The following is a 115343-nucleotide window of genomic DNA, read 5'->3' on the forward strand; positions in this document are numbered from 1 at the left end:
TGGGCAAGTGCCTCGACGCCGCCGGCGGAGCCACAGCCAACGGCACCAAGGTGCAGCTCTGGGCCTGCCACGGTGGTGCCAACCAGGTCTGGCAGCCCTATAACGGCGGCTACCGCAACCCCGCCTCCGGCCGCTGCCTCGACGTTCCGGGTTCGTCCACAGCCGACGGCACACAACTGGTGCTGTGGGACTGCAACGGCGGCTCCAACCAGAAGTGGACCACTCTGACCACCGGATGAACCCCCGGCCCGGGATCTGAGCCCGCTCCGGGCTCGGATCCCGGGAGGACGCCCAGGGCGGCGCTCCCTCTGGTTGAACTCTGCCCGGGCACGCCCACCAGACTCCCCAGGCGCCGGTCGGGGGGTGCCGGCCGCATGGTGCGGCGTCGGCGAGTGGTGGACGCGCTACCGGGAGAACGAGAAGTACAGGGTTCGGCCGTAGTCGCCCGTCGCCGTGGTGGGGGCGCCGCTGGGGCCGAGCGCGGCCGGCGCGTCGAACTTGGTGCCGATGGCCGGGATGGCGTCGAGGAACGACAGGTCTCCCTCCGGGAAGGGCGGCGCGGTATGGCGGGGGTCGGGTCCGAACCGGGGGGTGAAGAGGCGCAGGTAGAGGTTCTCGTCCTCGCAGACGACGGTGAGGCGTCCGGCGGTGGTGTGCAGGGACGCCCAGCGGACGTTGGCGTGACAGCCCTTGAACTCCGGGTACACCCAGCCGTCGGCACCGGTCGCGGTGTCGTTGTACTGCTTCGTCCAGACGTCCGTCGCGACGCCGCGCAGCCGGTTCTTCCACACCCTGTGCGGTCCGTGGCCGAGCCATGTCACGCCGGTCACCTGCGATTCGGGATGGTCGAAGCCGACGCCGAAGAGGTCGTGCTCGCCGGTGAGGTGGTAGCGGTAGTCCAATTGCAGCCAGCCGCTGGGGTGCAGACGCCACCGGACGTGGCGCAGGACGCCGGAGTACTCGGCCTCCACCGTGTAGGCGTCGCCGTCGGGCCCGTGTGTCAGGCGGGTGAGGTCCGCTGTTCCGGTGGTGGGCAGCGGGCCGCGGGACAGAACGAAGTCCGCCCCTCGGTGGGTGACGCCGGCCAGCATGCCGGTCGTGGCGTCGAGCGTGACCATGGTGTGGCGGGACGCGAGGGTGAGCCTGTCGTCCGCGAGCCGGCCGCGTACGGCCGGTCCCGGGCCCGTCCGTACCAGTCGCCGGGCCTGGTCGGCGGCGGAGGCGATGGTCCATGTCCAGCGGCGGATCTCGCGGCCGTCGGCACCGGTGACGATGAGCGCCATGGCGTCGGCGCGCCGCCAGCCGGACGGCAGGGGCAGGCGCAGCACTCCTTGCGCGCCGGGCTCGATGTCGGGAGCTGAGGCAGTGCCCTGGGCCCGCACCGTGTGGCCGTTCCGCCGCTGCGCCGGGGTGCGGAAGTCCAGGAGCCGCCAAGTGAACCGGCAGGTACGGGTGTTGGTGAAGTCATAGTGGTTGGTGAGGCCGATCCGCCCGTCGAAGTCGTCCGGCAGGCCGGAGGTGAACCGCTCGGGCTCGGCGAGTTGTACGGGAGACCAGATGTCCTTGATCGTGTAGAAGCTGGCCTCCTTCTCGCGGAAGGGGCCGAGGATGCCGTCGGGTGCGGCGTTGCCCGCCACATCGACGGCGCCGCCGAGGTCGTCCCGCACGATGCCCTCGTCGATCAGTGACCACAGGAAGCCTCCGGCACAGAGCCGTTCACTGCCCATCAGCTTCCAGTAGTCGTCGAGCCCCGCGCCGGCGCCGCCGTCGTAGAGGCCGTGGAGGAACTCGGTGGGCATGAAGACGTCGCCCTGTTCCTGGAGGATGCGGCGCGTGCTGTCGTAGGTCTCGTAGTGGTCGGTGTTGATGCCGCCGAAGGTGGCCCAGGGGTGGAGAACGGTGCGCCGCTGGGGGTCGTGGCGGGCGTAGTCGTCGTCGAGGGCGGTGTTCCAGCCGCCCTCGTTGCCGTTGCACCAGAACAGGATCGACGGGTGGTTGACGTCACGGGTGACCATCTCGGCGACGAGGGGCCTGCCCGCCGCTTCGTCGTAGGACTTCTGCCAGCCGGCCAGTTCGTCGAGCACGTACAGCCCGAGTTCGTCGGCGAGGTCGAGGAAGTGCGGATCCGGCGGGTAATGGGACATCCGGACCGCGTTCATGTTCATCTCCCTCATCAGGAGGATGTCCTTGCGGCTGATGCGCGCGCTGGTCGCCCGGCCGGACGTGGGCCAGATGGTGTGCCGGTTGGCCCCCTTGAGGAGGATCCTGACGCCGTTGACGTACACGCCGTCGCCGGGGCGCACTTCGACGGTGCGGAAGCCGAATCTCTCGTCGACGCGGTGGACGGTGCGGCGGTCACCGGCGCGGAGCGCGACCTCGACGCGGTAGAGGTGCGGGGTCTCCGCCGTCCACTGCCGGGGGGAGCCGACAGTGGTCCTGAGGGTCACCGCCGTGGCTCCTGGAGCGACGGCCGCGGTGAACGGGGTGCCGACCGGGCTCCCGGAGAGGTCGGTGACCCGGGCGACGAGACGGTCGGCGGAACCGGTACCCGCCAGATGGGCGTCGATCCGCAGCGTGCCGTCGGCGCGGGCGTCGACGGCGATGCGTTCGATGTGCTGGAGCGGGAACGCCTCGAGATGGACGGGGCGGTAGATGCCACCGAAGTTCCAGTAGTCCCCGAGGCGTTCGGCCCGGTTGACGGAGTCGTCGGTGGACTCCTTGCTGACGGTCACCTCCAGGAGGTTGTCCTGCCCCGGACGCAGCTTTCCGGTCACCTCGTGCCGGAACCGGTAGAAGCCGCCGCGGTGGACGGGCCCGGCCGACTCGCCGTTGATCCACGCCTCGGTCTCGGTCATCGATCCCTCGAAGACGAGGAAGACGCGTCTGTCACGCCAGTGGGCGGGCGGCGTGAAGGTACGCCGGTAGCGGCCTTTCTCCTCCGGGCGCAGATTCCACCCGTAGTTGTACGTGCCGTATCCGTGGAATTCCCAGTTGGACGGAACCGGGATGCTGCCCCAACTGCCGCTGCGTCGCCCGCTGGTGCACAGGAAGTCCCAGTCGACCGGGTGGTCGGCGTCCTCGCCGGACAGGTACAGGCGCTCGGTGCGCGTGGAAGTGTCCGTTCCGTCGGCCGTCCCGGCCTCGGCGGCCCCGGCCGAGCCGGTAGGAAGGCCTCCGGCGAGGGCCGCGCCGGCTGCGCCCAGGATCAGAACGCCACGGCGTGAAAATCGCATGACATCTCCAGCCTTCAGAAACCATGTGGAGGGAACGGCGGGGACGTGCGTAAGCGCCAGAAGCCCTCTCAGCCCAGGGCGGGTGTCAGTTGAGGCGCCACTGCTGGTTGCTTCCGCCGTTGCAGTTCCACAGTTGGACCAGGGCGCCGCCGGCGGTGGAGGCGCCGGTCACATCCAGGCACAGGCCTGACTGGACGCCGGTGATGGTGCCGTCGGAGTTGCGGTTCCACTGCTGGTTGGTGCCGCCGTTGCAGTCCCAGATCGCGACTTTGGCGCCGGCCGTGGTGCCGGTCGCGTCGAGGCACTTCGCACCGCCGTAGACGGTGAGCTGCTTGGCCGACGTGCTGGTGAAGGTCTGGTTGGTGCCGCCGTTGCAGTCCCAGATCTGCGTCTGGGTTCCGTTGGTCCGCGAAGAGCCGGGCACGTCCAGGCACTTGCCGGAGCCGGTGGCGTGGACCGGACCTGTGGTGGCCCCGCCGGTGCCGTCGAGTCCGAAGAAGGCGATGGCCCGGGCCGCCATACCGCTGGAGGGCAGGGCGTGCCCGACACCCTGGATGCTGATCGCCTCGACCGGTGCCTGCGCGCCGGCGGAGCCGTAGCGGGTGCGGGTCCAGTTGGACTGCGGGGAGTCGGTGAAGACCGGGGTCTGGCTCACCCCGAGCACATTGGTCCACTGCTTGATCTCTTCACCGAAGTTCGCGTAGTACAGCGCTTCGTCCTCGGTGCCGTGCCACAGCTGCATCCGCGGCCGGGGGCCGGTGTACCCCGGGTAGGCGCCCCGGACGAGGTCGCCCCACTCCTGCGGGGTCTTGCTGATCCGGCCGGTGGCGCAGTCGGTGTTCCAGCCGGAGCCGTTGGTGGTGGCGAAGCAGCCGAACGGTACACCCATGAACGCCGCACCGGCCTTGAACAGGTCGGGGTAGTCGCCGAGCAGGACATTGGTCGTCATCGCGCCGGACGAGGCGCCGGTGACGTAGACCCGGCCGGCGTCGGCGTTCATGTTCTGCACGGTGTACCGGACCATCGAGGCGATGCTCGTGGGGTCACTGCCCCCGTCGTGCTTGAGAGCCTGGGGCGAGGAGACGTCGAAGCACTGCCCGCTGACGTTCGCGTCCGGGTAGACGACGATGAACCCGTACTGGTCGGCCAGGCGGGCGAACTCCGTGTTGGAGTGGAAGGCGGGCCCCGTTCCGGTGCAGTAGTGCACTGCCACCAGCACGGCCGGGCGTGCCGGAGCGTTGTCGGGCCGGTAGACGTACATCCGCAGATTGCCGGGGTTGCTACCGAAGTTGGTCACCTCGGTCAGTGACGCGGCCGACGCGGTGGTGGCCGAGGCGCCGGTCAGTACGAGCGCCGCGATGAGCGGCGAGATCGCCATCACCAGGGCCACCAGCACATCCGTGACGCTTCTCTTCTTGGACTTCCGGGACATGATGTGTCCTTTCTGGAATCCGGTCGGCCGGGGGAGGGCCAAGTGGTGAAGCGCTTCGACGTTTCCATTGACCTGGGGTGGTGTCAATGCCTCGTGGTAGGGCTACTGCCTTAGTGCCCCAAGGCATACGCCTTTCCCCTTTGGCGGGTCTACGTGCCGACAGAACTCCATGCGCCTGTCTGTCTCACCCGCGTGCAGGCCGTCTCGAGAAAGAGATGACCGAGCCTGGTTCCGTTTCGAAGCGCTTCGACAATAGGGGTCCAACGAGGGGCCGGCATGCGAGTGCGGGGGAACGTGGCGGGGCCGCAGGCCGTGATGGCCGCGGCCCCGCTCGGGTGGGTGGGTCAGGACGGGTCGCCGTACTGCAAGCCGCGTCCGTTGGTGCCGACGTAGACACGGCCGTAGGTGTCGGGGTCGCCGGTGATCACGCCGACGCCGCCGATGGCGCCCCACTGGTGGGCGTTGTCGTTGACGCGGAGCCAGGTGGCGCCCTTGTCGGTGGAGCGGAAGACGCCGGTGACGTCCTTGACGGTGCCGATCAGGTACAGGGCCTGGTAGTTGGTGCCGGGCTTGGCCTTGCCGAAGCCGAGGGCGGAGGCGGACCGCACCGACCTGAGGGTGGTGAAGGTCCGGCCGCCGTCGGTGGAGTGCAGCAGCCCCTTGCCGCCGCCGGCGATCCACAGGTCTCCGGCGATGCCGGGGACGGCCTTGAGCCGGCCGTCGGGCAGGCCCGTGGCGCGGGCGGTGAAGGTCGCGCCGCCGTCGGTGCTGGCGTAGAGCGTGCCGCCCGACAGCGAGTAGAAGGTCCTGGCCGAGGAGCGGTCGGCGACGACCACGGCGCCGTTGTCCAGGCCGCCGACCCTCGACCAGCTCGCCCCCTTGTCGGTGGAGCGGTAGGGGGCCTGTCCGGCCTGCGTCCAGACGAGGGTGGAGCCGTCCGCCGCGAGCGCGACATGCCCGTCCTGGGCACTGGGGACCGGCTCGGCCTTGAAGCCGGTCCAGCTGCGGCCGCCGTCGGTGGAGTAGGCGCCGTCCTGCGCGCCGCCACGGCCGACGCGGACCATCATCGAGGGCTTGGCCTGGGCGAAGTCGATGTCGGTGCTGTTGGTCATCATCGGGTTGCTCAGCCGCCCGGAGGGCACCTTGGTCAGGGAGTCATGCCGGAAGCCGCCCTGGTCGCCCATGGCGGTGATGACGGCGGCGCCGCCGGGAGGGGCGATCGCGTCGATCAGCGCGGTCTCCTCCAGCCCTCGGGCGCCCATGCTCCAGTGGCTGGTGCCGCCGCTGTCGGAGGCGGCTGCGTCCTTGCTGCGCAGGATGCCGTTGCCGGTGCCGTACAGCACGTGCCCGGAGTGGAAGGGATCGATGGCCAGGGCGGTCATCCAGTGCCCGGTGTGGGTGCCGACGTAAGGAGCGGCGGAGGCGTTGCGCTTGGACTTGTCGGCCAGTGCCTTCCAGGTCGTGCCGCCGTCGGTGCTGCGGTAGATCTCGTCCTCGGGCCACCAGCGGCCGAGGGTGGTGACCATCACCGTGGAGGGCTTGCGCGGGTCGACGGCCAGACCGGAGAACCCGTAGGAGCCCTTCGACGGGGAGATGCTCTTCCACGCCCCGCTCGCCGGCGTGTACTTCCACACCGAACCGCCCGTCACGCCGTTGGGGCCGAGGGCGTCGGTGTACGTCAGGTACAGCGAGCCGTCGCCGGAGAGAACGCCGTGCTGCGGCAGCTGGCCGGTGGGCTGCCCGGAGACGGCCTGCCAGGTGGTGCCGCCGTCGGTGGAGCGGTACAGGGAGGTGGACTTGTCCGCGACACCGACGTAGACCGTCCTGCTTCCGGCCGGGCCGTACGTCACGAAGGAGATGCCGGCGCCGCTGCCCGCCCCGTCCTTGACGGGGAACGAGGGGACCTGACTCCATGTCACGCCGTAGTCGGTGCTGCGCCACAGGCCGTTCTTGCGGGTGCCCAGCAGGAGCGTGCCGTGGTTCGCGGGGTCGATCACGAGCCGTTCGCCCGCGCCGCGGCCGTCCTCGTTGCCGCCGATCTTGAAGGGCAGATTCGTGCGCTTGAAGGTGCGGCCCCGGTCGGTGGAGCGCAGGATCGCGCCGTTGCCCGCCCACTCGTTGGTGTAGGTGCCCGCCGAGAGGTAGAGCCTCTTGGGGTCGACGGGGTCGGTGGCCACCGAGTCGATGCCCAGCAGGTTCCAGTCCTTCTCGCCGATCCAGTCGGTCAGCGGGATCCACTGCTCGGCCCCGGTGTCCCAGCGGTAGGCGCCGCCCATGTCGGTGCGCGCGTACAGCAGCCCCTTCTCCCGCTGGTTGAACACCAGTCCGGTGACATAACCACCGCCCACCACCTGGGCGTTCTTCCACACATACGGACCGGCCGCGGATGTGGTCCGCGCCGTGCCCGCCCCGGCCGCCCGGGTCGCGCCCACCTTCACCAGCTTCCACTGCTGGTTGGCGCTGTCTTGGCTCGGATACTGCACGACCTTGGCACCCTGAGCCGTGGAACCCCCAAAGACGCCCAGGACCAGGCCGCTTCCGCGGGAGGTGAAGGTGACGGCGTCGGAACCGCTCACCTGGTCGATCCGCCACTCCTGCGAGGCGGCGGAACTGTCGCTCTGCTGCTCGGCGGCCGCCTTCTCGGCGGTCGAACCGCCCGCTATGCCCAGCACTTTGCCGCTGTTGCGGTTGACCAGCTCGTAGTAGCCGTCCCCGGTGGGCTTCAGCCTCCATTGCTGGTTGGCGGTGTTCTGGTCGGTCCACTGCTGGATACGGGTGCCGTCGGCGGTGGAGAAACCGTCGACGTCCAGCACCTTGCCGCTGCGCAGGGAGACCAGCCGGTAGTAGGCATCGCCATCGACCGTCGCCGCCTGCGAGTCCTCCTGCGCGAACAGGAGATACGGCACGAGAACGGCGGGCACGCCGAGCAGCAGACCGGTCGCGGTCCAGCGGCGGCGGTGACGCCCGCGGCGCCCGCCGTTCATGGGGTTGTTCATGGGGAGGCGTTCTCCTTGCACACTGTTCAACAGAGGAAAGCGGGATCCCGACCTCGTACGTGGCCGGATCCGCTCCCTTGTCGTCACAGGTTCCGCGCAGGTTGCCGCGAGCCGGAAACTTTTTCAGATCACCTCGTGGCGCGACAGGCGCTGAACAGCGTCTGGATGACGCTGTTCCAGGAGTCGCGGTGTGCTCTTCTCGGCCTACGCCGCCTCCTGTTGATCAGCCGGCTGGAGGAAGGCTCGTGTCGGGCTCCGTGCGGGTGATGCGCAGCAGCGCCGCGGAGGGCGCGGTGGGCAGGGTCACGGTGAGGTCGGTCGTGTCCGGGTTCCAGACGGCGAGGGCCTGAGTCGCGGCGGGGTACAGCACCTCGGCACGGGTCGCGCCGCCCGCCCGTTCAGGCAGCCGGAGGGTGGTGGTGACCTCGCCGCCCGAGCGGCGCCAGACGGTGAGGTAGGTGGTGGCGGGGGTGTGCAGGGCCAGGGCGATCCAGGGGTCGTCCCAGCCGGGAAGGCCGAGCGGCCAGGACGGCACGGCCTCCGGCAGGTCGGCGCGGACGGCTTTGTACACGGTGACCGCCTCGTGGACCAGGGCTTGGGCCTCGGGCCCCAGTTCCGGCAGGTGGCCGGAGAGGTGGATGCGGCCCAGGAGGGCGCCGGCCATGGTGAAGGCGACCTCGTCGAGGGAGTCCTCCGGCTGCGGATAGGCCCACACGGCGCCTTGCTCGGGGGTGACGGCGGTGGGTGCGGAGGCCGCGATGGGCGGGTAGAGCCGCAGGTTCTGTTGGTCGCTGGTGGACTGCAGTTGCAGCCGTGACAGCAGGGCGTGGTCCCATCGCATGCCGCCCGAGGCGCAATTCTCCACCACCAGGTGCGGATGACGGTCCAGGATGCCGTCCAGCCAGTCGAGGTGCGCCCGGTTGTGGCCGAGCAGACCGGCGCCCGGGGTCTCGCCGGGGTGGGCGCTGGTGCCGGAGCCGGGGTCGATGTTGTGGTCGAGCTTGAGGTAGCCGACGCCCCATTCGCCGACCAGGCGGTCAACGACCTGGTCCAGGTGGGCGCGGGCCGCCGGGTGGCGCAGGTCCAGGTGGTGCCGGCCGGTCTCCGTGAGGCGGACGCCCTGGCGCCGGAAGAACGCCTCGTCGGGCAGGGACTTGGCCATGGGGCTGTCGACGCCGATGACTTCAGGCTCCAGCCACAGGCCGGGGACCATGCCGCGTTCCCGGATGCGGTCCAGCACCTCGTGGATCCCCTTTTCACCGGGGAAGCGGGAGGCGGCCGGCTCCCAGGCGCCGACGGTGGTCCACCAGCCGCCGTTGTCGCCGTCGTACCAGCCCGCGTCGATGACGAAGTACTCGGCGCCGGCCTCGGCCGCCGCGTCGATCAGCGGCAGCAGTTTGCCGGTGGTGGGGTCGCCCATCAGGCAGTTCATGTAGTCGTTGAAGATGACGGGCAGATGCCGGTGGTCGGCGTGGGGGCGGCGGTGGGCGCGGCGGTAGCGGGTGAGCGCGGCGAACGCGGCGTCGGGGCCGCCGTCGGCGCTGAAGGACAGGGCGGCGGGTACGGTGCGGAAAGCGGCGCCGGGTTCCAGGGCTTGGCGCCAGCCGTGGTGGGCGTCGGTGGGTCCGAACAGCGCCGCGTAGGCCGCCCGGTCGTGTTCTTGGCACTCCCAGCGCCAGCCCCCTCCGTTGTGCTCGATCTGCCACACCCAGGTGCGGCCGGTCCGCCGGTCCGTCAGGCCGCCCATGGGCAGGTGTCCGCAACTGGACCACGTGCCCTGGCCGTTCAGGGCGAAGCCGGCCTTGCCGTGCCCGTACTCCACGCGTCCGCTGACGCCGGGTGTGGTCCGGCGCATCGGCTGCCGCTGCCAGCGGCACTCGGAGAGCCAGTCGTTGTCCGCCCACATCAGGTCGACTGCGTCGATGGAGGCCGGGTCCTGCGGGGTGAGGCAGCCCACCGTGAGTGAGCTGACCGACTCCAGGTGCAGTGTGGTCGGCCCTTCGTTGCGCAGGGTCACTTCGCTGCGGAGCACGGGGATGCCGTCCGGCGACCGGTAGGTGACCTCTGCGGCCAACCCGGTCTCGGGGTCGTGGAGATGCACGGTCAGCGTGTGCCAGTCGCCGTCGCGGGCCGCGCGGTGGGCGCGGTGGCGCAGCCGACCGCCGAGAGCGGTCCCGGTCAGACGGCTGCCCGACCAGTCACGGCCGTGACCTGCGGCCGTCACCTCGACCAGCGGCAGGGACGCGCCGGGGTCGCTGCCCGCTTCGTGGGGCAGTCCGAGATGCGTCAGGCGGGCGCTGCCGTCGTCGCCGAGGACGAACTCGAGATGCAGGGCGTCGTGACCCCAGCAGAAGCTCCGCTGATCGTTCTCCATGGTGTCCTTTCCAGGTCAGGGGCTGCGTGGGACCGCGCAGCCACCGGGCGGCGGTTCGTGGGCTGTGCGGCCGGTGTCTCGGTTCGGGGCCGTGTTCGCAGACGGACTCGACGGGGTGGTGTGCGGCGCGGTGACGCATAGGGCAGCGCGGCGCCAGAAGCCCACGGCGCCAAGGAGTGAGCCGTACGGTCGCCGGCCGGTCCGGTCCCGTGTCCGGAGGGCGGCGGCCAGTGGAGTCGATGCGCTTCGACGTTTCTTGTGAGACTACGACCGTGTTCCCGGGGGTGGCAATGGATCGCAAAGGTCACTTTTCGATAACATGCGCGGTCGGGCGGGAGGGCGCCCAACGCCCTCCATGCGGCTTTATCCCATGTGAACCGCCATCCTGGGAAGCCTCTGAGGGAGGAACACCGACGCCGCAAGAACGACTCCCGACGGCTGTGGGGCTTGTGAGTGACACGCCACCCAGCGTCATGGCGTCGTCGAAGCGCTTCGACCACTGGGCGTCCGCACGGCGTATCCGCAGGAGCCGCGTGGGCAACTCCGGCATGTCCGGCGCGCGGCCGCATGCGCGCCGGCGCGTCAAGGGAAAGTGACCTGCGGTTCCCCGCATCGCTCAGGCAACGCTGCGCCCACCCCGGCCGGCCCGGCCACACCGGCCACCCCGGATGTACGGACCCTGCCGCCCCGAACCCGTCGTCACCTGCCCACGGGATCACCCTCGGCACCGTCGCCGAGGCTGCGCAGCGCCATGTGGCCGCCGTGGTGCAGCGGACCGCCCGGCCGCAGACGGGTCACCTCGTGCCCCGTCTCCGCGTCGAAGAGGTGCACCTCGCCGTGGCCGCCCCGGCTGACGGCGATCCAGTCGGACCCCGGTGAGGCGGCCACCGCCCGGCGCTGGACGCCCTCCCAGGGGGTGCCGCCGCGACGCGGAGCACCCTGCATGGCCGGCAGGGGAACCCGGCGGACGGTGCCGTCGGTGCCCAGGAGGACCAGTTCGTCGCCGTCGGGGTGGATGCGGGTGAAGGCGGTGTGGCGCCGGGCCAGGGCCAGCCGGAAGACGAGCCCGGGGCCGAGTTCCGTGTGCAGCGTGCGGCCCGACTCCAGGTCGTGCCGCCACGCCTGGTTGGTCCATTCCGGCCAGCGCAGCGGGTCCGGGTCGCCGCCGCGCAGCGTGCTCCACAGCGCCCGCCGGCGGGTGTCGAGCCGGAGGTACCAGCCGCGTGCGGGTGACCCCCAGGGGATGACCGCCTCGTGGACGAGTACGTCGCCCTTCCTCCGGGCCCGGTGCACTCCCTCGCCCGTGGCCGCGAACACCTCTCCCGTGCCGGGTACCTGCGCGTCCCCGTGGCCGTCGTCCGGCAACGGCAGGACCGCGTGCGGTGTGGCCTCGGGGCAGCCGGGCGGTGCCGCGAGGAGGTCGGCGAACCGGTGGACGGCCAGCTCCCCGGGCTGCCGGTGCCGGAGCACGATCAGCGGATCGTCGCCGCCCGGCACCGTCACGCCCGGTTCGCCGACGCGGGTGCGCACCCGGGCCGTGTCTCCGGTCTCCAGGTCGAGCACGGTCAGCAGGTCCGACCACGGTTCGGCGTTCTCGCCCAGTCCGGTGGTGACGGCCAGCCGGCGACCGGACGGGTCGCAGGCGAGGTGCTCGGCCGGCACGGCGACCGGGACCGCGCGTTCCACGAGCCTCTCGGCGAACGGATCGAGTACCAGCAGCTCCCCTCGACGGTCGTCGACGCAGGCCACCCGCCCGCCCGGCAGCGCCAGGAACCCGGCGTGCTCGGAGAGGTGACGGCCGGTGAGGCGTCCCACGACGGTGCCGTCCGGCACGGTCAGCACGTGGACGGATCCGTCCACGTGGTCGGAGACGAGCAGGACGGGTGCGGGCATGGGTCCCTCCGAAAACCAATTTGATGAAAACGATTATCATGTATCTTCGGTGCGTTCCCGGTATCCGAGAAAGAGCGAGGGCATCGATGCTGCGCGCACCGTCGAGATTCGTCCGTGGCTGGATCACCGCAGCGATGGTGGGTTCCGTGCTGGTCGGCTGCGGCTCGTCCCCCGACGAATCCGCGAGCGACAAGGCCGGGCCGACGGCGAGGACGGACGTCGGCGTCGAACCCATCAAGGCGTCCCTGGAGTTGACCGACACCAACGGCGTCGAGGTCTCCCTGAAGAAGGAACCCGAGCGGATCGCCTGCCTGTTCGCGCTCTGCGACGACATCCTGACCGAGCTGGGCATCGTCCCGACGGCCACCAACAGCGCGTTGCTCGCCCACCCGGACTTCCTGGGGGAGGAGAAGGCCAAGGAGGTCGACGTCATCCCCGGCGGATTCATCGCCCCGGAGGTGGAGGCGATCCTCTCCCACAAGCCCGACCTCGTGATCGGCTTGGGGGACACGCACGGCAAGCTCGCCCCGGCGCTCAAGGGAGCCACGACGTTCTGGGCCATGCAGCCCGAGACGTGGGAGGACAGCGTCGGCTACCTGCGCGATGTCGCCGCGCTGACCGGGCGCACCGCCGAGGGCGAGAAGGCCGAGAAGACCTTCCGGACCGGACTCGCCGCCGCCGAGAAGGCCCCCAGCGACAAGACCGCCCTCATCATCTACGGCAGTGACGAGAACTTCGGCGTCGCGACCCCGGAATCCGACGTGGTCGCCGGGCTCTTCCCCAAGATCGCCCGGTATCCGTGGAAGTCCCGTGGCGTGCAGGGCAGTTACAGCCTCGAAGAGATCCTCGCCCAGGACGTCGACGTGCTGTTCGTCGAGACGCTGAGCTTCGGTGACGCGGACGGCAAACTGTCGGAGAAGCTGGCCGAGAACCCGCTCTGGGGCAAGATCCCGGCGGTGCGGAACGGCGACGTCCACGAGGTGAACTCGGAGGTGTGGGCCAAGGGCCGCGGCACCCGCTCACTCGGCATCGTCCTCGACGAGGCCACGGCCGCCCTGCGGTGAGGACGCCCCTCTCGGCACCCGGCGCGCCGGGCGGACAGCGGGCCTCGCGCGGCGCGCGCAGGGGGCAGCCGCTCCTGGTGGTCGTCCTGCTGGCCGTCTCCTCGGTCTGCGCGCTCAGCCTCGGCACCCCCTACGTCCCACCGCACCGGCTGGTCGCCGCGATGCTGGAGGGAGACACGCTCGCCGGGATCGTCGTCACCGAACTGCGCCTGCCCCGACTGGTGCTGGCACTCGTCGCCGGAGCCTGTCTGGGCGCGGCCGGGCTCGTGCTCCAGGAGGCCCTGCGCAACCCCCTGGCGGTGCCGGAGATGCTGGGCGTGTCGTCCGGTGCCGCTCTGGGGGTGGCCGCGCCGCTGGTGCTGAGCCTGTCGCTGCCCGCCGCCGTCCAGCCGATGGCGGCCATCGGCGGGGCCGCGCTGGGTGGCGGTCTCACGCTCCTGGCCGCCGGGCTCGGCCGCGGTCCGTCCGCGGTGCTGCTGACCGGCGCCGCGGTGGCGGCCGCGTTGCAGGCCGCGCTGCTCGTCCTGATGGCCATGGCCGACCAGTTGGACCTCCAGCTCATCTACCGTTACCTGCTCGGCTCCCTGTCCGGCCGGACCTGGGACGACGTGGCGGGTCTGTGGCCGTGGCTGCTCGTCGCGGCCCCCGCGCTCGTGCTGTGCGCGCCGGTGCTGTCGGTGATGCGGCTGGGCGACGAGGACGCCGAGGCGCTGGGTGTGCGCGCGCAGCGCGCCCGGCTGGCGGCACTGGCCATCGCGGTGGTGCTGATCGCCCCGGTGACGGCCGTGTGCGGGCCCGTCGCGTGGGTGGGCTTCCTCGCCCCGCACCTGGCCCGGTGGTTCAACCCGGCGGTGGGGGCGGTGCGCTGGCTTGTGTGGTCCGCCCTCTGGGGCGCGGTCGCCGTGGCCGTCGCCGACCTCCCGGCCCGGCTGGCGCTCGCGCCCGTGGAGACACCGGCCGGCGCCTGGACGGCCTTGCTGGGGGTGCCGGCCGGCATCGCGCTGATGCGGTCGGGCGGTCGCGGTCGGGCGGCCCGGCGCCGGCCGACCGCCTCGGCCGCGGTGCGCGAGCCGCTGCCCGGGCCGGGGGAGGCGGCTTCGGGTGTCGCGGCCGAGGTCCCTGGCGCGCGGGCGTCGGGTGACGTCAGCGCGGACGCGTCCGACGTGCCCGGCGACGGCTGCCCGCCTCCTTCCGGGGCGACCAGGACGGAGGACGTACGGTGACCCGGCGATTCGTGGCCCTCGCGGCACTGGCCGTCGTGTGCGCCGGGGTGGAGCTGGTGGCCGGGCGCGGCATGTCCCCGGGCGTGGCCTGGGACGTCCTGAACGGTGGCGGTGACGCGACGGAGCGCCACATCCTGTTCCAACTGCGCCTGCCCAGGCTGCTGGTGGCTCTCGTCACCGGCGCCTGTCTCGCCGTCGCGGGGCTGGTCCTCCAGTCCGCCCTGCGCAACCCCCTCGGCGGGCCCGAGGTGACGGGTGTGACCCCGGGGGCGGTGCTCGGAGCCGTCACCGCGACCGCCCTGGGGCTCGCCGGGTGGGACTCGCCCCTGGCCGTGGTCCTCGCCGCGTGCGCGGGCGGGTGTGCCGGAGCCGCGCTGCTGTGGCTGCTCACCGGCCGTGGACGCGGTGACCCCGCGCAGACCGCCGTGCACGGAGTGCTGGTGTCGGCGGTGCTCGGCGGACTCACCGCCATGGTGCTCCTCGTGAAGCCGGGCGAACTCGGCAGTGTCGTCCAGTGGCTGGTGGGCACCACGGAGGGCCGGGTCTGGCAGCACTGGCACCTGTTGTGGCCGTGGGCCCTCGTCTGGGGGATCGCGGCCTGGTCGTCGGCCGGGCCGTTGACCCTGCTGCGCTGCGGGGACGACATCGCCCTGGCCGCCGGCCTCTCGGTCCGCCCGGCCCGGACCCTGGCCCTGCTGAGCGCGGTGGCGCTGACAGCGGGTGCGGTGGCCGCCGTCGGGGCGCTGGGCTTCGTGGGACTGCTCGTTCCGCACCTGGCCGTGGCCGTCTTCGGTGCGGACCTGCGGGTGAGCCTGCCCGGCGCCGCCCTGGTGGGCGCGGTGGTGGTGTGCGGGGCGGACGCGGCGGCGCAGCTGTCCTCGCGGCTGCTGGCGGGGGCGCTGGACTCCGGACGGCTCACGCTGCCGGTCGGGGCGCTCACCGCCTGCCTCGGCGCCGCGTTGCTGCTGGTCGTCGTGCGCCGCACACCGAGCCGTACGTTCTGACGTCGAATCGAGGACAGAGCATGAACGAGTCCGTGGGGATCCACGTCGAGGGGGTCCACTTCGGTTATCCCGGGCGACCTGTACTGCGGGGCGTCGACCTGACCGTCCGGCCGGGCGAACTGACCGCCCTCATCGGGCTGAACGGCTGCGGCAAGTCGACCCTGCTGCGGCTGGCCGCCGGGCTGCTGCAACCGGACGAGGGGCGCGTTCGCCTCGGAGGGGACGACCTCGCCCGGCTGTCCCGGCGCGCCACGGCCCGGAGGGTGGCCCTGCTGCACCAATCCGCTCCGGCGGTGCCGGGTATGACGGTGCGTCACCTCGTCCGCCAGGGGCGATACGCGACGCGCGGACCGCTGGGCATGCTGCGTGAGGGCGACGACCCCGTCGTGCACCGGGCGCTGCGGGACGTCGGGGTGGAGGAGTGGGCCGACCGTGACGTCGACGCGCTGTCCGGCGGTGAGCGGCAGCGGGTCCGGCTGGCGATGGCGCTCGCCCAGGACACGCGCGTCCTGCTGCTCGACGAGCCGACCACCTACCTGGATCTGCACCACCAGCTCGACGTGCTCCAGACGGTGGTCCGCCTGCGCCGGGAACGCGGGCTCACGGTGGTGATGGTGCTGCACGACCTCGCCCACGCGGCCCGGTTCGCCGAACGCGTCGTCGCCCTGCGCGAGGGCCGTGTGGTGGCCGACGGGGCCCCGGGGGAGGTGGTGACCCCGAGGTTGCTGGCGGACGTGCTGAAGGTGGCGGGACGGGTCGGCCGGGATCCTGAGGGAGGCTGGCCGGTGTGTTACCCAGATCACCCTCTCCCAGCTCTAGAATATGAAAATCAGATTCATTAACGTGGGTCCCACGGCGCTCACACGACGCCGTAACTCCCGTATGTACAAGGAGAGTTCATGGACAACGAGCAGATCTTCACGCCGATCGCCGACCAGGGTCAGCTGGCCCACGCCTCGGCCTCCCACTCCAACGCGCTCGTCGAGAACCCCTTCGACGACAACGAGGAGTAAGCGAGGGGCCGGCCACCCTCGACCGTGGGCCCGCCCGTTGCCTTCCGGGCGGGCCCACGCCCGTCCCCGCCTTTCGTCAGGAGGATCGCCGTGTCCCGCAGCCGACTCGTCCCTGGTGTCGAGGTCGTCACCGTGCCCGGGCGAGGGCTCGCCGTCCGGACCCAGGAAGGGGAGTTCTTCAGTGTCAGGACAGGGAGTGCGGACGAAGACGTTCTGCTCTCCCGGCTCACCGGCGTGACCACGGGCCCGGTGAGCGAGGAACTCGACCGTGTGGTGCGGGCGTTCGAGGAGGCAGGCCATCTGGCGGAAGGGCCGCAGGACTCGCGGTGGCCCGCCGCTCGTCGGACCGTCCGGATCCTCGGCGACCCGGTGCTGACCGAACCGCTCGCCGGACAACTGGCGGCCCTGGGCGCCCGGCCTCTGACGACCGAGGCGGTCACCGCCTCGGGCGGATCACCGGCGGACGTCGAGGACCTGCTCGACGGAGAGCCCTCCGCGGTCGTGTGGTGCCTCGACGGCCCCGTACCGGACGGGCTGTGGGACGCCGCCGACGCCCTGCCCGACCACGGCGTCGCGTGGCTGCGCTGCCACCGCGAGGGCTGGCAGGCGTACGTCGAGCCGGTGGCCGCCGCTCCCGGAGACGTCACCTCGGCGCACGTCCGATCCCGCCGGCTCGCCGCCACCCCCGCACACCGCGAACTGGCCGCCTACTGGAGCGGACCCCGTACGTCCGGCGCGCCGGTCCGGCTCACCCCGCCGGCCGCCACGCTGCTCGCGGCACTGCTCGCGGACGATCTCGGCCGGTGGGCCACCGGCGCCCCGGACACGGCCGGCCTCCCGGCCCGCCGCCGGCTCCGCCGCGTGGACCTGCGCACGCTGACGGTCACCGAGCATCCCGTCCTCCCGGTGCCCGACGTCGCACCGATGCCGGAGAAGGACGGATGACAGCGTTCGACGCGACCGTGGAGGAACTCGCCACCGACGTGGTCCTCCCGGCCGGCGACGGCCCCTTCCCGGCCGTCCTGCTGCGCACACCCTACGACCGGACCCGGCACCGGGCCGAGGCGCGCGGCTGGGCCCGCCGCGGTTTCGCCGCCGTCGTCCAGGACGTGCGCGGCCGGTTCGCGTCACCTGGCCGGTGGCACCCCTACGCGAACGAAGCCGCCGACGGCGCGGCGGCCGTCCGCTGGGTCCGGCGGCAGCCGTGGAGCGACGGCCGGCTGGTGGCCGTCGGCGCCTCCTACGCGGCCCACTGCGCCCTCGTCCTCGCCCTCGACGTGCCCGAGGACGCCCGGCCCGACGCCGTTCTCGCGGCCGTACCCGCCCTCGGCCTGGCGGAGACGGCACGCGAGGCGTCCGGCGTGGAGCGGCTGGCGTCCCGCGCCGGATGGTGGGCCGCCCACGGTGACCGCCCGGACTCGGACGAGAGGGCGCTGGACAAGGCCCTCACGGCCGACCCCGGTCTCCTCACCCACCTGCCGCTCACCGGCCTCCCCGAACGACTGGGCCGCGGGCTGCCGTCCTGGACGGACCTGTGGCGGCACCGCGACCGCGGACGCCTGATCGCGCGGGCGGCGCACGCCGCCGTGCCCCTGCTCGCGGTGGGCGGCCACCACGACCACTTCACCGAGGACACCGTCGCACTCTGGCACGCCTGGGGCGGCCCCTCGGCGCGGCTGCTGCTGGGCCCCTGGGGGCACGGCCTCGGTTCCACACCCGGCCCCGACGCCCGCCCGGCCCACCGGCTGAACCTCGGTGAGCTGTACGTGCGCTGGGCCCGCCGCGCCCTGGCCGGTGAACTGACCCCCGGCCGCCGTGGCTCTCAGGCGCTGGGCGCGTCCGATCTGTGGCTGCCCGCCACCACGGAGGGCGAACCCCGCACCCGGCGGCCGCGGCTGCTGCACGGCGCCGCGTTCACCGCCGACCCCGGACGGCCCGTCCGCTCCGACGATCTGACCGTCCCCGCAGACGGCCCGCCCGACCGCTGCGTGCTGGTCACCCCGCCGCTCCCGCGTCCGCTCGACCTGGTCGGCCCCGTCAGCGTGCGCCTGCGGGCCACGGCCCACACACCGGCCGCCGACTGGGCCGCTCGGCTGGTCGCCCTCACACCGGAAGGGACCGCCGGGAAACTCGCCGTCGGAGTCGTCCGGCGCGACGAACAGGCAGGCAGTGAGGCCGTGTTCACCATCGGGCTCGGCCGGATCGCACGTCGGCTGAGCGCCGGCGTCCGGCTGCGCCTGGAGATCGCCGGACACCATTTCCCGGCCCACGCCCGCAACCCCCACACCGGGGACGACCCGGTGACGGCCGGCCGGCTGCACGCCTCCCGGCGCGAGATCGGCCCGGACAGCGTGGTGCTGAGCCTGCCCGTGCTCCCGTCCCGCCCCACCCCCGTCGACCCCGCCGAGGAGATCCTCAGATGACGACGCTGTCGCTGGAAGCACTCGTCGACCCGGTGTGCGGCATCGTCCGCACGGTAGAGCCCGTCGAACACCCCGCCGGTGCCCCGCCCCGCTACACCGCCCTCACGGCCGCGATCTCCGACGCCCGCAGACACGGCCTGTGGCCCGCCGACCGGGTCTCCCTCGGCACCACCTTCGGCGACCCGGCACAAGCCCGTGTCGCCGCGATAGCCGAGGGGGTGGAGCGCTACTGCGGCAACCGCGTCCCGCCGCCCGGCCACCCCGACGCCCCCGTGCGGGCCACCGCCACCGAACTGGCCGGCAAGGGCCTGCGGCTCTACGGCCCGGGGGACCTGCCCGCCTACGCCGACTGGCAGTACGCCCGGGAGAAGTTCCCCTACCGCCCCCTCACCCCCGACACCCCGGCCCTGTGGACGCGCGGCACCGAACTGCTGCCCGGCCGAGGGACGACGGAGGTGTGGGCGCCCGTCGCGCTCACCCACCTCAACTGGCGCCAGGGCGAACTGCGCGAGCTGCCCCGCACCCACCACCTCAACTACGCCGGGATCGCCACCGGACAGGGCCTCGACGACGCCGTCGAACGCGGCCTGCTGGAGATCGTCGAACGCGACGCCCTGGAACTGTGGTGGCATCTGGACGGCCCGGCCCGCGGCATCGACCCGGCGAGCGTGCCCGGCCTCGCCGACGACCTCGCCGGTTGCGCGTTCGACGTCCACATCGTCGAGATGCACTCGGAGTTCGCCCCCTGCATGGCCGCGCTCGTGCACGACCCGCGCCTCGGCCTGTACGCGGCCGGGTTCGCCTGCAAGTACGACCCGGCCGAAGCCGCCCGCAAGGCCGTCCTGGAAGCCGTCCACACCTGGGTCTTCACCCAGGGCCTGACCGGTTCCGGCGGCTGGGTGTTCCAGGCCGTGGAGGCCGGACTGCTCGCCCGCGGGCTGTACTTGGACCACCGGGCCGACGGCCGCTACCTCGACGTGTGCGGCGAGCAGTTCGAGCACGTGAGGGACCTGGGCGCCCATGTGCAGGTGTGGCTGGACGAGAGGATGGCCGCCGAGGCCAGGCGGTTCACCGAGCCGGCGCTCGGGACCGTCTCCCTCGACGAGGTCGAACGCGGCAGCCGGCAGCGGCTGGACCGCACGCTGCACGCGGGCGGCCACCGGGTCATGACCTTCGACCTCACCACCGAGGACGTGGCCGAGACCCCCCTGCGTGTCGCCCGGGTGCTCGTCTCCGGGCTGCTGCCCAACGCCCCGGCCGCCTTCGGCTACTTCGGCTGCCCGCGCCTCGCCGAGGCCGCCGTCGCCCGAGGGTGGCGCACGAGCCCGCCGAGCGCGCCGGAGGACTTCACTCTGGCGCCTCCGCCGCACATGTGAGGGCCGCACCCGTGGAAGACCCCTGCGCAGACCGCCCGGTGGACCTCGTCACCGCCCTCGCCCGCGCCCGCTCCCCGGAGCCACCCGGACCCGACACACCCGCCGGGGGAGCGGTTCGTGCCTGGGCAGGACCGGCGCGCCCCCTCCCGCCGGCCGGCCCGGCCGGCCTCGACCTGGGGGCCCTGCTGCGCTGCTCACTGTCTGCGGTGGACGACTCCGGACGCCTCAGGCCCGTGTCCTCCGCCGGTGCACTGCACCCGGTGGACGCCGAACTGCACGTGGGCGCGGGCTGCTCCCTGCCGCCCGGCCGCTACGGCTACGACCCGGTGCGCCACCACGTCCACCGCCTGGGCCGGCCACCCGAGGGCACACCGCCCGGCGTGACCGCCGAACTCTCCGTCACCGCCCGGCGCACGGTCTCCCACTACGGCCACCGGGCCTGGCCGCTGCTCCTGCTGGACACCGGGCACGCTGCGGCCGCCCTGTTCCTCGCGGCCCGCGGGCTGGGCACGGACGAGCCCGGGGTACGGCTGGACGGTCTCGCCGAGAGCCCCCTGGCCGCCGTACACGTCCCGCCGCCCGGCGGGCGGAGCGGCCCGGCCGACCAGAAGGGCGGGCGGGTCCGAGGCCCGGACGGCGGCGCCGGATTCCCGGACCCGCCGGGGGGCACGCCCACCCCCACCGAACTGCTGGCGCGCCGCAGTGCCTCACCGCCTCTGCCGGGCACCCCGCCGAAGGACGCGCTGCTGGCGGTTCTCACCGCCGCGGAACGGGCGGGCACCGGCGTGCCGCGGGAGGCCCGCACCACCGCCGCACGGCCGGGCGGCGGCGACCTGCGCTGGTGCGCCGCGGTGGGCCCGCCACGCCCCGCCCTGGTGGCGCTGTCCGCCGACGGCACGACCCTGCGGCGGCACGCGGTGGGAGAGACCCGCCCGACCCTCGCCGCCTGGGCCGCGGGCCAGGCCTGGATCGCGGACGCGGGCGCCGTCCTGCTCGCCCACGGCTGCCCCGCGGACGCCGACGCCGCGCACATCCGCCGCGCCCATCTGCGGGCCGGCTTCGCCGTCCACCTGGCCCACGTCACCGCCCTGCGCCACGGGCTGGCGGCTCGGCCCGTCGGCTCGTGGCAGCAGGCGGACCTCGGCGCCGCCCTCGGCACCGCCCCGGGCCGGGACTGGGTCGTCCACGGACTGGCCCTCGGCACCCGCCACGCCGACGAGGAGAACACCACGTGATCGTCCACCCCGAGCTGCGCCGCGCCGCCGGGGGCGCCCGGCGTCCCCTGCTCGCCTCCACCGTCCTGCTGGGCGCCGTCACCCTGACCCACCTGGCGCAGGCCGTCCTCCTGGCCCTCGCGCTCGCCCAACTGGCCCGCGGCGACACCGGCTCGCTTCCGTGGCTGCTGGCCGCGGTGCTCACCGTCGTCGCCGCCCGCGCCGGGCTCGCCCTGTGGCAGCGGCGCACCGCCACCCGTGCCGGAGCCCGGGTCAGGGTGGCCCTGCGTGACGAACTCCTCACCCACCTCGGCCGGCTGGGGCCCGCCCACCTGACCACCGCGAGGGCCGGAGCCGTCCGCACCACCCTCGTCGACGGGGTGGAGGGCGTCGACGCCTACGCCTCCCGCTACCTGCCCCAGCTGCTGATCACCCTCACCGTGCCGCCCCTGGTACTGGCCGCCCTGGCCCTGGTCGAACCGTGGGCACTCCTCGGCCTCGTCCCCGCGCTGCTGCTGGCCCTGGCCGGCCCGCGCGCCTGGGACCGGCTCCTGGCCGCCCGCGGCAAGGAGCACTGGGACACCTACGAAGGGCTCGGCGCCGACTACCTGGAAGCGCTCCAGGGCATGCCCGCCCTGCGTGCCGCCGGCGCCGTCGGGCGCACCCGCGCACGCCTGGAGGAGCGGTCCGCCGCGCTGCACCGGGCGACCGTCGCCAAACTGCGGGTGTCCCTGGTCGACACCGCCATCACCGACCTCGCCATCCAGGGCGGCACCGTCGCGGCCGCGCTCCTGGCGTGCCGGTCGGCCGTCACCGGCTCCACCACGGCGACCGGCACCTATCTGGTGCTGCTGCTGGCCTCCGAGTGCTTCCGGCCGGTCCGCGACCTGGCCCGCGAATGGCACGCCGGATACCTGGGCGTGTCGGCCGCGGACGGCCTCGCCGCCCTGCGCACCGCCGAGCCGGCCGTCCCCGACACCGGAGAGACCCCCGCCCACTGGACGGCCCCTCCCGAAGTGCGCTTCCACGACGTCCGGTTCACCTACGACGGCACACGGACCGCGGCCCTCGACGGCGTCTCCTTCAGCGCGCGGGCCGGACGGACGACGGCGATCGTCGGCCCTTCCGGCGCGGGCAAGTCCACGCTGCTGGCCCTGCTGCTGCGCCACCACGACCCGCGGGACGGCAGGATCACACTCGACGGGCGCCCCACGACCGAGTACACCCTCGACTCGCTGCGGCGGGGCATCGCCGTCGTGTCGCAGGAGACCTACCTCTTTCACGCCAGCATCGCCGACAACCTGCGCCTGGCCCGGCCCGGCGCCACGGACGACGAGCTGACCCGGGCGGCACGCGTCGCCGGAGTCCACGACGAGATAACCGCCCTCCCCGACGGCTATGACACCGTCCTCGGCGAGCGCGGCGCCACCCTCTCGGGTGGCCAGCGCCAGCGTCTCGCCCTCGCGCGCGCCCTGCTCGCGGACGCCCCGGTGCTGGTCCTCGACGAGGCCACGAGCGCGGTCGACGAGCGCCGCGAGGCGGACATCCTGCGGGACCTGATGGACGCCGCGAGCGGCCGGACCGTCCTGGTGGTCGCCCACCGGCTGGCCGCCGTCCGGCACGCCGACCGGATCGTCGTCCTCGACGAAGGACGGGTCGACGCCGTCGGGGAGCACGCCGGCCTGGTCGAGGCCGGCGGCGTCTACGCGCGGCTCGTCGACGCCGGCCGCGCCCACCGAGGAGAACTCGCCGCATGAGCACCGCCACCCCCGCCGACACCACCTCCACCGACACCACCTCCACCGGCACCTCCGCCCCCTCCGACGCGGGCGTGCCCGCGCGAGGCGCGTTGCGGGCCCTCCTCCCCGCCCTCGCCGCTCACCGCGCCATGACGGCCCGCACCTGCGCCGCCGCCCTCCTCGAACAAGCCTCCCTCGTCGCGCTGCTCACCCTGGCCGCGCACACCGTGGGTACCGCCGTCATCGAAGGGCGAGCCCCCTCGGCCGCCACCGTCACCGCACTCGTCGTCCTGGTCCTCGTCCGCGCCCTGACGACCTGGCGTGAGATGGACCTCTCGCACGACCTGGCCTACCGGGTGCTGGCCGTACTGCGGGTGCGCGTCTTCGACGGACTCGCCCGCAGCGCGCCCGCCCGCATCGCGGGCCGGCGCAGCGGCGATCTCGCCGCCACGGCCATGGCCGACGTGGAGGCGCTGGAATTCTTCTACGCCCACACCACCGCCCAACTGCTGGCGTCGGCAACGGTGTTCACCGCCGGCTCCCTGGTCCTGGCCGTGGTGGAGCCCTGGCTGCTGGCGGCCGTACTCCCGGTCGCGGCCCTGCTCGCCGCGGCGCCCTTCGCGGACGCGCGCGAGCGCGCGGCGCGCGGCGGCCGCACCCGGGCGGCCGCGGCGAGGCTGTCTGCCGACACGGTGGAGACCGTCGACGGGCTGCGCGAACTGCTCGCCTTCGGCCGGCTGACGGAACGCCGCCGCACACTGGCGGAGCGGGGACGGCAGGTGGGCGACGCCCAGCGCGCCGAGGCCACGTGGGAGGCGGTCGCCGCGTCGGTGCGCGACCTGCTCATCGTGGCCGCCGTCCTGGGCGTGGTCACCGCTGCGGCGCAGTCCGTGACCTCCGGTCGGCTGCACGGCGCATGGGCCCCGGCGGCGATGGCCCTGGCCCTGTCCGTCCTCGGTCCGGTCGCGGAGTCGGCCCGTGCCCTGAGCCAGGCCGTGGCACTGCGTGCGGCGGCCGCCCGCGTCGGCGCGGCCGTCACGGCCCCCGCCCTCGCCCCGCCGCCCCGCGCTCCCCGTCCCCTGCCGCCCGGCCCGTTGGGTGTCCGGCTGCACGGCGTGCGGTTCGACTACGGCGGACAGCCCGTGCTGGACGGCGTCGACCTGACCGTCCCGCCGGGCCGGACACTCGCCCTGGTCGGTGTCTCGGGAGCCGGCAAGTCGACCTGCGCCCACCTCCTGGCCCGGTTCTGGGACCCCTCCCAGGGAGCGGTCCAGCTGGTGCCCGCCCAGGGCGACCCCGTGGACATCCGGGACGTGAGCGACCCCGAACTGCGCAGGGCGGTCGTCCTCGTGGGACAGGAGACCCCCCTCTTCCACGGCACCCTCGCCGAGAACCTGCGGCTCGCCGCACCCGAAGCGGACGACGACCTGCTCGCCACGGCAGCGCGCCGGTGCGGCGTCGACCGGATCGCCGCGATGGACACCCTTGTCGGGGAGCGCGGCGCAACACTCTCGGGAGGACAGCGGGCCCGCATAGCCCTCGCCCGTGCCCTGCTGGTACGCCCGCGCGTCCTCGTCCTCGACGAGTCCACCGCCCACCTGGACAACACCGGCGACGCCCAGCTCGCCACCGCGCTGCGGGAGGAGGGCCGCACGACGATCGTCATCGCCCACCGGCCGGCCACCATCCGCCGCGCCGACCGCATCGCCGTCCTCGACAAGGGCCGCATCACGGAAGAGGGAACCTGGGAGGACCTCACCAGCCGCCCCGGCAGCGCGCTCAACCGCGTGCTCACCCATCCCTCCTGAGCCCGGGGCGCCGGGCTCGGGGGCTCAGGGGTGTGCCTTCTCGTACAGCGCCCGGGTGATTGCCAGCCAGGTCTCCCTCGGCAGTGCCGGGATCTGGTCCTCCTCCCTGTCGATCAGGAGTTCCTCCAGAATGTGGCGGTCGGCCGGGGCATCGGAGGCGGCGATCGAACTGAGGTACTTGGTGAGCCGAGGGCCCTCGGTCTTCGTGGTCCGGGGTTCGACGAGCCAGCTGAAGAACCAGCGGATCATGCGGGCGGTGCGCTGGGTGTGGAGGTCGGTCCCGTACGGGTCCGGGAGGTCGGGGGGCGGGGTGATCCGGAAGTCGACCGCCAGGAGGCCGGCGAGGAGGTCGCGGGCCGACTCCTCCGCCTGGACGGCGGGCGGGAGATGCTCGAGGACGATGTTCTGGGCGTCGTAGGACAGGGGTTCCCGGAGGAGGGACAGGAGGTCCTCGTGGTGGGCCTGGGCCAGGCGTTCCTCGGCCTTGTGCCGGAGGTCGGCGGTGTGTCCCGAACGGTTCGTCGCGCAGGTCAGGTCCTCGGCCAGGGCCCGGATCCGGGAGGTCTCCATACGGGCCCGGCGGCTCTTGTGCTGCCATAGTTTCGAGACCGTCGAGCGTCCCGCGACCGGCTGGTCGAAAAGCTGCGGCAATGCCGCTTCCCACAGGGCGCGTTGCCCGTCCGGCGTCAGCCGCTCGGTGATCGCTCTCATCGCCGGGGCCGTCGCGGAACCCATGCCGGCCCCCGTGGCGGGGCCCGTCGTGTGCCGGGTGACGGGCACCTCCGCGCGTGGGGGGAACTCGGGGGGCGGGTTCGGCGGTGGCGGGTACGGGGGCGGGTACGGGGGTGGGGTGCTCGGTGGCTTCGGGTATCCGTGGTGGACCCCAGGACCTGGCCGTTCGGAGTGTGTGTGCTGCCCGGGCTGCCCGGGTTCCACGGCCTGCCCGGACGCGTACGTCCCCTGTGCCGCCGCGGCCACTGACCCCTCCGGTGACGACGCCGACGACATGAACTCCGTGCCGGACCGCCGCGCTTCCGTCGCTTCGAGCGCGCCTTCCACCTCCTCCGTGGCACGCCCCGCTTGCGTTGTCGTCGGCTCCGCCGTCGGGTGGGAGTGCCGAGGGGGTGACTCCGGTGTGGTGAGCTGCTGTCGGTGCCACTCCGGCGGGGAAGACCAGCTCGCGTCGGAGGCGGAGGCGGAGGCGGAGGCGGAGGTGGGCTGGGCCGGCGGACGAGCGGGGAACTCGTCCTGACTGTGCGGCTGTTGGGTTGGAGCGGGCTCCTGGCGCCGTTCCGGGGCCGGGGGTGGGGAGATCACGGGGACGGAACCCGTGTCCGTGGTCGCGGGGCTCTCGTATCTGGTGGGCCACACGGCGCGGAGCCGGGCGTGGAAGCGCCGGTGGTCGGGGTCGGTCGTGTTCGGGTCGGTGTCCAGCAGGCGCTGGTACTTGACGGCGGGCCATTGCAGGTAGTGGTCCACGAGGGTGGCGGCGAGTTCGGCGGCCGGGTCCGTGCCGGGGTCCAGCAGGTCGATGCGGCGCAGACGGCTGTCCTCGGTGGGGGAGACCCGCCAGGCCGGGACGAACACCACCCGGTACGCCTGGTCGTCCATCGTGTCGAAGGTGGCGAACTGCCAGCTCCCCGAGCCCGGGTCCAGCGAGGAGCCGAAGATCCACCACAGACCCCACAGCACCAGAAGTGCCGGCTCGGGCAACTCCCGCACCGGGGGCACCGGCCGATGTTCCCGGACGTGGGCGTGCGCCTCGGCCAGGGACTCGTCCAGCTCTCCCACGAGAGCCGACACCCGGGCCCCCGGAGTGCGGAGGAACTGGGCCACCAGACAGAGCAGCGGGCGCCGGACCAGCCGTACGTTCTCCCACATGCGGTCCCGCATGTGGTTGGCCAGGGCGTTGAGCCGTTCGCGCGGCATCGGCTCGATCCGTCCCGTCACCCGGTCGGCCCAGCCCTGTTCCGCCCAGGGAACGGCGCCCAGGCTGACGCAGTACAGCGGCACCAGGAGCTTCGCCGGACCGAGCAGCGCATGGCACACCGTGCTGTCGCGCCCCTGAGCGTCGGAGCCCGGGGTGCGACGGACGAGGAGGACTCGGCCGCCGGGGATGATGTGCCGGACCAGGCTGGGGCGTTGTTCGCCGCCCATGACGCGGAGGACGGGGCCGAGCCGGTCGGCGAGTGCGCGGGCCTCGGGCTCGGGACAGGAGTAGGCGACCGCGGCGATCCCCGCGCCACGGTGACCGAGGTTGCCGGCCCAGCGGAACACGACCTGGTGCACCCGGTCGTCGGGTGCGGCCGTGTCACCGGGCCGGCCGGGCTGCGTCCGGCTCACAAGCCCACCGCCGCCGGTCCGTCCTCGGTGCCGTCGTCGAGCAGACCGCACATGGCGAGCACCGAGATCAGCGGCTCCAGCACCCGCAACGGCCGGGTGCCGTGCGGGAATCTGCCCTCATGGTCATGGCTGCCGGTGGCGGAGGCGAAGTGCAGGGTGCAGCGCAGCACGCTGTCGAAGGGACCGACCCACGCCTGCCCGGTGTGGTGGCGCAGGAACGCGTAGGCGTCCCGGCTCTCCTCCGTGAACCGCTCGGCCAGCCGCCGCTCGGGCGGGGGTTCGCCCAGCCAGCGGTCCACAGGCGGTTCGAACCGCACCAGATCGCTCTTGTTGATGACGACCGCCGCCGCCACCCCGAGATACTGCCCGCTTGCCCGCGGCAGCCGGTCCAGCACGGTCTGGAACGCCGGATCGCCGCCCCGGGTGTAACCGAGGTCGCCGCGCAGCGGGTCGAGATACGGCATCGGCAGCGCCCGCAGCGGGTCCACCACGAAGATCAGAGCGTCCACGCCCACCATGAACCGGGTCAGCGCGTCCGTGCGGCGCAGATCCTCACCGGCCAGGTCGAAGAAGGCCACCGGCCGGGCCAGGCCGTCCGGGCGGCTCAGCAGCAGCGCGTCCACGAACGCGGCGAACTCACCGGCGCTGCGGGTGTGTTCCAGCATCGTCCCGGACCGCAGCCGCTCCACCCGCTCGGTCATGAACGTCTGGTGGTCCTGCGGGTTCACCGACTGCGTCTGAAGCCCGTACCGCTTCAGACCGCCGTCGGCGATCTCGGCGATCATCTGGGTCAGCAGGTGCGTCTTGCCGGTGGCCGAGTCCCCGACCATCGCCACGGTCAGCGGACTGCCGTTGGTCAGGTACGGCACCGGGATGTAATGGGTCTGCTCGCCCTCGGAGTTGCCGCACCGCTGATAGGCGGAGCGCAGGGTGTCCGCGAGACGCAGCGGACTGATCCGCCGGTCCACGTGCAGCTTCTCGAACAGCTGCTTGTCGTTGCGAGCGAACAGCTGCTGCTCGTCGTAGGAGATGACCTCCAGGCAATACGGGCAGAGGATCTCCTGGGCGGTGGCGCCCGGCGGCATCGGAGCGGTCATCGGCGGGTGTCTCCTTCGGACCGGCTCCCGCCGGGCTCGTTCGTGCCGGAGGTACGGCCTCCGCTGATCCAGGTGCGCAGCCGGCCACGTTCGCGGGCCGGATACTCGTAGCCGGTGAACGGTGCCGTCGGCGCCTCGCCGTACCGGGGCCCGTCCGCGCCGTAGCCGCCCGGGTCCCCGGCGGGTTTCTGCTCCGGGTGGTACGGGGCGTGCGCCGGGGGCGGCGGGGCGAGGGAGGCGTGCTTGCGGCGCCGGATCTCGTCGAACTCCCGCCGGTGGTGCTCCAGTGGGTCCGGCAGCAGCACGCTCGCCGCCTCGGCGGCGACCTCCGGCACCAGGGTGCGCAACAGCGCGTCCGGCGTCGGCCGGTCCTGGGCGTGCCGGGCGAACACCTGGCCCAGCGTCTCCGTCACCGACCGCTGCGCGGCGAGGTCGGCGGGCGGTCCGTCGGCGTTCCCGGGCCGGCCGGTTACCAGGTGGTACATCACCTGCGCCACGCTCCACAGCGCGTCCCGGGCCTCTGTCGTGCCCACTCCGGCCCGCTGCTCGGGCGAGGCGTAGGGCGGGATGCCGTACGGCACCCGGGGGCGCCCGGCCCGGACCACCGAGCCCAGGTCCCACACCTGCACGCCCTGCGCGTCCCAGCGGACGGCGCCCGGCACGATGCCCCGGTGCACCAGGCCGACCGCCTCCATCAGCCGTACCGCCAGCACCAGATCACGCTCCACGGCCCGCTGGTCGCCCATCGACACCCGCTCGGTCGGCCCGGACAGCGGCCGTCCGCGGGGTACGGCGTACAGCACGAACGGCGTCAAGGTGTTGACGTCGTAGCCGACCGGCGTCGGGAAGAGGCCGCCGAAGCGGGTGCCCGCGTACGCGCGGTGCAGCGCCAGCGCCGCGGTGATCTCCGCCTGGAGCAGGGTGTACGCCTCCCGGTCCGCGCCCGCCTCCTGCGGCAGCCGGACCTGGAAGCCCTGCCAGCCGTCCTCGAAGCGGACCGGCCGGGCCAGCGCGGGCGGCCGGACCAGACGCGGTCGGTCCGGCCCGAACCTGGCCCGCACCCGGTGCGTGACGCCTTGCGGCGAGACGAACGAGAACTCCACGGCCGCCTCCCGGGACGCGGCGGGGCCGGTGCCGGGCTCCCGGCCGGTGTGCTCGCGTGGCCGCACCCGCTCCGGGTGGTCATGCTCCGCGTCGCGGACGGACTCCTGACGGGCCGTCGGCCCGGAGGCGGCCGCCGCGTACGGCTCCGGCGCGGGCCCGAACCGGTCCGGGTGCGGTGCGGGTCGGTGGTCGTTCACCATGACTTCCCCACTGTGTTGGTCCGTGCGCCCGGGGCGCGGTCGGTCGTCGTCGTACGGGTACGGTTCACCGCTGCGCCCATTCCTCGCCGGGGTCCGGGACGGCTCCGGTCGGGCCGTGGTCCGGGCCGGGGAGGGGGCCGTCGTCGGCCCAGGTGCGCACGCGCACGTTCTCCACCACACCGGCCCGCAGCGGGACGAGCCGTAGCGTGCCGGCGAAGCGGCCGGACTCCGTCCACACCATCGCCGCCGGTACGCCGTCGGGGCCGAGCCCACCCGCGCCCACCTCCACCGTGGGCCGTACGGCCTGCGGCGCGAACGCGATGGACCGCGCCTCGGCCGGGTCCCGGCTGAGCAGCGAGAGCTGCGCCGGGGGACACAGCAGCAGTGGCCTGCCCTGGTCCGAACCGGTGTTGAGCACGTCCCGGACCCGCTGCGCCCCGATGCCGAGCAGGGCCGAGGCGTCTCCCCGTGGCCGGTCCTGCCGGGCGTAGGGCGGGGCGGGCACCACCCCGTTGTCGCGCAGGCTCAGCCCGGCCGCCGCGATGGCCCGGGACACGGCGGCCTCCAGCGTGGTCGGCGCCCCGCCCGCGGGCCCGGCACCGCCGGCACCGCCGTGGGAGCCGGTGTGGCCGTGCAGCGCGGCCACCGTCGCGTCGGCCAGGTCCGCCACCAGGGTGGGCACCAGGTCGGGGCCGCCCTCGGCCGCGCCCCGGTGCAGCCAGGGCGGGTCCACCCGGGGCACATGCCGGGCGCGGCCGGAGGGCGCGTCGGCAGGCTCGGCCCGGCCGCCGGCCGTCGCACCGGCCGCCGGGGCGTCGGGCCAGTCGGCGTCCGGCCAGTCGGCGTCCGGCCAGGACGAATCCGGCCAGGACGAATCCGGCTCCGACGGGTCCGGCTCCGAGGGGTCCGGGCCTGGCGGGTACTGCCGTGCCGGGGCCGGGTGCGACGTGTACGGGGGTGCCGCGTTCCCCTGTGTCGCGTCCGGCCGCGCCGGGACCTGCCAGGCGCCGGGTGCCTGCGCCCGGTCGTCCGGCCAGGACGACTCGTCCCAGCCGGGGTCGGACCAGCCGTCCGCACCGGCCGGTCCCACGCCGGAGGCGTACGGCGGGCCGGACACCGGGTGTCCCGCGTCCGCCTCGACGGCCGCGCCCCGCAGCACCGCCGCGAGCGTCCGGGCGCCGTCCGCACACCGGGTGCGTTCCTCGGCCGCCCACCACTGCCGGCGCAGCGCGTCCGCCAGGACGGCGTCCACCCGGGCCAGACACGGCCCGAGTTCGCAGGTGCCGGTCGCCTCCCACCAGTCGGCCACTGCGCGGCGCCACCAGGCCCCGACGCACAGCGCCGCGCCGAGCACACCGGTCAGCACACCCCCGAGCACCAGCTCGCGCGGGACGCTCACCACCAGGGTGAGACCGAACCCGGCACCCGCGCCGGCCGACAGCGAGAGGGCACGGGCCAGGTCCGCCCGGTGCACCCGGCCGCCCGCCGCCCGGCCCGGCCGGACCGCGCCGGCCAGTGCGCCGCCGAGCAGGAACACCGCCGCGGGCAGCAGCGCGAACAGTGTGCCGGGCCATGGCGCGAGCGCGCAGACGAAGGCGGCCAGCGCCGTCGGCACCAGCTGCCCCGCGCGGGCGCGGGCGAAGTACAGCGGCACCGCCGCCGACATCCGTCCCAACGACTCCTCCGGGCACGCCCGCTCCAGATCCCGCAGCCGGGCGGCGGACGGCGTCGGAGCGACCCGTTCGGCGAGCGCCGACAGCCGGGCCGCGACCGCGCGCAGCGGCAGCCCCGAGGTCAGCCAGCGCGCGGTGCAGCGCTCCAGCCCCTCCTCCGACTCGCCGCCACGCGACCGGCGTACCCACGTCTCCTCCGGCAACGCCACACCCCCGTCGGCGAGCCGGGCCAGCGCGTCGCCGTGCGGGACACCGGGCGAGCCGCTGTCCCGCAGCACACCGGCCACCACGTCCCGGTACCGGTGCAGCGATTCCACCGCCCGTGCCATCGCCGAGGGCACCGAGTCCGCGACCCGGCGACCGGTCAGAAGCGCTCCCGCCGAGCTCAGCCCGGCCCGCGCCTCGGCCAGGTCGTCCACGGCCCGCACACAGGCGGCGCGGGCGGCGTCGGCGGGGCCGCCCGGACGGAGGAGCGCCGTCACCGGACGTTCCGGACCCGGGCCGAGCAACTCGGCCAGCGCCGACGGGAGTTCCTGGGCATCGGGCGGCCCGGCCGCCGGCACCTCGCCCCCGGCGAACCGGGCCAGCGCACCGGTCCACGCGCTGTCCCGCGCGTCCGGTGTCAGATCGTGCTCCAGCACCCGCAGGGACAGCGTGGCCACCGACACCGGAGAGTCGTGCAGTTCGGACAGCACCTTGTCGAAGATCTCCGGCACCCGCAGCAGATCGGTCAGTGCGGCCAGCGCCGCCTCCGTTTCCGCGGCCGGGTCGGTGGTGCGCGGATCGTGGCCCGCCCGCGGATCGGGTGCCCACAGCACCCCCGTACCGGAGGACTGCAGCACGGACGCCAGCCGCAGCCGACGCCCACCCTCCACCGGGCGGTCGTACGGGTACGACGCGTTCCGGTCCTCCGGGTCCGGGTACGACGCGGGCCGGTACGGCGCGTCCGGGGGCGTCGGGTTCGCCGACCGAGACCGCTCCAGATCGCCGACGACCAGGCAGAGCAGGCTCACCGCGCCCAACGTCGGCGCGGCCGCGACCAGTTCGTACGCGGCCGCGTGCGCCGTCAGCCCGTCAGGCTCGTCCACCACCAGGAACCGCAGGTCCCCGGCGTCGCCCCGGCCGCTGTCCGGCAGCCGCGCGCCCACCCGGCGGCGCAGATCGGCGCCGTCCGCGGGTACGTCCCGGCCGCCCCGGAAGTCGAGGACGACCACCGGGCTCCCCATCGCGCTCACGCGTGCCTCTCCCTGCTCTCGCGGGCCTCGTCGCCGTCGGACGTGATCTCCTCGTCGGGCCAGTCGGCGTCGCCGTCCGCGTCCGAGATGCCCCACGGCGCGGCGGAACCGGCGCCGGGCCAGCCCGGGTCGGGTTCGGCGGCACGCGGGAACGGCGGGTACTCCGGCGCCCGAGCGGGCGCCGGTCCCGGCGCGGGCCACCCGGCCGGCGCCTGCCGCGCCGTGGGGCGGCCGGCGGGCGGCACCGGCCGGGCCCGGCCCGGGTCCGGCGGCGCTGTCCGGCCCACGTCCTGGCGCGGGCCTTCCGCCGGCACCCCGGCGGTCGGGGGAGGGGTGTCCGGCCAGTGCCGGGTCCGCTCGTCGTGCGGGGCCGACGACGGCCACCGCGCGTCCCCGTCGCCGCCGTGCCGGGCGGCGGGCACCTCCCCGGTGTGCGGGGCACCGGGCGCGGGGCCGGGCCGGGCGGACGGCACACCCTCCGGCAGGCTGCCGGCGCCAGGCGCGCCGTCGCCGCCCGGCCTGCCGTGTGCGGGCACGTCCCAGCTGTCGGCGCGCCGGGGCGCGGCGCCGCCCGCCGCCCCGTACGGATCGGCGGACCGCCCGCCGTCCGCCCGGCCGGGGGACTGCGGACGCTCGTCGGGACGCTGCTCCCAGGACCGGTCCCGGACCCGGGCCGGGGGCCCGTCCGAGGCCCGGTCGGAGACCCACCGCTCCTCCTCCTGGTGCCGCGGGTCCTCGCCCGCGCTCCGGCTCTCGCGGACCCACGCCTCCAGTTCGCGCAGCGTCGGGTGGGCGCGGTTCTCGCCCTCCGGGAAGGGCAGGTCGAGCGCGTCGGGGAGGGTCTCCGCCCAGAACTCGCGCAGTCGGCGCGTCCAGTCGGTCACCCGCGCGCCGTAGCGCCGCTCCCGCTCGTCCAGCAGCCGCAGCTGACGCGGCGCCACCTCGTGGACCAGCTTCAGATACAGCTCCGAGGGCTCGCTTCCCGAGGTGCCGAGCCCCCGCGGCAGCGTGTTCATCACCACCTTGCAGTAGCTCTGCACGATGTTCTCCTCCGCCAGCAGCGCCCAACGCTCGTACGCCCGCAGCAGCCCGGCCCAGCTGGAGATGCCGTCCTGGAAGTCGGTGAGCGCCAGCTGGATGCCGAGCGCGTCCTGGCCGGCGTCGTCGTGCAGCCGGATGCGCAGCCGTTGCGGGGACGCCGGGTCGCCCTGGTAGTCGATCTGGCCGTTCCACAGCGCGCACAGCAGCCGGTTCAGGATGTGCGCCCGGTCGTCGGGCGTGCTCGCCAGCCAGTCGTCGCGGTACCCGAGCCGCTGCCGCCAGCGCAGCACGTCCTCGTCGCGACGGTTCTCCTGCGCCCTGGCCCACTGGCGCAGCACCTTGCGGGCCTCCGGCACCTCGGTGAGGCTCATCTCGCTGCGGAACAGCACCACGGAGATCGAGTCGGTGTCCACGGCCCGGTACTCGATGGTCCGCTGGCTGTCGGGGGGCAGACGCAGGTGCTTCTCCAGGTAGTTGTCCACCGTCACCCGGCGCGAGCCGGGATAGGTGATGAGCACCTTCAGCCGCCCGTTGCCCTCGGGCGTGAACGCGGCCGGCAGCAGACCGGCCAGCTTGTACCGGAACTGCTCCAGAGCCCGCGAGCTGACCTGCTGGGACGCCTCGGTGTCGCCCGCCTCGGCGGCCAGCAGCGTGCTCATCCTGGGCAGCAGCGCGCGGGCCTGCCGGCCATCGGCACGCTCGGAGAACAGCCGCTGCACCCGGTGCTTGAACGCGGCCTTCACCTCCGACACGGCCGCGTCGGGGGAGTAGCGGCCGGCCGCGAAGGCGCTGCGGCGCAGCTCGGCGTCGACCAGCTTGTGCAGCAGCGCGGCCTCGTCGCCGTTGGGCCCGAGCTGGTGGCTCTCCACCAGACGCTCCATCAGCGCCTGGTAGAAGCGGCCCAGATTGCCCTGCGGGGGCAGCAGGTAGGAGACGCCGGTACGGTCGTCGTACAGCTCCTTGACCTGCGCGGCGTGTGCGCGCGGCTGGTCGTCCACGTGCTTGCGGAACGCGTCGGCGACCGCGTGCACCTCGTTGCGCAGCAGGTTCGCGGCCTGCCGCCAGCGGGGCTCGTGCTCGCTCCAGGCGCGGTGCCAGATCGTGCGGGCCCGCCACTTGTACCAGCGGTCCTGTTCCTCCAGCGCGGCGGCCACCTCGTCGTCCGCCCAGCGCAGCCGGGGTCCCACCACCCGGCCTCTGATCCTCGGCACCGGTGGCGGCTGCACCTCGACTCCGGCGGGCCGCGCCGGGTCCTGCCGACGGTTGTCGAGCATGCCGAGGAAGCCGAGCCGGGCCACCGTGTTGGTCTCGCCGGGCACGCCCGACACCACCCGGCCCAGCGTGAACAGGTCGGTCTTCAGCAGCAGTTGCTCGACCGCCGCGCGGGGTGAGAAGCCCTCCACCAGGACCGGCATGCGGTGCGCGACCTGCCGTTCCAGGTCGGCCAGCAGCCGGCGCATCTGTTCCAGCCGGTCCCGCAGCGCGGTCTCGATCTCGCCGCTGCCGCGCGGCAGCGGATCCGGCTCGGTCACCTCCAAGGGCTCGCGCCGCCACAGCTCGCCCAGCCCGGCGGCGGTGAACATCTCCCGGACCAGTGGCGCCGTCTCGTGCGGTACGGCGGCGGAGACGTCGGTCAGTCCGGTCACCGCGTGGGCCAGCATCTTGGCCGCGACCAGTTCGGCCAGCTCGTCCAGCGGTGCCGTCATCGACGCGACCAGGCTGGTGGAGATGCCCTTGCGGCCGATACCGGTCGCGGAACGAGTCCGGCGGCTGATGTCGCCGTTGACGAAGTTGCTGGCGAACGTCTGGTAGTCGTCGTCGCGTCCGCCGCCCTTGGCCTCGCCCAGGTTGAGGTCGGTGCCGATCAGGGACACCACCAGGGAGACGATGGAGCGGCGCAGGTCGTCGGGGCGGATGCCGGCCGTCTGGCTGAACAGGAATGAGGTGGGCACGGTGCCCGGCCGCAGCGACACCGGGTGGGTCTGCGGGTAGCGGATGCGCAGCGACTCCTGGAGGTCCACGTCACCCAGTTCCGCCTCCGCGTCCGGCGCGTTCTGCTCGTCCACCAGCCGGGACAGGTCCACCACCGCGCGGGCGGCGTTGAGTTCGGCCTCCCGGCCGCCACCCTTGGCCTCGGGGAACGCCGACGGCATGACCACCAGCGGATAGATCCGCGCGCCCCGGAACTTCTTGTCCTTGAACGCCTGCCCGATCAGGTGCAGGTAGTCCAGGAAGATGCCCGCGCCGGTCCCGCCGGCCACCGAGAACGCCACGAACACGTCGCAGCCGTTGATGGTGTCGCCGCCCACCTCCTGGAGTTCCCCGCCGGACCCTGCGATCGCGTCGATGGCCCGGTGCAGCGGGGTCAGCACCGGCGCGGGACCGTTGGCGAGGGTGGCGAACAGCGCGGCGCGGCCCACCGTGGGCAGCTGGCCGGCGCCGTTGCGCAGCGGGTTGATCTTGGGTTCGCCGCCGTGCGGCGGCAGCCAGTCGGACACCTCGTCGCGCAGCAGCGCGCGCAGCATCCGGGTCACCTCGGGCGAACTGTCGTAGTCGGCGGGCAGCAGGTCGTGCGTGGCGCGCGAGGTGCGGCTGTAGGCCTGCCGCAGCGCGGTGTCCGCGCTCAGATGCGGCAGCCGGCCCAGCTCCGCCTCGCTGTAGTCGGCGTACACGAACTGCAGGCAACCGGGCAGTTCGTAGGGCAGCCGGCCGTTGCCCGTGAGGGCGGTGCCGTCCGGACCGCAGAGTTCGGCGCGCAGGCGGCGCTCCAGTTCGGCGCCGATCAGGCCGCCTGTGCCGCCGAGGCCGACGAACAGCATCGGCTGGAAGATCTTCATCGCTTCGTTTCCCCCCTGTCCGGTGCCCGCGCACCGGACGTTCGATGGGCCCCGGGTCCCGTGGGAGGACCTGTCGTGGGCTGGTGGTGCGGTTCCGGTGGCCGGGCCGTCACGTGGGCGGCCCGGCCACCGGTCGTCCGTCGTCCGCTGTCAGGTGGCCTCGTCGAATTCGTCGTCGTAGGAGGAACTCCGGTGCGAGGAACCGCCGTACGAGGAACTCCCGTACAGGTCCCGCCCGCCGGGGTCGTCCGCGTCCCTCCGGCCGGACGGCGCCGGGGCGGGCCGCAGCCCGCGGGGCAGCAGGTCCGCGAGCCGGCGGGACGACCGCCGGGCCGCGGGCCGGCGGCCCACCGCGCCACGTTCCGCCCGCAGCCGGACCCGGCCCTCCAGCGGGATCTCACGGGCCAGCGGATACGACTGGTCGCGCCCGTCCGGGGTGCGCAGCCGGACCCCGGTACGCGGGTCGCGCTGCACGGCGTACCGGCCGGTGGGGGACGGGTCCAGACGGGGGCTGGGGCCGTCCGGGCCGGACACGTCGAACCGGTACCAGGGGTCGCGCTTGCGGGGCACCGTCGTCTCGCTGGTCGTCCGCTCCCCGGAGTCGTCGGACACGGTGAGCCGGAGCAGCAGTCCGCCCGGTGAGACGCCCTCGCGTGCCTGCCTGCGGTGCCACACGAACCAGACGAGCGACGCGGCCAGCAGCACGGCGCCGGTGACCAGCGCCCACCACCACGCGTCCCAGACCTGATGCGGCCAGGAGGGCACCGGCGTGATGTCCACCTTCACCAGCTTCGCGTCGAGCGGCCGGGCGGAGTCGTCCGCGTCCGACACCTCCACCCGCGCGCTCAGTTCGCGCGGGCTCAGCTGTCCGCCGACGGTGAGCCGGCCGGCCCGGTCCACGGAGTCGCCGGGGGCCAGCGTGACCTCGGTGAGGGAGAGGGCGACGGCGCCCGGCTCGGTGTCCCGCAGCGCCAGGCGCAGGGTGTGCGGCCGGTCCGAGTCGTTGGACGCCAGCAGCCGGAACGGCACGCTGCCGCCGGGGTGCACCTCGGCGTCGTCCACGCGGAGCCCGGCCCGCACCTCGGGGTTGGGCGAAGCGGTACGGGTCAGGAACGGGCGGTGATCGGCGGTGAGTCCGACCGCACCGAGCACCCCGACGGCCTTGAGCGCGCCTTTCGCTGCCCGGGGGATCGTCACGGCGCCGGTGAAGCGGCCGTCGTCGGCCTTCTTGTCCCCGTTGTCCCCGCCGTCGGAGAGCGCCAGGTCCAGGGGTTCGAAACCGTCACCGGTCAGCCGCCCGGAGACCCGCAGCCTGCGCAGGTCCGCGGGGTCGCCGATGCCCTGCTCGTCGCGCGTCTGGAGGGTCAGTTCGACGCGGGCCTTCTCGCCCGGCCGGGGCGCGGCGGGCGTCATCACGATGGAGGAGCGCACGGCACCCCGCCACTGCACGGAGACACTGGCCAGCCGGTCCCGGTGGCCCTGCGGAGCGTCGAGCCGGACCTGCCAGCGGCCCGGCCGGGGGTCGGTGATGCGCAGCGATTCCACCTCGCCACCGGACCCCGCCGACGTGAACGTCGAGCCGTCGGACCGGCTGCCGGGCTCGATCTTCCGGCCGCGCGGGTCGTAGTACGTGGCCCGCACCGCGCGGTCGCCCTTGGAGACGACGATGGTGGCGAGCGTCGCCAGCGGGGACAGCGGTACGGAGATGTCCGCCGGCGGTGTGTCCTTGCGGGGCGGGTCGGTGACCAGGCAGCGGGCCCCGGCGAAGGCACGCTGCACGGCGTCGCCCAGGGTCTGGGAGTCCGTCGCCCTGTCCGCGCGGGGGCGGGCCGCCTCCAGGTCGGTGCACCCGCCCCGGTAGCCGCCTTTCGCCATGTCCCGCAGCGCGTCCATGTCGACGTCGTCGCCGAAGCCGAGCGGCCAGATCTGCACCTTCGCGGCGCGAGCCTCGGCCAGCGCCTTGGTCAGCTCACGGCGGCCGTTGTCCTTGCGGCTCTCCTCGTCGGTGCCGTAGGAGGGGCTGTCGCTCACGTCCAGCTTGCCGTCGGTGAGCAGGAACAGGATGCGCGGGCGGCTGCCGTCGCGTTCGCTCAGCCGGGTCACGGCCTGCCGGATCGCGTTCGGGAAGTCGGTCCCGGTGCCCTGTCCCGTGCCGCGCCGGGCCAGCCGGCCGATGCAGCCGTCCATCTTCTCCCGGGCCACCGCGTCGAGCGCGGTGGTCGGGCACACCTCGTCCACCGGACTCTGGTTGTCGTTGTCGGCGCTGGCGAACCCCAGCACCGTCATCCGCGACGCCGGGGATATCTCCCCGACCGCGATCCGCCCGGCGGCGTCCCGCTCCCGCTCCACGTCGGCCGCGCTCAGACTGTTCGACTCGTCCACCGCCACGGCCAGGTCCACGGCGTCCGTGGCGGTGGACGCGGCCGGGGCGAGAGGCGTGGGCGGGGCGGTCCAGCCGAGCGCGGTCTGCCCGAGCAGCAGCAGCGCCAGCACGGCGGCGGCCCGCCGGGCACCGAGCAGCCCTCGCCGTCCGGCGGGTTCCGTACGCCGCGCCGCGCGGGCGCCCGGCGCGGCACCGGCGTCAACTGCCGCACGCCGCGTAGCGGTTGCCGTACCGGTGTCGTATGCCGTACGGGTGTCGGACGCCGTACGCCTCCCTCGCCCCCGTGCCGCGCGCCCCGGGCCGCCGCGCACCGGTGCGGTGTCGTATGCGTCCATGTCGTCTCCCTCAACTGTCACTTGATAGGCGTAGATGTCGGGCATGCGAAGCCGATGCGGGCCCGCGTGCGCCCCGGGTGCCGGCAACCGGGGCCGCCGTCCGCGCTTTGGGCGCGCGGGGTCAGCCGAGCAGCAGCCCGGCCGTCGCCGACAGAGCCCCCGGTACCAGCCAGACCGCTCCCCAGCGGATGCACCGGTACTTCCGCATGAGGATGTGGCTGTGGTCCACGGCCTGGGTCAGCAGCCAGGCCGTGACGTCCTCGCCCGCTCTGCCCACCGCCTCGGCCACGCCGCCCGCCCCGGCCGCCGTGTGCACCGCGACGACATCGGCGAAGAAGGTGATGCCGGGCCCCACCCGCTCAGTTCCGCCGTGCGGCAACACCGCCCGAACGAGTGACACGGACCCCGCCAGCCACATCAGCAGCCCCGCCCCGACCAGCACCAGCCACACCACGGAGGGCCGGTCCGGCGGGGGCTGCCCCACCCCGACCACCAGGGGCGGCACACCCAGGGACACCGACAGCAGCACCGACGCCTTGACGTCCGCCCGCCCGGTGTCCTCACGGACCGTGGCCAGCAGCCGCTCGGCGACGAACCGCGTCTCCCCGACGGCGGACGCCGGCGCGCCCTGTGCGGCCGTCACCGTCGGCCGCCCGGGTCCCCGTCCGACGGGCCGCCCCAGATGTCGTCGTCCTCTTCGTCGACCCGGTGACGGGACCCGGCCCCGGACGCCGCGCGCCCGGCACCGGGGGAGGAGGATCCGCCGTAGGTGTGCCCGTGGCCGTGCTCGTCGATGTGCGCGGGCCTGCCGTAGCCGTCCCGCGCCGCCGACGGACCGGTCTCGTACTCGACGGTCTCCTGCGGCTCGCCCCACCAGTCGTCCTCCTCCTGGCGCGGCGCCCCGGCGGTCCGCGCCGTCCCGCGCTCCGGGGCGTCGTACGCGTCCGTGTCCCTGCGCGCCGCGGTGTCCGGCCAGTCCTGCCGGGCCGCTCCGGCCGCGGCGGCCGGGGTGACGGGCGCGGGCGGGAGCGCGGCACGGGGTTCGAGCGCCGGGAGCGCAGGCTGGTCCGCCGCCTGGCCGGGAAGCACCATCCGGCGGATGTAGGCGTCCAGTTCGGGGGTGTTCACCCGCCCCTCGTGCGCCATCCGGACCAGGAACTCGCGGTTGGCGCGCTGCTCCTCGGCCTGGCTCTCCATCATCATCTTGACCAGCCGGCTGACCTCCTCGGTGTTGCCGGACGCCATCAGATAGGCGTACTTCTCCGCGTCGGTGCCGTGCGCGATCGCCGCGAACCCCCGGAAGCGGGCGGTCACCCGCTGGGCCTCCGCCTCATCGATGCGGGTCTGGCTGACGAAGCCGATCTGCGTACGGTCGGTGCCCACCTCGACGAACACCTTGGTGCGCAGTCCCACCTCCTGCCCGAGGTCGGCCCAACGGCCCGCCTCGATGTCCAGCCGTACGGCCTTGTTGGCCTCGTGCGCCTGGTCCACGGAGTACCCGGTGGTGACGCCCTGGAGCCGGTCCACGATCTCGGGCCCGAGGTCGTCCTCGACGCTGAACAGGCGCTTCTCCACCACCAGTCGGTAGTCGATGACCTCCCAGCGCAGGTTGACCCGGGTCTCGAAGAAGGTCGCCGAGCCGTACGCGGGCAGCTTCAGCGCGAACGAGGTCGTGTGCCGCCCGCAGGCGACCTCGCAGACACTGGTCGGCCGGGACCACCGGCTGAGCCGGTCGCGGTGGTCGGCGCCCCGCGCGGTGATCACACTGTGCCCACCGTCCTGGTAGTAGAGCACGGAGGCCACCTGCGCGCCCCAGTGCTTGAACCCCCGCCCTTGCACGATCCGTTCGCGCAGGAACGGTCCGGCGAGGTTCTCCGGGATCACCAGTTCCTCTTCTTGTCCCGCCGTCACCTCTGCTCCTCCCCCCGGCCGCCCTGGCCGCGTCCCGTCGCCGCCATCGCGGCCACCACATGGCGGGCGAAGGCGGCGGTCATCGGTTCCTGCGGCGCGTCCGCCATCACCCTCAGCAGCCAGCGCAGCCGTTCGGCGTCCCGACGGCTGCGGGTCATCCGGGGCAGCAGCCACAGCAGCGCCTGGAGGATCTCCCCGCTTCGGCGGGCCGTGCCGTCGGCCGGCTCCGTTGCGGCCTCCTGCTCGAACACATAGGCGCGGCCCGCCCGTCCGGGCACCACGGCGTCCGCCTCGGCCGCCCGCAGCCAGGTCGCCAGACCCTCCGTCGCGCTCTCGTGAGACAGCCGGTTCGCCAGCGACCGCCACAGCAGGTCCGCCAGCGGCTCGGCCGCGCTCTCCACCGCCACGGCCACCGCGAGCGCGAGCGGCCAGTGCGCCCGCCGGGCCAGCTCCGCGTCGGTCACGGCGACGGACGCGCGCGGCACCGGCGGTCGTTCGTCCTGCCCGGTCCGGGCGTGCTGCCCCGTGCCGCCCGGCTGCCCCGGCATCCCGCCCGCGAGCCGCACCCCGCCCGGCCCCCACACCCGGTTGACGGATGCGGGGACGGACGTGGCGGCGTCTGCGGGAGGCGCTCCGGGGGCGTCGCTCTCCTCCGCCTGCCACATGTCGTCGGTCCGCGCGCAGAACAGCCGTACGGCACAGAGCATCGCCAGGTTCACCTGCTCGGCGGAGCCGTGCTCGGACCAATCGCGCAGCACGGTGGCCGCCTCCCCGGCCCGGCTGCCGGCCACCAGCCGGGCCGCGCCGTACGAGGCGACGAGCGCCTGGGCGCCCTCGTCCCGGCCGCCGATGCCGCACAGCAGCTCCATGGCCTGCCGGGTGTCGTCCACGATCCGGCCGGAGCCGAGGGCCAGCGCCGCCGTCCAGCGCAGCGCCGCCACCGGGGCGCCCGCCCAGTCCTCGACCACGCCCCGCACCGCCGACCGGTACGGCTCGCGGCCGGCGGCCTGGGCCAGCGCGGTCGCGGCGAAGAAGCGGCGCCGGGTGTCCTTGGCCACCGACAGCGGCCGGATCAGTTCCGAGAAGCCGTACCCGAGGTCGGCGGTGGCGAGTTCGCCCGCCACCACGGCGGCGCGCACCCACACCTGCGGCCGGGGGTCGCCCGCCAGGTCACGCAGCCAGCGTGTCACCGGACCGCGGGCAGCGTGATGCCGGTGCCAGACCTCCGCCAGCACCGAGCCGGCCAGCGCCGTGCCCCGGTAGGCGACCGTGCGGACCGGCACGGGCACCCCGCCCACCGACTCCTCCTCGCCGGTGCGCACCTCGGCCCGGCAGGCGGCGAGCAGCCCCTCCCAGTCCTCCGCGAACACCGGCCGCCCGTGCGCCCGACCGGGCATCCGTACGGCGAGGATCTGCTGGGCGAGAAGTTCGGCGGCGTCGGCCACCGAGCTGACCGCCTCCCCGTCCAGCACCGCGAGCGCGATCCGGAACGAGGCCTCCCGTACCCGTGAGGCGGTGGTGTCCACCGGCCCGTCCGTCCTGGCCCGAGCGGGCTCGGGCGCCGCGGGCAGCGCGTCGGCCGCCCCGGTGAACCATTCGCGAGCCTGCCGGCGCGCGACCTGGCCGCACGCGTCCAGGAGTTCGTCCCGGCGCAGCTCGCCCCGCACATGCCGGGCCACCCGTTCCGCGACCAGCTCGGTCTCGGACGGCCGCAGCGCCTCCGGGAGGATGCCGAGCGCGTCCAGGAACAGCGGGTGCTTGAGGATCTGTTCACCCCGGCCCAGCGCGTCCGGGTCCGGGCAGTCGGCCAGGTGTCTTACGAGCTGCCACTCCAGGAGTTCCCCGGCGGGCGCCGGCGGGCACGCCAGCCCGTAGCGTCCTCCCAGCAGATGCCCGGCCGGCGAGGAGGGGGAGACGACCAGCACCGCGTACGACCCCTTCGCGGCGAGCCGCGCGGCGAGCGCGTCCAGGTGCAGCTCCTGTGGTGCGCAGAAGCCCCCCGCATGCTCGGGGAGCTGAACCAACAGACCACCGCCGTCCAGCACACCGTCCGCCACCGCGTCCGGGTCTGCGGAGAGCAGCCCCAGGTCGGACGGGGCGAGCCGGGTGACCCGGCCCCGGGTGAGGACTGCGGTGCCCGTCCGGCCCTCGGGCTCCGCCGCCCCGGGTACGGGCTTCGCCGCGCCGGACGCCGTGTCGCGTACGGCGGTGGTGACCTCGTCCAGCAGGCAGAGCCCGGTGGTGAGGCGGCCCGTGCCGGGCGGGCCGCCCAGCACCAGCACCCGGCGCCCGCGCAGTACCCGCTTCAGCGTGGGGTAGCCCGCCGGGGCCCGGTAGACCTGGCGCAGCCGGTCCAACTCGTCCTCGGGCACGTCCCCGAAGACCGGCGCCGCCGTGTCCCGGGCGCCGACGTACACATCGCCGAAGTGCGCGCGGTCGAAGCTGGTCCGGTCGAAGACGCTGCTGTTGCCCCGGATGTCGAACCGGGCCTGCGCGGCCCGCTGGACCCGGGCCGCCGCGCGTGCCTCGCCGGGCATCCCCGAGTCGGCCAGCGGGTCCCGGGTCGCCTCCCGGAAACGCTCCTCCTGGCGGTCCTGGCGGTCCTGGCGGTCCTGGCGCTCCGCGTGCTCCGCATCGTCCGCCCGGTCCCGGTCGCCGTCCGGCCCCGCCTCCCCGTCGGCGTCCCCGCCGGAACCCCGGCCGGGCCGCCGCTCGTCCTCCTGCCACGCCGGTTCGTCCCCGGCCTGCCACCGGTCCGGTCCTGGGGACGCGCCCCAGGCATCACCGGCTCCGGCGCCCTCGGCACTCCCGTTCTCGCCGTCGCCACTCAATCTGACTCCCCGGTGCGGTCGTTGTCGTCCCCCGCGCGCCGGGCGCTGTCGGGGGCGTCGCGGCCGGTGGCTCGCCGGCCACCGTCGGGCGTGGCGTCGCCCTGCGCCCCGCGGTCTCCGCGCGCCCTGGCGCCGCCGCCGGTCGGCCAGTCCTCCTGGGCCGCGCCCGCGCCGCCCCCGAAGTGGACCGGTGCCTGGAAGGTCGCGCGGTCCTGGACGACGCTGGGGCCGCCTTCCACCTTGATGTCCCAGTGGGCACCCCCACCGGTGTCCACCGGCCACGCCTCAGCCCGGAGCGCCCGATGATCCGTGTCGGAGGTGGGCATGCCGGCCGGGGCCGGGGCGGTGTGCCCCGGTTCCCTCCCCGGTGAGCGGCCCTCCGCCCGGGCTCCCGTGGACGCGCCACCCCCGTTCTCCCCCGACGGCGCGTCCACGGGAAGCGTGTCGAACCCTTCGTCGTCCGGCACCCGGGGCCGGGCCTCGCCCGGCACGTGGAACCACGCGGTGACCGGGCCCTCCTTCAGCGCGACCCGGGCCGATCGGTACGCGGAGGGCTCCACGAACCGGCCACCGTGCCGGACCACTTCGTGGTGCAGCGAGTCGGAGACCACGAGGACCAGATCGCGCCCCGAGTACTCCAGCACCGTCCGCGTCACCGATGAGTCCGCCAGCCGGCAGACCAGGTCCATCGCATGGCCCGACAGACCCTCCTCGTCGTGTTCCACCGGACCCACGTGCAGTCCGACCCGCAGGCCGAGCCGGCGTGCCAGGTCTTCGTTCCCCACCCGCTGACGCTGGTGCATCTCCGCCAGCCAGGTGCCGAGCAGCCGGACCGGCGGGATACGCGCGTCCACGGCGGCGATGAACCCGTCCCCCCGGTCCTCCAGGTGCAGCATGGACTTCGCCACGCCCGCCGCCGCGAAGGACGCGTGGGCCAGGTCGTAGATCCGTCCGCGCATCCGTCGCTTCGCGCCGTCGAGGTAGCTGCCCGATCCCCGGGTGTCCACGCTCATCAAAGTCTTGTAGACGGCTCCGTCAGCCATCTGCCCACCCCCTGTCGTGCAGTGACCGACCGTCAGCATGGCGGCTCACGCCGGCTCGCGATGTGGTCGTTTACACATCCGGTGGCGGCACATGGATCGCGCGCCGAAAACGCGCGCCTCTCACGCTGTGCCGTTTCGCGCCTGGCACTTCAACACAACCTCACCCACCCCTTGACAGATGCGTGTTCCAAGGGGTGTGGGCAGGGGGTGCCCACTGGAGGGATTGGGGCTGGTGGTCGTACGAAAGCCGGTCAGGGAGCCGGAAACCCGATGTTCCCGCCGGCCGCCAGCAGCCGCAGCGCGTCGTGGTCGATCAGCTCGACGCGGCGCGGCCGGGTCCGGACCACACCGGCGGCCCGCAGCAGCCGCAGCGACTTGGCGACGGCCTCACGGGTGGCGCCGACGGCGTCCGCGAGATCGTGCTGCGCGAACTGCGCCAGCACCGGGAATTCGTCCGCGTCCCGCATGCCCGCCTGACCGGAGGCCGCCCGCTGGAGTTCTCCGAGTTCCAGCAGTCGCCCGGCCACCCGCTGAATGACGGTCAGGGAGGCGAGTGTGCGCCGCTCCTCGTCGGAGGTGCGCAGCCGGGAGACGAGCTGTGCCATGAGCAGCGCCGACACCTCCGGGTCGCGCCCGGCGAACGCGCGGAACCGGGCGCCGGGCACCACCAAGGTACGTACCGGGCCCAGCGCGGTGACGGAGGCGCTGCGTGGGATGCCGCCCAACGCGGCCATCTCGCCGACGAGTTCGCCGCGTCGGCGCAGCGCCAGGATCAGCCGGGCCGAGGACCGGTCGGTCGCCGTGGACACCACGGCCCACCCCGCCAGCAGCACCAGCACATGGCTGCTGTCGTCCTGCTCCCGCAGGAGATGCTCATCCGCCCGGAACGTCCGCTCGACACTGATCCGGAACAGATCCTTCCGCGCTTCGGCGCTGAGGACGTCGAGGAACGTGCGGTCCTGCACCACCAGGGCCATGTATCCGGACCTTCCGGCAGAGGCCGGAAGGTCCGGCCGAGGGCCATGAGAAGGAATGAAGCGAATGGGGCCTGCCACTGTACCCGCGCCCCCGCTCGGAAGAACCGTCCCTGCGGACACCGCCGATGTACGTCGGACGAAAGGGTCCACGGCACCCGGGCGCCCGCAGGGGACGGGACGTTCGACGCACCCGCCGCGTCGACCCCGCCGCGTATCTCCTGGACACGGCCGTCGGCTTCGGCGCGAGCAGCGTGCGGGGGAGAGGGCCGAGCGGGGCCGGGCCGGCGTCGGCCGGCGCCCCGCGGCCCCGGGGCGACCGGTCTGCGGTCCCGGGGCGACCGGTCTGCGGTCCCGGGGTGACCGGTCTGCGGTCCCGGCTCCGGTCGCCCCGCGAGGAGCGGGGGACACGGGCTTCGAGCGGGCTCCGAGTAGCCGTTCACGCCTCCCGGGCCTGATCGTTTTCGGTCAGGCAGCCGGTTCCGTGTCCTCCTGCGAGGCGGCGGGCGTCGTCGATCCGGCCCCGGGTGCCGTCGTTTTCCGGCTGCTCCCCGGGGGCCGGTGGGCACGCCGAGCGGGGTGGTCGGCCGGTATGGCTTGATCGGATCGCCTGTGCGATCGCGAATCGGCCATCCGTGCGGGCGGGGCGGCCGGATCCCGGGGTGTGATCCGGCCACTACAGGTACCGGGGAGTTTCGCGGTTATCCGATGTATGAGCCAACTAATTCCCGGAAGCCGTATTCCGCCCCGGATTACTCGGTGCGAATTCGCACAGCTGATCCCTCGCGCAATCCGCGAAAAGGAAAGAGGATTACCCAATTCCGCGCCGTCGAAGCCCCTGACCTCAGGGACGGCTGGAAAACACCAGCGAACCGGCCCGGCCGCTCAGGTATTGTCGTCCAGGCGCTCCGGTGAGGACGGTAGGTGAAGTTCTGGGGGGGAACATCCGTGGGCGAGCGGCTCGGTTTCAAGATCCTGGGGCCCCTGTCGGTGACGGCGAACGGCCGTGCGCTCACCGTCGGCGGTGCGCGCCAGCGAACGGTCCTGGCTCTGCTGCTGCTCAACCCTGGCCGGATCGTGCCGGTCGACGCCCTCGTCGACGGTGTCTGGAACAGCGGCCCGCCCGCCACCGCCCGCACCCAGATCGCGATCGTGATCGCCGCCCTGCGCAAGGCCTTCAAGGCCGAGGGCGTCACCGAGGACATCATCGTCACCACCCACCCCGGATACGTCCTCAGATCCGAGGGGCACGCGGTCGACTCGGTGGACTTCGCCCGGCTGGTCAAGGACGCCGAGACGGCCGTGGAGCAGGGCCGGCACGCCGACGCGGCCGACAGCTACGCGCATGCCCTCGCCCTGTGGACGGGCCCCGCCTTCGCCGGTATCGCGAGCCCGATGGTGGAGGACGAGGCCGCCCGGCTCGAAGGACACCGTCTCAACGCCTACGACGACGCCACCGCCGTCCTGCTGGAACTCGGCAGCCACCAGGATCTCGTACCGGAGTTGGCGGCCGTCGTACGGGAGCATCCGCTGCGCGAGCGCACCCGGCACCATCTGATGCTCGCGCAGTACCGGTCCGGACGGCGGGCCGAGGCGATGGGCACCTTCCGGGAGGCGCGCGCCCAGTTCATCGAGGAACTCGGCATGGAGCCGGGCCCCGACCTCCAGGACCTGCACGACGCGATCCTGCGCGACGACCCCTCCCTCGCCCCCGCGCCGCCGGTCGTCGCCGCCGACGCCCTGCGCTCCGACACCGTCATCGTCCCTTCCGAACTCCCCCCGGACGTGCCCGGCTTCACCGGCCGCGAGCCCGAACTGGCGGTGCTGGACCTGCTGGTGGCCGACCGGGACCGGCAGCAGGGGCCCGCCTTCGGGCTGATCACCGGCATCGCGGGCGTCGGCAAGACCGGCCTCGCGGTCCGCTGGGCCCACCGGGCCGCCGCCCACTTCCCCGACGGACGGCTCTTCGCCGACCTGCGCGGCTACGACGAGGAGCACGAGCCGACCGTCGCCGCCGACGTCATCAGCCGTTTCCTGCGCTCGCTGGGTGTGCCCAGCGACCAGATACCGCCGGAGACGGAGGCGCTCGTCGCGCTGTACCGCAGCGTGCTCGCCGAGCGGCAGGTGCTCGTCGTCCTGGACAACGTCCGCTCCTACGCGCAGCTGCGCACCCTGCTGCCCGGCAGCGGGCGCTGCGCCGTGCTGGTCACCAGCCGGGACCAGCTGGAGGAACTGGTCACCTGGCCGCAGGAAGCCCGGGTGCACCTCGGCGTGCTGCCCGAGCCGGAGGCCGTGGAACTGCTCGGCCGGATCGTCGGCACCGAACGCATCGCCTCCGCCCGCGCCGACACCGTACGGCTGGCCGAGCTGTGCGACCGGCTGCCGCTGGCCCTGCGCATCGCCGCCGCCCGGCTCGCCTCCAAACCGCACTGGACCGTACGGCACCTGGTGACCCGGCTCAACGACGAGGCACGCCGGCTCGACGAGCTGAGCCAGGGCGCCTCCCGGGTGCGGGCCAGCTTCGCGCTGTCGTACCGCTATCTGCCCGCGGACGCGGCGCTGCTCTACCGGCGCCTCGGCCTGCTCGACGTGCCGGACTTCGCGGCATGGGTCGGCGGCGCCCTGCTCGACATCGACGTGCTGGACGCCGAGCGGATCATGGAGGACCTCGTCGACGCCCAGTTCCTGGAGGTCGTCGGCGTCGACGCGACCGGACGGCTGCGCTACCGGCTTCAGAACCTGATGCGCCTGTACGCCCGCGAGCGGGCCTACGCCGAGGAGCCGCCGGACGCCCAGCGCGCCGCCCGCGAGCGCGCTTTCCGCACCTGGCTGACCATCGCGGAGGAGGCCCACCGGCGGGAGTACGGCGGCCATTTCAGCGTCGTGCACAGCGACGCGGCGCGCAGGCCGGTCGACCCCGTCCACCTCGACGAACTCCTCGACTCGCCGCTGGAGTGGCTGGAGGCGGAACGCCTGTCGCTGGTCGCAGCGGTCGAGCAGACGGCCGCCCTGGACATGGCCGACCTCGCCTGGGACCTCACGGTCTCGGCGGCGGTGCTCTTCGAGACCCGGCACTACCTCGACGACTGGCGGATCTGCTCCGAGGCGGCGCTGGCCGCGGCCCGCAGGACGGGCAACCTGCGCGGGCAGGCCGCCATGCTCCACCAGCTCGGCGGCGTCGCCCAGTCCTACCGCCGGCTGGAGGAGGCGCACGCCCGCTACAGCGAGGCGCTGGAGCTGTTCGAGCAGGCCGGCGAGGAGCACGGGCAGGCGCTGAACCTGCGCAACCTGTCGATCCTGGACCGGTTCCGAGGCAACCTGGACGTCGCCATGGAGCGGCTGCGGACCGCTCGGGACATCCTGCGCCGGGTCGGCGACACCTCCTCCGAAGCGCACACGCTCGACAACATGGCGCAGATCGAACTGGACCGCGGCGCCACCGAACCGGCGATGAAGCTGAGTCTGGAAGCGGTCCAGCTCATGGAGTCGATCGGCGGCGGCAGCCGGCGCGGCGCCGCCCAGACCCTGCACCGGCTGGGCCGGGTCCATCTGGCCCGGTCGGATTTCGACCTGGCGGAAAAAGCGTTTCAGCAGGTGGTGGCGCTGGTCACCGACAAGTCCGACCGGGTGGGGCTCGCCTACGCCCTGCTGGGACTCGGGGAGAGCCGCCTGGGCGCGGACGAGGTGGAGGCCGCCGCGACCACGCTGACCGAGGCGCTGGAGATCGTCGAACACATCGACGCCCCCCTCGTCGACGGCCGGATCAACCTCGCCCTCGGCGACACGCTGCGCCGCCTGGGCCGCCACGACGCGGCGCGGGAACGGCTGACCGCCGCCCACGACGTCTTCGTCCGCGCCGACGCCCCGCAGTGGCGCGCGCAGGCCGAACGCGCGCTGGCCCGGCTGGAGGCCGGGGAAGGCTGACGCCGGGCGGCGGCGGGGCGGGCCGCAGGAACGGGCGGTAGCCGGGGCCGACAGGGGGCGGGGTGCCGAGGAAGGCTGACGCCGCGGCGGCGGGGCGGGGAGCGCCGAGGAAGGCCGACGCCGGGCGGCGGGGCGAGGAGGGCCGGGGAGGCCGGGCCCCCAAGTGCCGTTGTAGACGACCGATACCCCACCGATAAGCGGGCTGCCTACGTTCGGCCGGTACCACTGTCAGCCGAAACGTGGAGTACACGATGCCGCCTGTCGCCAAGGCGCCCACCTTCGCCGTGATCTCCGGCGCCCAGGTCCACCGGGTCCTGGCGGACCGGCACCAGGAGGTGGTGCGTCTGATCGAAACGGCGTACCGCGTCCACGGTGCCGGTGACACCGTCAATCCGCCGTCCTACTTCCTGCGCTTTCCCGACCGGCCGGCCTCCCGCATCATCGCGCTCCCCGCGTCGATCGGCGGCGGCATCGGCGTGGACGGCCTGAAATGGATCTCCAGCTTCCCCGAGAACGTGGCGGCGGGCCTCCCGCGCGCCTCCGCCGTGCTCATCCTCAACGACCCGCGCACCGGCTATCCGCTGGCCTGCCTGGAGAGTTCGATCATCAGCGCGGCTCGTACGGCCGCCTCGGCCGCGCTGGCCGCCGAGACCCTCACCAGGGCCCGCGGGGACCGGCCGCGCCGCGTCGGCTTCTTCGGCACCGGTCTCATCGCCCGGTACATCCACCAGTATCTGGCGGGCACCGGCTGGGAGTTCGACGAGATCGGCGTGCACGACCTGTCGGCGGAACACGCCGCTGGGTTCGCCGGACACCTCGAGCGCTCCGGGGCCGGGGGCCGGGTCACCGTGCACGGGTCGGCCGAGGACCTCGTCCGCGGCAGCGACCTCGTCGTCTTCGCCACCGTCGCCGGCACCCCGCACGTCACCGACCCCGGCTGGTTCGGCCACCACCCGCTGGTGCTGCACGTGTCGCTGCGCGACCTGGCGCCCGAGGTGATCCTCTCCGGCGCCAACTTCGTCGACGACGTCGAGCACTGCCTGAAGGCCGACACCTCCCCGCACCTGGCCGAACGGCTCAGCGGCGGACGGGAGTTCATCGACGGCACCCTCTACGACGTGCTGACCGGCGCGGTCGGCGTGCCCGCCGGCCGGCCCGTGTTCTTCTCGCCGTTCGGACTCGGCGTCCTCGACCTCGCCGTCGGCAAACACGTCTACGACCGGCTGCTCGACTCCGGTGAACTCGCCGTGGAGGAGGACTTCTTCCACGAGCTGCGCCGCTACGGCTGACCATCGCCCGCCACCCTTCGAGGATGGGGTACACCTGTGACCACACTGCTCGACTCACCGCCCCGAGCGGCCGGCGCGCCACGCCGGTCACTCACCGTCCACGTCGACGAGACCGCCCTGCCCCCGCACGACCCGCTGGACCTGTACACGGCCCTGCGCGCCCGGGCCGGCGACGAGGTGTTCCTGCTGGAGAGCCTCGCCGCCCCCGAGGAGGACGGCAACGGCGCCGTCGTCGGCCACGGCCGGCTCGCCGAACTCCAGGTGCACGCCGACCGCGTCACCGTCGACGGGGCACCCGCCGTCGCCGAGGCACTGCGCGCCGCCGCCGCCGACCTGGGCCTGGCCGAACTGCCGGACGGCGCCCGCGCCCTGGCCGACGCCGACCAGGTGTGGGAACTGCTGCGGGCCGCCCAGCGGACGTTCACCGTGGAGACCTCGGCGCCCGCGGACGGATACGCCTTCGGCTTCCTGGCCACCGTCGGCTACGGCGCCGCCTGGCACATGGAACGGCTGCCCGAGCGCACCGCCGACGGCGGTCCCGACCTCGTCCTGACCCTCTTCCGCGAGGTCGTGCGCTACGACCTCGACGCGGGCACCGCCCGGCTGCTCACCGCCCGCTGCCCCGACTTCCCGCCCGCCGCGGTCCCCGGCCTCGTCGCCGGCGTCGCCGCCGCACTGCGCCCGCCCGCGCCCGAACCCGCCCCGCTGCCCGCGGCGCCCGCCCCGCGCACGGTCCGGGACAGCACCGACGAGCGGACGTTCCTGGCCCAGGTGGAACGCTGCCTGGCCCACATCGGCGTCGGGGACATCTACCAGATCCAGATCGGTCACCGCATCGACGTGGACACCGAGCTGACGCCACTGGAGGTCTACCGGCGGCTGCGGCACCGCAATCCCTCGCCGTACATGTACCTCGTCCCGCGCGACGGCTCCACGCTCATCGGCGCCAGCCCCGAGGTGCTGTTCCGCACCGAGGGCGACCGGATCGTCATGCGGCCCATCGCCGGCACCACCGCGCGCAGCGGTGACCCGGCGGTCGACGGACCGCGCATCGAGGCACTGAAGGCCAGCGAGAAGGAACGTGCCGAGCACGTCATGCTGGTCGACCTGTGCCGCAACGACATCGGCCGGGTCAGCACACCGGGCACGCTGGACGTGCAGCGGCTGATGACCGTGGAGACGTACTCGCACGTCTTCCACCTGGTCTCCACCGTCGAGGGCGTCCTCGCGCCCGGTGAGGACACCTGGTCGGTGCTGCGCGCCACCTTCCCGGCCGGCACGGTCACCGGCGCCCCGAAGATCCGGGCCATGGAGATCATCGAGGAGCTGGAGAGCGCCCCGCGGCGGATGTACGCGGGCGCGGTCGGCCTGGTCGACGTGCGCGGCTGGTCCCGGCTCGCCCTGTGCATCCGCACCATCACCCACGACGGGACGGCGTACTCCACCCAGAGCTGCGCCGGCATCGTGGCGGACTCCGATCCGCTCGCCGAGTGGCACGAGACGCTGCACAAGATGGGCGCCGCCTACTGGGCGCTGACCGGTGAGGAGCTGCTGCCGTGAAGGTCCTGCTCGTCGACGCCTACGACAGCTTCACCCACATCATCGACCAGTACCTGCGCACGCTGGGCGCCGAGACCGACGTGGTGCGGTCGGGCACCCGCACCCCGGCGCAGCTCGCGGCCCGGGGCGCGCAGGCGGTGGTGCTGGGGCCCGGGCCGGGGCACCCGGCCGACTCCGGGCACGTGGAGCTGGTGCACACCTTCGCCGGGCGGGTGCCGCTGCTCGGCATCTGCCTCGGCCACCAGGCGATCGCCCTCGCCTACGGGGCACGGATCGCCGTCGCCGCCCGGCTCAAGCACGGCAAGACCAGCCCCGTCACGCACGACGGCGCCGGGGTCTTCACCGGCCTCGGCGGCGAGGTGACCGCCACCCGGTACCACTCGCTCGTCGTCGAGGAGCCGCTGCCGCGGGAGCTGACCGTGACGGCGCGGGCCGCCGACGACGGCTATGTCATGGGTCTGCGGCACCGCGCGCTGGCGGTGGAAGGGGTGCAGTTCCATCCCGAGTCCATCACCACGGTGGGAGGAATGCGGCTGCTGGAGAATTTCCTGCGGATTCCCGAACGGGCCGTCGCGCCCGTCTCCTGAGGAATGTATATCTCCCGGCGCAGGGCCCGTGCGGGCTGTGGGGAGGGCCCCCGCAACCCCCGCACAACCCCTGGAATCTATGCGTCCGAATTTCCCTTTAACCCGTTGTGACCTGCGAGTATATCGCCGTTATTGTTCCAGCGGAGATCGCGGAAGCGCCTCCGATAATCGACTGAAGCCGTAGCTCCGTAATTTTCTCGGTGTCGGGACGGAACGGGCCGGACCGAAGCCAGGAATACAAATAACGGGGAGACGGAAATGCAGCTCACACAGATCAAGAAGTCCGGGATTCACGCTCTTGTCGCCGCCGCCTTCACGGCCGGCGCCCTCTTCACCAGCGTGGCGGTGGCCGGCGAGGCGCACGCGGCTCCCCACAGCGCGGTGGCCGTCACCGAGAACGTGGACCCGTGGAGCAACCCCGGGGCCGGTGGCGATGTGGACCCGTGGAGCAACGCGACCGCCGGTGGCGACGTGGACCCGTGGAGCAACGTGACCGCCGGTGGCGACGTGGACCCGTGGAGCAGCGCGACCGCCGACGCCGATGTGGATCCCTGGAGCTGACGCCCGCGAGGCACTGGTCCGGGACCGGATGACTGAAGGAGAACCGGAGTGAACGCAAGGACCGCACCGGGTGGACCGCAACGGTCCTGGCCCGAGCTGCTCGGCTCCGTCCTGAACGGTCGCGACCTGTCCGAGCCGGACACCGCGTGGGTGATGGACCAGGTGATGCGGGGCAACGCCTCCGACGCCCTGATCGCCGGCTTCCTGGTGGCGCTGCGCGCCAAGGGGGAGACGACCGGCGAACTGGAGGGGCTGGTGCGGGGGATGATGGCGCACGCAGTACGCATCGACGTGCCGGGGAGGACCGTCGATGTGGTGGGCACCGGAGGGGACGGGGCGAAGACCGTCAACATCTCCACGATGTCCGCGGTCGTGGCGGCGGGCGCGGGGGCGCGCGTCGTCAAACACGGCAACCGCGCCTCCAGTTCCGCCTCGGGCTCGGCCGACGTACTCGAAAAGCTCGGGGTGAGCCTGCGGCTGCCGCCGGGACAGGTGGCGGCACTGGCGGAGGAGGTCGGGATCACGTTCTGCTTCGCCCCCGACTTCCATCCCGCGATGCGGCACGCGGCGGTCGCCCGGCGCGCGCTCGGCATCCCCACCGTCTTCAACGCCCTCGGACCGCTGACCAACCCGGCGGCGCCCGCGGCCCAGGCGGTCGGCGTCGCCGACGCACGGCTGCTGCCGCTCGTCGCCGGGGTGCTGGCGCGCCGGGGGGTCGACGCGCTGGTGTTCCGCGGCGACGACGGGCTGGACGAACTGACCGTCACCACCACCTCCACCGTCCTCACGGTGGAAGGCGGCACGGTCCGCCAGGAGTCGTTCGACCCGCGGACCCTCGGCTTCGGGTACGTCCCGGTCGAGGCGCTGCGCGGGGCGGACGCCGGATACAACGCGGACGTGGCGCGACGGATCCTCGACGGTGAACGGGGGCCGGTGCGGGACGCCGTCCTGCTCTCGGCCGCCGCCGCCCTGGCCGCGCTGGAGCCGGCCGGCGGACGGACGGTGACCGAACGCCTCGCCCCGGCCGTCGGCCGGGCCGCCGAGGCGATCGACTCGGGCGCGGCCCGTTCCACCCTCGAACGCTGGGCCGTGGCCAGCGGCACCCACGCCCTGGCACCGGCGGCCTGACGATGGGCTTCCCGACGACCGCGACGCCCCCGGTTCCCGCCGTCAGGGCGGAGACCGGGGGCATGGGGCGCGGGCGGGGCGCGGAGTCCGGGCGGGCCATGGGACCGCGGGGTGTGACCGGCGTGCCGCGGGGGCCGGGGCACGGGTCCGGGGGCACCCGCACGCGGCCGGGCCGCAGCGGTGTGCCGGGCGGATGCGCCTGCGACGGGCCGCGTCACGCGGCGGTGACCGGCCGGGGGGCGGGGACGGGCGGTTCCGGGGCCGGCGTGCGGAGGAACCAGGTGAGGGCGGGGGAGGTCATGGCGGTGGTGATCAGGGCCATCAGCACCAGGATGGTGAACAGGTCCGGGCCGATGACGCCCAGTTCCAGGCCGAGGTTGAGGACGACGAGCTCGGTCAGGCCGCGGCAGTTCATCAGCGCGCCGACCGACATCGCGTCCCGCCAGGACTGGCCCGACAGCCGTGCCGCCGCCGTGGTGCCGCCGAACTTGCCGAGCAGGGCCACCGCCAGGACCGCGCCGGCCCACAGCCACTGGGCGGCGTCACCGGTGAGCAGTGAGACATCGGTGCGCAGGCCGGTGCTGACGAAGAACAGCGGCAGCAGCACCGGGACGGCGAACGCCCGCAGCCGGGCGGCGGACAGCTCGACCGCCCGGGAACCGCGCGGCATGACCACGCCGAAGAGGAACGCGCCGAACAAGGCGTGGATGCCGATGCCGTCCGTGACGAAGGCCGCCACGCACAGGCCGGCGAAGACGAACACCAGGACCGAGCTCTCCGCGGCCTTGCCGGCCTGCCGGGTCAGCCGGGCCAGCAGCGGCCGGACCAGGTACATCATGCAGGCCACGAAGACCAGTGACCAGGCGGCGGTGACGGCCGCCTGCTCCATCGAACCGCTGGTGCTGACCGCCGCGACCAGCGCCAGCAGGCACCACGCGCTGACGTCGTCCACCGCCGCGCAGGCCATCGCCAGCGACCCGAGGGGAGTGGTGTAGAGGCCGCGGTCGGTGAGGATCCGGGCCAGCACCGGGAACGCGGTGATGCTCATGGCGACGGCGACGAACAGGACGAACGGCAGCCGGCCCACCCCGGCCGGAGCGAACGGGCCGTACATCCCGAGCGCCAGCAGCGCGCCCAGCATCAAGGGCAGCGCGATGCCGACGTAGGAGACGGTGACCGCTGTACGGCTGTGGCCGCGCAGGGCCGACAGGTCCAGCTCCAGGCCGACCAGGAACATGAAGGCGAGCAGGCCGAGATGGCCCAGCACCAGCAGGTGCGGGAGGATCTCCGCCGGGAACAGCCAGTGCTGGGCGGCGGGGGAGATCCAGCCGAGCAGCGACGGTCCGAGCAGGATGCCGAGGGTGATCTCGCCGATGACCGGGGGCTGCCCGATCCGGCGGAAGAGCACCGCGCCGACACCGCACACGGCGATCACCACGGGTACGGCGACGAGCAGGCCGGGCAGCGGGTCAGGAGCCGACACGGGCTTCTCCTTCCAGGGGCGAGGGAATCGCGAGTGTGGGTGCGGGTGCGGGTGCGGGTGCGGGCAGGGCGCGGGCCGGCGCGGGCCCGGCCTCCGGCGCCGGGGCCGACGCGGCCGCCGACCAGCGGGCGTAGCGGCGTCTGCCGTAGAGCAGCGGTGACTTGCCGTCGGTCTGGGTGACGCGGGTGACCCGGCCGAAGACGGCCGTGTGGTCGCCGACCTCCACGGCGTGCACCACCGCGCAGTCCGCGACGGCGAGCGCGGCCTCCGTCAGGTGCGGCCCCGCGGCACCCAGCGGGAGCCGCCACTCGGCGTGCGCGAACCGGTCGGTGCTGCCGGAGGCGAACAGGTCGGAGACGGCCCGCGCCTCCTCGTGCAGCAGGTTCAGGGCGAAGTGCCCGCTGTCCAGGGCGGCGCGCAGGGTCGGGCCGGCGGTGCGCAGGCAGACCACCAGGGTGGCCGGGTCCAGCGCCACACTCGCCAGTGAACTGCATGTCATGCCGCGCGGGGCGGAGTCGGCGCCGAGCGCGGTCACCACGCTCACCCCGGAGGGGAAGGACGCCATCAGGGGGCGTATGTCGGTGGAGTCCGGCGCGGCGGCCGATGCCGCCGGAAGGTTCGAAGGGGCCGAAGCGTCCGGAGAGTTCGTGGGGGTGGTCGTGGTCGTCTCAGCTGTACCAGTCATGTGGTCGGCTCCTGTCGGAAGCAGGATCGGGTCCGGATTGAGGACGGTGCGGGTCCGCCCGGCGGACTGCGGGGGTTCAGCGCCGCCGGGCTGATCCATGGCCGAAGCGGCCGGGGACTACTTGCCGTGCAGGCGGCGCAGGTAGTCGTAGGCGCTGGGCAGCGTGTCCAGCAGGTGCTGCTGCTCCTGCTTGACCTTGTCGAACAGCGGCTGGGCGCCCGCGACGGACTCCGGCTTGTGGGCGAGCGCGGGCAGCGGCGTGTCCGGCTCCAGGCCGAGGCCGGCGAAGATGCAGTAATAGCTGCCGTTGGTCCAGAAGTTGCGGAACTCCGCCTCGAAGTTCCCGTAGTACGTGGACTCGTCGGCGATCGGCGAATTGACCGGAAGCCCCGCCTTGTACGCCTCGATCTTCCGCTGGATGTTCTCAGGCAGCTTCAGTTCCTTCTGGGCCCGCCAGAACGGCGAGTCGTCGCGCGGTGCGTAGTAGAAATGCGCCTGGATGAAGTCACGGGTGTCGTCGAACATCACCTCGATCTCCTGGTTGAAGCTGTCCACCAGGGCCGGGTTGAAGGTGCGGTCGGGGAAGTGCTTGGCGAGCTGGTAGATCGCGGCGGTGATGAAGTAGATGCCGGTCGACTCCAGCGGCTCGAGGAAGCACGAGGAGAGTCCGATGCTCACCACGTTGTTGACCCAGGCACGGCGGTTGCGGCCGACCCGGAAACGCACGTGGTTGAACTGCGTCTCCGCGGGGTCGAGCCCCCACATCTCGCAGAACTCGGCGGTCGCCTCGTCCTGCGAGGTGAATTTGCTGGAATAGACGTAACCGGATCCGAAACGGCCCAGCATCGGAATCTTCCAGGCCCAGCCGGAGGACATCGCGATGGCGGAGGTGTACGGCTCGACCCCGTTCGCCTCGTCGTCGTGCGGCACGGCCGTGGCCACCGCGCTGTCGCACATCAGGTGGTCGCTCATGTCGACGAACGGCTCGCCCAGCGCCTTGTTGATCAGCAGTCCGCGGAAGCCCGAGCAGTCGACGAACAGGTCGGCGTCGAGCACCCGGCCGGACTTGGTGTGCAGGGCCGTGACGTAGCCGCGCTCGTCCTGCTCGACCCGCACCATCTCGTCCTGGATGTGCTCCACGCCCTGCTTGTCGGTGGCGAAGCGGCGCAGGAAGTCGGCGACCAGGGCGGCGTCGAAGTGCCAGGCGTACCGGGTGGACTCGGTGCCGTCGAGCCACTTCGGCGACTTGTTGGCGTCCATCACCGGCGGCTCGCGGAAGCAGGCGTAGTCGAACGGCTCGTCGGTGCGGCCCTCGTGTCTGTTCTTGTACCAGTAGTGCGACAGCGGTGTGTTGTCGTGGTCGGGCAGGATGCCGAACGGGTGGTAGAAGTGGTCCGGCCGGCCGTTGTCCAGGGCGCGCGCCCCGGGCTCGCCGCGGCCCGGAGTGCGCCAGTTGACGAAGCGCACGGCCATCTTGAAGCTGGCGTTGCACTCGCGCATCCACTCCTCCTCGGGTATGCCGAGGTAGTCGAAGAGCACGCGGTGCAGATTCGGCACGGTGGCCTCGCCCACGCCGATCCGGGGAATGGCCGGGGCCTCCAGCACCTGGATGTCGACGGTGCCCTGGAGCGCCTTGCCGAGATAGGCGGCGGTCATCCAGCCGGCCGTGCCACCGCCGAGGATGACGACTTTGCGGATGCGCGAGTCGGTGTCGTTCGTACCGATGTCGGTCATAGGAAGGCTCATTTCTCCGGTCGGGTGCGTCCGTGCGTCGCTGTGTGCAGCGCCTTTTCACACTGTCGAGTGGATTTACACGCCAGAATCGGCTGACTCGCTATGCGGCATCTATAGGTGGCCGGAATTGCCGCTTGAGCAGGTTCGTATGGGTGAGGTATAGGCGGCTCGACGATTCTCGGTAGGCGTCGAAAACCGCCCGCAACTCCCAGCAGAGGATGGCTGCATCAGATGCCGTACGAAGACGGGAAGGCCGTTGCCCAGGGACCGGGCGGACTTCCCGGCATGCCGCTTGCGGAACTCCGGGGAATCCTCGCCGTGGTGGGGAACACTCCGCTCATCGAGCTGGAACGGCTCGCACCGGACTTACCGGTACGGCTGTTCGCCAAGGCAGAGCGGTTCAACCCCGGCGGCAGCGTCAAGGACCGGTCGGCGCTCTCGATGGTGCTGAACCGGATCCGCTCCGGGGAACTCGTGCCCGGTCGGTCCACCGTGATCGAGTCCAGTTCCGGAAATCTCGCGATCGGACTCGCCCAGATCTGTGCGTACTTCGGACTGCGCTTCATCTGCGTGGTCGACGCGCGCACCACCCAGCAGAACCTCGCGATCCTGCGTGCCTACGGCGCCCGGGTCGAGGTCGTCACCGACCCGGACCCGGTCACCGGGGAGCTGCTGCCCATGCGGCTGCGCAGGGTGGCCGAACTGCTGGCCTCGACACCCGACTCGTACTGGCCCGACCAGTACGCCAACCCGCTCAACCGGCAGGCGCACCTGACCACGATGCGCGAGATCGCCGAGGCGCTGGACGGCAAGGTCGACCACCTGATCCTGGCGGCCGGCACCGGAGGCACCCTGGGCGGCTGCGCCGAGTACATCAGGCAGAGCGGCCTGACGACGACCGTGCACGCGGTGGACGCCGTCGGCAGCGTGCTGTTCGGCCGGAGCACCGGCTGCACCCGGCTGGTGCCGGGCCACGGCGCGTCGATCCGGCCCAAGCTGCTGCGGCCCTCGGACGCCGACCACGTCGTCCACGTCACCGACCTGGACTGCGTGCGGGGCTGCCGCCGGCTCGTACGGCGCGAGGCGATCCTCGCGGGCGGCTCCTCGGGAGCCGTGGTCTCCGCGCTGGACCGCATCGCACCGAGCCTGGAACCCGGTTCCAACGTCGTGCTGATCCTGCCCGACGGCGGAGACCGCTACCTCGACACGATCTACGACGACGCCTGGGTGCGCCGGCACTTCGGCGAGGTCGCCGAGCTCACGCAGGACACCGACCTGCCGCCTCAACTCGTCTCTGACCCACAGGAGTTGGCGGATATAGGGCACCGATAGCGGGCCCCGCCACCATGAAACGCATCCCCGAACACCACCACCCGAGGCCCGCGTGGCCGCACACCGATGCACGGAGGCATCCCATGACCACTCAGCTCCCGGCCCTGGACGACGGGCAGAAGGCGGAGATCAAGGACATCGTCTGCGACATCCTCGAGCTGGAACTCGACGAGGTCACCGACGTCAGCCTGTTCAAGGAGGAGCACGACGCCGACTCGCTGCGCACCATCGAGATCCTCTCCTCCCTGGAGCGGACCTTCGGCATCGCCCTGACGCAGTCCGAGCTCAGCCGGATGGTCAACCTCGCCGGCGTCTACGCCGTGGTCGCCGAGGCGCAGGTCAAGTGAGCGGGGTCGCGACGCCGGGGCGCGGCGGGCGCGGCGCGCGGCACCGGGTGGTCGTCACCGGCCTCGGTGTGGTGACGAGCATCGGTACCGGTGTCGACGCCTTCGCCGCCGGCCTGCGGGCCGGCCGCAGCGGCGCGAAACCGATCGGTGCCTTCGACACCACCGGCTTCGCGTACTCCAACGCCTGCGAGATCACCGACTTCGACCCGGCGGCCTGGCTGACCGCCCAGTCCCCGGACGACCTGGGCCGGGCCGCGCAGTTCGCGGTCGCCGCGAGCCGGATGGCGGTCGCCGACGCGGGACTGACCGCACAGCAGGTGCGCGACGTGCGCTCGCTGGTCTCCGTCGGCACCACCGACGGCGAGTCCCGCGACCTCGACCACCTCACCGCGCTCCAGGTCGCCGAGGGCGACGACGCCCTCGACGAGGTGGCGGCCCGCCGGGTGTGGCCCGGCAGGCTGTCGGCCGGCATCGTCCGCGAACTCGGCCTGGAGGACGTGGAGACCGTCACGGTGCCCACCGCCTGCGCGGCCGGCAACTACGCGGTCGGCTACGGCTACGACGCCATCAGCTCCGGAGACGTCGAGATGGCGCTGTGCGGCGGCGCGGACGCGCTGTGCCGCAAGACCTTCACCGGCTTCTACCGGCTCGGCACCATCGCGCCCGACGTGTGCCGCCCCTTCGACGCCGACCGGCAGGGCATCCTGACCGGCGAGGGCTCCGGGATCCTGCTGATGGAGTCGCTGGAGTCCGCGCTCGCCCGCGGTGCCCGGATCTACGCCGAGGTGCTCGGCTACGGACTGTCCTGCGACGCCAGCCACCCGGTCGCCCCCGACCGGGACTCCATCGCCCGCTGCATCACCGCGGCGCACCACAACGCCGGCATCGAGGCGACGGACGTCGACTTCATCTCCGCGCACGGCACCGGAACCAGGGCCAACGACGTCACCGAGGTCGGCGCGATCCGGCAGGTCTTCGGCGACACCCTGCCGCGCACGGTCTCCATCAAGTCGATGATCGGCCACACCATGGGCGCCGCCAGCGCCCTCGCCTCCGCGGCCTGCGCGCTGGCACTGCGGGACGGCTTCATCCCCCCGACGATCAACCACCGCTCGACCGACCCCGAGTGCGCGGTCGACTGCGTGCCCAACGAGGCGGTCGAGGCGGAGCTGAGGGTCGTGCAGAACAACGGGCTCGCCTTCGGCGGCAACAACGCCGTCCTGGTGCTCGGCAAGTGGGAGCAGGCGGCGTGAGAGCCGGCAGCCGCGATTGTGAGAGGAGTTGACGAGCATGGCGCTCCAGGCGAACGCCGCCGCGCCCCGGCTGGCGATATCCGGCTGGGCCGTGTCCTCGCCCTACGGACTGGGCAGGCAGGGCTTCACCGAGGGCCTCAGGTCCGGGCTGCGGGCGGTCGCGCCGGTGGACGCGGCCACCTGGCCGGTCCCCTACCCGGAGGCCGGGCTGATCCCCGGCTTCGACATCAGGGCCGTCCTCGGCCGCAAGGGCACCCGTTCCATGGACCGGGTCACCGGCATCGCGGCCACCACGGTCGGCATGCTCCTCGACGAGTACGGCACCCGGCTCGCCGCCGACCCCGAGCGCACCGGCCTGGTGCTCGGCACCTCCGGCAGCGTCCAGTCGATCATGGACTTCACCCGGGACGCGCTCACCGGCGACAAGCCCTACCTCGTCGACCCGGCCCGCTTCCCCAACACCGTCATGAACTGCCCCGCCGGTGCCAGTGCCATCCGGCACACCCTCAAGGGCCCCAACGTCACCGTCTCCGGCGGCGCCACCACCGCCCTGCTCGCCCTCCAGTACGCCTCCCGGCTGCTGCGCGGCGGACACGGCACGGCGCTGCTGGCCGGCGCGGCCGAGGAGTTCTCCGTACAGCGGGCCCGGCTGGAACGGGTCGCCGACCACGACGGCGCCGAACCGCAGCCGCTCGGCGAGGGCGCCGCGCTCTTCCTCCTGGAGGAGGCGTCGGCCGCCCGCGAGGGAGGCCGGCCCGTGCTCGCCTCGGTCCTCGGCTCCCGGTTCCGCGCCTTCCAGGACAAGGGCCGGGCCGGAGCGGCGCTGGAACGCTGTGTCGCCGACGTGCTGGCCGACGCGGACGCCGCCCCCGGCGACGTCGAACTGATCGTGCCCGGCAACCCGCCCGGCCTGCTCGGCAAGCAGGAGGAGTCCGCCCTCGACGGGCTGACCGGCAACCGGCTCCCGGTGCGTTCCCTGGTCGGTGACGCCGGCGCGGCCTCCGCCGCCTTCCAGCTCGCCGCCGCGCTGGCCGAGGCGGAGAGCGAACCGAGCCTGGTGGACCGGCTCGCCCTGATCACCGCGGCCGACCGCGACGGCACCGTCGGCGCGCTGCTGCTGCGGCTGGCCTGAGACATCCCGCGGCCCCCCGTCCCGTCACCGAGGAAAGAGGCACGTCACATGTCCGACACACCGAGGCCGGTCGCCCTGGTCACCGGCGGTTCGCGCGGGATCGGGCGGGCCGTCGTGGAGACCCTCGCCCGCGACGGCCATGACGTCGCGCTGTGCTACCAGTCGAACGAGGAGGCGGCCGCGCTCGCCGCCAAGTCCGCCGCCGCGCACGGCGCCCGCACCCTGGCCCGCCGCGTCGACGTCACGGACCGGGCCGCCGTGGCCGCGTTCGCGGCCGAGACCGAGGAGCTGCTCGGACCGGTGGACGTGGTGGTCACCGCGGCCGGGATCGTCCGCGACCAGCACCTGGCGATGATGGCCGACGAGGACTGGGACGCCGTGCTGCGCACCAACCTCGACGGCACCTACAACGTCGTCCGCACGCTCGCCTTCCCCATGCTCAAGCGCCGCCGCGGCACCGTCGTCACGCTCTCCTCGGTCGCCGCCGCGGGACACGCCACGCAGACCAACTACTCCGCGTCCAAGGCCGGGATCATCGGCTTCACGGCGGCCTTCGCCAAGGAGGCCGGACGCTCCGGCATCCGCGCCAACGCCGTCGCCCCCGGCTTCATCAGCACCGACATGACCGGCGGCCTCTCCGAGAAGCACGCCAAGGAGATGACCCGCCGCATCCCGCTGGGCCGCTTCGGCGAACCCCAGGAGGTCGCGGAACTGGTGTCCTTCCTGGCCGGCGACCGCGCCGCATACATCACCGGACAGGTCTTCGCCGTCGACGGCGGACTGGTCGTCTGAGAACCCCATCCGCCCAAGGGAGTCAGCCATGCCTCGTGCCGCCCGGCCGCCGCGCTTCTACTTCAACCTGCGCAGCCCCTACAACTTCTTCGCGCTGCGGGAACTGCGCGAGAACCACCCCGGCCTGCTCGACCGGCTGGAGTGGCGGCCCTTCTGGGAGCCCGACGAGATCAGCCGGAAGCTGCTGGCCGAGGCGGGCGCCGAGTTCCCCTACGTCCCGATGTCCCGGGCCAAGCAGTTCTACATCCTGCGGGACGTGCGCCGGCTCGCCGCGGCCCGCGGGCTCACCCTGACCTGGCCGGTGGACGCCGACCCGTGGTGGGAGCCCGCGCACCTGACGTGGTTCCTCGCCGAGCGCCGGGGCCTGGGCCGGGCGTGGGTGGAGCGGGCGGGCCGGGCCCGCTGGCTGGAGGGCCGTGACCTGTGCGACCCGGCCACCGTGCGTGAACTGGCCGTCTCCATCGGCCTGGACGCCGAGGAGGCGGGCGCCGTCACCGACGACCCGGAGATCCGGGCGCAGGGCGCCAAGGCCCTGGTGGACGTGGCCCGCGACGGCGTGTTCGGGGTGCCGTTCTTCATCAACGGCTCGGAGCCCTTCTGGGGCCTGGACCGAGTCGCCGACTTCGCGGCGACCTTCCCCGAGCACGCCCCCGCGCCCGCCGCGCGAAACGCCGAACCCGCCGAGCCCGGCATCGCCCTCGTCGGCGGCCCCGCCTCCGACCTGAGCCACGCGGGAGGCTGCGGATGAGCACCTCCGTGCAGGCCCTGCCGCTGACCTCGATCCAGGAGGCGATGTGGACCGCGTACCGCATCGCCCCGGACAGCGCCGCCTACAACATCGTGATGCCGCTGCGGCTGAGCGGCCGGGTCGACCCCGCCGCCATGGACGCCGCCGTCACCTCGGTCGGAGAACGCCAGGAACTGCTGCGCTCCGTCTTCGCCGAACACGGCGGACGCCCGGTCCGCATCGCCTCCGGCACCCCCGTCGTACGGATGGAACTGCGGGACCTGGACGGAATCGACGAAGGCGGGCTGCTGCGCGCGGTCGAGGAGGCCGGAGCCCGGCCGTTCCGGCTGGAGTCGGGGACCTTCCGGGTGGTGCTGCTGCGCCGCGCCGACGACGACTGGGCGCTGGTCACCTCCGCCCACCACATCGTCAGCGACTTCACCTCCCGCTGGCTGCTGGTCCGTGACGTCCTCGTCGCCTACGCGGCCCACGCCGCCGGCACCGCCCCCGACTGGCGCCCGCTGAAGGGCACGTACACCGAGCACGCGGCGGCGGAGCTGGCGCACACCGCCTCCGAGGCCGGGATGCGGGCCGCCGCCGCCTGGCGGGAGTCGGTCGCCGGATCGGCCCCCGCCGAACTGCCGCTGGACCGGCCGCGCCCCCGGGTGCGCTCGCTGCGCGGCGACACCGTCGTGCGCCGGCTCGCCCCCGAGGCCGCCGACGGGATCGGCGCGGCGGCGGGCGCGGCGGGCGTGACACCCTTCGCCTACCTGCTGGCCGTGTTCCAGTCGCTGACCCACCGCTGGACGGGACAGGACGACTTCCTGCTCGGGGTGCCCGCCTCCAGCCGCTCCGGCCGCGGCCAGCGGGACGTGATCGGCTGCTTCCTCAACACCATCCCGGTGCGGGCCGAGTTCGGGCCCGGCACCACCTTCCGGGACGCCGCCGCACAGGCCGGCGAGCGGATCATGCGGGGCATGTTGGGCGTGCGCTACCCGTGCGGACTGGCCTTCCCGCAGGCCACCCTGTTCCGCGCCGCGCTGTTCCTGGTCCACATGGACCGCATGGAACCGCCGGTGCCCAACGTGCCGCCGGGCCAGGCGATCGGCCGTGCCATCCCCTACGCCGGGCTCGACATCGCCCTGATCGACGTGCCGCAGCAGGAGGGCCAGCTGGACCTGCTGCTGCGCATCGAGCAGACCCCCGAGGGCGTGACCGCGGTCTTCTCCTACGACACCGACGTCCTGGACCGGACGACCGTCGAGCGGTTCGCGGACGGCTACGAGCGGATGCTCACGGCCGCCGTGCGGGACCCGCACGCCCGGATCACCGACGTCGAACTGACCGCCGACGCCGACCTGGACGCCGTCCTGGCCCTCGGCTCCGGCGAGACCGGCGCCTTCGACGACTTCAACTCCTTCAACTCCTTCGATTCCTTCGAGAAGGCATGGGACCACCGATGACCACCACCACGATCGCGGTGATCGGCGCGGGCATCGGCGGACTCGCCGCCGCCGCGGCCCTGCACCGCCGCGGCATCGACGTCCACGTCTACGAGCGCGGCGACACCCTGCGCGAACAGGGCGTCGGCATGCACCTCGGCCCCAACGCCACCCGGCTGCTGACCCGCATGGGTCTGGCCGGACAGCTCGCCCGGCAGGCGGTGCGGCCCGAGGCGCTGGAGGTCCGCGCCTTCCACGACGGCTCCACGGTGGCGCGCCAGGAGATGGGCGCCGCCTGGGAGGAGCGGTTCGGGGCCCCCTACCTGACCGTGCACCGCGGCGACCTGCACCGGATGCTGGCCTCGCTGCTGCCCGCCGAGCGGGTGCACACCGGGCGCGAGCTGACCGGTTACGAGGAGGGCGCCAAGGGCGTCACGCTCCGGTTCGCGGGCGGCACGGTCACCCGGGCCTCCGCGCTGATCGGCGCGGACGGCGTCCACTCCCTGGTCCGCCGTCGGCTGACCGGACCCGAGCGGCCCGTGTACTCCGGCAACTGCGCGCTGCGGGGCCTGGTCGACGCGGCCGCACTGCCGGACCTCGACCCCGCGCGGATGTACATGTTCGCGGGCCCCGCCGGGCGCGTACTGCTCTACCCGGTCAGCGGCGGACGGCAGTTCACCTACGTCGCCGTCGCCCCGGCGCCCGAGGGGCCCGACGAGTCCTGGACGAGCGCGGCCGGGCCCGCCGACCTCGACGCGGCACTGGCCGGATGGGCGCCGCAGGTGCGGGCCCTGGCCGGCGCGGCGCGGGACGTGCGCCGCTGGGCGCTGTACGACCGGTCGCCGCTGGAGCGGTGGAGCACCGCCCGCACCACGCTGCTCGGCGACGCGGCCCATCCGATGCTCCCGCACCACGGACAGGGAGCCAACCAGGCCATCGAGGACGGGGTGGCCCTCGCGATCTGCCTCGACGAGGAGGCATCGGGAGCCGCGGGCATCGCCGCCGCGCTCCGCCGTTATGAAGCGACCCGCCGGCCGCACACGACCCGTGTGCAGCTGGGTTCACGGGACGGACAGCCCACCACCACACAGAAGAGGAAACCTTCCATGACCAACAACCTCGGCAACAACGGCTCGAACAACAACCGCAACGTCAACAACCGCAACGTCAACAACCAGGCCGCCGATGTGGCGTGGATCCTCGCCAACGACGTCGAGGCCAACCTGAACGACAACAACATCAACAACAACCTGCGCAACAACGCCGCCTGATCGCTCACCGGCGAACAGTCCACGGCAACCACGAGCCCCCGGCGCCCCTCGGCGCCGGGGGCTCGCCCCTGTCCACGGTGTCTGGGCGGAGCGTATAGGTGGCCGATAAACGCCCGATAGCGCTGCGTTCAACCATGGGCCACACCTCACCGCGCAGAAGGGACACCCCATGGCTGAACACATGAGCGACGAAAGCGTGTACCGCGTCGTGCTCAACGACGAGGAGCAGTACTCGATCTGGTGGGCCGACCGCGCCCTGCCCGCCGGCTGGCACGCCGAGGGCACCGAGGGCAGCCGCGAGGAGTGCCTGGAGCGCATCGACACCCTGTGGACCGACATGCGCCCGCTGAGCCTGCGCCGCCGCCTGGCCGAGGCCGGCGCCGGCAGCTGATCCGCACCGCCGATCCCGATGGAGGAGAGATCGTGAACGAGCCTGCGAAGTCGGGACGCGTCCCCGGCCATCTGCTGATACCCCCGCTGTTCCGTGCCCAGGCCGCCCGCACCCCGGCCGCGGCCGCCGTCGTCCGCGCCGACGGCACCACCGTCACCTATGCCGAACTGGCCGCGCTCGCCGACCGGTTCGCGGCCGGGCTGCGGTCGGCCGGGGTGCGCCCCGGCGACTTCGTCGGGGTGTGCCTGCGCCGAAGCCCTGAGCTGGTCGCCGCGTTCCTCGGCGTCTGGCTCGCGGGCGCCGCGTACGTGCCGCTGGACCCGCACCACCCGGCGGCCCGCCTGGCGGCGGTCCTGGCGGACACCGGCGACCCGGTCGTCCTCGCCGAGCGGGCCACCGCGCGGAGCCTGCCCGGCACCGTCCGCACGCTGACCGTCGAGGACCTCCAGGGCATCACCGGCGCCGAGGGCGAACTGCACCACGAGGGAGTGCAGTTCGCTTTCGACGCCGACCAGCCCGCCTACGTCCTGCACACCTCCGGCTCCACCGGCCGCCCCAAGGGCGTGCTCGTGCCGCACGGCGGAATCGCCAACCGGGTGCGCTGGCTGGCGCACCGGCACCGGGTGGGCGCGAGCGACCGGATGCTGCTGAAGACGACCGTCGGCTTCGACGCCGCCGGCCTCGAACTGTTCTCCCCGCTCATCGCCGGCGGTGCCGTGGTGCTCGCCCCCGAGGGCGCCGAGCGCGACCCCGCCGCCCTGCTGCGGGCCGTCATCGACGGTGGCGTGACGATTCTGCAGGGCGTGCCGTCCGTCTACCGCCGCCTCGTCGAGGAGCCCGGCTGGGAACGCGCCGGCGCCCTGCGCCTGCTCTTCAGCGCCGGAGAGCCGCTCCACGCCGAGCTGTGCCGTGCCCTGCACGACCGGGTGCCCGGGGCGGAGATCTGGAACACCTACGGACCCACCGAGGCGTCCGTCGACATCACCGAGCACCGCTGGGACCCGGCGCAGGACACCGGCGCCGTGCCGATCGGGCGGCCCATCGGCAACATGCGCGTCCTCGTCCTGGACCAGGCCGGGCGCCCGGTCCCCGTGGGCGTCCCCGGCGAACTGCACGCGGGCGGCGTCGGTCTCGCCCTCGGTTACCTCGGCCGTCCCGGCCAGAGCGCCGAGCGCTTCGTGCCCGACCCGCACCGGGAGGGTGCCCGCCTCTACCGCACCGGCGACCGGGCGCGCTGGCGGCCCGACGGCGTCCTGGAGTACCTCGGCCGCCTGGACCATCAGGTCAAGGTCAACGGCGTCCGGATCGAACCCGGTGAGATCGAGGCCGCGCTCGCCGCCCACCCCTGGGTGCGGGCCGCCGTCGCCGCCGCGGTGCCCGACGGCCGCGGCGGACACCGGCTGGTCGCCTGGGTGCAGTCACGCGGCGAGCCGCTCGGCCCGCAGGAGCTGCGCGCCTTCCTGCGCCACTCGCTGCCGGAGCCGCTGGTGCCGACCGCCTACGTACCGGTCACCGAGTTCCCGCTCACCCCCAACGGCAAGATCGACCGGTCCGCGCTGCCCGACCCGGCGGACGCCGCCGCCGAGACCGCGCACATCCCGGTCCGCACGCCCGCCGAGCGGGTCGTCGCCGAGGAGTGGGCGCGGCTGACCGGCACCCCGGCCGCCGAGATCGGCGCCGACCACGACTTCTTCCAGCTCGGCGGGTCCTCGCTGATGCTCAACCGGCTCGCGGCCGGCCTGTCCCAAGCCGCCGGACGGCACATCCCGGCGACCGCGCTGCTGACCGCCACCACCGTGGAGCAGCAGGCCGCGCTGCTCACCGCCGGCCGGGCGGCGGACGACACCGCCGCACCGACGGCACAGCGCTCCGTGACCCCGGTCGTCCGCGACCCGCACGGTCTGCCGCTGTCGCCCGGCCAGCAGAGCATGTGGCTGCTGGACCGGCTGCGCCCCGGCAGCGCCGAGTGGAACGCGCCGGTCTTCCTGACCCTGCCCGCCGAGTACGACGACACGGTCGTACGCGGGGCGCTCAGCGCGCTCGCCGCCCGCCACGAGATCCTGCGCACCCGCTACCTGCTGCGCGGCACCGAGCCGGTGCAACTCGCCGACCTGCCCGCCGAGTGGGACGTCCGCTTCGCCCGCGCCGACACGGCGGACGAGCTGAACGCGCTGGTGGAGACCGAGTTCGCCATCCCCTTCGACCTGGTGCGGGGGCCGGTGCGCCGGGCCCTCGCGGTGCGCGGCCGGGGCACCCTGACCCTGCTGCTGAGCATCCACCACATCGCCTGCGACGGCTGGACCTCCGTCGTGCTGGAGCGCGACCTCAAGGCGCTCGCCGAGGCCCTGCACACCGGCACCGACGCGCACCTGCCCGCCCTGCCCGTCCAGTACGCCGACCACGCCGTCCACCGGCGCGCCCGGCTGACCGACACCTTCCTCAGGTCCGAACTCGCCCACTGGAAGGACACCCTGGACGGCATCACGCCGGTCGACCTGCCCGCCGACCGGCCCCGCCCGGCCACCCGGGACGCGGCCGGCGCCGCGCACGTCTTCACCGTGCCGGCCCCGCTCGCCGAGCAGGTCGCCGCGCTCGGCCGCAGCCGCGGGGCCACCTTGCAGCAGACCCTGCTGACCGCGTTCGCCGCCCTGGTGGCCCGGTTCAGCGGCAGCTGGGACGTCCCGGTCGGGGTGCCGGTCGCCGGACGGCACGGCGACGAGGTCGCCGAGGTGGCGGGCTACTTCCTCAACACCCTGGTGCTGCGCTGCGACGCGCCCGCCGGTACCCCGTTCAGGGAGGCGCTGGTCCGGGTCCGCGACACCGCCCGTACGGCCTTCGCCCACCAGGAGCTGCCGTTCGACCGGCTGGTGACGGAGCTGGACGACACCCGCGACCCGGCCCGCACCCCCCTCTACCAGGTGATGTTCGACGTCCACGAGGAGGGCCGCACCGGCACCGCGGTCGACGCCGGTGACGTGGCCGCCTTCCGAGGCGCCTGGCGCACCGCCCGCACCGACCTGACCTTCGTGCTCCAGCGCCGCCCCGACGGTTCGCTGCTCGGCCTCGCCGAGTACGCCACCGCCCTGTTCGACGCGGCCACCGTCGAGCGGCTGGCCGACTGCTGGATCCGGCTGCTGGAGTCGGTCACCGCCGACCCGGACCGCCCCCTGGGCGACATCGACCTGCTGCCCCCGCCGCTGCGCGCCGAGCTGCTCGGCCGCGGCCCGGGCCGGCCGGAGCCCGGCACGGTCACCGGACCCGAGCGCACCGTCGACGCGGCCATCGCCGCGGCGGCCCGGCGCGCGCCGCGGGACACCGCGGTCGTGTGCGGCGGCGAGAGGTGGACCTACGAGCGGCTGGACCGCCGGGCCGAGGCGTTCGCCGCCGGGCTGCGGGCCGCGGGCGCCGGCGAGGGCTCGGTGGTGGCCGTCCTGCTCGGCCGCACCCCCGACCTGGTCGCCGCGTTCCTCGGCGCCTGGCGGGCGGGCGCCGCCTACGTGCCGCTGGACCCGGCCGCCCCGGACGAGCGCACCGCGCACGTCCTGGCGGACGCGGCGGCGACGGTCCTGGTCACCGACGGCACCCACGCCGCCCGGCTCACGGGCCGCTTCGACGGCCGGGTGCTGGACGCGTCCACGGTCACCGAGACCACGACGGGCGCGCCGTCCGCGCAGCCCGTTCCGGCGCCGGCCGACGACCCCTCCCGCCTCGCCTACCTCATGTACACCTCGGGCTCCACCGGGCGGCCCAAGGGCGTCGCCGTCGAGCACGGTTCGCTGCTCACCATGCTGCGCGCCTCCCAGGCCCATCTGGACTTCGGCCAGGGCCCGGACGACGCCTGGCTGGCACTGGCCCAGGTCACCTTCGACATCTCCTGCACCGAACTGTTCATGCCGCTGGTGGCCGGGGGACGGGTGGTGCTCGCCCGGGAACAGGAGCAGCGCGACCACGCCGCCCAGCTGCGGCTGATCGACGAACACGAGGTCAGCCACCTCCAGGTGGCCCCGACCCACTGGCAGCTGCTGCTCGACGCGGGGCTCGACCGCCGTCCGATCGTCGGCCAGACCGGCGGCGAACCCTGCCCGCCCGCGCTGGCCCGCGAACTCTCGCGCCGCCTGATGCGGTTCATCAACGAGTACGGGCTGACCGAGACCACCATCGCCGCCACCCGCTGGGACGCCGACGACACCGTGACCGGAGTGCCCGTCGGCCACCCCTACCCGCATGTGACGGCGTACGTCCTCGACGAGCGTCTCCAGCCCGTGCCGTACGGCGTCACCGGCGAACTGTGCGTCGGCGGCGACGGGCTCGCCCGCGGCTACCACGGCCGTCCCGGCCCGACCGCCGCCGCCTTCGTGCCCGACCCCTACGGCCCCGCCGGGGCACGGCTGTACCGCACCGGCGACCGGGCCCGGATGCGGCCCGACGGCACCCTGGAGTTCGCGGGCCGCGCCGACGGCCAGGTCAAGATCCGCGGTCGCCGGGTGGAGACCGGCGAGGTGCAGGGCGTCCTCGTCGAGCACCCGGCCGTCGCGCAGGCCCACGTCACCGTGCACGGCTCCGGGCCCGAGGCCGCTTTGGTCGGCTACTGGACGCCCGCCTCGGACGCGGGGCCGGTCACCGACGGCGAACTGCTCGACCACTGCGCCCGCCGGCTGCCCGACTACATGCTGCCCGCCCTGCTCGTGGGCCTGGACCGGCTGCCGCTGACCCGGCACAACAAGGTCGACACCGCCGCGCTGCCCGTGCCCGACCTGGCGGCCGCACTCGCCGACGAGCCCTACAGCGCACCCGAGGGACCGGTCGAGGAGGCCCTCGCCGCGATCTGGTCCGAGGTGCTGTTCGGCGACGGCGCCGCCCGGCCGGTCGGGGCCCGCCAGGGCTTCTTCCGCATCGGCGGCAACTCGGTCCGCGCGGCCCGGGTGATCGCCCGCGTCCAGGAGGAGTTCGACGTCGAGCTGCCGCTGAGCGCCGTCTTCGAGCGGCCCACCGTGCGGGGCCTCGCCACCGCCGTGGAAGAGGCCGTGCGCGCCGAGATCGAATCGCTCACCGAGGCCGAACTGGCCCTCGCCCACCGGGAGTACCAGCCGTGACCGCACCCACCGCACCGAACCGGGAAGAGCTGGCGGCCGACCTGCTGCGCCGCCGGCTGGCCGCCCGCGCCGGAGGCCGCCGCGCGGTCCCCGCCGCGATCCCGCGCGCCGACCGCTCGCAGCCCCTCGTCCTGACCGCCGGACAACGCAGCCTGTGGTTCCTGCACCAGCTCGACCCGGACAGCCCCGAGTACCTGCTGCCGATGGTGTACCGGCTGCGCGGCGCCCTCGACACCGGTGCCCTGCGCCGCGCCTTCGACACGCTGGCCGCCCGCCACGAGATCCTGCGCACCCGGTACGTCCTCGACGGCACCGAGCCCCGCCAGGTGATCGACCCGCCCGGCCCGGCGGACTTCGCCGTCGTCCCGGGCGGCGAGGCGGACGGTGAGGTTGATGCCGACGGCCGCGCCGTCGCCTTCGCGGAGGAACAGGCCGCCCGGCCCATCGACCTCGCGGCCGAGCAGCCGCTGCGCGTACGGCTGCTGCGGCTCGCCGCGGACGACCACGTGCTGGTGGCGGTGGTGCACCACATCGCCTGCGACGCGATGACCCGACCGCTGCTGCTGTCCGAGCTCTCGGCCCTGTACACGGCCGCCGTCGAGGGCCACGACCCGGCGGGCGCGCTGCCCGAGCCGACCCTCCAGTACGCCGACTACGCGGCGTGGCTCACGAGGCGGGACGGCTCACCGGCCGCTGCCGCCGACCTGGCCTGGTGGCGGGAGCGGCTGGCCGGACTGGCCCCGCTCGGGCTGCCCACCGACCGTCCCCGGCCCGCCGTCCGCGACGGCGGCGGCGCCATGACGCGCTTCGAGGTGCCCGCACCGGTCGCCCAGAGCCTGCGCGCACTCGCCCGGGACGAGGGCGCCACCGCCTTCATGGTCCTGCTCGCTGCCTGGCAACTGCTGCTCGGCCGCTACGCCGGCACCACCGACGTGTGCGTCGGCACCGCCTCCTCCGGCCGTACCCGGCCCGAGCTGCGCCAGATGGCCGGCTACGCCTACAACACCCTGGCGCTGCGCGCCGCCTGGCGGCCCGGGACGCCCTTCCGCCGCTTCCTCGCCGACAGCCGCACGGCCGTGCTGGCCGCCTTCGACCATCAGGGCACCCCCTTCGACCGGATCGCCGACGAGGTGGAGCCGGAGCGGGACCTGTCCACCACGCCCGTCTTCCAGGTCATGTTCGACCTCGTCTCCGGCGAGGGCGGCCCCGAGGGCCCCGAGCTGCCCGGCGTGAGCGTCGCGCCCGTACCGGCCGAGAGCCGCGTCTCCCGCTTCGACCTCACCCTGCACCTGACCGAACGGCCCGACGGCACCCTGCACGGCAGCCTGGAGTACGCCACCGCGCTCTTCGACGCGGCCACCGCCGAGCGGATCACCCGCCACTACCGGACCCTGCTCGCGGCGATCGCCCGGGCCCCCGGCACCCCGGTCGCCGACCTCGACGTCCTGGACGCCGCCGAGCGCGCCCTGCTCCTCGACGGCCCGGCCACCCCCGTGGGGACCGACCGCCCGCTCGAACTCGGGGCCCTGCGCCCGGTCTTCGAGACGATCGCCGCGCAGATGGCGGCCACCCCGGACGCGCCCGCGCTGCGGCACGCCGGCAGCACCGTCACCTACGCCGAACTCGACGCCCGGGCCGACCGGTTCGCCCGCCGCCTCACCGCACTGGGCGCCGGCCCCGAGGCCGTCGTCGCCGTCCTCCTGGACCGCGGCCCCGACCTGATCGCCGCGCTGCTGGGCATCTGGCGGGCGGGCGCCGCCTACCTCCCGGTCGACCCGGCCCACCCGGACGACCGCGTCGCCCACATGCTGGCCGAGACCGCGACCGCCCTGGCCGTCACCGAGAGCCGGTACACCGGCCGCCTGACCGGCGTGCGCACGGTCGTCGTCGACGACCCCGCCGAGCGGGCCGCGCTGGAGGCGGCCGACGCCGAGCTGCCCGCCGCCCACGACCTGGACCGGCTCGCCTACGTCATCTACACCTCCGGCTCCACCGGGCGCCCCAAGGGCGTCCTGATCAGCCACCGCGGCCTCGCCAACTACCTGGGCTGGACGGTCCAGGCGTACGCGAGCGCGGGCACCGGGGGAGCGCCGCTGTTCTCCTCCATCGCCTTCGACCTGGGCGTGCCCGACCTGTACACGCCGCTGATGACCGGGCAGCCGGTGCACCTGCTGCCGCAGGACGTCGACACCGCCGGCCTCGGCGCGCTGCTCGCGGCAGGCGGACCGTACGCCTTCATCAAGCTCACCCCCGGCCATCTCAACCTGCTGGTGGAACAGTTGGGACCGGATCAGGTGCGCGGGCTGGCCGGACTCGTCATCGCCGCCGGTGACTCCTTCACCGCCCGGCTCGCCGAACGATGGGCGACGGCGGCGGGCGAGGGCGGCACCCGGCTGGCCGCCGAGTACGGGCCCACCGAGATCACCGTCGGCAACTCCGCCTACTTCCTGGACGGACCGGTCGCCACCGAGCTGGTCCCCATCGGCCGGGCCGTCCCGCACACCACGATGTACGTCCTGGACGACCGGCTGCGCCCGCTTCCCACCGGCGTCCCCGGCGAGGTGTGGATCGGCGGCACCGGACTGGCACGCGGGTACGCCGGCCGCCCCGACCTGACCGCCGAGCGCTTCGTGCCCGACCCCTTCGGCCCGCCCGGCAGCCGCCTGTACCGCTCCGGCGACCTGGCCCGGGTGCTGCCCGACGGCAACCTCGACTTCCTCGCCCGCGTCGATCACCAGGTCAAACTGCGCGGCTACCGCATCGAGTTGGGGGAGATCGAGACCGCGCTCACCGCGCACCCGGCCGTCACCGAGGCCGTCGCGATCGTCCGCGAGGACACCCCGGGCGACAAGCAGCTCGTCGCCTACGTCGTACCGGCCCCCGGCACCGGCGCCGACGAGCTCGGCCCGGCCGTCCTGCGCGCACACCTCGGGGCGTCCCTGCCGCCGTACATGCTGCCCTCCGCCTACCTGACCCTGGACGCGCTGCCGCTGACCGGCAACGGCAAACTCGACCGGCGCGCCCTGCCCGCCCCCGGCCGCGCCGCCACGGCCGTCGGCGCGCACGTCGAGGCCCGCACCGACGCCGAGCGGGCCATGGCCGCCGTGTGGGCGGATGTACTCGGCCTCGACACCGTCGGGGTGCGCGACAACTTCTTCGACCTGGGCGGAGACTCGCTGCGCGCGGTCGCACTGGTCGGGGCGCTGCGCGCGGCCGGCTGGGAGACCAGCGTCCGGGACGTCTTCGAGCACCGGACCGTCGAGCACCTGGCAACGGCCGTCGCCCGCACCGGCGCCCCGGCCGCCGACGCGCCCCGGACCGTCGCCCGGTTCGCTCTGATCGACGCCGCCGACCGGGCGGAACTGCCCGCCGACGTCACCGACGCCTACCCCGTCTCACGCATCCAGGCGGGGATGCTCGTCGAGATGCACGGCGGCAGCGGCGAGAACCGCTACCACAACATCACCTCCTTCCGGATCCGCGACGAACTCCCCTTCGACCCGGCGGCGTTCCAGCGGGCCGCCGACCTGATCGCCGAGCGGCACGAGGTGATGCGCACCTCCTTCGCCCTGACCGGGTACTCTCAGCCGCTCCAGCTGGTGCACGCCGCCGCCCGCATGCCCGTCGTCCACGAGGACCTGCGCCACCTCCCCGAGGACGCCCGGCAGCAGGCGCTGTGGGACTTCGCCGACCGGGACCGGGCCGAGCTGTTCGACCTGACCCGGGCGCCGCTGATGCGGATGGCCGTGCACCTCCTCGACGACGAGAGCTGGTGGCTGTCGATCACCGAGTGCCACCCCGTCATCGAGGGCTGGAGCTACCACTCCCAGCTGATGGAGATGCTCCGCGCCTACCGCGCCCTGCGCACCGGCGGCGAGCCCGCCCCCGCGCCGCCCGCGCCCGCCGTCCGCTACGCCGACTTCATCGCCGGTGAGCTGCGCGCCCTCGACGACCCGGCCGACCAGGAGTTCTGGCGCGGGATCGTCGAAGGACACGACAAGTTCACCGTGCCGCCCGGCTGGGCGGGCGACCCCGCGGGACCCGACGAGCGCTACCGCATCGACCTGCCGCTGACCGACCTGGAACCGGGCCTGCGCGCCCTGGCGACCGCCGCCGAGGTGCCGTACAAGAGCGTGCTGCACGCCGCGCACAGCAAGGTGCTGTCGCTGCTGACCCGCTCCGCCGCCTTCCGCGGCGGCATGGTCGCCGACGCCCGGCCCGAGGAGGCCGGCGCCGAGACCGTCTCCGGCATGTACCTCAACTCGGTGCCCTTCCCCTACGAGCGGACCGCCCGCACCTGGGGCGAACTGGCCCGGCAGGTCTTCGCGCACGAGGTCGCGCTGTGGCCGCACCGCCGCTTCCCGATGCCCGCGATGCGCGTGCCCGGCGGCGAGGCCCACCTGATCGACGTGCTCTTCCACTACCTGGACTTCCACCAGGTCGACACCGAGCTGATCGACATCATGGCCAGCCGCGACGACAGCCCCAACGAGTTCCCCCTCGTCGTCGGCACCCCCGTCCGCGGCCACCTCTCCCTCGCCTCGCGCACCCGCACGCTCTCCCGGCCCGCCGCCGACCGGCTGGCCGCGCTGTACCGCGCGGTGCTCACCGAGATGGCCCGCGCGGGCGCCGACGGCGACAGCACCGGCGCCTTCCCCGACCGGTACGAAAGCGCCCGCCTCAAGGCGCCCGCCCTGCCCCATCCCGAGACCCCGGCCGACGTCCTCGGCGCCTTCGAGGAGCGGGCCGCCCGCACCCCGGCGGCCACCGCCCTGCACGGAGAGGACTTCCGCCTCTCCTACGGCGAGCTCGACGCCCGCGCCAACCGGATCGCCCGCCGGCTGCGCGCCCTCGGCGCCGGCGCCGAGACCCGGGTGGCGGTGCTGCTCGACCGCGGCCCGGACCTGGTCGCCGCCCTGCTCGGCGTGTGGAAGGCGGGCGCCGTGCAGGTGCCCCTCGACCCGGGCGCGCCGGACGCCCGGCTCGCCGGGACCGCGCCGCGGATCGCCGTCACCCAGCGCTCGTACCTCTTCCGGCTGCCCCTCGCGGAGGTGCTGATCGCCGAGGACGCCGCCCACGAGGGCGACGGCTCGCCGCTCGGCCTGCGGCACGACCCGGACCGGCTCGCCTACGTCCTGCACACCTCCGGCTCCACCGGCACCCCCAAGGCCGTCGAGGTCTCCCACCGGGCCCTCGCGCACTACCTCGACTGGGCCGTACGCCAGTACACCGAGGCCGGCCCCGGCGGGGCACCCTGGTTCACCCCGGCCGGCTTCGACCTCGGGATGCCCGCGCTGTACGCGCCCCTGATGACCGGGCAGCCGGTACGGGTGCTGCCGCAGCGGTACGGCACGGCCGAGTTCGGGCCGCTGCTGCTGCATGGCGCGCCCTACGCCTTCGTCGGCCTGACACCGGGCCATCTGGCGCTGCTGGAACACCAGTTGACCGACCGGGAACTGGCCGGGCTGGCCGGGCTCGCGGTCTGCGCCGGGGACGCCTACCCCACCGCGCAGGCCGAACGGGTCGCGGCCCGGATCCGCGCCGGCGGCGGGGGCATGGCCCTCGGCGCCGAGTACGGGCCCACCGAGGCCACCGTCGCCGCCACCTACGGCCCCGTGCGCACCCGGTCCGCTCGGGCCCTGGTCCCGCTCGGCGCCGCACTGCCCGGCGTCCTGGTCCGCGTCCTCGACGCGGAGCTGCGGCCCGTGCCCGACGGCGTCACCGGCGAGGTGTTCCTCGGCGGCGACGGACTCGCCCGCGGCTACGGCGGCCGCCCCGACCTGACCGCGCTCGCCTTCCTGCCCGACCCGTACGGACTGCCCGGCAGCCGTCTCTACCGCACCGGGGACCTGGCCCGGCGACTGCCGGGCGGGCACCTGGAGTTCGCGGGCCGCACCGACAGCCAGGTCAAGATCCGCGGCCACCGGGTGGAGCCCGGCGAGGCCGAGGCCGCCCTCACCGCCGATCCGGCCGTACGGGAAGCGCTGGTCACAGCGGTCCCGGCCGCCGACGGCGGGAAGCGGCTCGCCGCCTGGGTGGTGCCCGCCGAGGACCGCACCGTCGAGGTCGCCGCGCTGCGGGACCGGCTGCACACCCTCCTGCCCCCCGCGCTCGTCCCGGCCACCGTCGAAGTGGTCACCGCCCTGCCGCTCACCCCGCACGGCAAACGCGACCGGGCCGCCGTCGTGGCCCGCGAGGCGACCGGCGCGGGCGCGGCACCGTACACGGCACCGCGCACCGCCACCGAACGGCGGCTCGCCGCGGTCTGGGCCGAGGTGCTCGGCCTCGAACGGGTCGGCGTCGACGACGACTTCCGCGAACTGGGCGGCGACTCGCTGCTCGTGCCGCCGCTGCTGGTCGCCGCCCGCCGCGCGGGCCTCGCCCTCGACCTGACCACGGCCCTGCGCCACCACACCGTCGCGCGGCTCGCCGCCGCCCTGGACCACTCCGCAACCAGCTAGGAAAGGCTGAACCATGGAAGTCCCCCGGGACGTGCGCCGCGCGCGCCACCTCATCTCCGTCGACGACCTCACCGACCACGAACTGCACCGCGTCGTCGCCCGCGGCGCCGCGTTCTCCGCCGGCCTCGCCGGCCCGGTCCGCCCGCTGGACGGCCTGGTCACCGGCGTCTACTTCGCCAAGACCTCCACCCGCACCCGGACCGCCTTCTCCTCCGGCGCGCTGCGCCTGGGCGCCTCCCTGATCTCCTACGGGCCCGGCGACCTCCAGCTCAACACCGGTGAGACCACCGAGGACACCGGCCGGGTGCTGTCCGGCATGCTCGACGTGCTGGTGGCCCGCACCGCGGGGCCGGAGAAGGAACTGCGCGGCTGGGCGAGCCAGCACCGGATGGCCGTCGTCAACGCCATGACCTCCGAGGAGCACCCCACCCAGGCGCTGACCGACCTGACCACCCTCGTGCGGCACTTCGGCCGCATCGAGGGCCTGCGCGTCCTCTACGCCGGCGAGGGCAACAACACCGCGGCGGCCCTCGCCCTGGCCCTCGGCCGCTACCCCGGTGTCCACCTCGACCTGCGCACCCCGCCCGGCTACGGGCTCACCTCGTCCGTCGCCTCCCGGGCCGCGGCCCACGCCGCCCGCAGCGGCGCCCGGATCACCGAACGGCACGACATGGCCGCCCTCGCGGGGGCGTACGACGTCATCTACACCACCCGCTGGCAGACCACCGGCACCAGCAAGCCGGACGCCAACTGGCGGGAGATCTTCGCGCCGTTCCAGGTCGGCCGGTGGCTGTGGGACGACTCGCCCCGCGCCGTCTTCATGCACGACCTTCCGGCCCATCGCGGCGAGGAGGTCACGGCGGACGTCCTGGACGGCCCGGCGAGCATCGCCTTCGCGCAGGCCACCAACAAGATGCACAGCGCCATGGCGGTCCTGGAGCACGCATGCGCCCCGCTGACGGCCCGGGTGCCCGAACACGCCGTCGCCCGATGAGCGGCACCACGGGTCGTCCGGCCACGGACCCCTCGGAAGTGCCGTGGCTGATGACGCAGGAGACCCGCGAGCCGAGCGGGAGCGGGGTGGGTACGGTCACCGAGGCGTCCGGGCCGGCACAGGCCACCGCACCGGATCCGGCGCCCGCCGAGTCCGCGCCCCACCCGCCGCTGCGCCGCAACCGGGACTTCACCCTGCTGTGGGGCGGCGCCGGACTGTCGCTGCTGGCCGGGCGGGCGACCGCCGTGGCGTATCCGCTGACCGTGCTGTGGGCCACCGGATCGCCGGGGGACGCCGGACTGGTCGGCACCGCGCTGCTGCTGCCGATGCTGCTGATGCAGCTGCCGGGCGGGGTGCTCGTCGACCGCTACGACCGGCGGCGCATCATGATCGGCGCCGGGCTCGGCCAGGCACTGATCGCGGCCGTGGTGACAGCGCTGCTGCTCAGCGGACGCACCTGGCTGTGGGCGCTGCTGGTCGCCGCGTTCGCCGAGGGAGCCCTCGGCGTCCTCCACCAGCTCGCCGAACGGGCCGCCGTGCCGGCCGTCGTGCCGCGCGAACAGCTGCCCGCCGCGCTCACCGGCAACGAGGCCCGCACCCGCGGCGCCGCCATCGCCGGACAGCCGCTCGGCAGCGGACTCGTCGCGCTCGGCGCCTCGCTGCCCTACGCAGCCGCCGCCGTCAGCCAACTGGCCTCCGTCATCTGCCTGTTCGGGGTGCGGGGCAAACTCCAGCAGCAGCGCACCGGACCGCCGGCCCGGCTCGGCACCGAGATCCGCGAGGGCCTGGTGTGGATGTGGCGCCAGCCCTTCCTGCGGGCCGTGATGACCGCCGTCGCGGTCACCAACATCCTCTTCCAGGGCCTCAACCTGGCCGTGATGGCGGGCATCCAGGACCGGCACGGCACTCCCTTCGAAGTCGGCCTGGTGCTCTCGCTCAGCGGCGCCGGCGGACTCGTCGGCGCGATCACCGGCGGCTGGTGGAACACCCGGTTCCCGCTGCGCACCCTGGTCCTGGGCGGACTGCTCGCCTGGACCGCCTTCATGGTCCCGGTGGCCGTCGCCCTGGACACCCCCGTGCTGCTCGGCGCCCTGTTCGCGGCGAGCGGCTACGTCGGCGGTGTCTTCAACGTCGCCGGCGGGGTGCTCCTCGTCAGGGCCGCGCCCGACCAGCTGCGCGGTCGGGCCAACTCCCTGGCCAACCTGGTGGGTTCGGGCGCCATGGCGGCCGGGCCGGTCGCCGCCGGCTTCCTCCTGGAGTCCATGGACGCCCTGCGCACCGCCCTCGTCCTCAGTGCCGTCATGGCGCTCACGGCGCTGGTGGCGCTGGCCTCGCCCGGCCTGCGCGCGGCGCCGTTCCCCGAGCCGGGGGACACCCCCGCCGGCGCCCCCGGGGACACCTCCCGCAAGCGTCCTTGAGACCCCCCGGAAACCGGCTCTGACCTGCCAGTTTCCGGTATAGGTCGCCGATAGGGCCATACGCGAGAGTCATAGCACGCAAGCAATTGGGCCACCGGCCCGCAGCCCCGCCCGACACACCCGTGATTCCGCCTCTTCCGCCCCCGTGTAAGGAGAACGCGCATGACGCTCAACACCCTGGACCGCAGGAGTGCGTTGCGGGCCGCCCTCGGCGTCGCCGGAGCAGCCGCCACGGCGTCGCTCATCGGCGCCACGCCCGCCGAGGCCCACGGCCGCCACCCCCGCCACCCCTCCCTGTCGGAGGTCCCGGGCATGGTCGGCGACCGCTGGGCGAACGAGTTCTGGTACCAGTACGACGAGATGTCGTACTACACCCCGTCCCAGGAGATGAAGGACGCGGTCTACGCCATCGTCGCGCCGTTCGGCGGCTTCACCAAGACCTACGACGCCTGGGTCGAGACCCGCAAGAGCGGCCGCTACCCGCGCAGCTACATGGAGCTGATCAGGCCGAACAAGGCCGCCTTCGAGGTCATCTCGCGCGAGCAGATCAAGGTCTACGACCAGTTCTACGGCCGCGACCCGCGTGGACTGCTCTTCGCCTTCCAGGAGTACGGCCAGGGCACGCTGTTCGACCCGCGCCGCCCGGACGGCCAGAAGGTCCACATGATGAACTACACGCCGCCGTCGCCGACCCACGCCTACCACCGCTGGCACCCCTTCCTGGCCGGCTTCGCGCTCCTCGGCATCAAGCCGCACTACTGGACCCACATCAACCGGCTCGTCGGCGTGGCCTGGGAACTGCAGTCGCTGGCCCAGCCGATCACGGACCGCAACGACAATCCGCACCTGCCGGGGCGCACCGTCCGCCGCGTCACCGCCAAGTGGATGTGCCGCGACCGCGCCGAGCTGGACAAGGCCTTCGACGTCTTTCCCTTCCCGGCCGACCTCGGCAAGTAGCGGCAAGCGGCGGCAGGCACGGACACAACCGGGCAGGGGCGCCCCCCGCGGCGCCCCCACCGGCCCCCGCCGCGACCAAGCTCAGCCCCGCCGCAACCCGGCTCGGCCCCGTCCCGACCCGGCTCCGCCCGTCTCGACCCAGCTCAGGCCCGTCCCAGCGCAGGAGGCACGCTCACCATGCAGGACACTGCCCGCTCCCTCGGATCCTCTCCCCGTATCGGCGTCTGGCTGGTCGGCGCCCGAGGCTCGGTCGCGACCACCGCCGTCGCGGGCGTGGCCGCCATCGCAGCGGGCCTCGCCTCCGCCACCGGATGCGTCACCGAGTCCCCCGACTTCGCCGGCGCCGGTCTGCCGGACCTCGCCGACCTCGTCTTCGGCGGCCACGACGTCGTCGACGTGCCGCTGACGGTGAGGGCGGGCGAACTGGCCCACGCGGGCGTCCTGCCCGCCCCCCTCGTGGCCGCGGTGCGCCCGGCCCTGGAGGCCGCCGACGCCGCGATCCGCGACGGCTCGCCGCTGCCCGACGAGCCCCAGTACACCACCGCGCGCCGCCTCGCGGCCGACATCGACGACTTCCGCACACGGCACGGCCTGGAGCAGGTCGTCGTCGTCAACGTCTCCTCCACCGAGCCGCTGCCCGAGCCCGACCCCGCCTTCCTCGACCTCGCCGACCTCGACAAGGCCCTCGCCGCGAGCACGGACCTGCTGCCGCCGAGCGCGCTGTACGCCTACGCCGCCTTCCACGCCGGCTGCGCCTACGTGAACTTCACCCCCTCCGCCGGTGCCGCGCTGCCCGCCCTGGAGGAACTCGCCCGGCTGCGCGGGGTGCCGCACGCGGGCCGCGACGGCAAGACCGGCGAGACGCTCGTCAAGAGCGCCCTGGCGCCGATGTTCACGCAGCGCGCGCTGCGGCTGCGCTCCTGGTCCGGAACCAACCTGCTCGGCGGCGGTGACGGCGCCACCCTCGCCGACCCGGCCGCCGCGCGCAGCAAGACCGAGTCCAAGCAGCGCGCCCTGGAGGAGACCGTCGGACACGCCGTCGAAGGCGTCGTGCACATCGACAACGTGCCGGAGCTGGGGGAGTGGAAGACCGCCTGGGACCACATCACCTTCGAGGGGTTCCTCGGCGTGCGCATGACCCTCCAGTTCACCTGGCAGGGCTGCGACTCGGCGCTCGCCGCGCCGCTCGTCCTCGACCTGGTCCGGCTCGTCGCGCTGGCCCGCCGCCGCGGGGAGAGCGGGGCGCTGCCCGCGCTCGGCTTCTTCTTCAAGGACCCGGCGGCCTCCGCGGAGCACAACCTGACCCTGCAGTACGGAGCCCTGACCGCGTGGGCGGCCACCTCAGCCGAGCCCGCGCGCCGGTCCGAGGTGGCGCGATGACCACCGCGACCGCTGCGCCGCCCGCCGCCGGCGGCTCCGGCACCCCGGCACCCCCGCGGCCGGGCCCCCGCCGCCGTACCCTGCGTGAACTGACCCGCGGCGCCCGCGACACCCTCACGGCGTGCCGCGCGGCCGCCCGGGCGGCGTCGACGGCGTTCCGGACGGCGCGGGGGACCGAGACCACCCCCTCCGTTTCCCCCCGCCCCCGGTACGACACCGGGTACCGGCCCCGTTCCGTCGCGGTCCGGCAGCACGCCACCGCGGTCGCCGAGCTGGTACGGGCACCCGCCGCGCTCACCGTCCCCGGCGACGTACTGGCCGGCGCGCTCGGCGCCGGACGCCCGGCGGGCGGGCGGACCCTGCTCCTCGCCGCCTCCTCCGTCAGCCTGTACTGGGCCGGCATGGCTCTCAACGACTGGGCCGACCGCGAGGAGGACGCCCGCGAACGCCCCGAACGCCCGGTGCCGTCCGGGCGGATCAGCGCCGGGGCCGCCCTGGGCATCGCCGGCGGGCTCACCGCCACCGGCCTCGCCCTGGGCGCGCTCGCCGGCGGCCGCCGCGTCCTGCTGCGGCGCACCCTGCCGCTCGCGGCCACCGTGTGGGCGTACGACCTGGGCCTGAAGCACACCCCGCTGGGACCCGTCGCGATGGCGGCGGCCCGTGCCCTCGACGTGCTGCACGGCACCGGCCCCTCACCGGCCGGTCCCGCGCTGCACGCCGCGGCCACGGTCGGCGCCCACACCTGGGCGCTGACCCGCCTCAGCCGCCACGAGGTGAACGGCACGGCGGGCCGCGAGCCCCTGCTGTCCCTGGCGGTGACGGCGGCGGTGACCCTGGCGGCGACGGCCGGCACCTCATACGCCTGCGGGCGGGGGCGTCCTGACCCGGCGTCCGCCGCGACGAGGCAGGTGCCGGACGGCCCACCGGCCTCTCTGTCCGCCGTGCCGCGGCACCTCGTCGGCGTCGCGCCGGACGGCCCCCCGGCCGCCCTGTCCGCCGTGCTGCGCCACCTCGCCGGTTCCACCGCGCGGTCGGCTCCCGGCGTCGGCGGCGACGCGCCACGGCCGCCCGGCCGGTCCATCGCCGTGACCGTCCTGACCGCCGCCGTCTACGCGGTCACCTGTGCCCGCGCCCAGTGGGCCGCCCTGCGCGACCCGGACGCCGCGCGGACCCGGGCCGCGGTCGGCGCCGGCATCCACGCGCTGCTGCCCCTCCAGGCCGCCCTCGTCTCCCGCACCGGTTCTCCCGGGCTCGCCGCCCTGCTCGCCGCGGTCCTCCCGCAGACAGCCCGCCTCGCCAGGAAGGTGTCCCCGACATGACAGTCCACCAGGGCCCCCGGCCCGGCACGCACCCGGCTGTCACCGGCGCCGGCCCGGCAGCGACCCGAACCGTCCCCCAGGAGGAGGCACACCCCGCACCAGCGGAGCGCCTCCGCTTCGCCTACGGCACCAACGGCTTCGCCGACCACCGGCTCACCGACGCCCTCGCGGTCCTCGCCGGCCTCGGGTACGACGGGGTGTCGCTCACCCTCGACCACCAGCACCTCGATCCGTACGCGCCCGGCCTGGCGGCCCGTGTCCGGGACGCGGGGCGGGCGATCGGGCGGGCCGGGCTGGCCGTGGTCGTGGAGACCGGGGCGCGCTATCTGCTCGACCCGATGCGCAAGCACCGCCCGACGCTGCTGAGCGCCGAGCCCGAAGGACGGGCCGCCCGGCAGGAGCTGCTGCGGCGCGCGATCGTCATCGGGGCCGAACTGGGCGCCGAGGCCGTGCACTTCTGGAGCGGCACACCCGACCCCGGCACCACCCGCGAGGAGGCGTGGCGGCGGCTGGAGGAGGGCTGCGCGACGGCCCTCACCGACGCCGAGCGGGCCGGGGTCCGGCTCGCGTTCGAGCCGGAGCCGGGCATGCTCGTCGCCGACCTGGCCGGGTACCGCAGGCTGTGGCGGGCGCTGGGCGCACCGGACCGGCTCGGGCTGACCCTGGACATCGGGCACTGCCGGTGCCTGGAACCGTACCCGGAGCCTCGGTGCGTCGAGCTGGCCGCCGACTCGCTGGCCCATGTGCAGATCGAGGACATGCGGCGGGGCGTGCACGAGCACCTGCCGTTCGGCGCGGGGGAGATCGACTTCCCGCCGGTCCTCGACGCGCTGCGCGCGGCCCGCTACCGCGGCCTGGTCTCCGTGGAGCTGCCCCGGCACAGCCACGCCGCGACCGCGACGGCCCGCCACAGCATCGAGTTCCTGCGCGCCGCGGCGGCCCGTACCGCCGTACCCGCGCCCCGCACCCCGCGTGCGCCCGCACACCTCTCGAAGGAGGTCACACCGACATGACCGCACCCACACTGACGCAGGCGCCCGGGGCCGTCCACGACGCCCTGACCGTGCGCACGCTGAGGGAGTCCCTCCTCTCCGTCCTCTCCGCGGACCAGCGGAACCGTTTCGCCCGGGACACCGCCGCCGTCGCCGAACAGGGCGCCGCCGCCCTGGACACCCGCTTCCCCGCCGCCGGCCGGTACTACGGCCGCGGCCCGCTGCCCGGCTGGGCCGGCTGGAGCGTGGAGGACGGCATCCGTACCGTCCTGCTGCTGCGGCTCCCCGCGCAGGACGGCGACCTGGCCGCGGAGGCCGCGGCCCGCTACCACGGCGGCGACGCCGCCGAGCGCCGGGGCGTCCTGCGCGCCCTGCCCTTCCTGCGCATCGGCGCCGCCGGCCTGACGCTCACCGACGACGCACTGCGCACCAACGACACCCGGCTGATCTCGGCCGCGCTCGGCCCGTACGCGCGCGCCCACCTGGACCAGTACCGCTGGCGCCAGGCCGTACTGAAGTGCCTGTTCACCGGCATCCCGCTGCACCGGGTCGCAGGGCTGCACGAACGCCGTGACGCCGAACTCGCCCGCATGGCACAGGGATTCGCCGAGGAACGGCGGGCCGCGGGCCGTACCGTACCGGCCGACCTGTGGCTCGTCGCCACGCAGGAAGCCGCGGACGTCACCGCGGACCGCGCCCCGTACGACGCCTGACCCCACCCACCCCGAGCGGAAGCCACGGCCATGCGCATCTTCGATCCCCACATCCACATGACGTCCCGTACGACGGACGACTACAAGGCGATGCACGCCGCGGGCGTCCGGGCCCTGGTGGAGCCGGCGTTCTGGCTCGGCCAGCCCCGCACCCACCCGGCGAGCTTCACCGACTACTTCGACTCCCTGCTGGGCTGGGAGCCCTACCGGGCCGCCCAGTTCGGCATCCGCCACTACTGCACGATCGGCCTGAACCCCAAGGAGGCCAACGACCCGCGCTGCCTGCCGGTCCTGGACCTGCTGCCGCGCTACCTGGCCAAGGACGGTGTGGTCGCGGTGGGCGAAATCGGCTACGACACCGTCACCGACGCCGAGGAATTCGCCTTCGCCCGGCAGCTGGAACTCGCCGCGGAGCACGGTCTTCCCGCCCTGGTGCACACCCCGCACCGCGACAAGGCGGGCGGTACCGGGCGTTCCCTGGACGTGATCCGCGCCTCCGGCATCGACCCGGCCCTGGTCGTCCTGGACCACCTCAACGAGCTCACCGTCGGCGAGGTCGCCGACAGCGGCTGCTGGATGGGCTTCTCCATCTACCCCGACACCAAGATGACCGCCGAGCGCATGGTCGCCGTCCTGAAACGGTTCGGCACCGAGCGCGTGCTCGTCAACTCGGCTGCCGACTGGGGCCACAGCGACCCGCTGCTGACCCGCGCCACCGCCGAGGCGATGCTCGCCGCCGGCTTCGACGAGGACGACGTGGACCGGGTCCTGTGGCGCAACCCCGTCAGCTTCTACGGGCAGTCGGGCCGCCTCGACCTCGACGGATACAACGAGACCCAGGCCGCCGGCCTGTTCGCGGGCAACTCCATCGCCCGCGGTGGGAGCTGAGGTCCCCTCATGCGCTTTCGACACCCCGACGGCAGCACCGTCCACCTGGCGTACTGCACCAACGTGCACCCCGCCGAGACCCTCGACGGCATCGTCGGCCAGCTCGCCGCGTACGCCGAACCGGTGCGCGTCGCCGCCGGCGCCCGGCTGATCGGCATCGGCCTGTGGCTGCCCGCCGAGACGGCCGGCGCGCTGGCCGCCGACCCGGCCGGCGTGGCCCGGCTGCGCCGCGAGCTGAGCACCCGCGGCCTGGAGACGGTCACCCTCAACGGCTTTCCCTACCGGGGCTTCCACGCTCCCGTCGTCAAACGGGCCGTGTACTACCCGGACTGGTCGGAACCGGCCCGTCTGGAGTACACGCTGAACCTGGCCCGGGTGCTCGCCGGACTGCTGCCCGAGGGCACGTCACGCGGCTCCATCTCCACCCTGCCGCTGGCCTGGCGCACCGTGTGGACCTCGGCGCAGCGCACCACAGCGGCCCGGCAGCTGGACGCGCTCGCGGAGGGGCTCAAGCAGATCGCCGCCGACACCGGCAAGACCATACGGGTCGGCATCGAACCGGAGCCCGGCTGCGTGGCGGAGACCACCGAGCAGGCCGTCGACGTGCTGGCCGGTACCGACCCGCAGTGGATCGGCGTCTGCCTCGACGCCTGTCACCTCGCCGTCGCCCACGAGGAACCGGCCGCCGCGCTGGCCCGGCTGCGCGAGGCGGGCGTCCCGGTGGTCAAACTCCAGGCGTCCACCGCGCTGGAGGTCCCCGACCCCGCCCAGGACTCCGTACGCGAGGTGCTCGCACCCTTCGCGGAGCGGCGGTTCCTGCACCAGACCAGGGAGGCGGGCCCCGGCGGGACACTGCTGGCCTGCGACGACCTCGGGGGCGCGCTCGCCGGCGCGCTGCCGGGCCGGGCGCCCTGGCGCATCCACTACCACGTGCCGCTGCACCAGGAGCCACCGCCGCCGCTGGCCGGCACCCGCGAGGTGCTGCGCGCGACCCTGCGGACGCTGTTCGCGGGGGAGCGGGCGGTCACCGACCACGTCGAGGTGGAGACCTACACCTGGTCCGTGCTGCCCGGCCACCACGACGACGCCCTCGTGGCCGGCCTGGCCGCGGAAATGACCTGGATGCGCGACGAGTTGACGGCCCTGGGTCTCACGCAGGTGACGTCGTGACCGGCGACGGGACGGGCCGGCAGGTCGCCGTCCTGTGCACGGTCGGCCTGACCCGGCGGCTGCTCGACGAGATGCCCCATCTCCGCGCGATCGGCGAACAGGGCTTCACCGCCCGCCTGGACACGGTCTTCCCGGCCGTCACCGCGACCGTGCAGGCCACCCTGACCACGGGGTCGCTGCCGCGCGAGCACGGGGCGGTGGCCAACGGCTGGTACCACCGCGACCAGGGCGAGGTCATGATGTGGCGCCAGCACAACGGGCTGGTGCACGGCGAGAAGGTGTGGCAGGCGGCCCGCCGCCGCGACCCGGAGCACTCCACCGCCTACCTGTGCTGGTGGTGGGCGATGGGCGCCGACGTCGACACCGTCCTCACCCCCCGCCCCGTCTACCACCACGACGGCCGCAAGTCCCCGGACTGCTACACCGTCCCCGCCTCTCTGCGCGACGAACTCACCGTCGCGCAGGGCGACTTCCCGCTCTTCCAGTACTGGGGCCCGACCGCGTCGATCGCCTCCACCCGCTGGATCGCGGGCGCCGCCCGCTACGTCGTCGACCGCCGCCGCCCCGACCTCACCTTCGTCTACGTCCCGCACCTCGACTACGACCTCCAGCGGTACGGCCCCGACAGCCCGCAGGCCGTCCGCGCCGCCCGGGAGACCGACGCGGCCCTCGCCCCGCTCCTCACCGACCTGCGGGAGCGCGGCACGACGGTGGTCGCGCTGAGCGAGTACGGCATCAGCCCGGTGAGCCGGCCCGTCGACATCAACCGCGCCCTGCGCCGCGAGGGACTGCTCTCGGTGTCCACCCAGCGGGGCATGGAGTACCTCGACCCGCACACCTCGCGGGCGTTCGCCGTCGCCGACCACCAGGCCGCCCACGTCTACGTGGCCGACTCCACCGACGTCCCGAGGGTGCGGGACGTGCTGAAGGCGCTGGACGGTGTCGACGAGATCTGGGACCGCGCCCAGCAGGCCGACCACGGCATCGACCACCCCAACTCCGGTGAGCTGGTGGTGGTCTCGGAACCGGACGCCTGGTTCACCTATTACTACTGGCTCGACGACGCCCGCGCACCCGACTTCGCGCGCGGCGTCGACATCCACCGCAAGCCGGGCTACGACCCCGCCGAGCTCTTCTTCGACCCGTCGATCCCGGCGGTGAAGGCGAAGGCGGCACTGACCGTGCTGCGGAAGAAGGCCGGGATGCGCGCACCGCTGACCGTGGTGCCGCTCGATCCCGGCCTGGTCAGGGGCAGCCACGGACGGCTGCCCTCCGACGACCGGGACGGGCCGCTGCTGCTGTGCTCCGACCCGGCCCAGGAACGGGACCGCTACCACGCCACCGAGGTGAAGGAACTCCTCCTGCGCCTCAACGGACTGGCCTGAGACCGGCCGTGACGAGAAGAGAGGAGGAGAGATGGCATCACTATCGGCCCCGGCCGCAGCACACATCGATCACGCGGCGGACATCAGCGACGTGTACGTGCCGGAGACGGCACGCACGGTGGTGGCCCGGCTGGGGGAGAACGGCGCGGCACACGTGTGGTGGTGGCCGCTGAACGAGGCCGTGGACCCCGTCGACTTCGCGCTGCTGGACGAGGCGGAACGGGCCCGTGCCCGCCGCTTCCACGCGGCGCGGGACGCGGCGGCCTTCACGACCACCCGGGCCGGCGCACGCCGGGCCGTGGCACAACTGCTGGGCGTGGCCCCGCAGTCCGTCCGCTTCGGCCGGCGCATCTGCCCCGGCTGCGGTGACGCCGAACACGGCCCGCCCGCGGTCGTCCGGCCGCCCGTCCCGCTCGCGGTCAGCCTGTCCCGCACCACCGGCTGCGGTGTGCTGGCGGTCAGGGCGGGCGACTGGGTGGGCGTCGACGTGGAGGCGTACCGCACGGTGGAGTCCGCGGCACTGGCGGAGCTCGTCCTGACGCCGGACGAACGCGAACAGCTCCTGTCCTTCGCGGAGGGCCCGGAGCGCACCAGAACCTTCCACCGGGCCTGGACCCGGAAGGAGGCGGTCGTCAAGGCGGTCGGCCTGGGCCTGATGGGCATGCCGCTGAACACCCTGGAGGTCGACCCCTCCGCGGACGGCCCGCTGACCGTGCGCCACGTGCACCGCGAGCGCACCACGACCTGGCACGTCGAGGACCTGCACCTGCCGGGCCCCTGGTCGGCCTCCCTGTCCCGCCCGTCCGCCGGCCTGCTGGGCCCCGTCCACGTCCATCCGCCCGCCTGACCCCCGTACCGGCCCCGTCGGTACGGCCCGCCCCGGGGAGCGTCCCCCGGCTCCCGGGGCACCACGGTTCCCGGCCCCCGGCCCTCCCCGGCGGAGGCCGGGAACCGTCCCGGTCGGCATCCCCGCGAGGGAGGAACGATGACCCACACCATCGGCACCGGCAGCCCGGTCCTGACCCCGCCCCCCGAACCGCCGCCCATCCGCAAGGGCCCCCCGCACACCCCGTCCCCCGGCGCCGCTCTGATCGGCGGCGGACTGGCCGCGGCCGGTGCCGCCCTGCTGACCGGCGTGCTCGCCGCGGGCGCCCTGCGCGACTTCCTGGACCGGATGGCCGGCGTCGTCGCCCTGGTCGCCCTGTCCGCCGCCGTCATGCTCGGCCTGGCCTCCGCCCTGCGCGGACTGCTGCCGCCGCCGGTCCGCTCGCACGCGCAGCGCCTGCACCGGGCGGTCGGCGTGGTGGGCGTCGGCGCGCTGCTGACCCACATCGGCGTGAAGGTGGCGGGCGGCCGGGTGGACGCCGCGGCCGCCGCGCTCGGCTGGGGCAGCGGCGACGCCCTGGTCGGCCTGGGCACCCTCGCCTGCCACCTCTTCCTGCTCGCCCTCGCCACCGGCGTCTGGCGCGGCGTCTTCGCGCGACGCCGCTGGATCCGCCCGTTCCGCATCCTCCACGGAGCCTCCTACGCCGCCTGGGCCGCCGCCATGGCCCACGGCCTCACGGCGGGCCGCTCCCCGGCCCCCTGGGTCGTCGCCGCCTATATGACGAGCGCCGCGGCGGTGGCGGCCACGCTGATCCTGCGCCGGGTCAGACGCCGCACCTGACACCGAACGCGGCCGACCACCACCACGGCGCCCGCCGGTCCGGCCGATGGCCGCCACCGGCGGGCGCCGCAGTCGATCCCGACGCGCTGAGCGAGGGCGTCCGTGACAGGCCGCCGCTGCCGGCCCGGCCGGACCCCGCCCACCAAGCCGCGCTCAAGGACCTCTCCGGAGCCCAGGCCGGGCCACCGCACCTGTCTGCTTTCGGACGATCCTCCGCGTCATCGACCGAAACCCATGCCCTGATCCACCCCTACGGGTCCTTCCCATAGGGCCGATATAGATCGGGCGGCGAGGTTCGATGCGATGCACTTGCGCTGTCGGCGGAGGTGCTCACCGCCCCCGCGACGATGGATGGAGAGGACAGTCACGCATGATGACCGAGAGGACCAACACCGAGCCGCGCAGCGGCACCGTCACCCGGAGCCACGCCCTGCGGCTGGACGAGGTCAGCAAGGTCTACGGCAGGAACGGCCGTGGCGTCCGGGCCCTCGACGGCGTTTCCGTGGGCATCGAGCGCGGCTCGTTCACCGCGGTCATGGGCCCGTCCGGCTCCGGCAAGTCGACCTTCCTGCACTGCGCCGCCGGCCTCGACAAGCCGACCTCCGGCCGCGCCTGGATCGGTGACACCGAGCTCGGAGGGATGAACGAGACCCAGCTGACCAAGCTGCGGCGCCAGCGCATCGGATTCGTCTTCCAGGCGTTCAACCTGATCTCGTCCCTGTCCGTGCGCCAGAACGTCGAGCTGCCCCTGCGGCTGGCCGGCGAGCGCCTGGACAAGCGGTGGCTGGAGGAGATCCTGACCCGCGTCGGCCTCGGCGGCCGGGCCGGCCACCGCCCCGCCGAACTCTCCGGCGGCCAGCAGCAGCGCGTGGCCATCGCCCGCGCCCTGATCACCCGCCCCGACGTCATCTTCGGCGACGAGCCGACCGGCGCCCTGGACACCGTCACGGCGAAGGAGATCCTCTCGCTGCTGCGGTCCTGCGTGGACGACACCGGCCAGACCGTCGTCATGGTCACCCACGACCCGATCGCCGCCTCGTACGCCGACACCGTCCTGTTCCTCGCCGACGGCCGCCTGGCCGACCGTATGCACGCCCCGACCGCCGAGCGCGTCGCGGACCGGATGACGCACCTGGGAGCGTGGGCCTGATGCTGCGTTACGCCTTCCAGACCCTCAAGGCGCGCAAGGGCGGATTCATCGGCGCGTTCCTGGCGCTGATGTGCGCCGCCGCCCTGGTCACCGCGTGCGGCATCCTCCTGGAGACCGGCCTGCGCGGCACCATCGGCACCGAGCGGTACGCCGCCGCCCCGGTGATCGTCGGCGGCGACCAGAACGTCCACCAGACCACCGTCAAGAAGAAGAAGGGCAAGACCAAGACCAAGCACAAGGCAAAGCCGCTCGGCGAACGCGTCTGGCTGCCCGGCTCCACCGTCACCGCGCTGGAGAAGGTGCCCGGCGCCCGGGCCGTCGTACCCGAGATCACCTTCCCCGCGTACGCGGTCGGTCCCGACGGCCGCGTCGTCCAGGGCGTCGACGGCAAGCCCTCCTACGGGCACGCCTGGGCCTCGGCCGCCCTCACCCCGTTCAAGCTGGTCGAAGGCGGCGCGCCCGCGTCCGCCGCCGACGTCGTCGTGGACCGCGAACTCGCGGGCCGCACCGGCCTGAAGCCGGGCTCGAAGCTCACCGTGCAGTCGACCGACGCCCCCCGCACCTACACCGTCAGCGGCATCGCGGCACCCGCCGGCGGCGACCTGAAGCAGCAGACCTCGCTGTTCTTCTCCACCCCCGAGGCCCAGCGGCTCTCCGGCCGCGACGGGCAGATCACCGCGGTCGGCGTGCTGCCCGCGAAGGGCGTCGGCACCGCCGAACTGGCGGACCAGGTGACGAAGGCGCTGGACGGCACCACCGCCCAGGTCGTCACCGGCGGCGACCGCGGCCCGGTCGAGTTCCTGGACGCGGCGAAGGCCCGCATCAAGCTCGTCTCCATGGGCGGCGCCATCGGCGGCACCTCGCTGCTGGTCGCGATCCTCGTGGTCGTGGGCACCTTCGCCCTCTCCATCCAGCAGCGCTACCGCGAACTGGCCCTGCTGCGCGCCATCGCCGCCACCCCCAAGCAGGTACGGCAGCTCATCGGCCGCGAGGCCCTGATCGTCGGTCTGCTCGCCGGGGTGCTCGGCGCCGCCGCCGGACTGCCGATCGCGTACTGGCTGCACCACAAGTTCGTCGGCTTCGGAACCATCCCCGACACCCTCGAGGTCACCTTCAGCTTCTTCCCGTTCGCCGCCGCCATCGGCGCCGCCCTGCTGGGCGCCTGGGCCGCGGCCCGTATCTCCGCCCGCCGCACCGCCCGTATCCGGCCCGCCGAGGCGCTCGCCGAATCCGCCATGGAGCGGACCGGCTTCGCATGGGGCCGCTTCCTCGCCGGAGCGCTCACCCTGGCCGGCGGAATCGTGCTGCTGGCCGTGCTGAGCGTGCTGAAGACGGAGCCGGCGTCCACGCCGGTGACGTTCCTGACCGTCGTGGTGCTGGCGGTCGCGGTCGCCCTGCTCGGCCCGGTCATCGCCCGGCTCGCCGTCGCGGTCCTGGGCGTGCCGCTGCGCGCCTCGCGCGTCGCCGGCCACCTCGCCACGGCCAACGTCCGCGCCAACACCAAACGGATGGCGTCCGCGATCACGCCGCTTGCCCTGCTCATCGGCATGGCCTGCACGGTGCTGTTCGTGCAGACCACGATGGGCGACGCCGCCTCGGCCCAGGCCAAGGACGGCAACCGGGCCGACTGGGTCGTCGCCTCCTCCGGCCCCGGCGTGCCCGAGCAGGCCGCCGACGCCCTGCGCGCCACCCCCGGCGTCACCGCGATCACCGAGGTGGTCCGTACCACCGTCCGCGTCGGCCTCGACAAGTACCCCTCGCAGGGCCTGTCCACGGACGGCCTGCGCAAGAACTGGGACCCGGACGTCAGCGAGGGAACACTGGCCGGGTTCGGCACCCGCAGCGTCGCGCTCAGCGAGGTCGCCGCCGACCACCTCGGCAAGAAGCCCGGCGACTCCCTCAAGATCACCCTCGGCGACGGCACCGTGGTCACCTTGAAGGTGGCCGCCGTCTACGCCCGCGGACTCGGCTTCGGCGACCTGACCATGGCCCACGATCTGGTCGCGCGGCACGTCGACAACCCGCTCGCCTCCTCCGTCCTCGTCAAGACCGCCGACGACGGCAGGGTGGGCCGCGAGCAGCTCCAGAAGGCCGTCGGCGCGTTCCCGGGCGTGGGCGTCCTGGACCGCGGCCAGGTCGAGGACCTCCAGGCCGAGGTGCAGCAGTCCAACGCCGAGGTCAACTACGTCGCCATGGGGCTGATCATCGCGTTCACCGCGATCGCCGTGGTCAACACGCTCGCCATGTCGGTCTCCGACCGTTTCCGCGAGTTCGCCCTGCTGCGCCTGGTCGGCACCACCCGCCGGCAGGTCATGGGCATGCTGCGCATCGAGTCCCTGGTCGTGGTGCTCATCGCCGCGGCGCTCGGCAGCGGCATCGCCTTCGCCGTCCTGACCGCGTTCAGCATCGGCATGACGGGCTCCGCGGCCCCCTCCGTCGACCCGTGGATGTACCTGGGTGTCCTCGGCTTCGCCGGTGTCCTGGCCCTGCTGGCGACGGTCGTGCCGGGCCGGCTGTCGCTGACCGGTCGCCCCGCGGACGTCATCGGCTCCCGTCAGTGACGGCACCGCGCCGCAGCACTCACGGCTGAAGGGCCGGCCCCGCGGGGCCGGCCCTTCAGCCGTGAGTCGCCTTCACCGCCTTGTCCTAGTTCAGGACCGGGCCACCGCCCCTGCGGTCCACCCGGCTACGGCGGTTGTCCAGGTGCGCGTAGACCCGCTCCAGCCAGCGGTCCGCGCCGTCGTAGCGCGGAACGAAGGAGGTACGGCCGTGCACCGCGATCCGGTTGTCCACGACGGCGAAGTCACCGACCCGCAGCCGGTGCGCCGTCATCGTCTCGACCAACGCGTCCCGCAGCTCCGCCATCGCCGCCTTCGCCGGGTCGTCCAGCGGGTGGGTGGCGGCGAAGTCGACCAGCACGTTGGGGTCCTCCCGGTCGCCCAGGAGCACCGGGTGCGCCGACCGGACGCTGTCGAGGCTGCCGAACGACGGCGGCGGCTCGGTCAGGAACCGCGGCTCGGCGAGCACCCGGCGCGCCTCCTCCGACAGCAGCGGCAGCGCGCGGCGGACGGAGGAGGTGCACAATTTCGCGTCGCCGGTCGGGTCCTCCCGTATGCAGAGCAGCCCCACGTAATCGGGCCGGTTGTCGTGGAAGGCGTTTTCCACGTGCAATTCCAGCAGTACGGAACCGGCGTTGCTCTGTGATTCCTCCCGGCCCGGCACCGGCACCACGTTCTGCACCAGGGCGCCGTTCTTCTCGCTCCGGAAAGCGATCACCTCACCGAGTTGCAGCATCAGCGAGGTGATGACGGAGGCCGCGGTCGTCGGAACGCGCTCGACGGAATTCGGCACACTCGGAGTGGGCGGCAGCGGATCACCCGCCACCACCGGCAGATTGCGCAGCAGCAGCACCCCGTCCTGACCCGGATCGTGCCGGAACGCGCGCAGCGTGGCCAGCAGCGTGCGCGGCATCGACGAGGAGGCGGCGAGGGCCGCGCCCAGCCATTCGGAGCTGTCGATGAGCGGATGCGCCGGGCCGGTCAGCCGGCGGGTCAGGGCCACCAGCTGCTCCCTTTCCCGTTCGCTGAGTTCATACCCGGTCACCGTGCTCGAGGCGGCCGGCCCCAGCATCTGAATCTGAGTCATGAGAGAGATTCCTCAGGTGGTTGTCGGCAATGTCCCGGGCAATTCTGGGAGCCCGTCCTATCGCGCCCCTATGGGGCGTCGGTATAGGCCGTCAATAGTCCTGAGGAGGAGGCTCGAGAACAGTGACCGTATGCATCCGAGCACATCCGAACAGCCCGGTCGCCCCGGCGGACGGGCGGGGAAAGGAGACGCGGGACATGACACTCCCACGCGATCGAAGCCGGGCGGACACCCCGGGCAGGACACACGAGCAGGACCGCACCCCCGCACACGCGGCGGCCGGCCCCCGCGGGACCGGCGCCCCGAGTCGGCACGCTGGCCACGGCGAGGCCCGCGGCGCCGACGGAGCCGCCCACCGCGGCACGGAGGCCGACGACGGCGGCGGCGCCCACCGGGGCGGCGGTCAGAGCGCCGGCGAGGGCCCCCGCCCGGGCGGCACCGTCCCCGAGGCTCCCGGCGTGGTCCGCGCCGACGTGGACCCGGCCGCCCCCTCCGACCGGCTCATCGCCCGGGGCGAGGCACACGTGTGGTGGTGGCGCTGCCCCGAGCGGGTCGACCCCGCCGACCTCGCGCTGCTGGGCACGGACGAGTTCCGGCGGGCCCTCGGCATGCTCGCCGAACGGGACGCCGCCGAGTTCGTGCGCACCCGGGCCGGAGCCCGGCGCGCGCTCGGCGAACTGCTCGACATCACCCCGGCCACCGTCCGGCTGGGGCACCGGCGCTGCCCGGGCTGCGGCGCGGACGACCACGGCCCGCCGCTGCTGGTGCGCCCCGAACTCCCGCTGGCGATCAGTCTGAGCCGTACGGCCGGCTGGGGCGTCTTCGTGGTGGGCGCCGGCCTCGCCATCGGCGTCGACGCGGAGGCGCTGCGCCCGGTGCGCGAGACCCTGTTCGCCGGGTCCGTCCTGACCGCGTCCGAGCGGCGCCATCTGGACGCCATGGCGCCGGGCCCGGCCAGGCACGCCGCGTTCCACCGGGTCTGGACCCGCAAGGAGGCCGTCGTCAAGGCGGTCGGCGTGGGCCTCGTCGGCACGGAACTGGACCAGCTGGAGACCCACCCCGACCGGGACGGCCCGCTGCGCGTCACCCACCACGGCGTCGGACGCCCCACCGAGTGGACGGTGGAGGACCTGCGTCTGTCCGACCACCTCGCGGTGGCCCTGGCCCGGGCGGCCGGCCCCGCGGCCCGCGGCCCGGTCCACCTCCACCCGCCCACCGGCCCGTGACCCCGCGGCCCGTCCCCGGCACGCCGAGCTCCGGCCGCAGTCAGGACCGCACTCCGAGAGAGGACGTCACGCATCATGACCACGGAATCCGTCGCACCGCCGGCCCGTCCCGCCGACCTCGACACCACACTCCGCGGACCCCGCGCAGCTCACCTGCCGGCCGCCGAACTGGCCGCGTACTTCGACACCCTCGCCGAGGCCGTCCAGCGGATCGACCCCGGCCCGTCCGCGCCCAGCGGCTGGGAGGAGCGGGAGCGGCTGCGCTTCTCCACCTGGGTGCGCGCGGCCTACGAACACCCCCTGTCGGCCGCTGTGTTCGGCCATCCCGACGCCGGTGCGGCCCGTTGCGCGCAGCACGCACAGGCCGCCGGACTCGGTCTGCGCATGGAGGTCTCGGGCACCGGTATCCGCCCCGCCCGGCCGGCCCCCCACGTCCGCGCCGCCGCAGCCGTGGCCGCGGTCTGGTCGGTCACCGCGCTGGCCGTCACGCAGTCCCCGCGGCCGCCGCGCGAGCGCGTCGTCTCCGACGCCTGGCGGATCGCCCAGGAGATCATCGCCCCCGCCCTGCTGACGGCAGGCCCCGGCTTCACCCGCGCCCGCGCCCGCGGGGCGTGGTGAGGTGCCCGGCTCACCGGACACCTCACGCGAGGGCGACGCCGCGCAGGAGACCGCGTACAGGCACACGCACACGGGTACCGCCACGTACAGGCACAGGAACAGGGACAGCGACACGGCCCGGCTCACCCCGCCCCGGTGACGGGTGTGCCCCGCCGGGCCGCGGGCGCGAGCACCGGCGCGGACTCCTGCTCGCGCGCTCCCCGCGGCTCCCACGGGGCCGCCGCCGCGAGCAGCCGTACCAGCTCGTGGCAGTGGTACAACGGCCGTCCCTGGCCGTCGAGTCCGGACAGTTCCAGCAGCGCGGCGTCGACGAGGGACTCCAGGGCGTTCTCCGCCGTGTCCTCCGGCAGCCCGAGCCGGTCCCCGGCCCACCGCGCGGGGAACGGCTCGCCGTCCGCTTCGCCGAGCACTCCGAACACCGACCGCTCGACCGCTCCGAGCTGCTCCACCGAGGACGCCAGGACCCGGCTCAGGTCGAGGTCGCCGAAGGCCAGTTCGGCCAGCCGGGCGGCGGGGTCGGCGAGCCGGCCGGCCAGCCGGGCCGCCGTCCAGTGCGGCCGGGCCGCCAGCCGGGCGCCCGCGATGGCCAGCGCCAGCGGCAGCCCGCCGCAGTACGCCACCAGGTCCTCGGCCCGGTCCGGGTCCTCCAGCAGCCGCTGGCGTCCCGCACGGGCGGCCAGCAGGTCCAGGCCCGCCTCCTCGTCCAGCAACGGCAGCGCGAACGTGTCGCCCGCCGTCACCCGGGCCAGCCGCCGCCTGCTGGTGATGAGGACGGCGGACGGCCCGGCCGGCAGCAGCGGAGCGAGCTGCCGGTCACCGGAGACGTTGTCCAGCACCAGCAGCAGCCGCCGGCCGGCGGTCCGCGTCCGGTACAGCCGTACCAGCTCGTCCAGATCGCCCGCGGGCAGGTTCGGATCGCCCTCCCCGAGCGCCCGCAGCAGCTGCGCGAGTACGGCGCGCGGAGCCCTCGGGGCACCGTCCGAGCCGCACAGTTCGGCGAAGAGCAGCCCGTCGGGGAAGTGCTCCCCGTTCTCGGTGGCGGCCCGTACCGCGAGCGCGGTCTTGCCGATGCCGGCCATGCCGGTCACCAGGATGCGCCGCTGCGCGGACTCCTCATGACCCAACCGGCCCCGCAGAGCCCGCAGTTCGTCCTGCCGCCCGACGAGTTCCCCGTCGGAGGCGGGCAGCATCGAGGGCACCGGACCGGTCCGCCCGGCTCGCGCTCCGGCGGTCCGCCCGAGCCCCAGCTCTCCGCCCAGCACGGCCTGGTACGTCGAACCGAGCACCTCGCCGGGGTCGATGCCGAGCTGCTCGGCGAGGACGCCGCGCCCCTCGTAGTAGACGTTCAGGGCGTCCGCCTGCCGGCCGCACCGGTACAGCGCGGTCATCAACTGGGCGCGCAGCCGCTCCCGTACCGGGAACGAGGCGACCAGCCCGGTCAGCTCCGCCGTCACCTGCTCGTGCCGCCCCAGCTCCAGATCGGCCTCGATCCGGGACTCCAGGGCGAGCATGCGCTCCTCCTCCAGCGGCGCCAGTTCGGCGTCGAGCAGGTGCTCGGTGACGTTCGCGAGCGCCGGCCCCCGCCACAGCCGCAGCGCCCGGCGCAGCGACTCCGAGGACTCCTCGAACCGCCGCTCCGCCAGCGCCCGCCTGCCGTCCCGTTCCAGCCGGCGGAATTCGACCAGGTCGATCCGGGCGCCCGGAGCGCGCAGCACGTACCCCGGAGGCCGCCGTACGATCTCGGCCTCGTCGCCCAGCTGCTTGCGCAGCCGGGACATGTACGTGTAGATCTGCGCGCTCGCCGTCGCCGGCGGATCCCAGCCCCACAGCAGTGAGCTGAGCCGCGCGTCGGACACGACCCGGTCCTGCGCCAGCAGCATCGCGGCGAGCACCGTGTGAATCTTGGACCCCGAGAGGGCAACCCGCTCGCCGTCCCGTACAGCCTCCACCGGCCCTAGGACCAGAAACTCCATGGGGCACCCCCCTTCTGGTGCGGCCATTCCTACAGTTATAGAAGGTAGGAGGCGCTGTTATCGGTGGGTTATCGCCACGGCCCGTTCCGCTCCCCGGGGCCGCGCGGCGAGCTGGGCAGCCCGCTCCGCTCCTGCCGGGAGGCACGGGCATCCACCGTGAGCGGCTGTGGGATGGCCGTGTTCACAGGTCGAGGGGGGTCGAGCTTGCCCGGGCCGTCACCGGCTCGTACGTCGGATGCGAAGGGGCCCGCGCGCTTCGGTCTCCGTGACGGGCCGGCCGCCCCGGGTCACCTCGACCTTGCCGGCCGCCACCAGACGCCAGGCCGCTCGGCGGACCGGTTCCATCAGGGCCCGCCAGCCGCCGTCATCGCCCTCGTAGGCCTCGCGGGCGGCGTCGGACGGACAGATCGAAGCCGTGGCCGCACGGCGCTCCAGCAGGTCCATGATGACCTGCTCCAACCGCCGGGCGAGCTGCCGGTCCGTCTCCGCCACGCCATCCAGTGTGGCACCGCTCGCGCCGGGCAGCCCTGTTTCCGGCCGGGTGGAGGGCTGCCGGCTCACGGTGACCGCGTGTGCGTCTCCGCCAGGACTTCCGCCTCATGGGTGCGCCGGGTGCCGGCGGTGAACTCGCTCAGGTACCTCTCCTCGCCCATCGCGGCGCGCAGGCGGGCCGCGATGCGCTCCACGTCCCCCCGCTCCGCCGGGGGGTGCGGGGCGCCGGCGCGTTCCCGGGTCGCCGCCGCCGTGCCGAGCAGGCGGGTCGCCCTGGCCGGGGTCCCGGCCAGGGAGTACGCGCCTGCCAGACCTTCCAGGGCCAGGGCGACCGAGCGGGGGTCCTTCGTCGTCGCGGCGGCTGCCAGACCGTCCCGGTGGCAGGCCAGCGCGCGCTCGGCGTCGCCGCGCTGTTCGGCGATGAAGCCCAGTTCCGCCAGCACCAGCGCGAGGCCCGGGCCGTCGCCGCGGCGGCGGTTCCAGTCGAGCCAGGGCCGCAGCCACTCCTCGGCGGCGTCCAGGCGGCCCTGGCGGCGGGCGCTCAGGGCGAGGCCCAGGGCGGCGAACTGCTCGGCCGGCTGGTTGCCCTGCCCGACCGCGATCCGCAGGGCGCGGGTGTGCAGGTCGTCGGCCTCGTCGTAGCGCTGGGTGAGCAGGGCGATCCGGCCGAGCCCCGACAGTTTCGTGGACATCTCGGGCCAGGTCTCCAGGGCCTGGGCGATCCGCAGGCTCTCCCGGTGCAGCCGGGCCGCCAGGTCGTAGTCGCCGTTGATCTCGGCGAGCCTGCCGAGCACGTCCGTCGTCTTCAACCGGCCCCACAGATCGCCCAGTTCCGCAAAGTGGGCGCGGGCCTCCTCGGCGTTGCCGCGCAGCGACTCCAGGTCCCCGCGCGCCAGGGCGAAGCACGCGCGCGTGGTCAGCGCGGCGGCGGTGCCCCACGCGTCGCGCAGGGTGCGGAACCGGAGCAGGACACGCTCGACCCGCTGCTCGCCCTTGACCAGCGCCCCCACCGTCCACTGCGCGTGCGCCAGGAACCACTGGGCCCTGGTGGACTCCAGGGTCGACTCGGGCGGGTCCTCCGCGGGGGCGTCGCACTCCCGGTCGTGCTCGCCGAGCAGCAGACGGATGCCCGTGTACCAGAACTCCGCCTCCACGCGCTCCCCGGGCGCGGCGTCGCCGGGGGTGTCCAGGGCCGTCGCCAGCGCCCTGCGGGCCTCGCCCAGCCGGCCGCGGACGTACCAGTACCAGGTCAGCGAGTTGACCAGGCGCAGCGCCTCCTGCGCGGCCCCGGACCGGTCGGCCTCGGCCAGCGCGCGCTGTACGTTCGCCGCCTCCAGGTCCAGGTACTGGAACCAGCGGGACTGCTCCCGTTCGTGCAGATGAGGCCGGGCCCGCTCGGCGAGGCGGACGCAGTGCCGCAGGTGCCGGGCCGCGGTCTCGGCGTGCTCACCCGACGCGGTGAGCATGTCACGCGCGTAGACCGCGACCGACTCCAGCAGCCGGTAGCGCGGTCCCTGAGGGCCCTCGGAGCGGACGGCCAGCGAGCGCTCCACGAGCAGGCTGAGCGCGTCGAGCACGTCGGCGCGGGACACGCCACCGCCGGAGCACACCTCCTCGGCGGCCCGCAGACCGCAGCCCTCGCTGAACACCGACAGTCTGCGCAGCACGGTCCGCTCGCGGTCGTCGAGCAGGCCCCAGCTCCAGTCGAGCGTGGCCTGAAGCGTCCGGTGGCGTGAAGGGGCGTCCCGGTAGCCGCTGTTGAGCACCTTGAAACGGTCGTCGAGCCGGTCGTGCAGTTCCCTGATGCCCAGCGATCTGACGCGGGTGGCGGCCAGTTCCAGGGCGAGCGGAATGCCGTCCAGGCGCCGGCACACATCCGCGACCAGCGGAGCGGTGGTGGCGTCCAGCACGAAGTCCGGGTCCGTCGCCCTGGTCCGGTCGACGAACAGGCGCACGGCGCCCGAAGCGGTCAGCGCGTCGAGGTCCGGCCCGTCCTCCGGGGGCAGGGACAGCGGCGTCACCGGATACACCGTCTCGTCCCGGGTGCGCAGCGGTTCCTGGCTGGTCGTCAGGATGTGCAGGTGCGGGGCCCTGCCGAGCAGCAGGCCGGTGAGCCGGGCGACGGCCTCCACGACGTGTTCGCAGTTGTCCAGCACCAGCAGCAGCCGCCGGCCGGCCAGCGCGTTCGCGAGGCGGTCGGCGGGGCCCCCGGCGTCGTCGTCCGAGGTGCTCTCCCGGATGCCCAGCGTCGCCATCACCTGCTCGGCCAGCGCCTCCGTGCCGGCGAACCGCTCCAGGCCCCCGGCGTCCGCCAGCTCCACCAGCCAGGTGCCGTCACCGAACGCGCCCGCCAGGCTCTCCGCCAAGGCCTGGGCGAGACGGGTCTTGCCGACCCCGCCCGGTCCGGTGAGCGTGACCAGGCGGCGCCGTAAGAGCAGGGGGCGGATCGCCTCCATCTCCCGTTCACGGCCCACCAGGGGCGAGGCCGCACCGGTCGGCCCCGGCCCGGTCCGCACCGCTGCGGCGGACCGCACGGCCGGCTCCGGACGGGCCAGCACCGGATCGTGGCGCAGGATGGCCCGCTGCAACGCCTCCAGCGACGGTCCGGGCGTCAGCCCCAACTCCTCGTCGAGGCGGCGCCGCAGGTCGTTGAAGCAGTCGAGCGCGTCGGAGGAACGCCCCGCCTGGTACAGCGCCCACATCAGCGCACCCCGCAGCCCCTCACGCAGCGGGTGCTGCGCCACGAGCTCCGTCAGCTCACCCACCAGCAGGCTGTGCTCACCCAACTCCAGGCGCACCGAGGCGTGTTCCTCCACCGCCGTCAGCCGCTCCTCCTCCAGGCTCGCCGCCGTCGGCCGCACGGACGGCTGGTCGGTGAACTCGGCGAAGGCGGGGCCGCGCCACAGCGCCAGCGCCTCGCTGTACAGCGCCGCGCGGGTCACCGGGTCCTCACCGGACCTGGCCCGGGCGACCAGTTCGCGGAAGCGCCCCGCGTCGAGCGCTCCCGCCGGGACGTCCAGGACGTATCCCGGCGGCCGGTGCGCGACCAGTTCGCGGCCGCCGGCCTCCGCGTCCTCCAACGCGCGCCGCAGCTGGGACACTTTGGCCTGGAGCGACGCCGCCGGCCGGGCCGTGAACGTCGAGCCGCCCCACAGGTCCTCGATGAGCCGCGCCGAGGGGACGACCTGCCCCTGATGGGCGAGCAGATCGGCGAGGAGCATACGCACCTTGACTTCGGGTACCCGCACCAGACGACCCTCGTCCGTGCGCACCTCCAGCGGCCCCAGCACCCCGAATTCCATGATCTCAGCGTAACCGGCCGACGACCGGCGCAACCGCTGACGAAAAGGCCTCGGCCATCGGCCCGAAGGGCGTTTGCGAGGTGTTTCCGAAGCCGTCCGAAGCGAATCCGAAGGGGCATATGCCAGGGTTCCCCGAGGAATGCGATTCGGCGGGGGCGCGGAGGGCGGGGGCAGGTGTCCGAGAATGAACGACTGCGGCTGGCGATCATCATCGGCAGCATCAGGAAAGGCCGGTTCGGGCACGTCGCGGCGGAATGGCTGGCCTCCCGGGCCCGGTTGCGCCCCGACTTCGACGTCGACGTCATCGACCTCGCCACGGCCTGGCTGCCGGACGTGATGTCCGCCGACCCGACCGCGCCCCGGCCTCAGGCGGTCAAGGACCTGGCCCCCTGGCTGGCGTCGGCCGACGCGTTCGTGGTGGTCACCCCCGAGCACAATCGGACGTTCCCCGCGTCGCTGAAGAACGCGATCGACTGGTACGACGAGGAATGGCACGCCAAACCCGTCGGATTCCTCTCCTACGGCGGCCCCTCCAGCGGCCTGTGCGCGGTGGCGGCCCTGCGCCAGGTCTTCGGCGAGGTCCACGCCGTCACGGTGAACGAGACCGTGAGCTTCCACAACTACTGGGAGCGCCTCGGACCCGATGGAACCCTGGCCGCGTCCGACGACTGGGACGCCTCGGCCCGGCTGATGTTCGACCGCCTCAGCTGGTGGGCCGGTGTGCTGCACCGGGCCAGGGCAGAGCGCGGATACCACGTACCCCAGGTGAACAGACAGGAGCGCAACGCGCCATGGACGGCCAGTGGTTCCGACGTTTCGGCGATCCCGAGCCCCACGCTCTCAGGCTGATCTGCTTCCCGCACGCCGGGGGCGCGGCCAGCGCCTACCAGCCGCTGTCCCGGAGTGTGCGACCCCACGTCGAGGTGCGGGCCGTGCAGTACCCCGGCCGCCAGGACCGCCGGCTGGAGACGCCGGTGGCGGACATCCGGGCCCTGGCCGCGATCGTCGCCGGGAAGCTGGAAAAAGAGCAGAAGGAGGAGGAGACGGCGCCCTTCGCGTTCTTCGGCCACAGCATGGGGGCGCTGGTGGCCTACGAGACCGCCCGGATCCTGGAGGAGCACGGGGCCCGCCCGCCCCGCCGGCTCTTCCTGTCGGCCCGGGGGGCGCCGGGGCCGCGACGCGGTGCGCACGACGCGCTGCCGGACGACGACGCGATCCTGGCCGCCGTACGCCGGCTCGGCGGACCCGGCGTTTCCCTGCTCGACGACCCCGAGCTGGTGGCGATGGTGCTGCCCGCTCTGCGAGCCGACTACGCGGCCCTGGCCGCGTACTCCTTCACGCCCCGGGAGCCGCTGCACACGCCGGTCACCGTGCTGTGCGGCGACGCCGACCCGGTCGTCTCCGTCGAGGAGGCGTCCGGCTGGCGGACGTTCACCCGCGCCGAGACCGAGGTGCGGGTCTTTCCCGGCGGTCACTTCTATCTGGACCAGCGGCTCGGCGACGTCGCCGAGGTGGTACTGAGCGGCGTCCGCCCGGCGGGCGCCGAACGATCGGGCAACGGCGCCCGCCATGACTGAACACGGGTGTTCGACGTACGGGGGTAGGCGTGGAGTTCAAGGTTCTCGGTCCGCTTGACGTGGTGAGCGGCGGGCGGAGTCTGCCGCTGGGCGGAGTCAAGCAGCGAGCGGTGCTCGGGCTGCTGCTCCTGCACGCCAACCAGGTGGTCGCCACCAGCCAGCTCCTCGAGGCCCTGTGGCCCGAGGACGCCAGGCCGGTCACCGCGCGCAAGATGGTGCAGAACGCCGTCTGGGGGCTGCGCGCCCTGCTGGAGAGCGGCGACCCCGAGGGACATGAGCCGCCCAGGCTGCTCACCCGGGCGCCGGGCTACGTGCTGCGCGTCGACCCCGAACAGCTCGACGCGACCCGCTTTGAACGCGCCGTCGCAGCGGGCCGGGCCCGCCTGGACGCCGGTGAGGCGGCCGAGGCCGCCGAGCTGCTGGGGGAGGCCCTGGCGGAGTGGCGCGGCTCGGCCCTGTCGGATCTGGCCGAGCAGGGCGTGGAGTGGGCCGAGCTGACGGCGTTGCGTCAACTGCGCCTGGACGCCATGGAGGACCGCTTCGAGGCGGAGCTGGCGTGCGGCCGGCACCACGGCGTGCTGGGCGAACTCACCTCACTGGCCGAGGCCGAGCCCCTGCGGGAGCGATTGTGCGGGCAGTTGATGCTCGCCCTGTACCGCTGCGGGCGCCAGGCGGAAGCGCTGAGCGTGTTCAGCAGGGTCCGGCTCGCCCTGGTGGAGGAGTACGGCCTGGAGCCGTCCGCCGCCCTGCAGAACCTGCAACGGCGGATCCTGCGCCACGACCGGACGCTGGCCTCCCCTGACGCCCCGGTACCGGAACCCCGGCGGGTGCCTGCCCCGGAGGATGCCGACGACCGCACGCGCACGCCGCTGCCGGCCGGCGCCGCGCAGGGGGCGGGCCTCTCGCGCACGGCGCCGTCCGCCGGGGGGTTCGTGGAAGCGGGACGGACCGGCGGGACGTCGCCCTCCGGGCTCGTACCGGACGGTGTCCGTGCGAGCGCGGTGTCCTCGTACGGCGGCGCGCGGACGGGTGATCCGTCGGGCGGAGTGTCCTCGCTCGGGGGCGCCGGCACGAGCGGGGCCTCTTCGTACGGCGGCGTCGGCGTGAGCGGGGCGGCGTCCTCGTACGGTGGCTTCGGCGGCGGTGAACGGCCGGGGCCGGCCGGCGCCGAGGGGGGCGCGGTCGCCGAACGGCGGGACGTGTGCGTGCTCGTGGTGTGCACCGAGTCCGCCGGGGACGCGGCGGCCATGGAGAGCGAGCAGCTGGACACCTCCCTGCACGACGCGGTCACCGTGCTCACCGAGAGCGTCGAGACACGCTCCGGCACCGTCGTCGGCTCCATGGGCGGACTGTGCGCCGCCCTGTTCGGGCTCCGGTCCGAGCGCCCCGAGGCGTCGCTGAACGCGGTGCGCGCGGCCTTCGCGGCCCGTGAACGGCTGGCCGCCCGCGCGGGGATGGTGATGCGCGCCGTGGTGATCTCCGGCAAGGCGATCGTGCGGCACGACCCGCACGACCCGCGGGCCGCCGTCTCGGTGGTGGGCACCCTGCTCGACAAGGCGCACGGACTGCTCACCGGTGTCCCGGAGGGCGAGCTGTACGTGAGCGAGGACGTGGCCGGCGACACCGGCGCGTGGGTGAGCTACGACGACACCCCCCTTGCCGCCGACGGCGCCGTCGTCATCCGCAGGGCCCGGGCGCTGCACACGGGCGAGCCCGCCGCGGCCGGCACCGGCGGGCGACCCCGGCCCGAACTGGCCCTGCTGGAGAACCTGCTGGACTACTCGCGCCACCACGACGTGCCCTCCATGCTGACGGTGCTCGGTGACCACGGGGTCGGCAAGACGGGCCTGCTCGCCCAGTTCGAGCGTCGCCTCGCGAGTGACTTCGACGAGGTGCGGGTCGTACGGCCGCGCGGCCCCAAGGGCATCCAGGACGCCGCCGGCACGGCCGCCGCGCTGCTGGACGCGTGGGCGCCGCCCCAGGGAGCGCGGCCGGATCCGCCGGAGCAGCGGATCCGGGCCGTGGTCCGCTCCGCCGTCGAATCCGACGTGGTGGCCGCCCGGCTGCTGCGGGTACTGGCTCCCACGCCCCACTCCGGGCCGCCCGTGCGCGGGGCCGACCTGCTCGCCGCCTGGCGTGAGGTCATCGAGCACGAGGCGCGCCACCGTCCCCTGGTCCTGTGCCTTGACGATCTGCACCTCGCCGACGAGGCGGTGCTGGACTGGGCGGAGACCCTGGCCGTCGCCGGTACCGGGGCGCTGCTGGTCGTCGCGTGCGGCCACTCCGACCTGCTGCGCCGACGGCCCTTCTGGGGCAGCGGCAGCGAGCACGCCAGCCGGCTCACCCTGCCGCGGCTGCGCGAGCCGGCGGCCCCGCTGCCCCGGCGCACCCTGCCCTTCCCGGACTGCCGCCCCCGCCGCCAGGAGGAACGGGCGAGACCGTCCGGCCGGATCCACGCCGGGTTCCGGGCCAAGGGGGCCGAACCGGTCGAGGTACGGCCCGGGCGCCGGGCGGTGTGAGACCGGGCCCCTCGGCCTCAGGCTGAGGGGGGCAGAGCCGTGTGATGACACCGTCGGCCGGGTGGCGGCCGCACGGCGGGGGGTGTGGGATGACCGGGTCGAGGAGTCGCGAATGGGCGGCGTGTGGGCGGGACTTGATGTGCTGTCCGCATGGACATCGCAGCCCCACAGACCCGCCGTCCCGCGCACGCCTCACCTCGGCCCGGGCGTCCGTCCGGCGCCGGAGAGATGGACACCCCGCTGGCCGTCTTCGTCGGCGCCCGGTTCGCCGCTGCCCTGCACGAAGGACTGAGCCGGGCCGGCCGCCCCAGTGACGCCGGCCCGGCCCGGCCGGACGACTCCGCACCCCTCGCCCGCCCGCCCGGGCGCACGGCGGCACGACGAAACACGCTGCTCGCCGAGCACTCCGGGGAGATACTGGCCCGCTTCGCCACCGGCCTGCGTACCGTGCCGGGCGTCACCGCGGCGGACCGGAAACGCATGAGCACGTGGGCGCGACAGGTGCTCGGCACGGCGGTGACCGCCGGGTCCGCCGGCCCGGTGCGCGCGGGCGCGGCGGCTGACTGGGAGGCCCTGGCGGGGTCGCTGCTGGTCGAATCGGCCGCTGACGTCCTGCCCGAGGGCTCCGCCGACGTCACACGGGCCCTGGGCGCCCTCGCCCGTGCCATCCGCCTCACCGGCACGGGCGGGACGCGCTCAGGCGACCTCCGACTCCCGGACCGGCGGAAGCAGCGACTGAAGTAGCCGGTCCAGGGCGTCGCCCGGCTCCGGGCCGAGGCTCAGGCTGAGGGTCACCGTGCGCGGGTGCGCGGTGGCCCAGCCCGGACGCCGCTCCGGCAGCCGGGAATCGGCGCCGACGACGACGAGCAGCGGCACACCCGCATGGGTCTGCGTCAGCCGCTCCACCATGTCCAGCAGCGCCCCGTCGGCGTACTGGAGGTCGTCCCAGATCAGCACCAGCGGCTGCTCGCGCGCCGCCCGCGCCAGGAACTCCGCCCAGGCCCGCAGCATCTCGGCGGAGTTCTCCCGCTCGTGCGCCGCCCGGTGCGGCGACAGCAGCCGGGCCAGGGGCGTGTACAGGTCCGCCCCGGCGGCCGGGCCGGAGCCCAGGCGGTTCAGCGTGGCCCGCAGCCGCGCCGAGGCGTGGGCCTCGGGGCCGCCGGGAACGATGCCGCAATAGGCGGCCAGGATCTCGGCCGGCACCGACAGGGCCGAGGCGGTACCGGGTGCGGGGACCGTCCCCGCCAGCACGCGCGCGGGAGCGCCGTGGTTCTCCTCGACCCGCCGCTGGAACTCCATCAGCAGGCGTGTACGGGCCCGGCCGGACCCCTCGATGAGGGTGATGAGGTGCGCCGCCGAGCGCTGCCGGGTGTGCAGCAGAGTGTGACGCATCAGTTCCAGTTCGCTGCCGTGGGCGGCGGAGCCGGCGTCCGGGCCCCACGACAGACCGGTCACGTCGTCGTGCAGCGCGTGCAGTTCCCACGGGGCGAGGGCCGACGCGCAGGCCCGCCGGAAGGTGGCCACCCGCTCGACCAGGCGGTGGGTCTGCGCGCAGACGTGGATCTCCCCGGCCTGCACGTGGGCGAGCATCGACCGGCAGGTGTCGACGAGCCTGCCGCCGCTCCAGGGCGGCGGCGGGTCGTCGGACGGCCTGCGCGGCAGCAGGGCCTCGCCGGACGCCACGGCCGCGTGGACGGTGAGACCGCGCACGGCGGCCTGCGGAGGCGTGAGCGTGCCGGTGGGGACACTGAGGCTGTCACGGACGGCGGACGCGGTGCGGACCGCGCGCTCGGCCCTGTCCGCCGGGTCCGTCCCGTCGGTGAACACGGCGAGCACCGTCGAACCGAGCACGGCCGTCACCCGGCCGCCGTGGAGATCCGTCTTCTCCCGGGCGACCTGGGTCAGCGCGTCCACCACCCGGTCGCGGTCCTCGGCCAGCACCCGTTCCAGTTCCGCGCCGAGCCCGAAGCGGAACATGACCACGCTGGCGGTACGGGACTCGTGCCGGCCGGGCGAGGAGGGCTCGACGCCCGGCGCGGTCCGCTCCGCCGGCCCGGCCGGTGCGGTGCGCGCGGGCGGGTCGGTGCACGCGACCCGCTGCACGGGCGCGGCCGTTTCGGCGGGCAGGTCCTGCCCCGCGGGAACGGCCGGTTCGGTGAACACGGCCTCCCCGGCGGGTGCGGCCGGTCCGGCAGGCCGATCCGGCTCGGTGCGCGCGGACGGTTCGGACCCCGGCGCCGCCTGCGGGGGCGCCGGGGCGGGGGCGGGCGGGGCGGGCCGGGGGACCGGGGTGAGCCGCACCGGCTCCCGGCCGCCCACCGTACGGGGCGCCTCCAGCACCGGGTCCTGAGTGAGGATCGCCTGCTGCAACCGGTGCAGTTCACGCCCGGGTTCCAGCCCGAGCCCCTCGACCAGCGCGGTGCGCACCCGGCCGAACACGGCCAGCGCCTCGGCCTGCCGCCCACACCGGTACAGGGCCACCATCAGCTGCCCGGAGGCGCGTTCCCGCAGCGGCTCGGCGGCCACCAGGCTCTCCAGGTCGGGCAGGACGAGCTGGTGCCGGCCACAGGCCAGGGCGGCCTCGAAGTGATCCTCCATGACATCGAGCCGGCGGTTTTGCAGGGCCGTCAGCTCCGGCCAGCAGATACCTTCCTCCACCAGGTCGGACAGGACGGGCCCGCGCCACAGCCCCAGGGCCTCACCGAGCGAGCGGCGGGCGCGTTCCACTTCGCCCGCCGCCAGGGCGGCGCGGCCCGTCACCACCCGCTGTTCGTAGTCGAGCAGGTCGACGCGCTGCTGGGGTACGCGCAGCAGATAGCCGGGCGCCCGGGTCAGCAGCTCCGGACCGTGCTCGGCCCGCGGCGGCCGCGACAGGACACCGCGCAGTTTCCAGACGGCGTTCTGAAGGATCTTGCGCGCGGTCATGGGCGCGTCCTCGTCGGGCCACAGGGCCGACAGCATCTGGCTGGTGGACACCACCTTGTTCGCCTGCAACAGCAGATACGCCAGGACGGCGCGTTGCCGGTGCCCGCCCAGATCCACCAGGCCGCCCGGCGGTCCCCCCGCATGCTCGACCTCGAGTGGCCCCAGTAAGCGGAACTGCATGAGCTCCCCCGTTTCGCTTGCTCCGGCGTGCTGCGTTTCCCCGGAACCGGACCGGCGCGTGACAAGTCGTCAGCGCCGTCCGCTTCCCGTACTGCTCCCGGCCGAGGGCGCCGGCCCGGTCACGGCCGGCGGCGGCCGGAATGTTCCCCGGGAGTCCGCCGGTGGGGGGAGGCGGCGGACCCGTCAGGGGTGGATCAGCGGCCCGCGGCGATGAGTTCGTCGCCGGCCTGCTTGCGCAACAGTGTGCACACGTCACGCAGTCCGGCGTACAGCTGACCGAGTTCGGCGTCTGTGACATATATCGAGGGTTCGAAGCGCAACGTGCCGACCGCGCTGGCCGTCGGGAACGTCCTCACCCGGTGTCGGCGCAGCAGGTGGCCCGCCAGGAAGTAGCCGAACAGGCCACTCTGCGCGATGCGGCTCAGTTCCGGCGACGAGGCGCCGGACTGGTCGTGGAACTCCAGGCCCTGCATCAGCCCGTGCCCGCGCACGTCCGCCACCACGTCGGGGAACTCCGCGCGCAGCGCGTCGAGTTTCGCGCGCAGCGCCGCACCGCGTTCCTCGGCCTGCCGGTAGGCCGCGCCGCCGTCCCTCTCCAGCAGTTCGAGGACCTTCAGCGCGATGTGGCAGGAGAAGCTGTCCTTGGCGAAGGTCGAGCTGTGCACGATCTCGAAGTCCCGGCGGTAGCGCTTCTCGCGCACCAGCATCACCGACGCCTTCGTGACGCCGCCGCCGAGCGTCTTGGCCAGGGTGTAGTAGTCGCCGCGCAGGCCGATCCGGGAGCTGGCGAGCAGGGCGCCGGTGCGGCCCATTCCGCTCTGGATCTCGTCGACGACGACGGGGCAGTCGATCCGGGCGCAGAACTCCTGGATCTCCCGGGCGAACTCGGCCGACAGGACACGGATCCCGCCCTCGCCCTGGACGGGCTCGACGAGGAAGGCGCAGAAGACGGGGAACTCGTGCTCCGTCACCGTGATCCGGCCGTTCTCCACGCTCAGGCCGAGCAGCACCCGGCGTTCACGCGCGTGGACGGCGTTCAGGTCCTCGGGGCTGTCGTGCGGGACGAACCGCGCCTGCGCCCCGAGCGACTTGAAGGGCAGCCGGTAGCCCTCGTTGTGGGTCAGCTGCACACTGCCGGCGAGTTTGCCGTGGAAGCCGCCCTCCAGGGCGAGGAACAGCGGCGGGGCGGCGGCGACCTCGTCGTTGCGGCGCCTGATCGCCGCCTCCAGGACACCGACGGCGTCGTTGCCGTCGGCGGCGAGGGCGACCCCGAGCCGCGCGGCCGCCTCACCGTGCACGGTGGCCGTTCCCCCGGCCACCGCGGCGCGGGCGGCCGCCAGTTCGGCGTCGACGGAGCGCAGCAGCTCCGACACGCGTAGACCCCGGTCCAACTCGGCGTGCTTGACGGCGGCTTCCACCGCTTCCGCGCCACTGTTGCCGAAGATGGCGTAATAAGGCTCGTCGTCGGAGAGTTCACGCGCGATGATGCGGTTCAGTTCGGCGGCCAGCCGGTTGGCGTAGGGGTGGCGCGAGAACTGGGCGTGGATCGGTGTATGTTCGGCGAGCAGCTGACGGGCGTACGTGGTGATCTCGGGGTGGTGGTGGCCGAGCAGCACCGAGCCGTAACCGCCGGCGAAGTCCACGACCGGGACCTCGGTGCCGTCGTCGTCCCGTAGGTACAGGCTGTTTCCCTCGGCACGCACGTATTCCACCGCCAGTCCCGCGGTGTCGAGTACCTGGCGCAGATAGGGCTCGGCGAGTTCGCGTACCGCGGCCGCGGCGGAGGTCTCAGTCATGACCTCAGGGTCCGATGGCCGGGTAAACGTCCGGTCACTGAGAGGTCATCGGTCACGCCCGGTCACTGAAGGCCCACCGGTTACCCGGGCATGAAGTGACCGCGAGACGCCGCGGTTACGTTGATGGCGCCGGCTGCGCCTGATGTGCGGACGGCCCAGACGTGTCCCGTGACCCATCGGAGAGTGGCATGAATTCCGCGTCCGCCGAACTCGATCACGCCGCCGTGCGTTCCGGTCACGAGCCGGTACGCCCGGACCGGTTGCGTGGGGTGATGTCCCGCTTCGCCACCGGTGTCACGGTCCTCACCGTGGGCGGGGAGCACCTGCACGCCATGACGGCGAACGCGTTCAGCTCGGTCTCGCTCGATCCCCCGTCGGTGCTGTGCAGCGTCGGGCACAGCGCGGTCATGCACGGTGCCCTCACCGGCGCCGGGCGCTTCGCGGTGAACATACTCGGCGCCCACCAGGAGTCCCTCGCCCGGCACTTCGCCGACAAGAGCCGCACCCTGGGCGCCGCCCAGTTCGAGCGCGTGGACTGGCGTGCCGGCGAGCACACGGGCGCCCCGCTGCTCGAGGACTCGGTGGCGTGGCTGGAGTGCGAGCTGACCGAGTCCCACGCGTTCGGCGACCACACCATCTTCATCGGCACCGTGCTGGCGGCGGGCCAGGGCGCCACCGGTGACGAGCTGCTGTTCGTCAACGGCCGCTTCGGAAAGCCCGCCACCGTCGCCTGACCGCGCCGGTCCCGCCGGCCGCCGCCGGGACCGGCGGACGCGGCAGGGGCGGCACCACCTCACCGGTGGTGCCGCCCCTGCCGCGTGTCACGGCCCCCCGCTCTCGCCGGGGGCCGTGCGTCACGGGAAGTCCGTCACAGGAAGTACGTGCCCGGGTCCATGCCGACCAGGACCCGCCCCTGTACCTCCAGGTTGGCGTCCCGCTGGACCAGGGCGTGCAGCGAGAAGCCCTGGATGTCGCGGTGGAAGCGTTGGAGGGGGACCTCGCGCCGGATGACCGAGCCGCCGCTCGCCGTGTACAGCAGCTCCACGGCCTCCTTGGCCAGCTGAGCCGCGTAGGCCGTCCGGCCGCGGATCACGGCCTTCTGCTCGTCGGTGGGCTGCTCGCCGGCGTCGGCCCGGGTCTGGAGGACCTCCAGCCAGAGGTCCGCCAGGGCCTCGGAGGCGTCAATCTTGTTGGCGGCCGTGGCGACCTGGATCTGCGTGAGCGGGTGCAGCTTCTGGTCGGTCCAGTCCGTGTACGTGATGCCGCGGCCGGGGAGGCGCTCGAGGAACAGCTCGTAGGCGCCGCGCGCGATGCCGGTGAACGCGGCGGCGACGCCGGAGAGGACGTAACCGAGCAGTCCGTAGTTGCGGCCGGTGGCGCCCGTGTTCTCGCGGTCACCGGTCGCGCTGACCATGGCCTCCTCCAGGGAGACCACGCGATGGGCGGGGACGAAGACGTCCTGGGCGGTGGTGGTGCAGCTGCCGGTGGCGGCCCCCGCGCTGACGTGCCAGTCGTCGGTGACCTCCAGCTCGGAGACCGGGACCAGCGCGACGAGTTCCTCGTGGGTCCCGTCGGGGCGCTCCACCATCGCGGCGAGCAGATCCCAGTCGGCGCCCCGGACGCCGGAGTTGTAGCCCCAGGTGCCGTTGAGCCGGTAACCGCCGTCGACGGGGGTGAGGGTGCCGGTCGGGGCGAAGACGATGGACACCCGGGTGCCGCCCCTGGCGAACACCTCCCGCTGGGCCCGGTCGGGGTAGAGGGAGGCGCACCAGGTGCTGGTGAGCCACACCATGGTCAGCCAGCCGGTGGACGGGCAGCCGCGGGCGACCTCGGCGATGACCTTGAACTGGTCGGCGACGCCGAGGTCGAGCCCGCCATGGGCGCGGGGCACCGCGGCGCGGAACACCCCCGCCTTCTCCAGCAGCCGGATGTTCTCGTCGGGGATCCAACGCTGTTCCTCCGCGTCCGCGCCGTTCGCGCGCAGCGTGGGCACGGCGTCGCGTACGGCGTCCAGCACGGACGCCAGGGCTTCCTGATCGGTCACTGTCTCTCCTCGGGCCATCGGGG

The 115343-nt window shown here is 74.0% G+C and carries 76 protein-coding genes; 50 read left to right on the forward strand and 26 right to left on the reverse strand.

Features of this window, described 5'->3' with window-relative positions; genetic code table 11:
- A partial coding sequence (locus AB0I06_RS29505; protein ID WP_363121884.1) for an RICIN domain-containing protein occupies positions 1-239 on the forward strand: 239 nt, incomplete at its 5' end.
- Positions 240-404: 165 nt separating this feature from the next.
- Here AB0I06_RS29505 and AB0I06_RS29510 read toward each other — a convergent pair.
- The 5 genes from AB0I06_RS29510 to AB0I06_RS29530 form a co-directional block, all read right to left on the reverse strand.
- Positions 405-3233, reverse strand: coding sequence for a glycoside hydrolase family 2 TIM barrel-domain containing protein (locus AB0I06_RS29510; protein WP_363121885.1), 2829 nt, complete (start codon positions 3231-3233; stop codon positions 405-407).
- A gap of 85 nt (positions 3234-3318) precedes the next feature.
- The gene (locus AB0I06_RS29515) at positions 3319-4665 is read right to left on the reverse strand and encodes a PHB depolymerase family esterase (protein ID WP_363121886.1); all 1347 of its coding nucleotides are present in this window, start codon (positions 4663-4665) and stop codon (positions 3319-3321) included.
- A gap of 344 nt (positions 4666-5009) precedes the next feature.
- Positions 5010-7661 carry an RICIN domain-containing protein gene (locus AB0I06_RS29520; protein WP_363121887.1) on the reverse strand — a complete coding sequence of 884 codons (2652 nt, stop codon included), beginning with the start codon at positions 7659-7661 and terminating at the stop codon, positions 5010-5012.
- A gap of 223 nt (positions 7662-7884) precedes the next feature.
- Entirely contained in the window at positions 7885-10035 is a 2151-nt protein-coding gene (locus AB0I06_RS29525; RefSeq protein ID WP_363121888.1) for an alpha-galactosidase, read from the reverse strand.
- A gap of 699 nt (positions 10036-10734) precedes the next feature.
- Positions 10735-11928, reverse strand: a complete 1194-nt coding sequence (locus AB0I06_RS29530) for a hypothetical protein (protein ID WP_363121889.1) — start codon at positions 11926-11928, stop codon at positions 10735-10737.
- 86 nt (positions 11929-12014) lie between these two features.
- On the opposite strand from AB0I06_RS29530, the gene AB0I06_RS29535 reads away from it, so the two are divergent.
- The 11 genes from AB0I06_RS29535 (at position 12015) to AB0I06_RS29585 (ending at position 24792) form a co-directional block, all read left to right on the forward strand.
- Positions 12015-12992 (forward strand): ABC transporter substrate-binding protein, encoded by a 978-nt coding sequence (locus AB0I06_RS29535; protein ID WP_363121890.1) that lies wholly within the window; start codon positions 12015-12017, stop codon positions 12990-12992.
- A gap of 77 nt (positions 12993-13069) precedes the next feature.
- Positions 13070-14215 carry an iron ABC transporter permease gene (locus tag AB0I06_RS29540; RefSeq protein ID WP_363121964.1) on the forward strand — a complete coding sequence of 382 codons (1146 nt, stop codon included), beginning with the start codon at positions 13070-13072 and terminating at the stop codon, positions 14213-14215.
- On the forward strand, positions 14212-15219 hold the full coding sequence (locus tag AB0I06_RS29545) for an iron ABC transporter permease (protein ID WP_363121891.1): 1008 nt from the start codon (positions 14212-14214) through the stop codon (positions 15217-15219). Before AB0I06_RS29540 ends, AB0I06_RS29545 begins: the two co-directional genes overlap by 4 nt.
- A gap of 20 nt (positions 15220-15239) precedes the next feature.
- Positions 15240-16061: an ABC transporter ATP-binding protein gene (locus tag AB0I06_RS29550; RefSeq protein ID WP_363121892.1), complete on the forward strand. Its 822-nt coding sequence runs from the start codon at positions 15240-15242 to the stop codon at positions 16059-16061.
- Between the two features lie 57 nt (positions 16062-16118).
- Entirely contained in the window at positions 16119-16232 is a 114-nt protein-coding gene (gene amiA / locus AB0I06_RS29555; protein ID WP_240797855.1) for a streptamidine family RiPP, read from the forward strand.
- 90 nt (positions 16233-16322) lie between these two features.
- Complete coding sequence (locus tag AB0I06_RS29560) at positions 16323-17177, forward strand: hypothetical protein (protein ID WP_363121893.1); 855 nt, start codon at positions 16323-16325, stop codon at positions 17175-17177.
- The gene (locus AB0I06_RS29565; protein WP_363121894.1) at positions 17174-18655 is read left to right on the forward strand and encodes a CocE/NonD family hydrolase; all 1482 of its coding nucleotides are present in this window, start codon (positions 17174-17176) and stop codon (positions 18653-18655) included. The genes AB0I06_RS29560 and AB0I06_RS29565 overlap by 4 nt, the downstream gene beginning before the upstream one ends.
- A complete protein-coding gene (locus tag AB0I06_RS29570) occupies positions 18652-20031 on the forward strand; it encodes a YcaO-like family protein (RefSeq protein ID WP_363121895.1) in 1380 nt (459 codons plus the stop codon). The genes AB0I06_RS29565 and AB0I06_RS29570 overlap by 4 nt, the downstream gene beginning before the upstream one ends.
- A gap of 206 nt (positions 20032-20237) precedes the next feature.
- On the forward strand, positions 20238-21266 hold the full coding sequence (locus tag AB0I06_RS29575) for a SagB/ThcOx family dehydrogenase (RefSeq protein WP_363121896.1): 1029 nt from the start codon (positions 20238-20240) through the stop codon (positions 21264-21266).
- A complete protein-coding gene (locus tag AB0I06_RS29580; RefSeq protein WP_363121897.1) occupies positions 21263-23002 on the forward strand; it encodes an ATP-binding cassette domain-containing protein in 1740 nt (579 codons plus the stop codon). Before AB0I06_RS29575 ends, AB0I06_RS29580 begins: the two co-directional genes overlap by 4 nt.
- Positions 22999-24792 carry an ABC transporter ATP-binding protein gene (locus AB0I06_RS29585; RefSeq protein ID WP_363121898.1) on the forward strand — a complete coding sequence of 598 codons (1794 nt, stop codon included), beginning with the start codon at positions 22999-23001 and terminating at the stop codon, positions 24790-24792. Before AB0I06_RS29580 ends, AB0I06_RS29585 begins: the two co-directional genes overlap by 4 nt.
- A 24-nt stretch (positions 24793-24816) precedes the next feature.
- Here the strand turns inward: AB0I06_RS29585 and AB0I06_RS29590 are convergent, their stop codons facing one another.
- The 11 genes from AB0I06_RS29590 to AB0I06_RS29640 form a co-directional block, all read right to left on the reverse strand.
- Positions 24817-27135 carry a hypothetical protein gene (locus tag AB0I06_RS29590; protein ID WP_363121899.1) on the reverse strand — a complete coding sequence of 773 codons (2319 nt, stop codon included), beginning with the start codon at positions 27133-27135 and terminating at the stop codon, positions 24817-24819.
- Positions 27132-28232: a hypothetical protein gene (locus AB0I06_RS29595; RefSeq protein ID WP_363121900.1), complete on the reverse strand. Its 1101-nt coding sequence runs from the start codon at positions 28230-28232 to the stop codon at positions 27132-27134. The genes AB0I06_RS29590 and AB0I06_RS29595 overlap by 4 nt, the downstream gene beginning before the upstream one ends.
- Positions 28229-29536, reverse strand: a complete 1308-nt coding sequence (locus AB0I06_RS29600) for a hypothetical protein (protein WP_363121901.1) — start codon at positions 29534-29536, stop codon at positions 28229-28231. The genes AB0I06_RS29595 and AB0I06_RS29600 overlap by 4 nt, the downstream gene beginning before the upstream one ends.
- Before the next feature lie 64 nt (positions 29537-29600).
- Entirely contained in the window at positions 29601-32444 is a 2844-nt protein-coding gene (locus tag AB0I06_RS29605; RefSeq protein ID WP_363121902.1) for a hypothetical protein, read from the reverse strand.
- On the reverse strand, positions 32441-36322 hold the full coding sequence (locus AB0I06_RS29610; protein WP_363121903.1) for a tubulin-like doman-containing protein: 3882 nt from the start codon (positions 36320-36322) through the stop codon (positions 32441-32443). The genes AB0I06_RS29605 and AB0I06_RS29610 overlap by 4 nt, the downstream gene beginning before the upstream one ends.
- A gap of 150 nt (positions 36323-36472) precedes the next feature.
- Positions 36473-39040 carry a vWA domain-containing protein gene (locus AB0I06_RS29615; protein WP_363121904.1) on the reverse strand — a complete coding sequence of 856 codons (2568 nt, stop codon included), beginning with the start codon at positions 39038-39040 and terminating at the stop codon, positions 36473-36475.
- A 121-nt stretch (positions 39041-39161) separates the two neighbouring features.
- Complete coding sequence (locus AB0I06_RS29620) at positions 39162-39683, reverse strand: Pycsar system effector family protein (RefSeq protein WP_363121905.1); 522 nt, start codon at positions 39681-39683, stop codon at positions 39162-39164.
- Positions 39680-40951: a hypothetical protein gene (locus tag AB0I06_RS29625; RefSeq protein ID WP_363121906.1), complete on the reverse strand. Its 1272-nt coding sequence runs from the start codon at positions 40949-40951 to the stop codon at positions 39680-39682. Before AB0I06_RS29625 ends, AB0I06_RS29620 begins: the two co-directional genes overlap by 4 nt.
- Entirely contained in the window at positions 40948-43782 is a 2835-nt protein-coding gene (locus tag AB0I06_RS29630; protein ID WP_363121907.1) for a hypothetical protein, read from the reverse strand. Before AB0I06_RS29630 ends, AB0I06_RS29625 begins: the two co-directional genes overlap by 4 nt.
- Entirely contained in the window at positions 43779-44825 is a 1047-nt protein-coding gene (locus AB0I06_RS29635) for a hypothetical protein (RefSeq protein ID WP_363121908.1), read from the reverse strand. Before AB0I06_RS29635 ends, AB0I06_RS29630 begins: the two co-directional genes overlap by 4 nt.
- Positions 44826-45076: 251 nt before the next feature.
- Positions 45077-45802 carry a Crp/Fnr family transcriptional regulator gene (locus AB0I06_RS29640; protein WP_363121909.1) on the reverse strand — a complete coding sequence of 242 codons (726 nt, stop codon included), beginning with the start codon at positions 45800-45802 and terminating at the stop codon, positions 45077-45079.
- 945 nt (positions 45803-46747) lie between these two features.
- Here AB0I06_RS29640 and AB0I06_RS29645 point away from each other — a divergent pair.
- From AB0I06_RS29645 to trpD, 6 genes are all read left to right on the forward strand, one after another.
- Positions 46748-49723, forward strand: coding sequence for a BTAD domain-containing putative transcriptional regulator (locus AB0I06_RS29645; protein WP_363121965.1), 2976 nt, complete (start codon positions 46748-46750; stop codon positions 49721-49723).
- Between the two features lie 251 nt (positions 49724-49974).
- Positions 49975-51012 (forward strand): 2,3-diaminopropionate biosynthesis protein SbnB, encoded by a 1038-nt coding sequence (gene sbnB / locus AB0I06_RS29650; protein WP_363121910.1) that lies wholly within the window; start codon positions 49975-49977, stop codon positions 51010-51012.
- A gap of 36 nt (positions 51013-51048) precedes the next feature.
- A complete protein-coding gene (locus AB0I06_RS29655; protein ID WP_363121911.1) occupies positions 51049-52572 on the forward strand; it encodes an anthranilate synthase component I family protein in 1524 nt (507 codons plus the stop codon).
- A complete protein-coding gene (locus AB0I06_RS29660; protein ID WP_363121912.1) occupies positions 52569-53159 on the forward strand; it encodes an aminodeoxychorismate/anthranilate synthase component II in 591 nt (196 codons plus the stop codon). Before AB0I06_RS29655 ends, AB0I06_RS29660 begins: the two co-directional genes overlap by 4 nt.
- A 258-nt stretch (positions 53160-53417) precedes the next feature.
- Positions 53418-53720 carry a hypothetical protein gene (locus AB0I06_RS29665; protein ID WP_363121913.1) on the forward strand — a complete coding sequence of 101 codons (303 nt, stop codon included), beginning with the start codon at positions 53418-53420 and terminating at the stop codon, positions 53718-53720.
- 48 nt (positions 53721-53768) lie between these two features.
- Positions 53769-54848: an anthranilate phosphoribosyltransferase gene (trpD, locus tag AB0I06_RS29670; RefSeq protein WP_363121914.1), complete on the forward strand. Its 1080-nt coding sequence runs from the start codon at positions 53769-53771 to the stop codon at positions 54846-54848.
- Between the two features lie 214 nt (positions 54849-55062).
- On the opposite strand, the gene AB0I06_RS29675 is transcribed toward trpD, so the two are convergent.
- From AB0I06_RS29675 to AB0I06_RS29685, 3 genes are all read right to left on the reverse strand, one after another.
- Positions 55063-56331: a cation:proton antiporter gene (locus AB0I06_RS29675; RefSeq protein WP_363121915.1), complete on the reverse strand. Its 1269-nt coding sequence runs from the start codon at positions 56329-56331 to the stop codon at positions 55063-55065.
- Positions 56318-57016 (reverse strand): flavin reductase family protein, encoded by a 699-nt coding sequence (locus tag AB0I06_RS29680; RefSeq protein WP_363121916.1) that lies wholly within the window; start codon positions 57014-57016, stop codon positions 56318-56320. Before AB0I06_RS29680 ends, AB0I06_RS29675 begins: the two co-directional genes overlap by 14 nt.
- A gap of 117 nt (positions 57017-57133) precedes the next feature.
- Entirely contained in the window at positions 57134-58750 is a 1617-nt protein-coding gene (locus AB0I06_RS29685; RefSeq protein WP_363121917.1) for a tryptophan halogenase family protein, read from the reverse strand.
- 285 nt (positions 58751-59035) lie between these two features.
- On the opposite strand from AB0I06_RS29685, the gene sbnA reads away from it, so the two are divergent.
- The 25 genes from sbnA (at position 59036) to AB0I06_RS29810 (ending at position 95584) form a co-directional block, all read left to right on the forward strand.
- Positions 59036-60082 (forward strand): 2,3-diaminopropionate biosynthesis protein SbnA, encoded by a 1047-nt coding sequence (sbnA, locus tag AB0I06_RS29690; protein ID WP_363121966.1) that lies wholly within the window; start codon positions 59036-59038, stop codon positions 60080-60082.
- An 83-nt stretch (positions 60083-60165) separates the two neighbouring features.
- Positions 60166-60429 (forward strand): acyl carrier protein, encoded by a 264-nt coding sequence (locus tag AB0I06_RS29695; RefSeq protein ID WP_104781157.1) that lies wholly within the window; start codon positions 60166-60168, stop codon positions 60427-60429.
- A complete protein-coding gene (locus AB0I06_RS29700; RefSeq protein ID WP_363121918.1) occupies positions 60426-61682 on the forward strand; it encodes a beta-ketoacyl-[acyl-carrier-protein] synthase family protein in 1257 nt (418 codons plus the stop codon). The genes AB0I06_RS29695 and AB0I06_RS29700 overlap by 4 nt, the downstream gene beginning before the upstream one ends.
- Positions 61683-61719: 37 nt before the next feature.
- On the forward strand, positions 61720-62814 hold the full coding sequence (locus AB0I06_RS29705; RefSeq protein ID WP_363121919.1) for a beta-ketoacyl synthase N-terminal-like domain-containing protein: 1095 nt from the start codon (positions 61720-61722) through the stop codon (positions 62812-62814).
- 48 nt (positions 62815-62862) lie between these two features.
- Positions 62863-63606 carry a 3-oxoacyl-ACP reductase FabG gene (gene fabG / locus AB0I06_RS29710; protein ID WP_363121920.1) on the forward strand — a complete coding sequence of 248 codons (744 nt, stop codon included), beginning with the start codon at positions 62863-62865 and terminating at the stop codon, positions 63604-63606.
- Between the two features lie 28 nt (positions 63607-63634).
- Entirely contained in the window at positions 63635-64354 is a 720-nt protein-coding gene (locus AB0I06_RS29715; RefSeq protein ID WP_363121921.1) for a DsbA family protein, read from the forward strand.
- Positions 64351-65796: a condensation domain-containing protein gene (locus AB0I06_RS29720; protein ID WP_363121922.1), complete on the forward strand. Its 1446-nt coding sequence runs from the start codon at positions 64351-64353 to the stop codon at positions 65794-65796. The genes AB0I06_RS29715 and AB0I06_RS29720 overlap by 4 nt, the downstream gene beginning before the upstream one ends.
- Positions 65793-67046: an FAD-dependent monooxygenase gene (locus tag AB0I06_RS29725; protein ID WP_363121923.1), complete on the forward strand. Its 1254-nt coding sequence runs from the start codon at positions 65793-65795 to the stop codon at positions 67044-67046. The genes AB0I06_RS29720 and AB0I06_RS29725 overlap by 4 nt, the downstream gene beginning before the upstream one ends.
- A gap of 169 nt (positions 67047-67215) precedes the next feature.
- Entirely contained in the window at positions 67216-67437 is a 222-nt protein-coding gene (locus tag AB0I06_RS29730) for an MbtH family NRPS accessory protein (protein WP_363121924.1), read from the forward strand.
- A gap of 32 nt (positions 67438-67469) precedes the next feature.
- Positions 67470-72530, forward strand: coding sequence for an amino acid adenylation domain-containing protein (locus tag AB0I06_RS29735; protein WP_363121925.1), 5061 nt, complete (start codon positions 67470-67472; stop codon positions 72528-72530).
- Positions 72527-78991, forward strand: a complete 6465-nt coding sequence (locus AB0I06_RS29740) for an amino acid adenylation domain-containing protein (protein ID WP_363121926.1) — start codon at positions 72527-72529, stop codon at positions 78989-78991. The genes AB0I06_RS29735 and AB0I06_RS29740 overlap by 4 nt, the downstream gene beginning before the upstream one ends.
- A gap of 13 nt (positions 78992-79004) precedes the next feature.
- Positions 79005-79985: an ornithine carbamoyltransferase gene (locus AB0I06_RS29745; RefSeq protein ID WP_363121927.1), complete on the forward strand. Its 981-nt coding sequence runs from the start codon at positions 79005-79007 to the stop codon at positions 79983-79985.
- Entirely contained in the window at positions 79982-81403 is a 1422-nt protein-coding gene (locus tag AB0I06_RS29750; RefSeq protein ID WP_363121928.1) for an MFS transporter, read from the forward strand. Before AB0I06_RS29745 ends, AB0I06_RS29750 begins: the two co-directional genes overlap by 4 nt.
- 162 nt (positions 81404-81565) lie before the next feature.
- Positions 81566-82360, forward strand: a complete 795-nt coding sequence (locus AB0I06_RS29755) for a Tat pathway signal sequence domain protein (RefSeq protein WP_363121929.1) — start codon at positions 81566-81568, stop codon at positions 82358-82360.
- Between the two features lie 177 nt (positions 82361-82537).
- Positions 82538-83740 carry an inositol-3-phosphate synthase gene (locus AB0I06_RS29760; RefSeq protein WP_363121930.1) on the forward strand — a complete coding sequence of 401 codons (1203 nt, stop codon included), beginning with the start codon at positions 82538-82540 and terminating at the stop codon, positions 83738-83740.
- Positions 83737-85059: an SCO3242 family prenyltransferase gene (locus AB0I06_RS29765; protein WP_363121931.1), complete on the forward strand. Its 1323-nt coding sequence runs from the start codon at positions 83737-83739 to the stop codon at positions 85057-85059. Before AB0I06_RS29760 ends, AB0I06_RS29765 begins: the two co-directional genes overlap by 4 nt.
- Positions 85056-86072: a sugar phosphate isomerase/epimerase family protein gene (locus AB0I06_RS29770; RefSeq protein WP_363121932.1), complete on the forward strand. Its 1017-nt coding sequence runs from the start codon at positions 85056-85058 to the stop codon at positions 86070-86072. The genes AB0I06_RS29765 and AB0I06_RS29770 overlap by 4 nt, the downstream gene beginning before the upstream one ends.
- Positions 86069-86764, forward strand: a complete 696-nt coding sequence (locus AB0I06_RS29775) for an EboA domain-containing protein (protein WP_363121933.1) — start codon at positions 86069-86071, stop codon at positions 86762-86764. The genes AB0I06_RS29770 and AB0I06_RS29775 overlap by 4 nt, the downstream gene beginning before the upstream one ends.
- Positions 86765-86794: 30 nt before the next feature.
- Positions 86795-87652 (forward strand): TatD family hydrolase, encoded by an 858-nt coding sequence (locus tag AB0I06_RS29780; RefSeq protein ID WP_363121934.1) that lies wholly within the window; start codon positions 86795-86797, stop codon positions 87650-87652.
- Positions 87653-87661: 9 nt separating this feature from the next.
- A complete protein-coding gene (gene eboE / locus AB0I06_RS29785; protein WP_363121935.1) occupies positions 87662-88822 on the forward strand; it encodes a metabolite traffic protein EboE in 1161 nt (386 codons plus the stop codon).
- Positions 88819-90207 carry a nucleotide pyrophosphatase/phosphodiesterase family protein gene (locus AB0I06_RS29790; protein ID WP_363121936.1) on the forward strand — a complete coding sequence of 463 codons (1389 nt, stop codon included), beginning with the start codon at positions 88819-88821 and terminating at the stop codon, positions 90205-90207. The genes eboE and AB0I06_RS29790 overlap by 4 nt, the downstream gene beginning before the upstream one ends.
- Before the next feature lie 31 nt (positions 90208-90238).
- Positions 90239-91054 carry a 4'-phosphopantetheinyl transferase superfamily protein gene (locus AB0I06_RS29795; protein WP_363121937.1) on the forward strand — a complete coding sequence of 272 codons (816 nt, stop codon included), beginning with the start codon at positions 90239-90241 and terminating at the stop codon, positions 91052-91054.
- Between the two features lie 138 nt (positions 91055-91192).
- Positions 91193-91873, forward strand: a complete 681-nt coding sequence (locus AB0I06_RS29800; protein WP_363121938.1) for a hypothetical protein — start codon at positions 91193-91195, stop codon at positions 91871-91873.
- 370 nt (positions 91874-92243) lie between these two features.
- Positions 92244-93023: an ABC transporter ATP-binding protein gene (locus AB0I06_RS29805; RefSeq protein ID WP_363121939.1), complete on the forward strand. Its 780-nt coding sequence runs from the start codon at positions 92244-92246 to the stop codon at positions 93021-93023.
- Positions 93023-95584 (forward strand): FtsX-like permease family protein, encoded by a 2562-nt coding sequence (locus AB0I06_RS29810; RefSeq protein ID WP_363121940.1) that lies wholly within the window; start codon positions 93023-93025, stop codon positions 95582-95584. The genes AB0I06_RS29805 and AB0I06_RS29810 overlap by 1 nt, the downstream gene beginning before the upstream one ends.
- 85 nt (positions 95585-95669) lie before the next feature.
- Here AB0I06_RS29810 and AB0I06_RS29815 read toward each other — a convergent pair whose 3' ends face one another.
- Positions 95670-96668 carry a TauD/TfdA family dioxygenase gene (locus tag AB0I06_RS29815; protein WP_363121941.1) on the reverse strand — a complete coding sequence of 333 codons (999 nt, stop codon included), beginning with the start codon at positions 96666-96668 and terminating at the stop codon, positions 95670-95672.
- A gap of 197 nt (positions 96669-96865) precedes the next feature.
- Between AB0I06_RS29815 and AB0I06_RS29820 the strand changes: the two genes are divergently transcribed.
- Both AB0I06_RS29820 and AB0I06_RS29825 read left to right on the forward strand, forming a co-directional pair.
- Positions 96866-97894: a 4'-phosphopantetheinyl transferase superfamily protein gene (locus AB0I06_RS29820; RefSeq protein ID WP_363121942.1), complete on the forward strand. Its 1029-nt coding sequence runs from the start codon at positions 96866-96868 to the stop codon at positions 97892-97894.
- Between the two features lie 75 nt (positions 97895-97969).
- Positions 97970-98512 carry a hypothetical protein gene (locus AB0I06_RS29825; protein WP_363121943.1) on the forward strand — a complete coding sequence of 181 codons (543 nt, stop codon included), beginning with the start codon at positions 97970-97972 and terminating at the stop codon, positions 98510-98512.
- Between the two features lie 122 nt (positions 98513-98634).
- Here AB0I06_RS29825 and AB0I06_RS29830 read toward each other — a convergent pair whose 3' ends face one another.
- The 3 genes from AB0I06_RS29830 to AB0I06_RS29840 form a co-directional block, all read right to left on the reverse strand.
- Positions 98635-100485 (reverse strand): BTAD domain-containing putative transcriptional regulator, encoded by a 1851-nt coding sequence (locus AB0I06_RS29830; RefSeq protein ID WP_363121945.1) that lies wholly within the window; start codon positions 100483-100485, stop codon positions 98635-98637.
- A 216-nt stretch (positions 100486-100701) separates the two neighbouring features.
- Positions 100702-100977, reverse strand: coding sequence for a DUF3253 domain-containing protein (locus AB0I06_RS29835; protein WP_363121946.1), 276 nt, complete (start codon positions 100975-100977; stop codon positions 100702-100704).
- 65 nt (positions 100978-101042) lie between these two features.
- Positions 101043-104279, reverse strand: coding sequence for a BTAD domain-containing putative transcriptional regulator (locus AB0I06_RS29840; protein WP_363121947.1), 3237 nt, complete (start codon positions 104277-104279; stop codon positions 101043-101045).
- Positions 104280-104453: 174 nt separating this feature from the next.
- Between AB0I06_RS29840 and AB0I06_RS29845 the strand changes: the two genes are divergently transcribed.
- The 4 genes from AB0I06_RS29845 (at position 104454) to AB0I06_RS29860 (ending at position 109119) form a co-directional block, all read left to right on the forward strand.
- A complete protein-coding gene (locus AB0I06_RS29845) occupies positions 104454-105128 on the forward strand; it encodes an NAD(P)H-dependent oxidoreductase (RefSeq protein ID WP_363121948.1) in 675 nt (224 codons plus the stop codon).
- Positions 105071-105856 (forward strand): alpha/beta fold hydrolase, encoded by a 786-nt coding sequence (locus AB0I06_RS29850; RefSeq protein WP_363121949.1) that lies wholly within the window; start codon positions 105071-105073, stop codon positions 105854-105856. The genes AB0I06_RS29845 and AB0I06_RS29850 overlap by 58 nt, the downstream gene beginning before the upstream one ends.
- Positions 105857-105885: 29 nt before the next feature.
- Positions 105886-108375, forward strand: a complete 2490-nt coding sequence (locus AB0I06_RS29855) for a BTAD domain-containing putative transcriptional regulator (RefSeq protein ID WP_363121950.1) — start codon at positions 105886-105888, stop codon at positions 108373-108375.
- A gap of 150 nt (positions 108376-108525) precedes the next feature.
- Positions 108526-109119 carry a hypothetical protein gene (locus AB0I06_RS29860; protein ID WP_363121951.1) on the forward strand — a complete coding sequence of 198 codons (594 nt, stop codon included), beginning with the start codon at positions 108526-108528 and terminating at the stop codon, positions 109117-109119.
- On the opposite strand, the gene AB0I06_RS29865 is transcribed toward AB0I06_RS29860, so the two are convergent.
- On the reverse strand, positions 109072-111480 hold the full coding sequence (locus AB0I06_RS29865; protein WP_363121952.1) for a BTAD domain-containing putative transcriptional regulator: 2409 nt from the start codon (positions 111478-111480) through the stop codon (positions 109072-109074). The two genes, AB0I06_RS29860 and AB0I06_RS29865, sit on opposite strands and share 48 nt — an antisense overlap.
- A gap of 194 nt (positions 111481-111674) precedes the next feature.
- Positions 111675-113276, reverse strand: coding sequence for an aminotransferase class III-fold pyridoxal phosphate-dependent enzyme (locus AB0I06_RS29870; protein ID WP_363121953.1), 1602 nt, complete (start codon positions 113274-113276; stop codon positions 111675-111677).
- A gap of 188 nt (positions 113277-113464) precedes the next feature.
- Here AB0I06_RS29870 and AB0I06_RS29875 point away from each other — a divergent pair, with 188 nt between their 5' ends.
- The gene (locus AB0I06_RS29875; RefSeq protein WP_363121954.1) at positions 113465-114010 is read left to right on the forward strand and encodes a flavin reductase family protein; all 546 of its coding nucleotides are present in this window, start codon (positions 113465-113467) and stop codon (positions 114008-114010) included.
- A 134-nt stretch (positions 114011-114144) separates the two neighbouring features.
- On the opposite strand, the gene AB0I06_RS29880 is transcribed toward AB0I06_RS29875, so the two are convergent.
- The gene (locus tag AB0I06_RS29880) at positions 114145-115320 is read right to left on the reverse strand and encodes an acyl-CoA dehydrogenase family protein (RefSeq protein WP_363121955.1); all 1176 of its coding nucleotides are present in this window, start codon (positions 115318-115320) and stop codon (positions 114145-114147) included.
- Between the last annotated feature and the right edge of the window lie 23 nt (positions 115321-115343).

Origin of the sequence: Streptomyces sp. NPDC050674 (assembly GCF_040654575.1) — a bacterium.
Classification (GTDB): domain Bacteria; phylum Actinomycetota; class Actinomycetes; order Streptomycetales; family Streptomycetaceae; genus Streptomyces.

What these genes read in the sequence shown, in the direction of transcription:
- AB0I06_RS29510 (WP_363121885.1), bottom strand. Translation starts at nt 3,233, where the DNA reads ATGCGATTTTCACGCCGTGGCGTTCTGATCCTGGGCGCAGCCGGCGCG.
- AB0I06_RS29755 (WP_363121929.1), top strand. Translation starts at nt 81,566, where the DNA reads ATGACGCTCAACACCCTGGACCGCAGGAGTGCGTTGCGGGCCGCCCTC.
- AB0I06_RS29760 (WP_363121930.1), top strand. Translation starts at nt 82,538, where the DNA reads ATGCAGGACACTGCCCGCTCCCTCGGATCCTCTCCCCGTATCGGCGTC.
- AB0I06_RS29750 (WP_363121928.1), top strand. Translation starts at nt 79,982, where the DNA reads ATGAGCGGCACCACGGGTCGTCCGGCCACGGACCCCTCGGAAGTGCCG.
- AB0I06_RS29810 (WP_363121940.1), top strand. Translation starts at nt 93,023, where the DNA reads ATGCTGCGTTACGCCTTCCAGACCCTCAAGGCGCGCAAGGGCGGATTC.
- AB0I06_RS29615 (WP_363121904.1), bottom strand. Translation starts at nt 39,040, where the DNA reads ATGGACGCATACGACACCGCACCGGTGCGCGGCGGCCCGGGGCGCGCG.
- AB0I06_RS29565 (WP_363121894.1), top strand. Translation starts at nt 17,174, where the DNA reads ATGACAGCGTTCGACGCGACCGTGGAGGAACTCGCCACCGACGTGGTC.
- AB0I06_RS29685 (WP_363121917.1), bottom strand. Translation starts at nt 58,750, where the DNA reads ATGACCGACATCGGTACGAACGACACCGACTCGCGCATCCGCAAAGTC.
- AB0I06_RS29730 (WP_363121924.1), top strand. Translation starts at nt 67,216, where the DNA reads ATGGCTGAACACATGAGCGACGAAAGCGTGTACCGCGTCGTGCTCAAC.
- AB0I06_RS29720 (WP_363121922.1), top strand. Translation starts at nt 64,351, where the DNA reads ATGAGCACCTCCGTGCAGGCCCTGCCGCTGACCTCGATCCAGGAGGCG.
- AB0I06_RS29800 (WP_363121938.1), top strand. Translation starts at nt 91,193, where the DNA reads ATGACCCACACCATCGGCACCGGCAGCCCGGTCCTGACCCCGCCCCCC.
- fabG (WP_363121920.1), top strand. Translation starts at nt 62,863, where the DNA reads ATGTCCGACACACCGAGGCCGGTCGCCCTGGTCACCGGCGGTTCGCGC.
- AB0I06_RS29815 (WP_363121941.1), bottom strand. Translation starts at nt 96,668, where the DNA reads ATGACTCAGATTCAGATGCTGGGGCCGGCCGCCTCGAGCACGGTGACC.
- AB0I06_RS29765 (WP_363121931.1), top strand. Translation starts at nt 83,737, where the DNA reads ATGACCACCGCGACCGCTGCGCCGCCCGCCGCCGGCGGCTCCGGCACC.
- AB0I06_RS29770 (WP_363121932.1), top strand. Translation starts at nt 85,056, where the DNA reads ATGACAGTCCACCAGGGCCCCCGGCCCGGCACGCACCCGGCTGTCACC.
- AB0I06_RS29805 (WP_363121939.1), top strand. Translation starts at nt 92,244, where the DNA reads ATGATGACCGAGAGGACCAACACCGAGCCGCGCAGCGGCACCGTCACC.
- AB0I06_RS29830 (WP_363121945.1), bottom strand. Translation starts at nt 100,485, where the DNA reads ATGGAGTTTCTGGTCCTAGGGCCGGTGGAGGCTGTACGGGACGGCGAG.
- AB0I06_RS29795 (WP_363121937.1), top strand. Translation starts at nt 90,239, where the DNA reads ATGGCATCACTATCGGCCCCGGCCGCAGCACACATCGATCACGCGGCG.
- sbnA (WP_363121966.1), top strand. Translation starts at nt 59,036, where the DNA reads ATGCCGCTTGCGGAACTCCGGGGAATCCTCGCCGTGGTGGGGAACACT.
- AB0I06_RS29840 (WP_363121947.1), bottom strand. Translation starts at nt 104,279, where the DNA reads ATGGAATTCGGGGTGCTGGGGCCGCTGGAGGTGCGCACGGACGAGGGT.
- AB0I06_RS29875 (WP_363121954.1), top strand. Translation starts at nt 113,465, where the DNA reads ATGAATTCCGCGTCCGCCGAACTCGATCACGCCGCCGTGCGTTCCGGT.
- sbnB (WP_363121910.1), top strand. Translation starts at nt 49,975, where the DNA reads ATGCCGCCTGTCGCCAAGGCGCCCACCTTCGCCGTGATCTCCGGCGCC.
- eboE (WP_363121935.1), top strand. Translation starts at nt 87,662, where the DNA reads ATGCGCTTTCGACACCCCGACGGCAGCACCGTCCACCTGGCGTACTGC.
- AB0I06_RS29850 (WP_363121949.1), top strand. Translation starts at nt 105,071, where the DNA reads ATGGACGGCCAGTGGTTCCGACGTTTCGGCGATCCCGAGCCCCACGCT.
- AB0I06_RS29515 (WP_363121886.1), bottom strand. Translation starts at nt 4,665, where the DNA reads ATGTCCCGGAAGTCCAAGAAGAGAAGCGTCACGGATGTGCTGGTGGCC.
- AB0I06_RS29635 (WP_363121908.1), bottom strand. Translation starts at nt 44,825, where the DNA reads ATGGCTGACGGAGCCGTCTACAAGACTTTGATGAGCGTGGACACCCGG.
- AB0I06_RS29570 (WP_363121895.1), top strand. Translation starts at nt 18,652, where the DNA reads ATGACGACGCTGTCGCTGGAAGCACTCGTCGACCCGGTGTGCGGCATC.
- AB0I06_RS29695 (WP_104781157.1), top strand. Translation starts at nt 60,166, where the DNA reads ATGACCACTCAGCTCCCGGCCCTGGACGACGGGCAGAAGGCGGAGATC.
- AB0I06_RS29530 (WP_363121889.1), bottom strand. Translation starts at nt 11,928, where the DNA reads ATGCCCGCACCCGTCCTGCTCGTCTCCGACCACGTGGACGGATCCGTC.
- AB0I06_RS29780 (WP_363121934.1), top strand. Translation starts at nt 86,795, where the DNA reads ATGCGCATCTTCGATCCCCACATCCACATGACGTCCCGTACGACGGAC.
- amiA (WP_240797855.1), top strand. Translation starts at nt 16,119, where the DNA reads ATGGACAACGAGCAGATCTTCACGCCGATCGCCGACCAGGGTCAGCTG.
- AB0I06_RS29860 (WP_363121951.1), top strand. Translation starts at nt 108,526, where the DNA reads ATGGACATCGCAGCCCCACAGACCCGCCGTCCCGCGCACGCCTCACCT.
- AB0I06_RS29525 (WP_363121888.1), bottom strand. Translation starts at nt 10,035, where the DNA reads ATGGAGAACGATCAGCGGAGCTTCTGCTGGGGTCACGACGCCCTGCAT.
- AB0I06_RS29640 (WP_363121909.1), bottom strand. Translation starts at nt 45,802, where the DNA reads ATGGCCCTGGTGGTGCAGGACCGCACGTTCCTCGACGTCCTCAGCGCC.
- AB0I06_RS29825 (WP_363121943.1), top strand. Translation starts at nt 97,970, where the DNA reads ATGACCACGGAATCCGTCGCACCGCCGGCCCGTCCCGCCGACCTCGAC.
- AB0I06_RS29715 (WP_363121921.1), top strand. Translation starts at nt 63,635, where the DNA reads ATGCCTCGTGCCGCCCGGCCGCCGCGCTTCTACTTCAACCTGCGCAGC.
- AB0I06_RS29610 (WP_363121903.1), bottom strand. Translation starts at nt 36,322, where the DNA reads ATGAAGATCTTCCAGCCGATGCTGTTCGTCGGCCTCGGCGGCACAGGC.
- AB0I06_RS29665 (WP_363121913.1), top strand. Translation starts at nt 53,418, where the DNA reads ATGCAGCTCACACAGATCAAGAAGTCCGGGATTCACGCTCTTGTCGCC.
- AB0I06_RS29705 (WP_363121919.1), top strand. Translation starts at nt 61,720, where the DNA reads ATGGCGCTCCAGGCGAACGCCGCCGCGCCCCGGCTGGCGATATCCGGC.
- AB0I06_RS29585 (WP_363121898.1), top strand. Translation starts at nt 22,999, where the DNA reads ATGAGCACCGCCACCCCCGCCGACACCACCTCCACCGACACCACCTCC.
- AB0I06_RS29745 (WP_363121927.1), top strand. Translation starts at nt 79,005, where the DNA reads ATGGAAGTCCCCCGGGACGTGCGCCGCGCGCGCCACCTCATCTCCGTC.
- AB0I06_RS29535 (WP_363121890.1), top strand. Translation starts at nt 12,015, where the DNA reads ATGCTGCGCGCACCGTCGAGATTCGTCCGTGGCTGGATCACCGCAGCG.
- AB0I06_RS29595 (WP_363121900.1), bottom strand. Translation starts at nt 28,232, where the DNA reads ATGACCGCTCCGATGCCGCCGGGCGCCACCGCCCAGGAGATCCTCTGC.
- AB0I06_RS29725 (WP_363121923.1), top strand. Translation starts at nt 65,793, where the DNA reads ATGACCACCACCACGATCGCGGTGATCGGCGCGGGCATCGGCGGACTC.
- AB0I06_RS29820 (WP_363121942.1), top strand. Translation starts at nt 96,866, where the DNA reads ATGACACTCCCACGCGATCGAAGCCGGGCGGACACCCCGGGCAGGACA.
- AB0I06_RS29870 (WP_363121953.1), bottom strand. Translation starts at nt 113,276, where the DNA reads ATGACTGAGACCTCCGCCGCGGCCGCGGTACGCGAACTCGCCGAGCCC.
- AB0I06_RS29520 (WP_363121887.1), bottom strand. Translation starts at nt 7,661, where the DNA reads ATGAACAACCCCATGAACGGCGGGCGCCGCGGGCGTCACCGCCGCCGC.
- AB0I06_RS29775 (WP_363121933.1), top strand. Translation starts at nt 86,069, where the DNA reads ATGACCGCACCCACACTGACGCAGGCGCCCGGGGCCGTCCACGACGCC.
- AB0I06_RS29600 (WP_363121901.1), bottom strand. Translation starts at nt 29,536, where the DNA reads ATGGTGAACGACCACCGACCCGCACCGCACCCGGACCGGTTCGGGCCC.
- AB0I06_RS29865 (WP_363121952.1), bottom strand. Translation starts at nt 111,480, where the DNA reads ATGCAGTTCCGCTTACTGGGGCCACTCGAGGTCGAGCATGCGGGGGGA.
- AB0I06_RS29680 (WP_363121916.1), bottom strand. Translation starts at nt 57,016, where the DNA reads ATGACTGGTACAGCTGAGACGACCACGACCACCCCCACGAACTCTCCG.
- AB0I06_RS29550 (WP_363121892.1), top strand. Translation starts at nt 15,240, where the DNA reads ATGAACGAGTCCGTGGGGATCCACGTCGAGGGGGTCCACTTCGGTTAT.